The following is a 96,079-nucleotide window of genomic DNA, read 5'->3' as shown; positions in this document are numbered from 1 at the left end:
GCCGATGGTACTTGGACCGCAGGGTCCTGGGAGAGTAGGACGTTGCCAAGCAACAAGTAAAGAGGACCATGATCTTATTGAGATTATGGTCCTCTTTTTTGCATATAGATGTAATTTAGAAATATCCTTACAAAAGGAAGGTAACATTTTTGTTACGGAATGTAAGAGCAAACCCTGTATAATATAGGTATTGAACCCCATACACATACGCTGCTATATTGCAGAATTATGCAAACTCCATTATAGGATTTTGTATAGTCAATCAGGCTGGTAAGGAGGGAAGATCATGCGGCGAAATAAATGGCTTGCTCTATTGGTGCTATTCAGTGTCGCTGTCGCGATTCTTACCGGGTGCGTGGAAGAGGAGCCTTCTTGGACATCGTTTGAGGGTGCTGCTAACGAGAAGACGTTTCCAGTTCCCAAAGAAGCTAGTAAAACCGATCGGGCCAGCAGCAATTCGGACATGGACTATGTACGCTATGCACTGCCAGCGTTGAAGGAAAGCGATAGCCTACCTGCTCCTTATCTGGAGGAGATTGCAGCCTGGGGCTGGACTGAGGAACCGAATTTATCTACCTCGAATCAAAAGGTGTTCCAGAAAAATAAACACATGGTGCATTTGTCTGTGCATGATGGTTCTTTTACCGTATTGGTTCCAAAAGACAGAAAAGCTACTGTGAAGAGTAAAAGTGTAGACCTTAATTAAGAGTGCGATTTTCACTCAAGTATGCAACACAAGATGTGTTGTAAGGTCATAATTAACTCATAGCGTATTGGTTGCTGAGCGTATAATGATGAATGATGAGATGGGGAAGCACTTGAAACTGCCGTTGTGTAGAAAGTGACTTCCTTTTGTATATTTGTGTATAGATCGGTTTACTACTTTTATGACATAGATAATGTGGGTAAATCCTATGTGGGTAAAGTTATTTAATGAGAGAACTAAGGGAATATAATTGTTAAATTATAAAAAAAAGAGCAACCCGACCCGGGTTGCTCTTTTTTATTGTTTTAAGGCTGAAGCGTTGGGGATGTATTAATTGAAGTTTCGATCTGTACAGATGGGAAGTGAATTGATTTACTGTTGATAGTAGGAGGCTTCTTCATCGGTGAACTTCAACATGCCGTCTTTTCTTTCGCCTATAAGCCGACTCAAGACGTATAAACGCGGTGCAATGAGCCATAGGTGCCAGAAGAGTAAGGATACGGTAAAGGCTGGCGGAGACCAGAGAATGAATACGGCTGAAAAGCAGATACCAATCCAGAGTGTATGTATGTGCACACGACGAAAAATCCTATAGCCTATGTATTGGTCTGTCATATAGCCTAGCCAAGGCAACCTGCGATGGAACGCCCAGCGTTTGCGGAAGGCTGTTCCACCACCTATGTATAGGACAGATCGCGAGATTACGAAGTGTACCCATAAGGTTAGGAAAAGGGCAAGAGCAAACAAAAATACACTAGTCCAGGAGAAGGCTAGAAGCAGAAAGAGAAGCATAATAACAGGCAGTGTGAGGTGACTCCATATCAGCTGACGTGGTATATTGATTTTTTTGATGAGCTTGTAGTGATAGTAGGTAGCTTTGGTTCCGGTTTCCTCTGTCATGCCAACAGTCCTTTCATTAATCTACTGCATCACAAGTGGCTTCCCGTCCACAGCCGGAAAAAGGGACGGTACTTCGCTCATGCGGCTTTAATAAGCATCAATTAATTTTTTGTAATAGTATAGAGCAAGGACATCTAGCGTTAGCTAACCTATTCTATAATTACAGGAAAAGCTCTCACTGATGAAGTGTGCAAAGGCTCCAATGAAAGGGCATCCATACATAGAAGCTTTTCTTATTATATCGGCATATGCGGCTGTTTTTTTAAACATACGGGGTACAAACACCATAATAGCCCAAGGGGAATATATATAGAGTATATCGTCGAATTGGGCTATGAAAAGGTTTAAAATACTAGAAAGTGACCCATACTAATAGTAAAAGAAACAAGGTGGGATGGATATGCATGATCAAGGTGACCACCGCTGCATCATATGCGGACAACACAAACATGAAGGCATTTTTATCGTTTCCGAGTTTATCTGTGATGCGTGTGAAGCCGAAATGGTGCACACGGATGCAACTGACGCCAAATATCATTTTTTTATTGATCAACTAAAGCAAATTTGGGTTCAGAAAAATGCATAATATCCTTCGCTAGCTAGCGTTTGAAGGATGGGCATTCCAAGGTCTGTCGATACGGGCCTTTTTTTCTGTGAGTAAAAGTAGGATTCCGCTTGATTTTACGATAAAATAGGGTAGATATAAAGCTTTGTTTGGAAGGATTGCAGAATGATGGGGAAAAAGGCGGTTCATGCACCATTAGTGGAAGCTCTAATACGTTACAGGTCTCAGGGAAACGCTTCTTTTCATGTACCCGGTCATAAAAACGGGCAAGTCTATAGGTATGAAGAAATGGCATCTCTGTTGCAAGAGGTGATGTCTATTGATGCGACTGAAATTACCGGACTGGATGATTTGCATCACCCAGAAGACGTGATTCGTGAAGGTCAGGAGCTGGCTGCGAAGTGCTTTGGTGCAGAAGAGAGCTTTTGGCTTATTGGAGGCAGCACGGTCGGTAATTTGGCCATGATTTTGACCGTATGTACGAAGCCGGGAGATGTACTACTGGTACAGAGGAATGTACACAAATCTGTTCTGAACGGTCTCATGTTATCGGGAGCCAAGGCCGTATTTCTAGATCCGGAAATAGATACACTAAGCGGGCTGGCGGTTGCTCCATCGACAGACACGATAAAGGCTGCTCTCAAGGCCTATCCATTGGCTAAAGGAGTATTACTTACGCTCCCTAACTATTATGGGATGGGGCATGATCTGACTGCTACAGCTAAAGTTTGTCATGCAGCCGATGTGCCGTTGATGGTAGATGAGGCACATGGTGCTCATTATGGACTGCATCCTCGTTTGCCAGTCTCTGCTCTTTCCTGTGGTGCTGATATAGTTGTCCAATCGACACATAAGATGCTTCCAGCTATGACCATGGGAGCCATGTTACATGTGCAAGGACAGAGAATTCATCGGGAACTGCTCCGTCAGCGGTTAGCTATGGTGCAAAGCTCCAGCCCTTCGTATCCATTAATGGCCTCGCTCGATTTGGCAAGATGGTATATCGATGCTTATGGCACGGATGCCTTTACAGAGGGCCTAGCAGCAGCAGACGCTTTTAGAAAGGGGCTGGCGCAGCTCCCACGCTTTCGCTTGGTAGAACCTACACAGCAGGCAAGTGAACAGTGTGGCGCTCAGAAGGGGATCTCTGAGGCTCTGGAAAGGGCCGAGAAGAGAAGCGATGGGTACTCAACTCAGGATCCTTTTAAAATGGTGCTATATGATACATGGGGTGTATTAGATGGCTTTGGATTAAAACGTGAGCTGGAGACTTACAGTTGTATCCCAGAGATGAGCGACGAGAAACATGTGGTTTTATTGTTTACGTTAGGCTCTACAGCTAGGGATGCGAGTCACCTGTTGCAGGCTCTTGTGCATATAAATAATGATATAAGGTTTAAGTGGACGACTGATAAGCCGGAGTTAGCGGGGATAGAGCAGCAGAGACTAGAATTGGATTTTTCCACGTGGAACAATGAGGGAATGAAGGCTTACTCCAGTCCGGTGCAGTTTGGGCTTCAACCGATTAATCCAGATCAGATGGAGATCGTGCCTGTGGAGGAATCAGCTGGCAGGATAGCTGCTGAAATGATTATCCCGTATCCTCCAGGTATCCCGCTGCTATATGCAGGGGAAATGATCACAGAAGTGATCGCTCTACGGATGATTCGTCTACGTGAGCTAGGAGCTAAATGGCAAGGGATAGCAGATGAAAGTATGCTTACGATTCGGGTATTCCGTTTACAATAAAGATTAGATACTAGAGAATTAACAAATACAGAAGACTGGATAAAAGAAGCATACGCAGCCTGTGGATGACTTTTATTTTTCAGGCAGGAAAGCAGGGAATAACATGAATCGCAAAGGCATTTTTATTACGCTGGAGGGGGGAGACGGCTCCGGTAAAACAACCATGATCCAACGACTGGCGAAGTATATAGAGGAAGAAGGCTATCCAGTCGTCACGACGAGGGAACCGGGCGGCATTGAAATTTCTGAAAAGATTCGTTCTATTATTCTGGACCCTGCTCATACCAGTATGGATGCCCGAACAGAGGCGCTTTTATATGCGGCGGCGCGGCGCCAGCATTTGGTGGAGAAGGTAAAGCCGGCTATTGAGCAAGGAGCTATCGTATTGTGTGACCGTTTTGTGGACAGTAGCCTGGTCTATCAAGGGTTTGCAAGAGGCATTGGCATTGAAGAGGTAGCTTCGATTAATCGCTTTGCGGTGGATGATTGGGAGCCGGATGCCACGTTCTATCTGGATATTGAGCCCGAGTTGGGATTGGCAAGAATCAATGCGTCACGAGGAGAGGAAATGGATCGCCTAGATATGGAGAGCATATCGTTTCACCATAAGGTGCGAGAGGCTTATCTGGAGCTAGCTCGCGAATTTCCGGAACGAATTACGATTGTGGATGCCTCTCCCGCACCTGAACAGGTAGAGCAAGTATTGAAGGATTTGCTGAAAAAGCGGTTTATTCAGAATTTTAGCGTATAATTGTCGAAGGATATACGGTAAAATTGAGCTAGGGACAAGGCTGTCTCTAATATGACTTGAAGGAGGAATACAGGATGAAGCTGATTATTGCGATTGTACAGGATAAGGACAGTAATAGATTATCCAGCGGACTGGTGAAAGCTAATTTCCGTGCTACCAAATTGGCCAGCACAGGGGGATTTCTGCGTGCAGGTAATACGACATTTATGATTGGTGTCGATGACAATCAGGTAGACTCGTTGATGAATGTCATTCGCAGCAGTTGCAAGGTACGTGAACAGCTGGTCACACCCGTCACCCCTATGAGTGGGACGACGGACTCTTATCTGCCGTTGCCTGTTGAAGTGCAGGTGGGTGGAGCGACAGTTTTCGTGATGCCTGTAGACCGTTTCGAGCATTTCTGAATCTACACAATAGAACCTATTTTGCCGATATGATAGTGGAAATGCCTGTTTCTCGCTCATACGATGAGAATGAGAAGCAGATCCACTAAAACGGCAGCGCTACAGCGCAGCCCCCGGAAAGCCGAAGAGACTCCCGAGTTCTCTATTGAACTGTTCGTTGAGGCAAAGGAAAGCATCCGGGGAGAAAGCAGGTTTATATGAAAATAAATCCGGGCTACCGCCCTTTACACAGTACATTGTCTACAAATGAAACGAGTGCCAAGCCAATTCAGCCGAAAAGCTTCTCCGATGTTATGCAGCAAAATGGGGAGCAGGCTTCGAAGGAGGAATTGAACCGGCGCTTTAAGGAAATTCAAATGCAGGGAGATCGTCTTGCTCGCTCAATGACGATTCGTGAGTTGAAGGCTTATAAGATGCTGGTTAAACGGTTTTTGGAAGATACGGTTCGGCGGGGCGTGTCTATGAAGGATACAAAGGGATGGGATCGTCGGGGACGCAGCAAGCGTTATAAGCTGATTGATGAAGTGGATGAGCTATTGCTCAAAATGGCAGATGAGCTGCTCGATACCGAGCAAGGGAAGATTGAGCTTTTGCAAGGAGTCGGTGAAATTAGAGGCTTGCTGATTAATCTCTCATTTTAATGCAGTCTTATGTTATAAATGAATATAGACGGGCTGTTGCCACGAAGAAATAATCTGCTTGCTGATCATGCTGGCAGATTATTTTTGACTATGTACATGTGGGCAAACGTAATATGCGAATAGCGGCACAGCTATACTGAAGAACCATGATTTGAGGGTGAGAGCATCACAACATCAACAAACTCGCCCGGGAAAACAATGATTTGCTGATGATTCATCGTTGTTTTCAGTGGAGAAAGGGAGGAAATATGTCTTTCCAACATATATTGGGGCAGGATGTAGCCAAAAAAATGCTGCAAAGTGCATTGCGGAATCACACAGTCAGCCATGCTTATGTTTTTAGCGGACCGCAGGGAAGCGGACAGATGAACATGGCACAGACCTTTGCCAAGGCTTTATTCTGTGAAAAACAGACGGATGATGCATGTGGCGAGTGCTTGTCATGCCGCAAGGTAGAGCACGGGAATCACCCGGACTTGCACATTGTGGAGCCTGATGGAGCAACGGTTAAAATTGATCAGATTCGCGGGCTTCAACGAATATTTTCATACAAATCTGAAAGCTCCAACCCGAAGGTATATATCATTCGACAGGCGGATACCATGACAGTGCAAGCTGCTAACAGCTTGCTTAAGTTTTTGGAGGAGCCTCAGATTCCCGTGGTCGGTATACTCATTTCAGAGAATGGACAGGCGTTGTTGCCTACGATTCAATCGCGGACACAGCAGGTGCCTTTCCACGCTTTACAGCCGGAAATGATGATGCAGGTGTTAATTGGGGAAGGCTATACGGCAGGACTTGTCCGGTCAGTGGTTCATATGGCTTCAGGACTGGAATCATGTAGAGAAATTCTCCAGCAGAATTGGTTTGCAGAAATTAGAAACGTAGTGTTACAATTAGTGAAGGAGTCCATGAGCCGGGGGAGTTCGTCGATTATTCTGGCTCAACAGAAGATTTTTAAAACTGGACTTTCTGAACACCTGGATATTCTGTTTCATCTGTTTCATTTGTGGTTTAAAGATATGCTTCATTTCCGTTACGGAAGGCACGAAAGCATTGTTTTCATAGATCATTTGGAGTCCGTCTCCAAATTGGCAATCACCCGCAGCACGGAACAATGGGTCTCTTATATGGATTTGGCCGCGAATTGCAGGAAGAAGCTCCGTTTTCACGTCAACGGACAATTATGCGTGGAGCAGCTTCTGATTGGGTTGTCCGATACAAGCGGTTCTATCACCGGCTAACAGGAAGGCGCGCTTGTTCCACTCTGCACAATCCGCGACGCCAGGTTCCCGGTTTGTGCGACAGTGAGACTTCAATTGCGGCCATTCTTACAATGTCGGCTACAAATGAGGTTTAGTGGCATACAAGGGGGTTAATTTTTGTATAGTGTAGTGGGTGTCCGTTTCAAGAAGGCGGGCAAGACTTATTATTTTGATCCGCTGGACCTTCCAGTGGAGAAAGAAAACTGCGTCATAGTAGAGACCGCTCGCGGTATTGAATATGGCAAGGTTGTGGTGGGCAAAAAAGAAGTAAATGATTCGGATGTTGTCCTACCCTTAAAAAAAGTCATTCGTATTGCCGGAGATGATGACGCTCTTGTTGTAGAAGAGAATAAATTGGCGGCCAAGGATGCATTCGGTACGTGTTTAAATAAAATTAAAGACCATAACCTTAAAATGAAGCTGGTAGATGTGGAATTTACATTTGACCGCAATAAGATCATTTTTTATTTTACGGCTGAGGGTCGGGTTGATTTTCGAGAGCTTGTAAAGGATTTGGCCAGCATTTTTCGTACACGAATTGAGCTGCGGCAGATCGGAGTACGGGATGAGGCTAAAATGCTTGGTGGAATCGGACCTTGCGGACGTATTCTGTGTTGTTCCTCATGGCTGGGGGATTTTGACCCGGTATCTATTAAGATGGCCAAGGATCAGAGCTTGTCGCTGAATCCGACGAAAATTTCCGGGTTGTGCGGAAGATTGATGTGCTGTCTCAAATTTGAACATGATAACTACGAGAGCATGCGGGAAGAGCTGCCTCAGGTAGGTAAGATGGTTATCACCTCTCTGGGAGAAGGAAAAGTGGTAGGTGTCAATGCAGGCCATCGTACGGTACATGTTCAACTGTTTGAGATCAGTAAGGTCAAGGAACTTCCAATGGACGATGTAGTCGTCAAGTAAACCATTAGGTTGCTTCGGGGTGGAAACTTGGATAAATTAAATGTTTTTGCGCGTATTCACGAAATGGAAACCCAAATGGGACAGTTGCATAGCGATCTGGGTGAATTGAAACTGGCAGTAAAAGAGCTGCTGGAGGAAAATCAACGACTAACGATTGAAAACGAACAGGTGCGCAAGATGCTCAAACGTGAAACCTCTGGAGAAGAAAAGACGGCAAGCAAGCCGAAGCTTCCTCCTCCGATCGTCGTTAAGAATGAAGAGGAGACGGGTGAGGTCGTGGGCGAAGGCTACGACAATCTGGCAAGGCTGTATCATGAAGGATTTCATATATGCAACGTGTATTACGGACATTTGCGAACAGAAGGCGATTGCCTCTTCTGTCTGTCATTTTTGAATAAATAAAAACAAGCCGTAGGAGCAAGATGCCTACGGCTTTTTTGTAAGGAAGTATGAGTAAAAAGCGATTTAGGTTATAGGATAGGAGAGCATTATGTACGAAAATGAAAAGAAGTCTGAACGAATTGATGATCTGCTTTCACATAATCTGCGTATTATTCAGAGTGATGAAGTGTTCAGCTTTTCGATGGATGCGGTCTTGCTGGCACGGTTTGCTGGTATTCCGCTTCAGCGTGGGAAGATTCTCGATTTGTGTACGGGCAATGGGGTTGTTCCCATACTGTTGACGACACGCACCAAAGCATCTATTGAAGGAATTGAGATTCAACCACGCCTGGCAGATATGGCTAGACGGTCTGTCAGTTTGAATGGATTAGAATCTGCAATTGAGATTCGGGAAGGAGACTTGCGTGAGCTGGTTCAAATCACGGGACATGGCGTGTATGATGCGATTACCGTGAATCCTCCCTATATGCCGCTAAATGGTAGCGATATCAAGCTGAATCCTCACCAGGCCATTGCTCGTCATGAAGTGAACTGTACACTGGAAGAAGTCATCCAGGCATGTTCTCGGCTTGTCCGAAATGGGGGGAAAGTATCGATGGTTCATCGCCCACAGCGCCTGGGTGAGATTATATCCTTGATGCGCAGTTATAGCCTGGAACCCAAGCGGATACGTTTTGTTCACCCACGGATTCATATGGAAGCAAATATGGTACTTGTTGAAGCAATGCGTGACGGCAAACCGGAAGTTCGTCTATTACCCCCACTCATTGTATATCAGGAAGATGGGAACTATACTCAGGAAATAAGGGAAATCTATGGAGAAGTAAGCAAGGGGGATTCAGTGTGACAGCAGCTGTACAAAAAAGCTTTAGTAACCGTGAAGAGGAACGGGGAAAGTTATATCTCGTTGCTACCCCGATTGGCAATCTGGACGATATGACCTTTAGGGCAATTAACACCCTAAAGTCATGCAATATTATCGCTGCTGAGGATACGAGGCAAACACGCAAATTGCTCACACATTTCGACATCACGCCGGAAATGCTCTTCAGTTATCATGAACATAATAAAGCTGCCAGTGGGCCTGAGCTGATACGTTATATAATAGAAGGAAAAAATTTGGCACTGGTTAGCGATGCAGGTCTACCGGCCATTTCTGATCCTGGTTCGGATCTGGTCAAGCTGGCACTTAAAGCAGAAATCAGTGTTATTCCTATCCCAGGGGCAAATGCTGCACTATCCGCTTTAATTGCCTCAGGACTGGATACAGAGAGGTTTACCTTCGCTGGATTTCCACCAAGGGAGAAAAAGGATCTAGAGAAGTTGTTACAATCATTTCAGGTATCCCATGGCACGATTCTTTTTTATGAGTCGCCCCACCGTATTGTAAAGACATTGACAGTAATAAAGGAAACATTAGGATCACGCAACGTAGTACTTGCCCGTGAACTGACCAAGCTGCATGAGGAATGGGTGCGTGGAACAGTGGAGCAATGTCTTGCAAAACTAGAGGAGAACCCACCGATTGGTGAATATTGTCTGGTCGTTGAGGGGAAAAACGAAGAGGAAGAGGAACAGGAGCGTCAGGCATGGTGGCAGGACTTATCTTTGGAGTCTCACGTCGCGCATTACGAGTCAGAGGGGCTTACTCGCAAGGATGCCATGAAACGTACAGCCACAGACCGTTCAATTTCCAAGAGGGACGTGTACAACGCACTCTTATGAATACGTGTCTAAACAAAAAAGGGCCTTCCAACGGTTGGGTTCAAACCGTGGAAGGCAACAAGGAGTATATATGAAAAAGGTTAGAATTAACAATCTCTGATAAGTCTATTATATACTAAAATTCTCAGTTTGTCACAGGTGTTGGGATTTCAGAAATGCAATCTTGGCAAACAATTTTCCCTTTGAAGTAAATTACGTTCTCAGCATTGCCACAGAAGATACAAGCAGGCTCGTATTTTTTAAGCATGATGCGCTCGCCATCAACGTAAATTTCCAAAGCGTCTTTCTCTCCGATTCCCAGGGTACGGCGCAATTCGATTGGAATAACAACACGTCCGAGCTCGTCAACTTTTCTTACAATACCAGTGGATTTCATCATAATAAATCAGGCTCCTCTCGCCGTTTAAAATAATATAAGTGTCATGATTCGACAAAATTTTCTCTTTTCTGATATTTACTATACCAACGATTCCCAAAACAGTCAACCTAAAAAAAGTAGTAACAGCCTAATTATGCAAAAGTATTTAGAACAAAGAGCTTTATCCATGTACCTTACCTTATTTTACGGATGATTTGCCTTATTGTAGATTTGGAAATGTCGAAAAGTGATAATTCGACAAAATACGACAAACGGTGTCGAATAAGGGAAGATGTTTAGGATTTTATTGTATTTTAATCCATTATTCCGAATATTAAAGGAGCTGATATCTTGCACCAGCCACTCAGTGAAGAAAAAGTTTTTAAGGACCCGGTACATAATTACATCCATGTTCAGGATACTGTGATATGGCGATTGATCAATACGCCGGAGTTCCAACGGTTACGACGCATTCGGCAGTTAGGCACATCTTATCTTACGTTTCATGGAGCGGAGCACAGCCGGTTTTCACATTCACTGGGCGTATATGAGATTACGAGACGTATTATTTCTCAATTTGAACGTGGAGATTTTCCCGACTGGCCCAAGGAAGAAAGACTGATTGCTCTGTGTGCCGCTTTGTTGCACGATGTGGGGCACGGTCCATTTTCTCATTCAATTGAAGAAGCCTTTCATATGAACCATGAGGATTGGACATGCCGCATTGTACTGGGGGACACGAAGATCAACGCTGTGCTACGGCAAGTTGATGAGATGTTGCCCCACAAGGTCGCGGCGGTTATAGCCAAAACGTATGATAAGCCGATTGTTGTCAACTTGGTAACAAGCCCGCTGGATGCTGACCGTATGGATTATTTGTTGCGGGATGCTCATTCAACAGGTGTTAACTACGGAACAATTGATTTGGATCGTATTTTACGTTTGCTGCGCCCTCACAATGGGAGAATTGTCGTAAAAGAGTCGGGTATGCATGCAGTAGAGGATTATCTAATGTCACGCTACCAGATGTACTGGCAAATTTATTTCCATCCTGTAACACGCAGCTCAGAAATCCTGTTACGTAAAATTTTCAAGAGAGCTAAGGAATTGTTCAAAAACGGATATGAGTTTGGTTTTCTGCTAGATCCGCTGCCAGATCTATTAAAAGGAGAGCTAACAGTGGAGCAGTATTTGATGCTGGATGAGTCTTTGATTCAGACGGTATTTAGCCAATGGAAACGAGAAAAGGACGAAATTTTAAGTGATTTGAGCAGCCGTTTTATGGATCGTAGATTGTATAAATATGTAGAGATTGAAAATATGGATACAGATACCGTTGACCATATTCGAGAGGCTTTGGAAAAGGCTGGCTTGCATCCTGAATATGATCTTGAAATTGATTTTCCGACAGATCTTCCTTATGATGTGTTTCGGCAGGGCGGTTCAACGGACAACCAGATTTTACTGCTTGGACGTCAGGGCGAGGTACGGGAAATATCCGAAGTTTCAGAAATTGTACGCTCAATAAGTGGCATTCACCGAGGAAAATATCACATGTATTTTCCCCAGAATAAATTGAACGGGGTAAAAGAAAGGCTTCCTGCCGAAATAAGGAATTATTTTGTCAAACAATAGACAAATATATTGAAATGTAAGTAAGAAAAGGAGATGAAAACCTTGGATTTGTTCGACACTCATACTCACCTAGATGCGCCACAATTTGACGAAGACCGTGAAGAAGTTATAGCACGTGCTGTCGAATCAGGAGTAACACGGATGATCAATATCGGATTTAATCGTGAGACCATTCCATCCACCATGAAGCTGGCTGAGACGTATGATTTTATTTATGCAGCCGTTGGATGGCATCCGCAGGATGCCATTACAATGCAGGAGGGTGATTTAGAATGGATTGCATCGTTATGCAGTCATAAAAAGGTTGTAGCGATCGGAGAGATCGGTCTGGATTATTATTGGGATACATCACCAAAGGATGTGCAGCAGCGGGTACTTCGAAATCAAATTGGCCTGGCACGTGAGCTCAACATGCCAATTGTTATCCATAACCGGGATGCACATGAAGATATTGTGAGGATTTTACGTGAGGAAAAGGCGGGCGAGATTGGCGGAGTCATGCACTCCTTTTCTGGGAGTTGGGAGACAGCTAAAATGGTGCTGGATATGGGTTTCCACCTTTCCTTCGGCGGGCCCATAACGTTCAAAAATGCCAAGCAGCCAAAAGAGGTGCTAGCCCAGGTACCCCTGGACCGTCTGCTTATTGAAACGGACGCGCCTTACTTGACGCCTCATCCGTTTCGTGGGAAGCGAAATGAGTCGGCACATGTGAGATTGGTAGCAGAGGCAGCCGCCCAAATTAAGGGAATTACGGTGGAGGAATTGGTATCCATTACGACCCAAAATGCCTTGGAACGATTTGACATTCAGTGAAAAAGCGAAGAAATCAATCAAAATAAAGAGATAGACGGAGCTAATTATGATTTTGTTGCAGGAAACTCAAGAATATTACAATTTTTTAACCGAATATTTTGAAAAATGTACTTGAAACCTGCTTTACAACATGCATGGAAACAGGATATCATCTTTTCAGTGAATTGTTGTTGAGTGTAAACATCAACAAATCATTTCATGAACCAGTCTCGCTGAGTCCCTTTTACAGGGAACGGGGGAACCGATATGGCTTACAGTACGTCCGGCGTATATGCAAGAGATATTATCTCTTCAGTAGTCGGCTCGACCGAAATTCATTTCCTGGATGGGATTGAACAGGTAGAGAAGCCGTATTTCGATTTCTTTCTGGGTCTTCGGGGTGAATGTGAAGGCGACCGCCATGAGCGGTTGACCTAAGCTAGGGCGACTCTCTACGTCCGAACCCGACAGCTAACCCCGTAAGCGTAACAAGAGAGAAGCCATCTCGTGCATGAGTTTTCCCGCATATTCACACATGTCGGAAGCCACGAAAGAGCTCTCTAGTCTCTTTCTTTGGCTTTTTTTGTTGTGAATAAAAGAAAATCTGTCATCATACTGTGGTTAAACAGGGGAGGACAGCATGCCGCGAAGACGGGTACATGGTGCAGGACAGTCGCAGTACGGGCTTGTCTTGTAGAAAATCTGTTATAGTCACGTCAACGATCAACTATGTCTTACTCCAGACGGCGGGCTATGTAAGGAGGACGGAGGAAATGGGCATTTTCCGAAAAGAGGAGACCCATGAGTCACGCTCATCCAGCATGTCTTACGTATTACGTTGGAAGCAAGAGAATGTGCGCCAGGCTGCTTTGGTTGCTATTTTTCTAATCGCACTAACGATTATGATTTCAATTCTGATGTACACGCAATCTAAAAAACAAGTCTTTTTTGTCATCGATGGTAAGGCATCTGCGGTAGAAACCCGGGAATCCAAGCTCCAAGATTTGCTCAATGAGCATTCTATTTCACTTCAGCCGCATGATACAATTTCCATGCCGCTAAACGGGGCAGTACAGGATGGGGATCGCGTAGTCATTAAACGTGCCAATCAGGTTAAAGTATCCTCAGGCAATGAGACGAAAAAGCTGTACACAACAGAAAATACAGTAGAGGGTGCCATTCGCACTTCGGGCTATAAATTATCATCAACGGATAAAGTTTACCCTGCGTTGGATGCCTCTGTTTCAGCTAACATGGACATAAAAATCGTCCGTGTGAAGAAACAGCAGGTCGAACAGAAAAAACAAGTGCCTTATCAGGTCATCAAAACGGCAGATCCAAGTCTCTATAAAGGCGATAATCGAGTCATTCAAAGTGGCAAATCGGGTGTGGTAGTCCAGCATGTTCAAAAGGTATACCATGATGGAAAATTGGTGTCCAAACAGCTGGTCAACAAGGAAGTCGCACAAAATCGTGTAGATAAGGTAATTGCGGTAGGAACGAAGAAAAAACCGGTCCTTCTAGCTGCTTCCATCGGCCCTAAAGATGCGGTTAAGGCTACAAAGGTTAGTTCGGGCAGCGCTGTCCGTAAAGCAGGTATTAATTTTAATTATAAAAAAGTTTTACAAAATGTCTCCATGACGGCGTACTCTGCCCAGGAGCCAGGTATCGGTACACGTACCGCCTCCGGCACGCGTGTCACGGAAGGACGCACCATCGCTGTCGATCCGAATGTAATTCCCATCGGCTGGTGGGTGTATATTGAAGGGGTAGGCTTCCGCCGTGCGGAGGATACCGGTGGCGCGATTAAAGGCCACAAAATCGATGTGTATTATGAGAGTTTAAGCCGGGCTAACCAATTTGGTCGTAAGCACGGTAAAACCGTATATGTTATCGGACCTGTAAAGCCGGAAATCAACTAAAACAGGTTGTGTATGTTGAGGACAATGCGATAGTATTAACAACATAGTTATGCCATGCTAAGAAGAGGATATCCTCTTCTTATTTTGTTTTCAAAAGCAGGGAAAGATAATATATGTTGCTGTGTAGCAGTGGAGGGAAACGAAGATGATCAAGGAAGTGATCGTGGTGGAAGGCCGGGATGATACAGTAGCCATTCGCCGTGCTGTCGAAGCAGATACGATAGAAACTGGCGGTTCAGCCATTAATAAAATGACGCTGCGGAAAATTGCATTGGCACAGGAACGGCGGGGGGTCATTATTTTAACTGATCCCGATCATGCAGGGGAGCGTATCCGTAAAATTATCGCCTCCAAGGTCCCCGGCTGCAAGCAGGCTTTTATACCTGAGGCAGAGGCGACACGCAAAGGGGATATTGGCGTGGAGAATGCCTCCCCGGAAGCCATCAGACACGCTCTCGCGCGGGTACATACGACAGTGGAAGGCGCCGAACCGCTGATTGAAATGGCGGACCTGATTGACGCTGGACTTATTACCCACCCCAATGCTGCTGCACGCCGTATGGCCTTGGGGAATGTACTGGGTATTGGCTATTGTAACGGAAAGCAGCTACATAAGCGGCTCTCTGTATTTCAGATCAGTCGTGAGGAATTTGCCAGTGCGCTGGCACAAATCGAAAGTGAAGGATTGTGATATCCGTATGACAGGGATTCAAGATATAGCAACACCACGGCGTACGAAGGAAATTATTCAAAGGCACGGTTTTTCGTTCAAAAAGAGTCTGGGACAAAACTTTCTGATTGATCAAAATATTCTGAGCAAGATCGTAAATGCTGCCGGATTGGATGATACAAAGGGCGCGCTTGAGATTGGTCCGGGCATTGGAGCTTTGACCGAGAAATTGGCGCAATCCGCTAAGGCAGTTACCGCTGTTGAGATTGACCAGCGGCTGTTGCCCATTCTTGAAGAAGTGCTGGCCCCTTACGAGCATGTAAAGGTTCGCCATGGAGACGTGTTAAAGCTGGATTTGCGTGAAGTGTTTGCAGCTGACTTTGCAGATGTGAGCAAAGTGAGTGTCGTCGCTAATCTGCCGTATTACGTCACTACACCGATTCTGATGCGTCTACTGGAGGACAAGCTTCCCTTGGAGAATATCGTCGTTATGATTCAAAAGGAGGTGGCTGAGCGCATGGCTGCGTCTCCTGGTACGAAGGATTACGGCAGCTTAAGCATAGCCGTGCAATATTACAGCGAGCCTGAGTTAGTCTGTACGGTGCCGAATACAGTATTTATTCCTCAGCCGAATGTTGATTCGGCAGTTATTCGGCTGCGTGTACGAGAAGTCCCTCCGGTGGAAGTGGTGGACGAAAAGCACTTTTTTGAAGTGGTTCATGCCGCTTTTGCCCAACGTCGTAAAACCATTTCAAATAACCTAAAAAGCCGCTTCTTCACTAAAGAGAACAGGGACACGCTGGAGCCGCTGTTGCAACAAGCTGATATTGAGCCCTCCCGTCGAGGGGAAACGCTGAGTATCGAGGAATTTGCGCGTCTGAGCGCCGTGCTATTGGAGGCCGGTATATCCTAAGTTGGAACCAAACTGTGCATTCACCCATACGATATAGGAGGGGTGATACAGTGTGATGAGTTTAGGAGACTTGGTCGTTCGGAAATCGTACGGCGGTGATGTCACGTTTCGCGTTGAAGACATCCAGCGGGATAAAGCGATCATTAAGGGGACGGAATTTCGGCTACTGGCCGATTCCCCGGTGAACGATCTGGTCAGAGTGCCTGCAGACCAGATTAGCGGTAAGACTCAACAGGCCCACATTAAGGCCGGGGAGTCTCTTAATCTTTTGCAACGGGCACGCCAGCAGCAAGCTGCCCGTAGCCAGGCGGCTCTGATTGGAGAGTGGAGTGATCCGGTGGAGTCAACGTATTTTGAAATGCCAGGAAAGGTTCTTCATCTGGATGGAGACCCTGGCTATTTAAGGAAATGTCTCAGTCTATATGAACAGCTCCGTGTTCCCGCAGAGGGACATCACGTTCACGAATCGGCAATGGCGGATACGTTATACCGACTGCTTCCCCGCATTCGTCCTGATATTGTAGTCATCACTGGACATGATGGTGTGCTAAAGCAACCGCAGCCTTATGATTTGTACAGCTTGAAAAGCTACAAGAATTCGCAAAATTTTGTGGCAGCGATTCAGGTAGCGAGACAATATGAGCGTCATCTGGATTCACTGACAATTGTAGCGGGTGCGTGCCAGTCCCATTTTGAGGCGCTGCTGCGTGCGGGAGCCAACTTTGCCAGTTCCCCAGGGCGTATCTTGATTCACGCTCTGGACCCCGTTTACGTGGCTGCCAAGGCCGCATTTACTTCAATCCGTGATACGGTCAATATGGGAGACTTGTTTCACCAGACCATCAGTGGCAGCCGCGGAGTGGGTGGAATTGAAACAAGGGGAAGCTACCGCATCGGTTTGCCGAAGCTTGAAAATTTGTCAACGCTTAAAGTAACGCCTTCAGCGATCTGAGATTCAAATGTGCCTAATAGGATTTATCTGAACAAAAGCCTCTTTTTAGAGGCTTTTTGTCATTTTTTATGTATATTATTCCTGTTCGCAAAAAATTAAATTGACAACTTATTTTTCGTGTTGTTATAATATTTAGCTTGATTTGACAATCCCTCTAAAATTCGTTATAATGGACAAGGAAAGAGGTGGTCGTTAGGCAATGGCTAAAAATACGCTGTTGGAAATCAAACGCAGTCTCGACGCACATGTAGGGCAAAAGATTTTGCTGCGGGCTAACGGCGGACGCCGTAAGACCGTCGAACGAACTGGTGTCTTGGAAGAAACGTACCCTTCTGTTTTTATCGTCAAGCTGGATCAGGAGCAACAGACGTTTAAACGTGTCTCCTACAGCTATGCTGACATTCTTACCGAGTCGGTGGAGGTCAGTGTATATGATCCCGACTCTCACACAAGTGTAGTCGAATATTTCGAAACACCTTAATTCTTTTTTACGTGATTTATACCAGCTTTGCAGGTTTAACGGCGACCTCGTCATTTTTAATGGCGGGGTCGTTTTGTATTTGCAGAGCAGGATGAAGCATGATATCTCTGCACATACTAAGGCGGGAATGATCTTCCTTATTCCATTGCCGAAGGAGGCGTATGCATGAGCCGAAGAAGACGGAGTGTTATGTCGGAAGAGCTAAAGTACGAACTAGCCAAAGATCTGGGGTTTTACGACACGGTCAAGGAAGAAGGCTGGGGAGGCATTAAAGCCAAGGATGCGGGCAATATGGTCAAGCGGGCCATTCAGCTTGCGGAGCAGGCGGCTTCTCGCAAATCGTAGCTCTCGGTGGTGCTGATAAAAAGCGGGGATATCCGGGGTCATACCGGGGCATCTCCGCTTTTTTGAACCTCATGACTTGACAGGCTGAGTCTGATATAATATGTTAAGCTGTCTTGAGGGAAAAGTTGAAGGTGGGTGAACGCCTTGAAAATATATGAAAAAGCACCGGCGAAAATTAATTTAATGCTTGATGTTCTACGTAAGCGGGATGATGGTTATCACGAGGTCGAAATGATCATGACTATGGTTGATCTATCCGACCGATTGACGATGTCCGAGTTACCGCGTGATACCATTATCATTTCTAGTCAAGCCGGGTACATACCATTGGATGAAAAGAACTTGGCTTTTCAGGCTGCGCGTCTAATCAAAGAACGTTATAACGTGTCTACAGGCGTTCATATCCATCTGGATAAGCATATCCCGGTGGCTGCAGGATTAGCAGGAGGAAGCAGCGATGCTGCTGCAGCATTGCGTGGACTGAACAAGCTGTGGAAACTCGGTATCTCGGATGCGGAATTAAGGGTACTGGGTGCTGAATTGGGTTCAGACGTACCTTTCTGCATTACAGGGGGCACAGCTTTAGCGAGCGGGCGCGGAGAACTGCTCAAGCCACTGCCGAATCCGCCACAATGCTGGGTGATTCTCGCCAAGCCGCCGATTAATGTTTCGACGGCTGAAGTGTATGGTCGTGTCAAAGCGGATCAGATTACGCACCACCCGTCTGCCCGGCAGATGGAACAGGCGATTCGTAACGCTTCTTTTACCGATGTATGCAACGCCCTGGGTAATGTACTGGAGGATGTGACATTAAAGCTGTATCCAGAAGTGGAGCATCTTAAAAACTCCATGATCCGTTTAGGAGCAGATGGCGTGCTGATGTCAGGCAGTGGACCTACAGTGTTCGGGTTGGTATCTAAGGAAGCCAAAGTGCCACGGATCTATAACGGACTAAGAGGCTTTTGTAAAGATGTATACGCAGTACGACTTTTGACCTGATTTTAGATATTTTCTTCATATTATAGTGGTAATTGTTGTACAAATACGTACGAAGATGATATATTTACTATTAAATATTCGGATTTTACTATATCACTTACATTCCGCCAGCAACCGGCCAGTCCGCCGGTGCTTTATTGTACGAAGCGGGCGGCAGGAGAATAGATCGCGAGGAATTGTTGTGAAAAAACTTAAAAGAAGCTCACGATTGGTGGAAATGACACAATTTTTGTTGTCACGGCCGCATACATTGGTGCCTCTTACTCATTTTGCAGATCGATACGGGGCAGCTAAGTCGTCGATAAGCGAGGATCTAGCTATTATCAAAGAAGTATTTGAGGATGAGGGTACTGGCGAGCTTCTGACACTGGCGGGAGCAGCAGGGGGCGTCAAGTTGATCCCACGGCTCTCCAAGCAGCATGCGCTTGCGTTTGCGAATGACTTGTGCGCGCAACTGGAGCAGCCTGATCGCATATTACCGGGAGGGTACCTATATTTATCCGATTTGCTGGGCCAACCAGCGATGATGAACGAAGCAGGTAAAATATTTGCGACCGCTTTTGCCGATCGTCAGATTGATGTGGTTATGACTGTAGAGACGAAGGGCATTCCGCTCGCATATGCAACCGGAGCACAGCTTAATTTGCCAGTCGTGCTTGTACGACGTGACCATCAGGTGACAGAAGGCTCAGCTGTAAGTATTAATTATGTTTCTGGATCACAAAAGAGCCTGCATACGATGTCTTTATCCAGACGTGCAATGCGTGAGAAATCGCGTGTGCTCATCGTAGATGATTTTATGAAGGCTGGCGGCACGATACAAGGAATGGTTGACTTGTTAGCAGAGTTTGATGCTGAGGTAGCTGGTGTCGGTGTTCTGGTAGAGTCGGGCGAGGTAGAGAACGAAGAGCGCCTGTTGCACGATTATATTTCACTGGCAAATCTGACCGCAGTCGATTCTCGAAGTAAGCAAATTACAGTCAAGCTGGGTAATTATTTTGATGAGTTAACAGGGCAGTAAATTGTCACAATTCATCATAAAATACCTAAATATGTCGAAAAGAAATCTTTTCAAAAAAATTACCTGAATTTAGGATACGAATTGTCCAAAAAAAGAAGGAATTCGAAATGCTGTGTGGAATGTATACACCAAGTCCTATTTGGAAAAAGGTGGTGAAACACACATGCAGATTACGGATGTTAGACTCCGCCGAGTGAACTCAGAAGGAAGAATGAAGGCGATTGCATCCATTACAATTGATAACGAGTTTGTTGTTCATGACATCCGAGTTATCGACGGTAACAACGGGATGTTCGTAGCTATGCCAAGCAAACGAACCCCTGACGGAGAGTTTCGCGATATCGCTCACCCGATATCTTCAGGAACTCGTGAAAAGATTCAAGCTGCTGTATTGACTGAGTACGAACGTGCAGCTGTTGATGAAGAAGTTGCTATTGAAGAAGGCGCTTAATTCGCCTAAAGCAGGATTGGGGTACAAAAGAAAAAGAGAGCCACTAACTGTGGCTCTCTTTTCTTTTTGTCTGGAATGAGATATATTCTTTAGTGAGTTAACAGTCAGTTTTAAGGCAACTTGGAGCCATCCGGGCTGCCGAAGCGGCTTTTTCATAAGACAGGGACTAGGCAGCGATGCGTCCTGGGGATGAACGTCCAGCACAAGCTGGCCTGAAAAAATAGCCATTAACCAAAGGTTCGCCGTTATTTTTCAGGAGGATTGTGAAAAGTTAAGCAAAATCTGATCTGGGAATTAACGTTTTAGCCGAGGGGTAACTGTTATTTTCAGGATAGGAGGTTGGACTTGTTGGAAAGGTTGGCAGTCATTCTTGCCGCAGGGCAGGGAAAACGTATGAAATCCAAATTATATAAAGTTCTGCATCCGGTGTGCGGAAAACCGATGGTCGGACATGTGCTCGACACGGTTCGTGCAATCGGTGTGTCCCGCAGTGTAGTCGTCGTGGGTCACGGAGCAGAGGCGGTACAGTCTTATTTGGGACCGTCGGCAGAATATGCGCTTCAGGCAGAGCAGTTGGGAACGGGCCATGCTGTCAAGCAAGCCAAGGACCTGCTTGGTCAGGAGCAGGGCACCACAATTGTTATTTGTGGAGATACTCCGTTGATCACAGCGGAAACGCTGGAAGGTTTGGTGCAACTGCACGAAAGCCGCGGAGCGGCTGCAACGATTCTGACCGCCGAGTTGGACGACCCGAAAGGATATGGACGAGTTATTCGTGATACTTCCGGGGCCGTGCTTAAGATCGTGGAACAGAAGGATTGTTCACCTGAGGAAGATGCTGTCCGTGAGATTAACACAGGAACGTATTGTTTTGACAATGCCAAGTTATTTGCAGCGCTGGACAAGGTAACGAACGCCAATGCACAGCAGGAATACTACCTGACCGATGTCATTGGTATTTTGCATGGCGAAGGTGAGCAGGTTGAGGCGTATTTGACAGATGACGTGTCGGAATCTATCGGTGTAAACGACAGAGTTGCTTTGTCGGTTGCTGAAGGCTATATGCGCGAGCGTATCGTTCGCAAACATATGCTGAATGGTGTCACCGTCATTGATCCGTCTTCTACCTACATCGGAAGCGATGTTGTCATTGGTTCCGATACAGTATTGTACCCAAATACATGGTTGCATGGTCAAACACAAATCGGAGAAGATTGTGTGATTGGCCCGCAGGCCGAGATCCAGAATACGATTATCCACTCAGGAGCAACAGTGAAACATTCGGTGTTGAACGAAGCGGAAGTGGGAAGCAGTACATCTGTAGGTCCGTTTGCTTATCTGCGTCCAGGCGCGAAGCTTGGCGAACATGTGAAGATTGGTGATTTTGTAGAGGTGAAAAATGCGACCATTGGAGATCATTCCAAGGTGTCTCATTTGAGCTATGTCGGTGATGCCAAGGTGGGTACAAACGTAAATATTGGCTGCGGGGCAATAACGGTTAATTATGATGGATATAATAAATCCATTACAGAAATTGAAGACGATGCCTTTATTGGCAGCAATGTGAATCTGATCGCCCCGATTAAGATTGGAAAAGGTGCTTATGTTGTCGCAGGCTCCACTGTAACACATGCTGTCCCTGATAACGACCTGGCCATTGCCAGACCACGTCAAGAGAACAAAGCCGGATATGCGGACAAAATCCGCGCGCGTGCCAAAGCAAAGAAAAAAAGATCGGAATGACCTTAATCAGCAAGCTGTTGAATCTGTAATGAATGAACCAGCACGGAGGGTTTCTATTAATGACTTATTGCGATTCCAAACTCAAAATATTTACTTGTAACTCCAATCCGAAGTTAGCCCACCAGATTGCGGACTACATCGGAATCCCAATGGGGGAATCCCATACCACATCGTTTAGTGACGGTGAAATTCAGGTTAAGCTGTCGGAAAGTGTTCGCGGCTGCCATGTGTATATTGTACAGTCCACTTGTCTGCCAGTTAACGACAACTTGATGGAGTTATTGGTTATGATTGATGCACTTAAACGCGCTTCTGCCAAAAGTATCAATGTTGTTATGCCATATTACGGTTATGCTCGTCAGGATCGTAAGGCTCGTTCGCGTGATCCAATCACGGCGAAACTTGTCGCTAACTTGATTGAAAAGGCGGGGGCTCACCGCGTAATCAGTATGGATTTGCATGCGATGCAGATTCAGGGATTCTTTGATATTCCAGTTGATCATATGCTGGGAGCGCCAATTCTGGCCCAATATTTCCGTTCCAAGCAAATTGAGAACCCGATTGTCGTTTCACCCGATCATGGTGGGGTTGTTCGTGCGCGCAAGCTGGCGGACTTCCTGAGTGCGCCGCTCGCTATTATTGATAAGCGTCGTCCAGAGCCAAATGTCAGTGAAGTGATGAATATCATCGGGAACATTGAGGGTAAGACGGCTATTTTAATTGATGATATCATTGATACAGCCGGAACGATTGTATTGGGTGCAAATGCGCTTAAAGAAGGCGGCGTAAAAGATGTGTATGCATGTTGTACACATGCCGTGCTGTCCGGTCCTGCGATGGAAAGACTGGAGAATTCGCCATTAAAAGAGGTGGTTGTGACGGATACGATCCCGATCGTTCACCCAAATCCGACAAGCAAGCTGAAGGTACTGTCTGTGGCTCCATTAATGGGAGAAGCCATCATCCGTGTGCATGAAGAATTGTCGATCAGCAAACTGTTTGAAATCGAATAAGCGCTGGCTCATTAAAAAAGGGGTTGCTTTTTCCATATGGAAAAGGTAACCCCTATCAGCATGTCAGGCTAAAAGCCTGGCCGAGATATGAATGTGAAGCGTTGACGATTGTATAGTGTGTCCTCGATTTCGACGAAATGCTCATTAAAACGCGCAACGATGCCAATTTGAACATGTACATTCCCGTCATAAATTTGGACAGGAACGGAATGTTTTAAATGATATAGAAAATGGCTGTCATATAAGAGGATATCACCTTGATTGAGCATATCGGCACGCACCTTCCTGTTCACTAAAACTATTTTACCAAAAAATCAAGACTTCGAAAGAGGTGTCAAGGCTAATGAAGTGGATTGTAGGATTGGGCAACCCCGGTCCCCAATACGAGAAAACGAGACATAATGTCGGATTTATGGCCTTAGATGCACTTGCCTCACGCCATAATATCCAGATTACCCAAAGCAAATGTAAGGCATTGATTGGTGAGGGGCACATTGGTGGCGTGAAAACGGTATTGATTAAGCCTATGACATATATGAATCTCTCAGGCGAGTCTCTACGTGCATACATGGACTACTATAAGGCCGATATGGAAGATCTGATTGTCGTTTACGATGATCTGGATACAGAGGTCGGTAAAATAAGACTGCGTTATCAAGGTAGCGCAGGCGGTCATAATGGCATTAAATCGATCATTCAGCATACAGGGACGCAATCCTTCAACCGGATTCGCATGGGCATTTCCCGCCCAGAGCCTGGACATGCTATTGTCGATTATGTTTTGGGCACCTTTCCAAAGAAGGAAAAGGAACTATTGACCGGAATGATAGAAGATACGTGCAACGCTTTAGAATACAGTCTGAATCATCCGTTTGAGCGGACGATGGCTGAATTCAACAAGTAAGTTCTGACGTAGGTAGACGGGCTTAAATGGAAGATTGTTGGACATACTGAAAGGTATAGAAAACTTTCAGGAGGCATATACATTACATGGTTGTTAATTATGTATGCAGACATTGTCGAACTTTCTTAGGGCGAATTGACTCCGCTGCAATAACCGAAGAAAGGTTGGGCTTCCATTCCTTGACCCCTGCTGAACGTAGAGATATAATAGCGTATAATTCGGGTGGTGAGGTGACCGTTAAGGTCATTTGCGAGCATTGCAGTCAGGCACTGGAGAATAATCCGGAGCTGAGTCTGCTCGTAAACCCGCTCCAATAACAGGTATTCAACTGGTCTGATGTACCAGCTTGAGAGGTGAAGCGGCAATTCCGCTTATGGAGCCTTGGCAGCATTGCTGAGGCTTCTTTTTCGGTTTACATGTAACTATTTATAAGCATAAAGGGGTGCCTTTTTTGTTACAAGCACTTATTCAGGCTTTTACGAAGGATGCTGATTATGCATCCATTGCGGCAGGTATTTCCTCAGGCATGAAGGAACAGCTGATATCAGGCTTGTCAGGCTCTTCAAGACAGGTCCTGATGGCCGCACTTGCTGAAGATACTGGACGACCGTTAATGGTCATGACGCACAATATGTTTGCCGCTCAAAAGATAGCAGATGATTTGCAGGAAGCGCTTTCTCCTGATCAGGTTTTATTGTATCCAGCTAACGAGTTGGTAGCTGCTGAAGCAGCCATATCCAGTCCAGAGACGTTATCCCAACGAATTGATGTATTGATCCGATGTGCCCAGGGTTTTCGTGGGGTTGTTGTCGTGCCGTTTTCTGGAGTCCGGCGTCTACTACCAATCCCGGAAACATGGCGTGAGGCTCGTGTTGAGCTGAAAGAGGGAGAAACGATTCAGCTGGAAGCATTTTTGCTGCATATGGTGGAGATGGGATACCAGCGTGTAGAGCGTGTTGAATCCCGCGGGGAGATGAGTGTACGCGGGGGAATTGTTGATTTTTATCCAATGACAACCCGATGGGGCTATCGTGTGGAGTTGTTTGATGATGAAATTGACTCCATCCGTATGTTTGATCCGCAAGATCAGCGTTCGGTGGAAAAGGTACAGGAAGTTACTGTAACGCCATGTAAGGAAGTTATTGCAAGCCACCAGCGTATGGATCAAGCTGCTGATGCCGCTGCTCTGTTGTTGGAGGAACAGCTGGACAAAATGACAGATCGTCAGGCTAAGCAGCATCTGAAAGAGGAAATTCATCGTGAAATTGAGCTGCTGCGGGAGCATGTGTATTTTGACGAAATCTATAAATATATCTCCCTGCTGTATCCTGAACGCAAAACCTTGGCTGATTATATGCCGGAAGATACGATTCTAATCATTGATGAACCAGCACGGATGCTAGAAACAGCCAGGCAGCTAGAGCGGGATGAGTCTGAATGGAATTTGCATTTGCTTCAAAACGGTAAAACTCTACCGCAACTGGAGCTATCGGATAACTCGGATAATCTGCTGTATAATCGGAGATTTCAAACGCTGTTCCTGTCGATCTTTCTTCGCCAGGTTCCGCATACACAGCCGCAAAATATTTTGAATTTCATCTGCCGTGGCATGCAGGATTTCCACGGTCAAATGAATGTACTCAAGGCAGAGATGGATCGTTGGCGCAAGGCAGGCACACAGGTTATGATGCTGGCGAGCGGAGATGAACGTCTGGATCGGATGCGGCGAGTGCTTCAAGACTACGGTATTGATGAGCCGACGATGGCGATTGGTAATCTGCAAAGCGGTTTTGAGATGCCGTCTATTCATCTGGCAGTGATTACCGAAGGTGAGATGTTCTCCCAGAAGCAGCGGAAAGCACGTAAGCAGGGGCGACATGTAGACAATGCAGAGCGGATTAAGAGCTATAGCGAGCTGAAGGTGGGCGATTATGTCGTACACCAAAATCACGGAATCGGGAAGTACATGGGAATCGGTACGCTGGAGGTTGGCGGTATCCATAAGGATTACATGCATATCCTCTATGCGGGCGGAGATAAGCTGTCTGTACCGATTGAACAAATTGATCTGATTCAGAAGTATGTGGGCTCCGAGGACAAAGAACCCAAGATTTACAAACTGGGCGGCAATGAGTGGACACGTGTTAAAAGTAAGGTGCGCAGTTCGGTTCAGGACATCGCAGATGACTTGATCAAGCTATATGCGGAAAGACAGTCAGCACCAGGCTTTGCTTTTGAAAAGGATTCACCAGAACAGCAGGAATTTGAGGATATGTTCCCGTATGATGAGACACGTGACCAGATTCGGGCTATTGAAGAAATTAAAAAGGACATGGAGCAGAGTCGTCCGATGGATCGTTTGCTGTGCGGTGACGTAGGCTACGGCAAGACTGAGGTGGCTATTCGTGCTGCTTTTAAGTCTGCTATTGAGGGCAAACAAGTGGCTGTGTTGGTACCGACGACGATTTTGGCACAACAGCACTATGAGACTTTCCGTGAGCGCTTTTCCGGGTATCCGTTCAATATTCAGGTATTGAGCCGTTTCCGCTCGCGCAAAGAGCAGAATGAGACGACCAAGGGAGTTCGACAAGGTACGGTGGATATTGTCATTGGTACTCACCGTCTACTTTCCCAGGATCTGGTGTTCAAGGATCTGGGGCTGCTTATTGTCGATGAAGAGCAACGTTTTGGCGTAACGCACAAAGAAAAGCTGAAAAAACTGAAAACGAATGTAGACGTGTTGACACTAACGGCTACACCTATTCCCCGTACGCTGCATATGTCCATGCTGGGTGTACGTGATTTGTCAGTTATTGAGACGCCACCAGAAAACCGTTTTCCAGTGCAGACCTATGTAGTTGAGCATAGCCAGACTCTAGTTCGCGAGGCCATTGAACGCGAGATGGCACGTGGAGGACAGGTGTACTACCTGTATAATCGCGTACAGGGGATTCAGGAGATGGCTGCCGAGATCAATGCACTTGTCCCAGACGCCAAGGTGGGCGTAGGTCACGGACAGATGTCTGAAACGGAACTGGAGAAAACCATTTTGGATTTCCTAGATGGTGAATATGATGTACTGGTTAGCACGAGCATTATCGAAACTGGTGTGGATATCCCCAATGTGAATACACTCATTGTGCATGATGCTGATAAAATGGGGCTCTCCCAGCTTTATCAGCTGCGTGGGCGTGTAGGCCGTTCCAATCGGATTGCCTATGCTTATTTCACGTACCAGCGAGATAAGGTGCTTACAGAGGTGGCGGAGAAGCGACTTCAGTCTATCAAAGAATTTACGGAGTTGGGTTCTGGGTTCAAGATTGCAATGCGTGATTTGTCCATCCGCGGAGCGGGTAACTTACTTGGCGCCGAGCAGCACGGATTCATCGCTTCCGTTGGTTTTGACCTTTACTCGCAAATGCTGGCTGAGGAAATCAACAAACGTAAAGTCAGTGTGCTTGGAGAAGAGGATCAATCCAACCGGAATTGGAGTACATCGATTGATTTGGGTGTCGATGCTTACCTGCCGGGAGACTATATTTATGACAGCATCCAGAAGATTGAGATTTATAAGAAAGTTGCAGCGGTCAGTACCTTTGATGAGGCTTCCGAACTGGAGGACGAACTGGTCGACCGATTTGGCGATCTGCCAGAGGCTGTTCGTCATTTGCTTGCCGTGGCTCGTCTTAAAGTATATGGACGGATGTATGGAATCGAGTCCATTGTGCAGCGGGATGACAATATAGTGCTGAAATTCCATGAAGGTCGTCAGCACGCGGTTCAGACGGCCAAACTTGCCGAGATTGGCAATCGCTTTGAAAGACGTGTACAATTTGAACAGGGCACTTCTATGAGCGCACGCATAAAGGGCAAAGGTCTAAATGATCCACAGTTGCTAGAACTGCTGGAGCAATTTTTGAGTGCATTGAAAGAAGCATTCACATTGAAGGAGGAACTGCAAAATGCCACAACTAAATAAAAGAAAACCTTGGAGAATGCTCTCCTTGGGCATGGCAGCGTTGCTAGCTATATCGGTGCTGGCAGCATGTACAAAGCAAGCGGATGAGAATAAGGTCAAGGATGAGCCGAAAGACAACAGCAAGGTTGTCGTGACCTATAAGGGTGGAACGATTACCGAAAATGAGTTCAACCAAGAAATCAGCATGATGAAATTTCTGTACCCAGAGTATGAGGCTGCTTTAGCTTCTGATCAGGTACGTGAGCAAATTGTAAAGCAGGAAGTAGTGTACAAGCTTTTGGCGGCCAAAGCGGACGATAAAGCCAAGGAAGAGGGCGCCAAACAAGGAAACGAGCAGTTGGAGCAGTATAAAAAGTCGGTCGGCGAAGATAAGTTTAAGACATTTCTGAGCGATCAGAAGCTGACCGAACAAGGTGTGAAAGATTACTTCACGCGTGTCATGACGGTAATCAATAGCGAAACCAATAAAGTAACGGATGATCAGCTGAAACAGGAATTTGAGAAAAATAAAGATCAATTCACGACAGCAACCGTGCGCCATGTATTGATTAATTTCGAAGATCCAAAAACAAAGAAACAGCGTACAAAAGAAGCTACTCTCAAGCTGGCCAAAGAAGTAAAGGCGAAGCTGGACGGTGGAGCGGATTTTGCGACGATTGCCAAGAAGTATTCGGAAGACCCAGGTTCCGCATCTAATGGGGGGCTGTATGAGAATGCGTCCGTAGCACAATGGGTACCTGCTTTTAAAGAGGCTGCCGAGACTCAACCGATTAACAAAATTGGTGAGCCTGTGGAAACAGAATACGGATATCACGTGATCAAAGTGGAGTCCCGCAATGAGCCAACATTTGATAAATTGAAGGACAACGAGAAGGCTGCCCTGAAAAATAAATTGGCAGGGGAAAGTATCCAAAACTTTACCGAAAATGATTTGGCGAAGCTTGATTTGAAAATCAATCTGCCGAAGGCACCTGCTACGCAAGAGAAAAGTGGTGCAACGTCCGGTGCGGGCAGCACAACTACACCGAGCGGAACAACAAGCGGTACGGGCGATAGTAAAGCTGGAACAGCCAAAGATGGAGCTGCAAACGAAGGTAAATAACTGAACATGCATAAGGAATTGGGAACAGATGAATACTATGGTCAGATATCACCATAAACACCATGACCGCGACGTTCTTCGTGACTGCTTCTGGGGGAGTGGAAGCGTCTTTCGATACCGTCAGTAGTTTACTAAATTCTTCTTGAGAAAGTGGGGCAACATGTGAAATGAAAGCTACTGGTATAGTTCGCCGTATTGATGATCTTGGGCGGGTAGTTATTCCAAAGGAGATTCGCCGCACCTTGAGAATTCGTGAAGGAGATCCGCTTGAGATTTTTGTGGATCGTGACGGAGAAGTCATTTTGAAAAAGTATTCACCTATTGGTGAACTTGGTGATTTCGCCAAAGAATATGCTGAGTCCCTGTTTGAAAGCACAGGCCATATTACGATGATTACCGATCGTGACACCATTATTACGGTGGCTGGAGGCTCGAAAAAAGAGTTTCTGGACAAGCAAATCGGTAGCATTATCGAAGGTAGCATGGATAATCGCAAGACTGTGCTGGAGACAGCCAGCGGCTCTTATGAGCTGACGCGAGACCACGAAGAAACACTCTCGTCCTTTGTGACGGCTCCCATTGTTTCGGGTGGTGATCCCATCGGCTCTGTTATATTGTTGAACAAGGATGAAAATGTAAAAATGTCCGAAATGGAGGTCAAGATGGCTGAAACAGCCGCTGGCTTCCTGGGCAAACAAATGGAACAGTAACACCCCGTTTCACCCCTGTATGACGTACAAAACGGATAAAGCCGTTCAACGTTGTACAGGGATTTTTTTCTTTCCGGGAGGAGAGACGGTATAATAGGACTCGTAAAAATGCTTATCCAGGTGGGAGTGGAGACGGAGAATGCAGGAAAATCGCGCCGCTTCGCGGCTGCTACGGGGTGCTGTCATTTTGACAATGGCAGCGGTAGCAAGCAAGCTGATCGGCACATTGCAAAAAATCCCGTTGCAAAATATTGGCGGCGACGGCGTGTTTGGCATTTATAATACGGTTTATCCTTTTTATACGCTGTTTATTACCATTGCAGCTGCTGGATTCCCGGTTGCCGTATCCAAATTTGTAGCTGAGTATGAGGCTGTGGGAAACCGGGCAGCAGGGCAACGTGTTGCCCTGCTATCTTCGCTTGTATTGGGCATCTTCGGACTGATTCTGGGGCTGCTGATGTATACGTGTGCGCCGCTAATCGGCCAGTGGATCGACAATGCTCACGTCATTCCATCGGTGAGGGCGGCAGCGGTTGCCTTTTTGTTCGTGCCGGTTATGGCGGGACTGAGAGGCTATTTTCAAGGTTTGCAAAATATGATTCCAACGGCGGTCTCCCAAGTGACGGAGCAGGCGATACGGGTAAGCGTGATGATCATATTGTTGCTGTTCATGCTGCCACAAGGAGCAGGGGCGGATATGATAGCCGCTGGAGCAGTGTTTGGCTCAGCAGCAGGCGGAGCAGCGGGCTTGGTGATCATGCTGTTGTATTGGCGAGGTCACAGAAAGAGACTTAGGCGGCAAGAGACGGCAATGACAACAGTGCAAGCCCAGACTGGTGAGCTTTACCCAGCGGAAAGCAACGGCGCTTTGCTAAAGGCGCTGCTACGTTATGCCTTACCTGTTTGCCTTGGAGCGCTAGCCGTTCCGTTAATTAACCTGGTAGATACATTTACCGTCCCTCGCTTGTTAAAGCAGGAGGGCTTGGACGATACGGCGGTTATGGTGGCCTTCGGCGTGTATAACCGGGGGCTTCCGCTAGTACAGCTGGTCATGATGTTTGCCACCACATTGTCGGCATTGTTCATACCCTCGCTGGCTGAGGCTCGGGTAACCGGAGGTACGGAGTTGGCACGTCGTCAGTGCGAGCAATCGCTGCGCTGGTTTTGGCTACTAGGACTAGCCGCTGCGACAGGCTTGATCGTGCTGGCCGTGCCCGTCAATGTGATGCTGTATGCAGACGATACCGGCAGCACGGTGATGCGCTGGATGGCGCTGACCGCCGTAGGAGGTACGCTCAGCATCATCTCGGCTGCGCTACTGCAAGGGCTTGGCGCGGTTCGCGCGCCAGCTCTGGCGATGCTCGCGGCCGCAGCAGCCAAGGCGCTGCTAAACTGGCTGCTCGTGCCACAGCTAGGCACGGCTGGTGCCGCCATAGCGGGGGCTGTCGCCTATCTGCTGGCGGCAGTGATCAACATCGCGCTGCTGGCCCGCTTGGTGGGGTTGCGCGGGAGCTGGTCCGCCAGTGTACTCAAACCGGCGGTATTGCTTGTCGCCTTGGCTGGTGCAGCCGGGGCGGCGATGTGGGGCACCAGTGCTGTGCTGGGTGCCTTAGGATGGGCTGCCGGAGGTCGTGCCACGGCAGCGGCGGAGAGCCTGCTGGGAGTAGCCGCAGGCGCCGTGGTGTTCGTGATCGGCCTCGCACGCTTGAGGTTGATCACGGAAGCCGAGCTTGTGGCAGTGCCCAAGCTCGGACGCCCGCTGGCAGCCGTGCTGCGCAGACTGCGTGTACTGGCTTAGCCGGGGTTATACGACTTGCCGCGCGACAGCTGCGCAAGCCATTTTATGAGCCTATACAACTTTGTGGTATAGTAAATGCCAAAGCAAAGGAAGCGGAAGCTGGATTGGATTGCGCCGGGTGTTTTTTCCGAGCATGAATCCTGCTTTTGCGGAACGGAGGATTGGATATGAGCGTAACATTAACGATCGTAGGTCTGGGCTCGGGAGATCCCGATCAGCTTACGATAGGGATATTGAACAAAATGCGGGGGGCTTCAGCGCTATATCTGCGAACCAAGGAACATCCGGCGGTTCAAGTGCTGGATGAGTTTGAAGTGGCCTTTGAGTCATTTGATGCGGTATATGAGACAAAGGAATCTTTTCCAGAGGTATACGAGGAAATTACCAGTCAATTGATGGCAACAGCTGCTAAGGCGGCAGACGGAAGCGAAATCGTCTATGCGGTTCCCGGTCACCCGATGGTGGCGGAAGCAGCGGTGCAGTTGCTCAAGGAGCGTTGTCCTGCGCAAGGGATTGAACTAAACATCTTGGGGGGCGAAAGTTTCCTGGATGAGGCTTTTGTGCGTCTTGGTTTTGATCCGATTGAGGGTTTCCAGCTGTTGGATGCAGGTACACTGGATGCGAGCTGGCTCCAGCCTCAGTTGCACACGCTGATCGGACAGGTATATGACACCTTTACGGCTTCCGATGTGAAGCTGTGCTTGATGGAGCGGTATCCTGACGATTATGAGGTGTATGTCGGCCACGCGCTTGGGGTAGAAGGTGAGGAAGCAGTCCACAAGGTGCCGCTGTACGAGCTGGATCGAGTAGAGGGCTACGGGAACCTATCCTTGGTGTACATACCTCGCAGTGAGGATGAGGCGCTGAAACGGCGTTCTTTTGACCGTCTACATGAGATTGTCGATATTTTGCGCAGTCCAGAAGGCTGTCCATGGGATCGCGAACAGACACATCAATCGATCCGCAAAAATCTGATCGAGGAAACGTATGAGGTCATTGAAACTATAGATGAGGATGATCCTGAGCATATGAAGGAAGAGCTCGGCGATCTGTTGTTACAAATTTTGCTGCATGCCCAAATGGAAGAGGAAGTCGGAACCTTCAATGTCTATGATGTGATCCAAGGGCTGAACGATAAGCTTATTTTCCGTCACCCGCATGTGTTCGGTGATAATCAAGCGAATGATGCGGAAGAGGCGCTGCAAAACTGGGAACAGATGAAGGCTGAGGAAAAACGACTTAAAGGTACAACGGCAGCAGACCCTTCCGTGCTGGATGGGGTTCCCCGTGATCTACCTGCTCTTATGAAATCGTACAAGCTCCAGAAAAAAGCAGCTAAAGTAGGCTTTAACTGGGATAGCATTGAAGGCGTATTTGATAAACTGGACGAAGAAGTGGCTGAGTTGAAGGAAGCGGTTCGGGAAGGGCATTCCGTGGAAGCTCAGTTGCTGGAGTTGGGCGATGTGTTATTTGTTGCCGTGAATGCAGCCCGGTTCATGGAAGTAGATCCAGAGGAGGCGCTGTCAGCCACTAATCGCAAATTTGTGAGCCGTTTCCAGTATATTGAGCAGAAATTACGCGAGCAGGGACGTCGTCCCGAAGACAGCAGTGTAGATGAAATGGAGACCTACTGGCAGGAAGCGAAAAAGCTCCTTGATAGAGATTGACTCCATAGATTTGATCTTTGGCTGTATGGGCCAGTAAAATGAGACATAAGCAGGGTTGAAAACACGCCCAGCTTGAGCAGACTTGCCAATGGGCAGAGTTTTGTAGTAGGATGTTGGCTTAACTGGGGGTCGAATAAAAAACGCCTGTCATTGCAGGATTTTTAAGGACAAGCCCGAATAACTTGTAATAATTCTGAAAATAACTGTAGCCTATAGTTAACATGTTACAGTAGTATTCAGAAAGGCTACGGCCACAGTTGGACCTCACGTCTGCTCCATTTATGGATATGTAGCGTGATGATTATTTTTTGACATTTAGGAGGCTTTTATCTTATGAACAAGACAGATCTGATCAACAATATTTCCAGCAAAAGCGGTTTGAGCAAACGTGACGTTGAAGCTGTATTGAATGGCGTACTTGGTGAAATTACAGATGCACTTGCGAGTGGCGACAAAGTACAACTGATCGGCTTTGGTACTTTCGAAACGCGCAAGCGTTCTAGCCGTACAGGCCGCAATCCACAAACCGGCAACACGATTGAAATTCCAGAATCGACCGTTCCTGCTTTTAAAGCCGGTAATAAGCTTAAAGAAGCCGTTAACTAATGCGTCTTGATAAATTCTTGAAAGTCTCGCGGCTGATTAAGCGTCGTACAGTAGCCAAGGACGTCTCTGAACAAGGGAGAGTGCTGGTGAATGGACGCGAAGCCAAGCCGAGCAGTGCGGTCAAAGTGGGCGATGAAATTACCGTCCAATTTGGCCAGAAGCTGGTGACCGTGCGAGTGGAACGGCTCGCCGACACTACACGCAAGGACGAGGCTGCAAGTATGTACACTTTGGTAAAGGAAGAGCCTATTGCCAGGGACAACGGTTTGAACTGGTAAGCAGACATCTGATTTTCTCATAACGTTGTACATAGAAGCATTCCTTCATATCTTATGAAGGGATGCTTTTTCTTTTGGATGATGAGCTTTCGTCTAATATATGCTCGTGAATAACCAATGCGGTTCTAAATCATGCCCACCCCTTCATAAGCTAAGAACAGAAGGAGGGGTACATGCCATGATTGAACAAGGGAAGTCCAAGCACCATGATCTGCGCATGCAAAGCCGCAAGCAGCTCGACATTTCAGGCGTCAGCAATGTGGAGAGCTTTGACAGTGAAGAGTTTTTGCTTCAGACCGAGCTGGGCCATCTCACCATTCGCGGACAACATTTACATATCAAAAACCTCAGTCTGGAAGAGGGGCTGCTGTCCATTGAAGGTCTGATTACTTCCCTCGTCTACCTAGAGCCTGGGGCCCCGGCCAAAAACGGAAAAAGCCTATTCGGCAAGCTCTTCAAATGAACCCTTACACACAATGGCTGACATTGACGTGGATGCTATTGTCGGGCATAGCGATGGGAGTGGTATTTGACAGCTACCGGGTGCTGTCAATCCGCTTTCATTTTGCCCGTTGGAGTGTTCATATGTTGGACGTGCTGTATTGGGTGGCCTCGGCTTTGTTTATTTTCCGTGTGCTGTACGCGAGTAATCGCGGTGAGCTGCGGTTTTATGTCTTTTTAGGACTACTTTTGGGGGTTTGGCTCTATTTTTGGGCCTTTAGTGTTACAACCCAACGTTTTGTGGTAATGTTAATAGAGATCGTTCGCAGACTGACGTTGATCGTGAACAGCATACTGCGCATCCTGATTGTTCTTCCGGTGTTAGCGCTGTATCGGCTGTTACGCAAGCTGGTCGGATGGACATGGGCACTTATTGTGTTCCTAGGAAGGATGCTGATATACATCCTGATGCCGGTTTGGAAGCCGATTCTTTGGTTGATCCGTCCGCTTATAGCGCGCTGGAAGACGCCAGATCCGCTCATAAAGCTAGGTATCAGACTGAAAAATACAGCAAAAAGATGGTTTGGAAGGGGGTAGTATCATGCGTAATTCGTCTGTAGATCGCCATTCATCTCCTACGTCCAAGTCCAATGCGGGCGGGCGCAGGCGAATCATGATTTGGTTGCTATCGCTTGCCGCCTTTGGTAGTTGGGCCATATTCACCTTTTTTTCTCAAGGCATGATCATGGCCGATCGAAGTGAACAGCTCACCCAGAAGGAAAAACAGAAGCAAGCTGCTACACAAACGGAACAACAGCTTCAAACCGAAGTGAATCGTCTCAAGGACCCTGAGTACATTGGAGAAATTGCTAGAAGCAAGTACGGTCTTTACAAACCGGAAGAGACGCCAATCATCGGAGATCAAAAATAGAGGCATTATCGGGCCAATGCTTAGTTGACCTTGGTTCCGCCATTTTGTATAATCAAATCACCACAGCGGGATTTTTTTGCAAAAAAATCGGTTGTATATTTTAAGGGAGGATCATTTTATTCTATGGCAATTGAAGTGGGCACCAAGTTAGAGGGCAAAGTGACAGGCATCACGCATTTTGGAGCATTTGTGGATTTGTCTGGAGGTGTCACGGGTCTCGTTCACATCTCGGAAATCGCCGATAATTATGTTAAGGATGTTAACGACCACCTGAAGATTAATGATGTTGTGACGGTGAAAGTCATTAATGTTGACAAAGATGGCAAAATCGGACTTTCCATTAAGCAAACGATTGATAAGCCGGCAAGTGAAGCCCGTCCCCCAAGAGCTCCAAGACCGGAGCGTACAGGAGGACCAGGCGGAGGAGACCGTTTTGGCGGCGGAGGTTCAGGTCCAAGTCAGGGACGCGGTGGTGGTTTCAACCGCGATCGTGGAGGCCGTTCTTTCAAGCCTGCACCGGGTAAACCTTCATTTGAGGATAAAATGTCACGCTTCCTGAAAGATAGTGAGGAACGCATTTCGTCGCTGAAAAAGAACACCGAAGGTAAACGCGGAGGACGCGGCGCGAAGCGTGTTTAATTCACTTTGACAACCGTATCAACCATACACGGAAAACCGTACAGTCGAAAGACTGCTACGGTTTTTTTGCGTTCTACCGACAAGAGATGCGACAAGCTGTGGCTGCGGGCAATACATTTGGGCGAAGGTGTACAGGCACATTTTTAAGATTAGTAGTTTCATGAAGAAGAGTAGAAGCATCGTACTGAAATGTTGGATGTTTTTTTTGTCGTGTGGGCATAATCGTCCGACAAACTCCACCGGTTTTCCGTCTATCTTCTGTGCAAATCGCTAGTCTGGGCATCAGGGTGGACGACATACAGAGGCCGTGCAAGGCGTGGAGTGATACAACTTCCATCTGCTTCCATACGGGCGCAGCTTGATGTACAGGGGGATGCTCTGTCCTTTCGCGCGGCACGTTTTTTTGTCGGAAATTTCTTGGAATAAGACGTGAGGTTCTGACAAACTTTCTCAATCGTTCCGGTTTAAGATGGGAACATCAAATTGATGAATGGGGTGCCTGACGCATGATGGAGAAATGGAACGTGGTACATTTTCCGGGGTTAAAATCTAGAAAGTCCAAATCCAAAGAGCGTACGGAAGGTTGGCCTTCCAGACTCAAGAAACGGCTCGATTCACATAAAATGGTGCAATGGGTAACCGCGCAAAGATGGATGCTGCTATTGTCAGCTATGGGAGTTCTACTGGGACGCGCCACTATTTTGGACGAGCTTTCTCCTTTTGCCCTCGCTTATTTTGCGGTCATTACGTTCCTTCGGCGTGATCTAATGCTGCCTGTAGCTGTATCCGTTGTGCTAGGCAGCCTGTTAGCTCCTTACCCATCGTTGTTCATGATTGGTGGTGAGCTAATCGTATTTTATCTCCTGTATCGCGGGCTACGTACCTTCGATCGTCTGGAATTATCCTATGCCCCGCTTATGGTCTTCTTGTCTGTGTTTATGGTCAATTTATTTAACGCCGTGATGGCTCCGGCTTTTACATGGTATGAGCTTGTCATTGTGGGAACGGATGCGGTGCTCAGTTTTATGCTTACATTGGTGTTCACACAGGCCATACCGCTGTTTACGTACCGCAAGAAGGCAAGCCAATTGAAGAACGAAGAAATTTTGTGTCTGATTATTCTATTAGCCTCTGTGATGACGGGAGCAGTAGGATGGACCGTTCATTCACTGTCTGTCGATCATGTGCTTTCACGATATTTGGTCTTGGTGTTTGCTTTGGTGGGAGGTGCTTCGTTGGGTGCTTCGGTCGGTGTGATTACCGGTTTAATTTTAAGCCTGGCCAATATGTCCGCAATTGTGCAGATGAGTCTACTTGCTTTTGCAGGTTTGCTGGCAGGAATGCTGCGTGAAGGGAGAAAAGGTGCAGTGGCCCTTGGCATGCTGTTGGGCTCCTCCATTTTGACGATCTATTTGGATGGGACTGGGGACGTGTTGACATCAACTTGGGAGAGCTGTGCGGCAATTCTATTATTTTTAATGACTCCAAAAAGTTTCTTTAAAGCGGTTTCTACCTATGTCCCTGGTACGCAGGATCACGCCAAGTCCCAGCATGAATATGCCAAAAGAGTTCGTGATCTCACTGCCGAGCGGGTGACGAAATTTTCCCGTGTATTCAGCCAGCTATCGCGCAGCTTCCATCAGATATCTGCGAGTGAGGGAGCAAAACCGGACGGAGAAATGGAACACTTTATGAATGCGGTGGCGGAAGGAACCTGTGCCTCTTGCTTTAAGTGCGAGCAGTGCTGGGACGGCAAGTTTATGCAAACCCATCAGTATATGACGGAAATGATGAGCGCCATTGAGGATAATCCTGATTTGGAGCCGGAGCAGATGCCGCCACAATGGAGCAAGGCATGTGCCAAGACGGGCGCTGTCCTGCAGGTAATGAAGCAGCAGTATAGTCTCTACCAACATAATATGCAGTGGAAGCGCCAAGTATACGATAGTCGTCAGCTTGTTGCTGACCAGCTATCCGGTGTATCGCAAATTATGGAGGATTTAGCGCGGGAAATTCAGCGAGAAGGGCAGACCATGCATCGGCAGGAAGAGCAAATCCGAGAGGCTCTTGATCGACTCGGCTTGTCCATTCAATCCATTGAGATTATTAGCCTGGATGCAGGTCAGGTTGAAATAGAGATTGTCCATGCCTATACAAGGGGATTTGATGAATGTCGGAAAATCATTGCTCCACTGCTGTCGGACATACTGGACGAGCATATAGCTGTCATGCGCGAAACGGCGGCAGATCGCCGCCAAGGCTTGGCTACAGTCATGTTCGGCTCTGCTAAAACGTATGAGATTGCTACAGGAGTAGCTAGTGCGGCCAAAGGAGGCGATTTCTTCTCAGGAGACAGTTACAGCATGATGGAGTTAGGGAATGGGACTTTCGCAGTCTCTTTAAGTGACGGTATGGGGAACGGAGAGCGTGCGCAGCAAGAGAGCAGTGCAGCACTTAACATTTTGGAAGAACTACTGCAATCAGGTATGGACGAAAAATTAGCGATCAAGTCGGTTAACTCTGTCCTGATGCTCCGATCACCTGAGGAAATGTATGCTACGGTGGATATGGCGCTGATTGATCAGTATACGGCTCGGACAACCTTTATGAAGATTGGATCTACACCAAGCTTTATTAAAAGGGGGGAGGAGGTCATTCCCGTATCTGCCAGCAATTTACCGATTGGCATTATACAGGATATCGAAGTTGATTTGGTGTCGTTGCAGCTCCAGCCAGGAGATATTCTCATTATGATAACAGACGGTATATACGATTCACCGGGTTATGCAGTCAATAAAGAAATATGGATGAAACGCATGATTCAAGAGATTGAAAGTGAGGACCCGCAGGAACTGGCCGACTGTTTGCTAGAACGGGTTATTCGATATCAACAAAATCAAATCTATGATGATATGACTGTAGTTGTTAGTAAAATAGATCACTTTCGCCCAGAGTGGGCCACCCTTCATGTACCTGGCATGAGGTGGTTGGAACGTCCGCGGACGGTGAGCTAGACTCACATTGCCCGGGAAATTGCTTATTCATTTTTAAAAATCCGCATCCTTCGTTTGAATCGTTCCGGATTAGGCAAAGATAGAATCTATCGGAATAGATTAAGAGGAAGCGGAGGTCAAAAAGCGATGAAGCAAATTTTGATCATTACAGATGGATGCTCTAACGTAGGGGTTAGCCCAGTGATGGCGGCTGCCCAAGCTTTACGTGAGGGAATTACAGTGAACGTCGCCGGAGTCATAGATTATGGAACTATCGGCGAGCTTGGGAGCGCAGAAATTCAGGAAATTGCTAAAGCAGGGGGAGGGTTTAGCCAAATCGTCGGTACGAAGCAGTTGGCGCAAACCATGCAAATGATGACGCGCAAAACAGTGGTTCAAACGATTCAGCAGGCGGTTAATAGAGAGTTAACGCACATTTTGGGTGAGGGCGGCGCCCGGCATATCGGTGAACTGCCTCCGGCCAAACGAGCCCAGGTAGTTGAGGTAATGGATGAACTGACAGAAACAAGCCCTCTGGAAATTGCCTTACTCATTGATGCAAGTGCAAGCATGAAGCCTAAGCTGCCTGCTGTAGAGGATAGTATCCGCGATTTGCTGCTCAGTTTACAGTCCAGAAGCGGACTCAGCCGTATATCTGTATTTCATTTTCCGGGTGGACGAATGGGAGAAGACGCAGTCATGGATATCGGGTGGACCTCTGAGCTAGACCAGATCAAATCGATATTCGGACGCTTGCGGATGAAAGGAGCGACACCGACAGGACCAGCCATTTTACAAGTGATTGATTATTACCGATATGTTACACTAGGGGAACAGAAAGATCTGGAAGAATCCTATGGCAAAGGAGAAGGGATGCTCGGTGACTACGTCGTCTGATCCCGTTCTTGCACCCGGAACGGTCATCAAGGGCAAGTGGAAGCGGAGTAGCTATGTCATCCAGCGCTTGCTGGGCCGGGGAGCGAACGGAACTGTATATTTGGTAAAAGAAGCACAGGCCGATCGGCAATTTGCTCTCAAAATGGGAAAGAACACGCTTGATCTGCAATCGGAGATTAATGTGCTGACCACATTACAGTCTCAAGGGACTCAGGCTGCCCTCCAGCGGAATGGGAATCCTTCCTTCTTGTTTGAAGTGGATGATGTAGTGTTACGCAATGGGGAGATCCCCTTTTATGTTATGCGATACGTTAAAGGAGATCCGCTTCATAAATTTGTGGCAGCCAAAGGGTCTGAATGGTATGGTGTGGCTGGGACTGGCATACTGAATCGTCTGGCCGATCTCCATCAGGCAGGATGGGTGTTTGGCGACCTGAAGCCTCAAAATATATTGGTCAATGCCTATGGAGAGGCTGAGTTGATTGATTATGGTGGCGTGTCCCTTGCAGGTCGGAGTGTTAAACAATTTACAGAATGGTACGATAGGGGATTTTGGAATGCTGGTAGCCGAAATGCTGATCCCCAGTATGATCTGTTTGCCTTTGCTCTTTTAACGGTTCATATATTGGAGAGCGAATCGTTAAAGGCGGCTGCGAGTAGGCTGCCGCAGCTACGTAATACGGCAGAATTGACAGTCATTATTCGTCGCAGTCGTGTATTACGCCCCTACGCCGAATGGCTGCTGGGTGCAGTACGTGGGGAATATTCCGATACTCGTGCAGCGGCCCGAGCTTGGTCGCGTCTGGCTTCCGCGCATGTCAGGCAATCATCTGTCAAAAGAGGAAATCCACGCTGGTTGGGATATGCTTTCACGGTATCGCTTTTGCTGCTTGCTGGAGCGCTCTGGATTGCGTTAAGGTAGCAGCATGACTTACATAAGATAACATAGGATCATCATTTTTACGGTCGGGAGAAAAGAGGGTCGTGAATGGGAACAACAAAACCGACCGGTGTTGTACAGGAAGTGCTCGCTTTGGCGCGAGAACATTCCCTGTGGAGCCCCGGAGACCGCATTGTGGTTGCTGTATCCGGCGGACCGGATTCGGTGGCCCTTTTGCACATTTTACATGAAATATCCGTTATACATATGCCATTACAACTTGTCTGCGCTCATGTTCATCATGGCTTCAGGCCAGAGGAATCGGATGCGGAGGCTGAAGAGGTACGCAATATTGCCCGAAAGCTCAAGCTTCCATTTGAAATGATCCGGGTTGATGCACCCGCTTATATAAAGGAAAGCGGCAAGGGTCCACAGGAAGCGGCCCGTGAGCTACGGTACAGCTTTTTACATGATACGGCTACGAAGTGGGAGGCACAGCATATTGCTATGGCTCACCATGGCGATGATCAAGCGGAAACAGTCCTCTTGCACTTGCTGCGCGGTAGCGGACCGGCGGGTTTGGCGGGTATGCGTTTGGCACGCACCGAAAAAAATGTGCAACTCATTCGCCCGCTGCTTCGTATGTACAAGGCTGACTTGATTGAGTATTGTAACTTTTATGGTCTTTCCTATGTGACAGACAGCACTAATTTATCGACCAAATACCGTCGTAATGCCATCCGCATGGATGTGCTTCCTTTTTTGGGGCAATATAATGAGCAACTGACACCGTCCCTGAACCGGCTGGCCGAAACGATGGCTGACGAAAATGATTTTATGGAGGCAGCTACACTGTCGGTATACGAGAAAATGGTGCATTTCAATAATGGCAGGTACATGTTTTCCATCGCATCATACCGTAAGCTATCCGTTGCTTTACAACGGAGGTTGATTAAACTAATATTAAATTATCTGCCTTCGGACAGTGGGAATTTTGATTTTCGTAAAATTGAGACCGTTCGACTAAGACTTCTCCAGGAGACAACTTCTACATGGAGCTTGGACTTGGGCGGCGGTGCGGTTGGAGTCCGCGAATATGACCAGGCGGTTTTGTTTGACCGTACGCAAGTCGTTATGGGTGAATGGAGCTATGGACTGAGCGTATTGCCTATTTCCGGTGAGCTTGAGTTGCCTGAAGCGGGTGGTATACTCCGGTGGCAAAGAGCTTCCTATTTGGATGGACAACATCCGGCGAATGAGGAAGAAGCATGGTTCGACGCAGATGAATTGACTCTGCCGTTGACTGTACGCTCGCGATTACCTGGAGATACCATGTATGTAATGGGATTAAACGGAAGAAAAAAGGTTAAAGATATTTTTATTGATGAAAAAATACCTCCTTCAATGCGTTCCGTTATTCCCATCGTCTGCGACCATTCTGGAGTTGTTCTCTGGATTCCGGGCGTACGACGTTCTGTACATGCTGCGGTGCAAAAGCACACGTCTTCGGTTATATATATGTCATGGCAAAGACGAGAGAGTCCGTGGCACCGGTAATTGCGCAGGAACGGCTTTCATAGTATAAACTTAGGAGGTTTACACCGTTGCAAAATGATATTCAGGAAGTATTGATCAGTGAAGAAGAAATTCAGAGTAAAATCAAGGAATTAGGCGCACAGCTTAGCGTGAAATATGAAGGGAAAAACCCATTGGTGATTTGCGTGCTGAAGGGTGCGTTTATCTTTATGGCCGATTTGGTTAAATCCATTACAGTGCCGTTGGAACTTGATTTCATGGCTGTATCTAGTTATGGAGTATCCACCAAATCATCAGGTGTCGTTAAAATCATCAAAGATTTGGACGCTTCCGTAGAAGGACGCGATGTTCTGATTGTCGAAGATATTATCGATAGTGGTCTGACACTGACACATTTGATTGAATTGCTTAAAAATCGTAATGCCAATTCGGTATGTGTCGTAACTTTGTTCGACAAGCCTGCACGCCGGACAGTTAATCTTGAAGCTGATTACACCGGATTTACACTTCCGGATGCGTTTGTTGTCGGCTATGGTCTGGACTATGCCGAGCACTACCGGAACCTCCCATACATAGGGATTTTAAAGCCGGAAATCTACACCAGCTAATCTCAGCCTCCAGTCCTAGGACTAAATAGGGTCCTTTGTTGAGAAGGGCTTACAGGCTATGGTAAAATAACTTAAGTGTCTCGAGAGGAGGTAGGGGATGAATCGGTTCATCCGGAATTCTGGTTTTTATTTGATTCTTTTTTTAGTTGTGGTGGGTATCGTTCAGTTTGTTAGCAACAGTAACGAAGCCTCCGATCTCCCTAGATATGACCAATTACGGCAAGAGGTTAAAGCTAATAACATCTCTAAAGTAACGGTCCAATTTGACGGTTACGCCTATCTTGTAACCGGTGCATATAAGAAGCAGCCGGCTAATGCTAAATCAACCAATTTTTCCGTATACGTTCCGCCAACGGATCAAGCACTAAGTGAACTGGTGAATGCCAGCGAAACGAACGGGTTTGAATACGTACAGAAGAAAATGGAAGGCGAAAGCATTTGGCTGACATTTTTGACTTCTATCATTCCTTTGGTGATCATGTTCCTGTTGTTCTTCTTCCTGTTTAATCAGGCACAGGGCGGTGGCGGCAAAGTAATGAACTTCGGCAAGAGCAAAGCCCGTCTGTATAACGAAGAGAAGAAGAAAGTTACCTTCGAAGACGTAGCAGGGGCTGACGAAGAGAAGCAGGAGCTTGTCGAAGTCGTAGAATTCTTGAAGGACCCACGTAAGTTCGCAGCCGTGGGCGCTCGTATTCCAAAAGGTGTTCTGTTAGTGGGCCCTCCAGGTACGGGTAAAACACTCTTGGCGAGAGCTGTTGCAGGCGAGGCCGGAGTGCCGTTTTTCAGTATCTCAGGTTCTGATTTTGTAGAAATGTTCGTCGGGGTCGGTGCTTCCCGTGTTCGCGACCTGTTCGAGAATGCGAAGAAGAACGCACCTTGTATTATTTTCATTGATGAAATTGATGCTGTTGGACGTCAACGTGGTGCCGGATTGGGTGGCGGACATGATGAACGTGAGCAAACGCTCAACCAATTGCTCGTAGAGATGGATGGATTTGGGGCAAACGAAGGCATTATCATCGTTGCTGCTACTAACCGTCCGGATATTCTTGATCCAGCCTTGCTTCGTCCGGGACGTTTTGACCGTCAAATTACGGTTGACCGTCCAGATGTTAAAGGTCGCGAAGCAGTATTGCATGTACATGCACGCAACAAACCATTAACGAAGGATGTTAAATTGGACGTCATTGCGAAACGTACAACAGGCTTTACGGGCGCTGATCTGGAAAACTTGTTGAACGAAGCTGCCTTGCTGGCCGCTCGTCGCAACCGTAGAGATATTTCGATGCGAGAAGTAGATGAAGCTATCGACCGCGTGATCGTAGGTACTGAAAAACGCAGCCGCGTAATCAGTGACCGCGAGAAACGGATTGTTGCTTATCATGAAGCAGGGCATACGATTATCGGTTACTTCCTGGAGAATGCCGATATGGTTCACAAGGTAACTATTATTCCACGTGGACGTGCAGGCGGATATGTCATCATGCTTCCGAAGGAAGACCGCATGCTGACAACCAAGCAGGAATTGCTGGACAAAATCACTGGATTGTTGGGTGGACGTGTTTCCGAGGAGCTGTTTATTGGTGAGATCGGAACAGGGGCTTATAGTGACTTCCAACAAGCGACAGGCATTGCGCGTAGCATGATCGTGGAATACGGTATGAGTGAGAAGCTCGGCCCGATGCAGTTCGGAACTTCCCAAGGTCAAGTATTCCTTGGACGTGATATCGGTCATGAGCAAAACTACAGTGATCAGATTGCTTATGAGATTGACCAGGAGATGAATCGCTTCATCACTGACTCCTATGAGCGTGCTAGAGAACTCTTGACGAAGTATTCGAAAGAGGTTCATTTGATCGCTCAAACCTTGTTGGAAGAAGAAACCCTGGAGCTTGAACAAATCAAACGTTTGATCGAGACAGGTTCTTTGAACGGCAATACGAATGAGGGAGAAGGAACACCGGAAAACGGTGAGCCTGTGATCGACAACATCGGTGATGTTCGTGTACGTATTCAAGGTAAGGATGACGAGCCTAAGAATACAACAGATCAACCGAACGATATCCCTAATCTGCAAAAACCAGAGGATGATAACAATTCAGGCAATTCCGGCGGTACTCCACCGACAACAACCTGATTATCTGGTGGATAGTTGAATAAGCATATATGTAAGCTTCGGGGAACCAGATCCTATTGGTTTCCCGAAGCTTTTTTAAATGTGGAAGATTATTGCTGACGTGATTTGACAGACACAGGAACGTTGTGTACATTTATTGTTAAATAAACGGCTGTCGCCTTCCTAGCTTAAAAGGCCAACAGCCGCTGCAATCGACTTACTATCATTTTGAACATATCCGTGAGCGCATACTGTACGATCTATGGTGTGCGCTATTCTTCTGTGAAATCAGGTGAAAGGCATGATTCCAAGATATCTAGTTGATTTTGATGTAGCGGAATTGACCCAATACGAAGCCGACGTCTTAATCATCGGCTCCGGCATTGCGGGCTTATATACAGCGATTAAGGCTGCGGAGAATCGGAAAGTGTTGCTGATTACCAAGAAAACTTTAATGGAAAGCAACACACGTTATGCTCAAGGCGGCATTGCTGCTGTCACATCGGACGAGGATACACCGGCTTACCACATGCAAGATACTCTGATTGCTGGTGCAGGTCTGTGTGAACCCGAGGCGGTCAGAACGCTTGTTCATGAAGGACCAGACGGTATTAAAGAGTTAATACGATTGGGGACAGCCTTTGACCGTGTGAATGGTGAACTAGCGCTAACCCGAGAGGGGGCGCATAGTCATCGTCGCATTTTGCATGCAAATGGAGATGCCACTGGTTATGAAATCGTGCGTGCCTTGTCACATCAGGTTGTCGCCCATCCCGGTATTCAGGTGTGGGAAGAGTGCATGGTCATTGACCTGCTGACTGAGCATGGTGAGTGTATTGGCGCCCTCGTTCAAATGCCAGATGGAGAAAGGTCGTATATCACTGCCAATGCAACCATTTTGTGCTCAGGAGGTAGCGGGCAATTATACCGTTACACGACTAACCCGGATATCGCAACTGGGGACGGTATTGCTATGGCTTATCGTGCGGGGGCAGTTGTACGGGATATGGAATTCGTACAGTTTCATCCTACGGCGTTGTGCCATCCGGGCGCTCCAAGGTTTCTAATTTCCGAAGCCGTACGGGGAGAAGGGGCCGTGTTACGCAACATTCATGGAGAACGCTTCATGGACAAGTACGATTCCCGGCAGGAGCTTGCACCCAGAGATATCGTAGCTCGTGCGATCATCCATGAGATGGAACGCACTCAGTCTACGTTTGTATACCTGGATATTACACACGAGCCGCCTGAGCGGGTAAAGCAACGTTTTCCAACGATCTATCGGACATGTCTGTCATATGGGTTGGATATGACGACAGGCTGGATTCCCATTGCTCCTGCTGCCCATTATATGATGGGTGGTATCCAGACTAATCTATACGGGGAAAGCTCTGTTAGGCGTTTGTTCGCTTGTGGAGAGACTTCTTCCACAGGTGTTCACGGCGCTAATCGTCTGGCGAGCAATTCGCTATCTGAAGCTATTGTGTTCGCCAGTAGGATTATCGAGCGGCTGCATTCATTGCCACCGCTGGTTGGCCATACTTTGATATCTTACAATGATAACCGTTCAGAGTTTCAGGCTTCATCCGTCGCGGAACAGCGGTATAAGCTGCAAGAAACGATGGTTCATTATGCTGGAGTTCGTCGGCATAGTGAAGGGCTGCAAGCAGCTTTAGAAGAGCTGCGCGGGCTAGTGACTGCTTTTCAGGCTGTGATCACCAGTCGGGAAGAGATCGAATTCGCCAATTTGCTCACCTGTGCTTTATTAGTAGCAGATGGTGCGTTGCTGCGTGAGGAGAGTCGGGGGGCACACTATCGTGAGGACTTCCCTGAGACAGATGATTGCAAGTGGCGAAAGCATGTTCAGCAGCGACGTGAGCAAGGCATAACGGAGGAGAGCGTTCATGACATCTAACAGCGAGCTTTATGGAGAGTTTAGCGGGTATCAGGAGGAACTGACGGCACAAATTCGCAGCTGGCTACGAGAAGATACAGGTTCTGGCGATGTGACCACACGTTGGACGATTGAGCCGGGCCACCAATCCAAGGCTGTCATTCATGCCAAGGAGAGCGGCGTGATTGCGGGTTTACCTGTGGCGGAAATTGTATTTCGGGTAGTGGACCCTTCCTTGTCGTTCACTCCGTTGGTGACCGATGGTCAGTGGATTGAAAAGGGGAGCGTTTTGGCAGAAGTGAGTGGAAGTACTCATGCGATTTTGACCGGGGAGCGATTGGCGTTAAATTTACTCCAGCGGATGTCCGGTATTGCAACGCGGACGCGAACTTTTATAGATCAATTGCACGGACTTTCCACGCGCTTGGTGGACACACGTAAAACAACACCAGGGCATCGACTGTTGGAGAAGTATGCTGTGCGTGTAGGCGGTGGCTCGAATCATCGCTTTGGTCTATACGATGCTGTTATGATTAAGGATAATCATATTAAGGGCGCGGGTGGTATTGCACAGGCGGTGAGCCGAGCGCGCGCGCACATACCGCATACAATGACGATTGAAGTAGAGACGGAAAACATGACGCAAGTCCGGGAAGCCCTGGAGGCTGGGGCGGATATTATTATGCTGGATAACATGTCCGTCCCAGATATGAAGGAAGCCGTTCGCTTCATTCGTGAACAGGCCCCATACGTCAAGACAGAAGCCTCAGGCAATGTATCGCTGGATACAGTGCGTGAGATGGCTGAGAGCGGCGTAGATGTGATTTCTGTAGGCAGGCTGACATACTCTTTTCATAATCTGGATATCAGCCTTGACCTTAACGCTAAGAAAGATAGGTGACACCCATTGATTCTTGTAGTGGATGTAGGTAATACCAATATTGTTCTGGGGATCTATGAAGGGCGCGAGCTGTTGCATCACTACCGGATCAGCACCTCCAGACAGGCAACCGCGGATGAATACGGCGTACTCATACATAATCTTTTTAGTATGGGCGGCGTATTAAAGGATGACATTCAGGGAGTTATTATTTCCTCTGTCGTTCCGCCCTTGGTCCGTGTATTAGAGGAAATGTGCGATAAATATATAGGCAAAACGCCGTTAATCGTCGGACCGGGAATCAAGACCGGTCTTAACCTGCGTTATGAGAATCCGCGTGAAGTAGGTGCGGATCGGATCGTGAACGCTGTTGCGGCTGTAGAACGGTTCGGCGGGCCTCTCGTTGTGGTGGATTTTGGAACGGCGACGACGTTTGATTGTATTGACGATAAGGGAAACTATCTGGGTGGAGTCATTGTGCCGGGTATCGGCATTTCGACAGAGGCACTGTATCAACGGGCTTCCAAGCTCCCTCGTATCGAGTTGGAGAAACCCAAAAAGGTTATTGGTCGGAATACGGTCCATGCCATGCAAGCCGGGATTATTTTCGGTTACGCTGGACAAGTGGATGGCATTGTGAGGCGCATTAAGGAAGAAATGCAGGCAGAACCCACGGTTATTGCTACCGGAGGTCTTGCAGAGCTAATCGCATCAGAGACAGAGAGCATTCAGAAAGTGTTGCCGATGTTGACGCTCGAAGGATTACGCATCATTTACCAACGTAACGCCGAATAAAAAGTGGATATAAGCTGCCGCTGAGTCAAGCCGATGATCTTATCGGTTTGGATTAGCGGCGTTTTTCGTCTATACTGAAATATGTTACGTTTTTGAACAATTCGGTGATCTGTTAAGGCAGGTTGTTTATATAGTGGGAAATGATGTTTCAAGGATGAGGAAATACTAACGAAAATAAGCAGCATGGCTGCCTTGGATAATAGGGGAGGATATCAATATGGAAAATAAGCAGGATCGACTTATTCGCGGTACAGCCATGGATGGCAGGGTTAGAGCCTTTGCGGTTCGGACAACTCAATTGGTAGAGGAGTTGCGGAGAAGACATGATACTTATCCTACGGCAACTGCTGCTTTGGGACGAACTCTCACAGCAGGTGCAATTATGGGTTCCATGCTCAAAGGCAAAGAAAGACTAACCATTCAAGTCAAAGGTGATGGGCCGATTGGTCAAATCGTCGTGGATGCCAATGCTGTAGGGGAAGTGCGAGGGTATGTTACTGAGCCCCATGTGCATTTGCCAAGCAATAGTATGGGCAAACTGGATGTAGCGGGTGCAGTAGGTACAGAGGGATTTATTCATATCATCAAGGATTTGGGATTAAAAGAGCCGTATCGCGGTAGTATCCCGATTATTTCAGGTGAACTTGGTGAAGACTTTACCTATTATTTTGCCAAATCCGAACAGACTCCGTCAGCGGTGGGTTTGGGTGTGCTGGTAGATACGGATAACTCCGTTATAGTGGCCGGCGGGTTTATTATTCAGTTGCTTCCAGGCCTGAATGATGATGAGATTACTGCTATCGAAAATGCAGTCGGCTCAGTTCCACCCGTTACCGCTCTGTTGGATCAAGGGCTAGAGCTTGACGAAATGCTGCGTTGGATGCTGCCGGACGTTCGAATCCTTGATGAAATGGATATCCATTTTCAATGTGAGTGCTCACGCGAGCGCGTAGAAAAAACATTGATCAGTCTGGGAGAAAGTGAATTGAAGCAATTGATTGAGGAAGAAGGACAGGCTGAGGTCGTGTGTCACTTTTGTAACGAGGCTTATCAGTTTAATAAGGATGAATTGCAAAATCTGTTAGATCAAGCCAAGGCCTAACCGGATAGGCGGTGTAAGCGATGACTACACGGGAAAAGGGATTATGGACAGCTGTCATTATTCTGACCGTTAGCGTCGCCGCCTTGGGTGGTCTTATCATGCTTCGGGGGCTGTTAAAGCCGGGTGATGTAAGCAAGGATGACGGCGATCATACTGTGGCGGAGATGGGTCAGGAAGGCATATCGGAGGAACAGTGGGTAGCGGAACTGAAAAAGCGATATGGAACGAATACGCTGTTGCAAATGTTGAATCGTAGAGCCGTGCAGGCTGAAACCAAGCGTCTCGGTATCAAGATCACCCAAGAGGATTTACAGCAGGTGCTGGAGCAGGATAGCAAAGGGTACGACTCAGAACACGCCTACTTTGAGGAAATGCAGCGACAATTTGGCCTAGATCCGGTTGACTTGCGGAATGAAGCGGAGTACCGAATTGGCTTGGAGAAAATAGCCACGCAAGGTATTCAGGTTGAGGAAACGGAGATTGACGAGTATTGGGAACAGCACCCTGAGGAATTTGCCGTTGGTAAGCAGATCAAACTGGCAGCTCTTTATGTGGCCAAAGCAGAGGAAGCAGAGGTGTTGCTGGATCGGGTTAAGCAAGGAGAAAGCTTCGACACGCTGCTTCGGGAACATTCAGGCTCAGGTAATCTTCTCGGCGAGGATCATAGCGGACAGCTAGGATGGGTGGATGAATATGACCCATATCAACCGGAGGCGATCATGAAAGCGGCAAGAGAACTAAGCTCCGGGGACGTTGCAGGTCCCATCTCCATTAACGATGGCTATGCGGTCATTTATGTACAGGATGTCAGGCTAAAGAGTTCTTCGGATAAGCGGCAGATTCGTCAGCAAATTCGCCGGTCGCTTGCGCTTGCACAAGCCGCTCCTTTGGATGAGGTCGAGAAGAGTCTGCGTGATAAATATGGAGCTCGTATTTTATCTGGGAAAGAGGAACCTTCCGCTTCTCTATAGCGTCGTAAAAGAATCTAGATCTGAAGGAAGCACGGTGCGGATAACGCGGGCGAACAGCATTGTAGCTTATTTACTCGTATTGACAATGGAATTGAAGATTGTTATGATTAGCGTATAAAACCAACTATTTTTATCGGAAATTAAATGAACGGCATAACACGAAGAATGATTTACCTAGAATCATCTACAATATGTTTTCGCAATTTTTAATATATCATCTACAGTCAGGGAGGAATTATCATGGCTAAAGTTGTTAATAACATCACCGACCTTATCGGGGAGACTCCCCTCGTTCGCCTCAACCGGATCGTACCGGAAGATAGCGCCGAAATTTATTTGAAACTGGAATATCAGAACCCAGGCTCCAGTGTAAAAGATCGTATTGCGATTAGTATGGTGGAAGAAGCTGAGCGTGAAGGCCTGCTTAAGCCGGGTGGTACCATTATTGAAGCAACTAGCGGTAATACAGGAATCGGCTTGGCTATGGTTGCTGCTGCGAAGGGGTATAAAGCAGTAATTGTTATGCCAGAAACGATGAGTATAGAGCGTCGTAATTTGCTGCGTGCTTATGGAGCCGAGCTTGTGTTAACACCTGGCTCAGAGGGTATGAACGGATCTGTTAAGAAAATGGAAGAGCTATTGAGCGAAAACCCGGATTATTTCGCTGCCGAGCAGTTCAAGAACAAAGCTAATATCAAAATTCACCGTGAAACGACGGGTCCTGAGATCGTAGAAGCGATTCGTTCCATTGGCGGCACTCTGGACGCTTTTATAGCAGGTATAGGGACTGGTGGAACTATTTCCGGTGCTGGAGAAGTGCTTAAAAAAGAATTCCCTGATATTAAAATCGTGGCTGTAGAGCCCGCTTCTTCCCCATTGCTAGCAGGCGGCAAGCCAGGACCTCACAAAATTCAAGGGCTGGGTGCCAACTTTATTCCCGAAATTCTAAACCGCGATATCTATGACGAAATTTTTCATGTAGAAAACGATGAAGCTTTCGAGGTAGCGCGTAGAGTGGCCAAGGAAGAGGGCATTTTGTCCGGTATTTCTTCTGGCGCGGCTGTTCACGCGGCCTTGAAGCTTGCTAAGCAATTGGGCAAGGGTAAGCGGATTGTTGTCATTATTCCAAGTAATGGCGAACGTTACCTGAGTACACCACTATACAATTTCGAGCTGTAATTATGTCGTAATTGTGTATACTATACGTAAGGAAACCCTCATTTCCCCTGTAACCGGGGGATGAGGGTTTCTTTGTAACGAGAAGAATGCAGACTTTTGGCAAAGTAATGGAAGGGGTAGCGCACACAGATGAAATGGACAGCTAGAGTGACGGAGGCGCAGTGGCAAACCTGGCAGAAGGAGGGCTGGAGTATGCTTCCCTATATTGCTGAGTACCCATTGCCCGGAGGCGGATTGCCTCCATCGTGGCGGAGGGCTTGGGAGGATTCGGCGCCATATGCTTTCTTGCTGGAGAGCGCTAAAGGTGGAAGATATACGTATCTGGCCTTGAATTCGGTTGCTATATTGGAAGGCAAGGGAGAACAAGCAGTTTGGACTGATTTGCAAAGCGGGGAGCATGGTGCTATACATGGACAACCTTTGACAGTCATGAACGATTGGATCGCCCCTTACCGTGCGCCACGTGTACCTGGCATGCCTTTTTTCTCTGGGGGATTTGCAGGCTACCTGGGCTACGATGTAGCTCGCTCGTTAGAGCGTTTGCCAACTCAAGCTGCAGACGATACCGATATACCTGATTATGTGTGGATGCGGGTGAATGAGCTATGGATTTATGATCATGAAACATCATGCCTATACTGTGCTGTCCATATGCCTAACCCTGTCCGCTTGAGTGAATTCAGTAGTCAGACTGATTTGGCAAATGAGGTTATGTTGAATGAGACCGCATCGATACTTGGCAAGCATTATGCGGAAGCGGTCCAACGTACAGAACGCATGTTGACTCAGTGGAAGAACATTATACATGCGGGAGAGACTGATCCGGCTTACCCTCTTCGTTGTGCTCGGCTGTCCGAAAAAGGATTAGAGGCTGTTCATCAGGAATCTGAAGGCTGGAAAACGGCATTCAGTCAACAAGATTTTGAACATGCTGTGAAACGTGTGCAGGAATACATTGCTCAAGGAGATGTATTTCAGGTGAACTTGTCGATTCGTCAGCAACGTACGCTTGCAGCCCTTCCTGAGAATATATATGAATGGCTTCGTCTGCTGAATCCTTCCCCTTATATGGGGATGCTGCGCATGCCAGATTTGCGGATCGTCAGTGGCTCACCGGAATTGCTGGTGAAGCTGGAAGATGGACGTGTGAGTGCTCGACCTATTGCAGGTACGAGAAGAAGGGGACTAACACTGGATGAAGATGCCGCTATGGCCGCAGAGCTTCTATCAAGTGAAAAAGAACGAGCCGAGCATATTATGCTCGTCGATCTGGAGCGTAACGATATCGGCCGGATTGCTGAATACGGATCGGTGCATGTTCCTGAATTGCTGACGGTCGAATATTATTCGCACGTTATGCATCTGGTTTCTCAGGTTGAGGGGAAGTTAGCCACGGGTCGTACAGCTATAGACGTAATTGCTGCTACCTTCCCGGGTGGAACCATTACCGGAGCTCCTAAGGTGCGTACGATGGAAATTATTGAAGAGTTAGAGCCCGTCCGTCGGGGTCCTTATACGGGGTCCCTTGGATGGATTGACTATAATGGTAATATGGAATTAAATATTATAATAAGAACATTAGCTGTTCAGGGCAATACTGCCTATTTACAGACAGGTGCGGGTATCGTCATTGATTCAGACCCGTACAGAGAATATCGGGAGTGTCGGAACAAGGCCAGAGCTGTCATGAAGGCGGTACAATGTGGGGAAGAAGAAGCCGCTTTGAGCAGGAGCGGTATCACAGGAGGGTGAGTCTAATGATTTTGGTGATTGATAATTATGATTCATTTACGTACAATCTTGTTCAATATCTGGGTGAACTTGGCGAAGAAGTAACCGTAAAACGGAATGATGAGATTGATGTGAAAGGCATAGAAGAGCTGGCACCAGATCACATTTTGATCTCGCCGGGTCCATGCACGCCGAATGAAGCGGGAATATCGCTGGATGTAATCAGCCATTTTAAAGGCCGGATTCCGATTTTTGGCGTGTGTCTCGGTCACCAGGCCATCGGACAGGCTTTTGGCGGTAAGGTTATCCGGGCTGATCGTCTCATGCATGGCAAAACGTCACCGATTCTCCATCACAATACCTCAGTATTTGAAGGCCTGCCTTCTCCATTTACAGCCACCCGGTATCATTCATTGCTTGTAGAGCGCGAGAGCCTGCCTGAATGTCTAGAGATTACCGCTGAAACCGCAGAGGGTGAAATTATGGGTTTGCGGCATAAAGAATTTGCCGTAGAAGGAGTCCAGTTCCATCCCGAATCCATTATTACGGACTACGGGCATCAACTGTTGCGCAATTTCCTAAAACGCAAGGTAGGCGTCTGATTTATGAGATATATCGGAGTCAATGGCGTCCTCACGGAAGCCGCAAAAGCCGTGATTCACGTAAGTGATCACGGCTTTTTATACGGAATGGGCTTGTTTGAGACATTCCGCACCTATAACGGGGTTCCCTTCCTGCTGGATCGGCATCTACGTCGACTGGAGGAAGGCTGCCGAATGCTCGGCATTCCTTTTCAACCGGATAAGGAGCAGCTTACGAAACACATCCAGCATCTGATGGTGGCAAATGGGCTGGATGAAGCCTATATCCGCTACACCGTATCAGCCGGTGAAGAGGCACTGGGCTTGCCATCTGGTGACTACACGCAGCCCAACCATATTTTGTTCGCCAAGCCGCTGCCCTCTACAAATACACAAACCGAGCAGTCCTCAGCGCCTTCGGCGCTTCAGTTGCTACGAACCCCCAGAAATACTCCGGAGGGTGAGGTTCGATTAAAATCGCTCCATTATATGAATAATATTCTTGCGAAGCGGGAACTTCAGCAGTATGCCGAGGCTGTCCATTATAAGGCTGAAGGAATAATGCTTACGGCCAATGGTTTTCTGGCAGAGGGAATAGTTAGCAATCTGTTTTTTGTGCGGAATAATACGCTGTATACCCCTGACTTGGCTACAGGAATTCTGCCAGGCATTACACGTGAGTTCATTTTGGAGTTGGCGAACCTGCGGGGCATTCCATGTGAGCAAGGGTTATACCACTGGGATGAGCTGAAACAGGCTGATGAAATTTTTATGACCAACTCTATACAAGAAATACGACCCGTGGATTTATTGTTGGAGCCGGGAGGCGTAGCAAGTCATTTATCGGTGCCCTTGGCGCAGACCGAGTCCATAACAGCTTTGCTGTTGCATGATTATAGGCAGAAAGCAGGGATGAAGTGAATATACCAACTCTTTATGAACGCAGCTATCAAATGGGGGATGCCAAGCTTACACTCGGACATTCCACCCAGATTATGGGCATACTTAATGTGACCCCGGATTCATTTTCGGATGGAGGATTACATTATAATCCAGAGATTGCTGTTTTACATGCACTGAAGCTAGTGGAGGATGGAGCGAATATCATTGATATTGGTGGGGAATCTACCCGTCCGGGTCATGAACCAGTAGGTGTGGAAGAGGAACTGGCTAGGGTCATTCCGGTCGTCCAGGCAATCCATCGTATTGCACCGCATATCCCATTGTCTGTGGATACTTACAAAGCTGAAGTAGCCAGACAGGCGCTTGAAGCAGGCGCACACATCATTAATGATGTGTGGGGGTTTAAGGCAGATCCCGATATGGCACGAGTAGCAGCTGAATTCGATTGTCCGGTCATTTTGATGCATAATCGTCACGACCGTAACTATACCGATTTGGTTTCTGATATGCTGTCCGAATTACAAGAAAGTATCCAATTAGCACTGAAAGCAGGGGTCCGTAAGGAGCAGATCATTTTAGACCCAGGCATCGGTTTTGCCAAAGACTATGATGAAAATATTCATGCCATGACTTCTCTTGATACATTAAGTCAGCTGGGATTTCCGCTGTTGTTGGCTACGTCGCGCAAAAAATTTATCCGTACAGCACTGGATTTGCCAGTGGATGATGTAGTGGAGGGAACTGCGGCTACCGTGGCCTTTGGGATTGCCCAAGGGTGCCAGATTGTGCGTGTACACGATGTGGCACAAATCAAGCGCACTGTACGTATGTGTGATGCGATGGTGTACGGGTCTAAAAATCCACTGAGTTATGGTGGGTAAAGCCCGCTTCACTAATCCTTTATGTGGAACTTATATAGATAAAATCAAATAAACAGGGGGACTTACCTTAGATGGATAAAATGAAATTGCATCGCATGGAGTATTACGGATATCACGGCGTTTTTCCCGAGGAACGTAAGCTGGGACAGCGTTACTATATTGACTTGGAACTGGAGCTTGATCTGCGTGAAGCAGGGGAGCAGGACGCTTTGGACAAAACGGTTAATTATGCTGAGGTGCATTATACCGTGAAAGATATCGTAGAAAAGGAATCTTACCAATTGATTGAAGCTTTAGGCGAACGTATTGCATCTTCCCTACTGGACACTTATACTAGTGTCAATGCACTGACTGTCAAAGTGACGAAGCCGCATCCGCCGTTTGATATTCATTTTCAGGGTGTGACGGTTGAGCTTTATCGCGCAAGAAAGTAGGAACGATACATGAATGCACATTCGACCTCTGAGGCATCAGAGGCTTATATTGCTTTAGGGGCTAATTTGGGGGAGCGTGAGCATACCCTGTATGAAGCCATTACCGAACTGGACGAACATCCGGCGATACGAGTGTTACGCTGCTCCAGTCTGTATGAAACAGAGCCTGTTGGATATCTGGATCAGCCTTCTTTTTTGAATATGACGGTAGCCGTATCGACAACACTTGCTCCAGAGGAGCTTTTGTTTTATATGCTGGACGTGGAGAGTCGTCTGGGAAGGGTAAGACATATTCCTAACGGTCCACGAACCATTGATCTGGACTTGTTGTGGATGGAAGCGGAACAACTGGCTACGACGGATTTGGAGCTTCCTCACCCTCGTATGTTGGAGCGTGCTTTTGTGCTGGTTCCCTTGGCTGACATTGTTCCGAACCAAGATTCGTTCGGTCTGTACAGTATCGTGCATACTGCATTGAATTCTGTGGATGGAAAGGACGGCATACAGCTTTGGAAAACTTGCAGCTGGCGCAACGACTCCGCGCCTTTCGGAAGCTAAAAGGGTTCACCCAGCAGGAGTTGGCAGACCGAACGGGCATATCTTTGACTGTATTAGGTGCTGTAGAGCGAGGTAACCGTGCAGTAGACCCAGACATGCTAAACATCATTGCCCAAACGCTAGAGATTGAAGTCCGGGAATTGACGGAATGAAGATAAGTATACGATATATAAAGAAGGAGTAAAGGAGGGAACGGATATGCTGAAAATCGGCGACATTGAAATGAAAAACCAAGTCGTCCTGGCACCAATGGCAGGCGTGTGCAACCCTGCTTTTCGCTTGATCGCCAAGGAATTCGGTACAGGCTTGGTATGTGCAGAGATGGTTAGTGATAAGGCCATCATTCACGGCAACAAGCGTACACGCGAGATGCTGTTTGTAGATGAGCGCGAGAAGCCGCTTAGCTTGCAAATTTTCGGAGGCGACCGCAAATCTTTGGTGGAAGCAGCGAAAGTCGTAGACCAGGAGACGAATGCAGATATTATTGACATCAATATGGGCTGCCCGGTTCCCAAAGTGACCAAATGTGATGCAGGTGCTCGTTGGCTGCTCGATCCAAACAAGATTTATGAAATGGTATCGGCGGTAGTGGAATCCGTGAGCAAGCCGGTTACCGTGAAAATGCGTATCGGTTGGGATAGCGAGCATATTTACGCTGTAGAGAACGCTCGTGCTGTTGAACGTGCCGGAGGTCAGGCCGTCAGCGTACATGGCCGTACACGTGAGCAATTGTATACGGGGCATGCGAATTGGGATATTATAAAAGAAGTTAAAGAAGCAGTATCCATTCCTGTCATTGGAAATGGTGATGTGTTAACTCCGGAAGATGCCCGCCGAATGTTGGATTTGACCAATTGTGATGGCGTTATGATTGGACGCGGCGCTCTGGGGAATCCATGGATGCTGTACCGTACGATTGAGTATTTGCAGACGGGTGAGCTGTTGCCCGATCCATCACCGGAAGAAAAAATCCGTATTGCCATTCTGCATATGGACCGTCTGGTGGCGCTGAAAGGCGAAGCAGTAGCTGTTCGTGAAATGCGCAAGCATCTGGCTTGGTACCTCAAGGGGATTAAAGGTTCTGCTCGTATTAAGGATGTAATTATGGAAGAAACAAAGCGCGACGATATGGTACGTATTTTAAATCAATTTGTATCTCAATTGCACATGGTGGAAAACGAAGGGTCTTCTACAAGCGCTGCTTCTCCTGTTACTGTTGCGCAATAAGGAAGCAGTTCCGGCTTGTGCATGCGATTGACTTTTCCAATTGCTTGCCCTATAATCGTTCAGTATAAAATCTTGATGTATACTACAAATTGTATGCAGCTCTCAAGACAACAGCAGGAAATGTTCTCATTCCCTCAGAGTGGCATATTATGTTTTGAAAGCGTGCATTCCGATGCACTTTTAAACTTTTCCCATGACAGGAGAATCGGTTGAGATGAGCGATAAAGAAGTCATTCTGACACAGGAAGGCCTTAGAAAGCTCGAAGATGAGCTTGAGAACTTAAAGTCTGTCAAACGCCGCGAAGTGGCTGAACGGATTAAGGTAGCCATCGGATACGGAGATATTAGTGAAAACTCCGAATACGAGGATGCGAAGAATGAGCAGGCCTTTATTGAAGGCCGTGTAATTACTTTAGAGAAGATGCTACGTAATGCCCGTATTATCAATAGCGATGAAATTGACACCGATGTTGTGGGAGTAGGGGCAACTGTAACCGTTGAAGACTTGGAATTCGGGGATATTACAGAGTATGCTATCGTAGGTTCTGCCGAATCCGACCCGCTCCAAAACAAGATCTCCAATGAAAGCCCGGTTGGCAAAGCTATTCTCGGTAAGAAAAAAGGAACTGTTGTAGATGTAACCGTTCCAGCAGGTGTTATTCAATATAAAATCGTGGATATCAAGAAATAAAAACACGGACTTTGGAATTTAATGTAAAAGCTTCCTTGTGGAAGCTTTTTTTCTCTACACCCGAGACGGACCCCGGCCCGTCTATTCATATTGAAGGAGCTGATTTAGCACCATGTCGGATGAAACTACTAACCAGGAATTACAGGAAAATCGCGAGGAATTAAGTGAATTATTGCAAATTCGTCGTGCCAAATTGGACGAGCTTCGCTCATTGGGCATTGATCCTTTTGGACGCAAATACATACGCACGGATGAAGCGGGCGTACTACTGAGCAAGTATGACAGCTTGACCAAGGAAGAATTGGAAGAAAAAAATATTGAAGTTAGCATAGCAGGCCGCATTATGGCTAAACGAGTGATGGGGAAAGCCAGCTTCGCTCATATACAGGATCTTAGCGGACGTATTCAAATTTATGTTCGTCAAGACACTGTACCTGAAGCAAATTATAAAGCATTTGGTATTTTGGATCTCGGCGATATTGTTGGTGTTAAGGGCGTGCTCTTTAAAACCAAGACAGGCGAAACGACGATCAAAGTATTGGATATTGAAGTCTTGTCCAAATCCTTGTATCCATTGCCGGAGAAATATCATGGTTTGAAGGATGTTGAATTGCGTTATCGTCAGCGTTACGTAGATCTGATTATGAACCCAGAAGTACAAAAAACGTTCATTATGCGGTCCCGTATTATTCAATCCATGCGTCGTTATCTGGATTCGCTCGGTTATTTGGAAGTTGAAACTCCAACGTTGCATGCCATTGCTGGCGGGGCGGCGGCGAAGCCATTTATTACACACCACAATGCATTGGACACGCAGCTTTATATGCGTATTGCTATTGAACTTCATTTGAAGCGACTAATTGTTGGCGGAATGGAGAAAGTATATGAGATCGGACGTGTATACCGTAACGAAGGTGTATCGACTCGTCATAACCCTGAGTTTACGTTGATTGAGCTGTATGAGGCGTATGCTGATTATAAAGATATCATGCAATTGACGGAAAACATGATTGCACATATTGCGCAGGAAGTACTGGGCACACAGCACATTCAGTATCAAGGTCAGGAAGTCGATCTGACGCCGCAATGGCGCAGAGTTTCCATGGTCGATGCTGTTAAAGAAGTAACAGGTGTGGACTTTAGTGTACAAATGAGTAATGAAGAAGCTCATCGCCTTGCGAAAGAGCATAAGGTTCCGGTTGAACCGCACATGACATTTGGACATATCCTGAATGCATTCTTTGAGCATTTTGTAGAGGAAACGCTCATTCAGCCGACCTTTATTACTGGACATCCGGTTGAAATCTCGCCATTGGCGAAGAAAAATGAACAGGACCCGCGTTTTACGGATCGCTTCGAGCTGTTCATGGTCGCTCGTGAGCATGCGAATGCGTTCACTGAGCTGAATGATCCAATTGACCAGCGCCAACGTTTTGAATCGCAATTGCTGGAACGTGAGCATGGCAATGATGAAGCTCATCAAATGGATGATGACTTTATCCGCGCCTTGGAATACGGTATGCCGCCAACAGGCGGACTGGGCATCGGCATCGATCGTTTGGTTATGTTGCTGACAGATGCGCCTTCCATTCGCGATGTGCTGCTTTTCCCGCATATGCGTAACCGTACAGTAGAATAACATCACATTATGAATATAGAGGATCAGCCGGGGTTCCCGTGTCTTGTTCCTCTTTTTCATAAGAACGGATGGAGAGGAATAGTTCTGATGAAACGCAGCGTCAAGCTTAGTCGGTTCGCATCGCCTCCTTTTATATTGGTCATGGGATATGTATTGATTATTGCATTGGGTACTTTGCTGCTGATGCTTCCTATTGCCAATCATGGTGGACATGCTCCGCATTGGATTGATTCGCTTTTTACGTCCGTCTCTGCTGCTTGTGTCACAGGATTGGTCGTCGTTGACGTCGATTCGACCTATACGGTATTTGGAGAAACCGTCATTTTGGTGCTGATGCAGCTAGGTGGGCTAGGGTTTATGACCTTAGCGACCTTGTTTGCGCTGTTGATGGGGCGACGGCTATCGTTGAAGGATCGGCTGCTGCTTAAGGAAGCGATTAACGCCGATAGCATGGAAGGGATCGTGCGTATTATTCGCAAGGTGCTGATCTTTTCTTTTACCATTGAAGCAATTGCGGCTGTCGTCTTAGCTTTGCGGTGGATGCGAGAGATGCCGGTCGGACAGGCGATATATTATGGGATTTTTCATTCCGTATCCCTCTTTAATAACGGGGGATTCGATCTGTTTGGGACCAGCTTTCAACAATACGCCGGAGATTTTGTTTTCAATATGATTGCATCTGTGCTTGTGATTTCGGGAGGATTGGGTTTCCTTGTACTAAGCGACATGTTCGATTTTCGTCGTACCCGGAGACTGACTTTACACTCTAAAATGGTGCTAAGCGTGTCGGGAGCACTCATTGTCATTGGTGCGCTGGTGATATTTATTTTTGAGTTTACCAATGCACGAACCTTGGGCGGACTGAACTGGGAAGGCAAAGTATATGCCGCTGTCTTCCAATCTGTCTCCACGAGATCATCGGGAACAAGCACGGTCGATATCAGCGGGTTAAGGCAGGCCAGTCAATTTTTTATTATGCTGCTGATGATTATCGGTGCTTCTCCAGGCTCTACTGGAGGAGGAATTAAAACAACTACGTTTCTGCTTATGGTAGGTGCGCTAATCGCCGTCATGCGAGGACAGAAGGAGATTGTGTTTTTCCGTCATAGGGTTCCTCAGGATATCATGATGCGGGCGTTGACCATTATTGTAATGGCGCTATTTATATTCTCGATTGTGGTTATACTGCTCTTAATGACCGAGGATGCTCCATTTCTCTCTCTTGCATTTGAGGCGGCTTCTGCCATCGGAACGGTAGGGCTGTCTGTAGGAGTGACGCCAGGATTGTCTGACGCAGGCAAGCTGATTATTTGTGTGACGATGTTTATTGGTCGAATCGGTCCTCTTACGATCGCTTATGCCATTCGCCCACGTTCGACCAAGACGTTGTACCGTCGTCCTGAAGGACATATTGTAATTGGATAGCTTATCTATATAAAAGATGCACCCGTGCTGATGACAGGGGCGCATCTTTTTTATTGCACATAACATAATCCTTTATTTGCAGCATATTATGAAAAATGCCCAATTTGAGAATAAGAGGAAATGGACTAAATAGCCGCAATTTTATTGTAAAAAAACGGCTATTTGTTTCCTTTTATGTAATTATAGACAAAATACTAGGAATATTATGTATAATATTGTATGATAGTGGGCATGAAGGGGGGACTTAGGGGAATACCAATTTCAAATTTGAAAGGAATCGTCCATTATGTATTTATTTATTATTAGTGCTGAGGTTTTATTTTGGGTTTTTGTTGTTGCAGGGTTAGTCGCAAGGTATATGTTTGGGTTGAAGAAATTAGGGGGCCTTCTTTTACTCTTTACCCCAATTATTGATATCCTGTTGCTGATTGCGGTGTTCATCACGGTGAGAAGTGGCATGGAGATTACGACTGCTACTGGCCTGGCAGCCTGTTATTTTGGTATTACCGTAGCGTTTGGTCATAGGTTAATTAAGTGGGCCGATGTACGATTCTCTCATTGGTTTGGTAAAGGACCCAAGCCTGAACGCAAGTATGGTGCTGCTCATGCAAAAGAGGAGCGTATAGGTTGGTTGCTTCACCTGTTGGGCTGGGCTATAGGCAACGCTTTGTTGCTCGCCATCATTGTATATGTAGGTGATCCGCAGCGTACGGCGGCACTGGAGGGCATCATGCAAACATGGGCGATCGTTCTGGCAATCGACTTTGTTGTCTCCTTCAGCTATACCTTAGCTCCTAAAAAACATAAACATAAGGCTTAGCCAAGAGGAATAGAGCCGCAAGCTTGAAACGAATCAGGCTGGTCACTCAGGATGTTCAAATCGGGAGAGTCATTGATGGTGAAATGAAGTGGTTACTTTCGATAATGGGATGAGTCTATCGTCGGAATGGAAATATTTATAAGAGTATGATATTTTTATATTAAAATCGCTTTGACAGTCATCTTATCGTTGCCTCACCACTTTTTTCACACGCATGGACTCCTTTCGATTTGAACACAGACCAACAGAAACCACATTCACAATTTTTAAAATATTCTTGCCATCTGCCTAAAACGGAGCCTATATAAGTTTGGCAACTGACGAGATAATATTCCAGGAAAGATTATATATGTCTATATATGTAGACAAACGCAATTAAGTTGTTATTATGTTTAAAAATGTAAAAAGGAAAGGTGGTTTCTGTGGCAGTACTACTGAGTGGAAAGAACATTTTGATTATGGGTGTGGCTAATAACAGGAGTATTGCCTGGGGGACAGCCCAATCTTTAGCTGCGGAAGGAGCAAATCTCATTTTTACTTACGAAAATGAGAGGGTTGCAGAACGGGTGCTAAAGCTCGCTGAAACCATTCCGGGTTCCATTGTCTGTCCTTGCAATGTACAGAGCGATGAAGAATTGGATGCACTGGCGGATTTTCTCAAGGAGAAGGTAGGCGTCTTGCACGGCTATTTCCACAGTGTTGCGTTTGCTAAGGCTGAGGATTTGGAAGGCTTGTTCGTCGATACTTCTCGCGAGGGATTCGCGGTTGCTCAAGAAATCAGTTCCTATTCTCTGGCTGCTGTATCCCGCCGCGTATACCCGCTGATGACGGAGGGTGGAAGTATCGTCACCATGACGTATATCGGCGCAGAACGAGCCATCAAGAATTACAACATTATGGGTGTAGCAAAGGCCTCACTAGAAGCCAGCATGCGCTATCTGTCGAATGATCTGGGTACTTACGGCATTCGTGTAAATGCGATTTCGGCTGGTCCTATACGTACTTTGGCCGCCTATGGCATTAAAGATTTTAACACAATGCTAAAGCATATTGAAGAAACTACGCCCCTACGCAAGACGGTCGATACGTCTGAAGTCGGAGATACGGCGTTATTCCTATTTTCCCATTTATCGAGAGGCATTACGGGTGAAGTTATCCATGTAGATGCTGGATACCATATTACGGGGATGTAAGGAGGGAACGTTGTGCTTATTACGCATACGGATTGCCGTATTATCTCACCTGAAGGAATTATGAGCAGGAAACGTCTGGAGCGGGATGTGACGATCTTCTCACGGATGTTGGCTCTCAGAGGAATTCCTAAAGACGGTAGAGTGATTCTGAAAGCGGCCAATTCCTATTGGTTTGTTGTTTCTCTGTTTTCCCTGTGTCATCTCGCAGTTTCGGTAACTGTGGTGGACGAGCAGACGGTAATTGATGAGGTGGCCCAAATCTATGATGAGGCGGGTGCCTGTTGCATTCTGACGGATTCCGATTTAGAAGTTCCTCATGCTCTCGTTATTCTGATTCAAGATCTCATTCAAGAAGAAGCAGTACACCCGCATTGGGTGGGAGAGCCAAAGCCCGAAGCCCTCGACTTTAACAAGTGGTGCGAGAGACCGGATGCGCTCATTCTGTATTCTTCAGGTACGACGGGAAAACCCAAGGGAATCGTGAAAGCTGGTTCAGCTTTTATGGAGAATATCAGACATTCCATACACGCTATGAACTACATACCGTCTGACCATATGCTCCCCGTAGTGCCTTTCTCTCATTTTTATGGAATTTCACTTATCTTCTCCTGGTGGTTAACCTCATGTTCTCTCATCATCTGCAATCCAAAAAACCTCTGGAGCGTCATTGCAAGTATTACGAAAGACCGGGCGACGGTCGTAGACGCCAACCCCTCTGCTTTTTACACCTTGTTGCGTATGCTAAGCCGAAAACCCGAACAACTGGAATTGATCAAGCAATCCCCAGTCCGCATGTGGTGCGTAGGCGGCTCTCCACTTACTCAAGACCTCGAAGAGAAATTTAACAACATATTTGGACAGCCCCTGCTGAATGGTTATGGCCTTTCTGAACTGGGCAACGTCACGCTGGGGACGCTGGAGTGTCCGAAGGGGTGTGGCAAACCATTACCTGGTGTGGATTTGAAAATACTTGATTCTACTGGCAACCATCAGGTGGACGGTATCGTAGGCGAAGTGTGGATACGAAGTGCCGGATGCATGGAAGGTTATCTGAATCGTCCCGACCTGACACAATCTGTTCTCCAGGATGGCTGGTTTAAGACGGGAGATCTAGGCTATCTGGATGACGGAATGCTGTATGTTATTGGTCGCAGTGGTAAGACAGTCAACCGGATGGGCTACATGGTCTCCCCAGTCTATATCGAAGACCGGATTGGTTCACTAGGTTATCGATCCTGTGTGATTACTTTGGAGGATGAGGCAAAAGGGACTTTGCTTGTTGCATTCATCGAAAGTGAATCCTCACAGGTCTTACCTGTGCTCCGCAAAGAGATGAATCGGGTACTCCCTTCTTATATGTTTCCCGATCTTTTGCTTCCGCTCGACCATTTTCCTTTAAATCGCAATGGAAAAGTAGATCGTCTGGAGATGGAGCGCACTGCTCTAGAGAAAGCTGCTTCTCGCAAAGCATAACAAGATATTTACCAAAATCGCATATAGGAAAGGGAGAATGTGCCATGAGTATAAATCCAGAACTGGCAGAAAACACGCTGTTTTTGAAAAGGCATGAATCTATTCTGAAATGCCTCAATTATTTGATTGAAAATCGGCAAGAAGTGATGGATATTCTCACACAATTTTCATCCTATCGGGCCGCCAATGCAGAAATTGACTCCACGATCCTCACACTTCAAGGTGCATTGCAAGAAGTGCAGACCCATCAGCCAAGCTGGCAACGATCTATGGCTGTATTTATGCCCTCCAACGTCATTTTGTACTCCTATGCATTATACCTCTTGATTCCATCCCTGTACGTTGAAAATATAGACTTTCGTCCTTCTTCTCACGTAAACGAGTATGTCGATATGCTGCATGAAAAGCTGCAAGCAGTACACCAATTACCTATCTATATTCGGAAAGTTAGCCAGAAGGTGTTCATGGAGAATTCCGTGATGCCAGCTGATATTGTGGTGTTCACCGGGAGCTATACCAATGCGGAGAAGATCAAAAAACAGATTCGCAAGGATCAGCTCTACATTTTTTATGGACAAGGGATCAATCCTTTCATCATTGGACCAGATGCCGATCTGGAGCTGGCGGTTACCGATGTGATTCGCATGAGATTGTTCAACTCTGGACAGGACTGCCTGGGGCCCGACATCATCCTGGTACATCAAGAGGTGAGCGAGCCATTTAAAAACTTGCTGATTCAACGGATTGACGAACTCGTATTTGGGGCCAACAATGATCCGAACGCGAACTACTCCCCTATATTCTATAAAGACACGCTATATTCGGTTTCTGAATATTTTAATACGAACGATAAGTTTATTATTTACGGCGGCGGCATTGATTTCCGTACGAAAAAAATGGAGCCAACGGTTGTATATAGCGAATTGGATCAGAACTTGGAGATTATTGAGTATTTTTCGCCTGTGTTCAATGTAGTTAGCTACCAAGACGACGAGCAATTGATCAAGCGCATTTCCTCCAGTTATTTCAGCGAACGGGCAATGGGTTGCAGCTTATACGGGTCAGAGCATCTGGCAGACGTTCTACGAAAGAAGCACACATTGACCATTAATCAAACCCTTGAGGATGTGGATCAAGGCAACAAGCCTTTTGGTGGCTATGGCACGATGTCGAACTATATTTTTTACGATTATAAGCTCGTTTCGAAGCCGATCTTGATCTCGGAAATTGTTGCAGAATATTTGTCAGAAAAGAGGAGTTTGGTATGACCGCGAGCATATCCCCCTGGGATGCCATCATTGGCTACTTACAATCGGCTGGGGCCCAGCACCTCTTTGGATTACCAAGTGACGATCTCAATATTGTAGCGTCACTCCCCTCATCCGGTATGGATTTTATTTTGTGCAAAGATCAGCGTAATGCTGTGTTTATGGCTGCAGGCTATGCGCTCACAACTAACCAGATGTCCGTATGTGTTGTGGGAAAAGGTCCTGCGCTCAGCAATACACTTACGGGGCTACTGGAAGCCAAGAACCTGGGTGCCCCGCTCCTGCTCTTGGCGCTCGGCACCGGAGGAGACAAGCTGGGTACCCGATCCTTTCAGGAAGCCGATCAAATCTCACTCGTGAAGCCGCTCGTCAAATGGGCTTATCGTGTTGAGCATGTGGATCGGCTTGTATGGGCGATGGAGCGGGCTGCCTTTTTGGCTATCAATGGAGCACCAGGTCCTGTCTATATAGAATTACCCGAGAACCTGATGGACCAGTCTGTGCCAACAGGGATTCAGTTTGCCCCGCCAGAAAAGCTCTCGTGCTCTCCGTCTGTTAGGGAACTGGATGCGGCATGGAACATCATTGAGAATGCCCGTAGACCACTCGTTCTAGTCGGAGGCGGAATGAAGTCAGGGACAAGCGATGTGATTGAGCGGTTCGCTAACCAACATGGAGCGGCTGTGTTCGCAACTGCCTCGGGACGAGGTGTAGTGAATGAAGACCATGAACTTTTCTGTGGTGTTGCCGGTCTTTATACCGATCTTAGTCTGAGACAAATCTGGCAGGAATCCGATGTAGTCATTACGCTTGGCAGTCGATTGGAAGAAACGGCTACGTTCGAGTGGGATATTTTGCTACAGGATACGCCTTTAATTCAAGTCAATGTAGAGCTGGAGGATTTTGCGCACGAATTCAGAGGCATCAAGGTGCTTGGCGATGGATATGCGGCAGTGGAGCAATGGCTAGAACGGCGCGGACAGGAGCCCGATGGAGCGTGGCTTGAAACGATCAGAGGATGTAAACAGAAGGCTTTTTCAGAGAGGACTAATTATTTGGAAGGGTTGAAAAAGACCCCTGGCATCCACGTTCCAGAACTGTTGGACATGATTCAGACGGAGTTTCCTGAAGACCTAGTGCTTCTACAAGAGAACGGATTGCAGGATATGTGGTCCTACTTTTATCCATATTTCCGTTTTACCACAGGCTCACTTTCCATTGTTCCTAGTGACCAAACGAGTCTTGGATTCGGTGCGGCCGCTGCTCTGGGGGCAAGTGTGGCGACAGAACGCCCGGTAGTAGCGCTTGTAGGTGACGGTGCATTCAATCTATTTTGTTCAGATTTTATGACGGCGGTACAGTATCAAATACCAGTAATTTATCTTGTACTTAATAATGGCGGCTACGGTTGGCTGCAGAACCAGATGAATTATAAGCATATCTCAGGACAAGCCTTCCCATTTGTTTCGGAGGCGGTCAAGACAGGAATCCAAATTCCCCAGTATGAATTTGTCGAAAGTCTGGCAATCCGCAGCAAGGGGGAGGCTCGGGAGCAGCTTCAGCTTGCTTGGCAAAAATACAAGGAGAACAAGCTTGTGGTCGTCGAGGTGTTTGCTGATCTTGCAGATGTGCATGAGAAAATTAGTCATGTATATGGCGACTTTCCTCTCTACGAGCAACAGGCTTCCAAGAATTAATTTCAGCGAAGGACGTGGGTATGGTGAGAAGACGTGTTGTAGTGACAGGACAGGGAGTCGTAACGCCGATCGGGCTTCATCTTACAGATTTCTGGAATTCACTGCTGGAAGGAAAGAGTGGAATCGGACCTGTCACTGTTTTCGATACAGCAAATATACCAACAAAAATTGGTGCACAAGTTACGGGCTTTGACCCGTTGGAGTATATGAGCAAAAAGGAAGCCCAAAAGGTTGCACAGTTCACTCAATTCGCTTTGGCGGCTGCCCGTCAGGCAGTCGAGCAATCGAGGTTAGTCATAGACGAACGAAATGCAGGTCGTGTGGGTGTTATCGTCGGCTCTGGAGCAGGCGGCCTCGATGTCATAGAGGAGAACTACAGAAAATTAACGGAGCTTGGTCCTAAAAGGGTCTCTCCTTATTTTGTTTCCTCGATGATGATTAATTCCGCGCCTGGCGAAATTTCTATTGCCATTGGTGCTAAGGGACCTTCGTTTGCTGTGGTCACTGCTTGTGCCACAGGAAGCAATGCCATCGGTGAGGCATTACGTACGATCCAATACGGCACAGCTGATGTCGTAGTGGCTGGAGGAGCAGAGGCCAACTTTAGTCAGCTTGATTTGGCATCTTTTGCGAATATTCACGCTCTTTCTAGACGTAATGAAGAGCCACAGAAAGCCAGTCGCCCGTTTGATACGGATCGCGACGGTTTTGTCATCGGTGGTGGGGCAGGGGTTCTAGTGCTGGAGGAGTTGGAGCATGCCTTGAACCGGGGGGCCACCATTTTGGCTGAAGTTGCGGGTTATGGATGCACAACGGATGCATACCATATCACGGCTCCAGATCCCTCGGGCTCCGGTCCGGCAGAAGCGATCAATATAGCGCTGCAAGATGGGGGCTTAACACCGCAGGAGATTGACTATGTCAATGCCCACGGTACGAGTACGCCATTTAATGATCGCATGGAGATTAATGCTATTCAAAAAGTATTTGGAGAGCATGCACCCCGGTTGGCAATATCGTCTATTAAATCCATGACAGGCCATTTAATGGGCGGTGCTGGGGCAGTCGAATTAATTGCAACGGTACAGAGCATGATCCACAGCAAAGTACCACCGACACTCAATTGTGACAATCCCGAAGCCCCTGAACTGAATTTTGTACCGCATGTATATCAGGAACGTGAAGTCCGTGCGGCGATTAGTAATTCTTTTGGTTTTGGAGGACACAACGTCTGTCTTGCCGTTCGTAAGTGGGAGGGGGTATAAGCCTGTGAGCGAAGAGCTAGTCCATATTCAGGATGTGCTTCCGCACAGGTACCCATTTCTTCTGCTCGATGGCGTGACCGGGTACGAAACGTCGCAATGGGCGAAGGGGTACAAGCTTGTTACCTCAAGCGAATGGTTTATTACAGAAGCTAATCCATACATGCCTCCTATGCTGATCGTGGAGTCGCTTGCACAATTAGCGGCATTCGCTGCGATTGACAAAAGAGGTATTTCATACCTAACCAACCTCAATGGCGTTCGCTTTCATAGCCTTGCGAAGCCTGGGGACCGAATAGATCTCTATTTTGAAGTGGTCAAGCGTCGGCGTGGTTATATTCTCGGAAGTGGCCGGGCTACCGTAGGCGAACGATTGGTGGCTGAGGCGGAAGAAATTGTTTCACTTGATCAATGACGGGGTGGAAGCGCGCGTTAAACTGTCTTTTTGTCCTCCTGACTGCCAAGTGCAGCGGGAGGATATTCACATCACGGAAATAGGAGTGAATGAGATGAATAACATGCAGTTATTTGATTTAACGAATGCGCAAAAGCGTATATGGTATACCGAATTACTCTATCCAGATACATCCGTGTCACAGCTATCCGGTACAGCCAAGATGAAGGGTCACATCAATATCGCTGCCTTCATGCAGTCCATCAATTTGATTATCAAACAGTATGATGCGTTCCGCATTCGTATTACTTCAGTGGATGGAGTGCCCCAGCAGTATGTCGTTCCTTATGAAGAAAGACAGTTGGAGTGCTTGGATCTTACTCATATCGATAGTATTTCCGAGGTGGAAGCCTTACTTGAGCAGCACAAAAGCAAACCTTTGCCATTGCTGGACTCTGAACTCTTCCAGTTTTTGATTGTGAAGATTAGTGAGGAAGAGTATTGGATTAATATCAAAATGCATCATATTATTTCTGACGGGATCTCTATGGTGGTTTATGGAAATCAACTGACAGCCTTTTATATGGATTTAATTCAAGGAAATGAACCTAAGCTGAGCGATGATTGCTCTTATATTGAATATATTGCAGATGAGAACGCATATGAGCTTTCTGACAGGTACCAAAAGGATAAGGCATACTGGCTGGATAAATTCTCCGATTTGCCTGAACTCACAGGCTGGAAGTCATATAACCCGTTATCGCTAAGTACCCAAGCTGTTCGAGAACATTTTACTGTGCCGGAGACGCTATATAACGAGCTACAGGCATTTTGCCAACAAAACAGGATTTCTCTGTTCCAATTCTTCATGGGTGCGATGTATATCTACATACACAAAGTGACGAATCAGCCAGATGTGGTGATCGGTACCTCGTTCGCTAACCGGGGGAACAAGAAAGAGAAGCAAAAGATCGGTATGTTTGTCAGCACGGCTGCCGCCAGAACATACGTTGACAAGGATGTAGAGGTGTTAAGCTTCCTGCAGGAAGTAGCCAGGGACCAAATGTCAGTCTTGCGGCATCAGAAATATCCATACAATCAGTTAATTCAGGATCTTAGAGAAATGCACGGCAACAAGGATATTCAGCGGCTTTTTGGTGTTTCCATGGAATACCGCCTTATCAACTGGGTTGACTTGGATGACGTGCGCATTTTGACGGATTATGATTTTTGCGGCGATGAAGTGAATGATTTCGTGCTTCATATCGTGGAAATCTTGGATGAAGGCGAGCTTGTACTGGATATCGATTATCGGACAGAGCTGTTCGAACGCAGTGAAGTAACGGACATGGTGTCCCAGCTGCTTACGATCGCCGAGCAGATCATTCATACACCGCAGCTTTCCATTGCAGAAGTAAATCTATTGGGAGAAGCAGAAGAGCAATCCATTCTGGCTCTTTCGGAAGGCGATGTAGTGGATTACCCGCGTGATAAGACCATTCATGGCTTATTCGAGGAACAAGCTGAGCGCACGCCGGACCACGTAGCTGTTCAGATGGGCGAGCAGAGCATTACATACCTAGCTCTAAATGAGCAGGCTAACCAGCTTGCGAGATATTTGCGCACCGAAGGCGTTGGTGCAGATGTACTCGTGGGGATTATGGCGGATCGTTCCCTAGATATGGTCGTCGGCATGTTGGCGGTTTTGAAGGCAGGAGGGGCCTATGTGCCAATTGATCCTGAATATCCTGAAGAACGCATTCGTTACATGCTAGAGGATTCAGGAGTCCGTCTATTGCTCACCCAAAGCCATCTATGGGAGAGTACCACTTTTGACGGAAAGCTTGTGAGTTTGGACGAAGCGGCAACGTATACAGGAGATGCTTCTAATCTGGAGAGCATTTCGGGACCGAACCATTTGGCCTATGTTATCTACACATCGGGTACAACTGGCAAGCCAAAAGGAACGCTGATCGAGCACAAAAATGTAGTTCGTCTGCTCTTTAACGATGACAATTTATTTGATTTCAATTCCCAGGATACATGGACGCTGTTCCATTCGTTCTGCTTCGATTTCTCTGTTTGGGAGATGTATGGGGCGCTTCTTTACGGAGGAAAACTGGTAATTGTCCCATCCCTTACAGCCAAGAGTCCGGCAGCTTTCTTAGAGCTGTTGAAGGACAATCGAGTCACCATTTTAAACCAAACGCCGACATATTTTTATCAGGTGATACAGGAAGAATTGGCACAATCGTCCACAGAACTTAGCCTTAGAAAAATTATTTTTGGCGGAGAGGCTTTGAGCCCATCTCTTCTGAAAAACTGGCGGGCAAAGTATCCTGATGTGCAGCTGATTAATATGTACGGAATTACGGAAACGACGGTTCATGTCACTTACAAGGAAATCACAGAACATGAGATAGAAGCAGGCAAAAGCAATATTGGTAGAACCATTCCAACGCTTAGCGCTTATATTTTTGATGAGCACAGACGCTTGCAGCCTGTCGGGGTTCCGGGAGAGCTATACATTGCGGGGGATGGTCTTGCCCGTGGGTATTTGAACCGGCCAGATTTGACGGCTGAGAAATTTGTAGAACATCCGTATCGAGCGGGAGAGCGCCTGTACCGAACGGGGGACCTGGCTCGCTGGTTGCCTGACGGCAATATTGAATATTTGGGCCGGATCGATCATCAGGTCAAAATTCGCGGCTACCGAATTGAGCTGGGCGAGGTCGAAGCCCAAATTCTCAAAGCTCCGGGCGTACGGGAAACGATTGTCCTCGCCCGGGACGACGAACAGGGACAAAAATTGCTGTGCGCCTACTATGTAGCCTCCAGCGATCTTTCGCCAGGGGAATTGCGGTCTCAGCTGGCAACGGAATTACCAGCTTACATGATTCCCTCTTATTTTGTTCGGTTGGAGCAAATGCCGCTTACACCTAATGGCAAGCTGGATCGCCGCGCGTTGCCGGCTCCTGAGGGTAGCGTACAATCCGGCGAGGATTATCTGGCTCCAAGAACTGCAGTGGAAGCACAACTGGTGCTTATTTGGCAGGATATCCTGGGAGCTGCCCGCGTTGGCGTCCACGATAATTTCTTTGAGATCGGTGGTCACTCTTTGCGGGCAACATTGCTCGTTACGCGGATTCGCAAAGAGCTGGGATGCAGCATTTCGCTGCGTGAAGTATTCCAGTCGCCTACAGTTGAATCCTTGGCACGATTGGTGAAAGAACGCATTCCAACCGTGTACGAGTCTATTCCACAGGCTGAGAAAAGCGAAGCATACCCAGTGTCCTCAGCGCAAAAGCGGTTATACGTGCTGAGACAGATGGACGGGGGAGAGCTCAGCTACAATATGCCGGGGGCCTTCACCGTGGACGGACCGTTGGATCGCGTACGGCTGGAGTCTGCGTTCAAAGCACTGATCCAGCGTCATGAATCGCTGAGAACCGGCTTTTATATGCAGGATGGAGAGCTTGTTCAGCGTGTGCATAAGAATGTTCCGTTTGCGTTGGACTACACAGAGGCGTCGGTGGAGGAAACGGATACGCTCATTCACAGCTTTACCCGTGCCTTTGATCTGAGTCAGGCTCCATTATTGCGTGTTGGCTTAGTGAAGCTGCAGGAGGAGCGTCATCTGTTGCTGTTTGATATGCATCATATCATTTCAGATGGTGTTTCCATTCAAATACTGGTGGAGGAACTCACGCAATTGTATCAAGGAGAACACCTACCAGAACTGCATATTCAATATAAGGATTATGCGGTATGGCAACGGGAACAGTCTGAGAGAGAGTGGCAAGACCTTGAAGCGTATTGGCTGCAAGCCTTTGAAGGAGAGTTGCCGGTATTGGAGTTGCCTACCGACTTCCAGCGCCTTTCGGTTCGGAGTTTCGAGGGAAGCCGAATTGATTTTACATTGGACGAGTCTGGCAATAAGGCGATACAAGAGCTTGCATCCCGTACAGGTACTACACTGTATATGGTATTGCTGGCCGCTTATTCGGTGCTGCTGCACAAATATACAGGGCAGAAGGACATCGTCGTAGGTTCTCCAGTAGCCGGCAGACCACAAGCGGAGCTTGAGGGCATCATTGGTATGTTTGTCAATACACTGGCTTTGCGCAGCTACCCGGCAGGAGAAAAAACCTTTCAGGATTATCTTCTGGAAGTCAAGGAAACAGCACTCAAGGCGTTCGAGCATCAGGATTACCCTTTTGAAAAATTGGTCGAAAAACTGGGCGTAGGACGTGATGTCAGCCGCAATCCGCTCTTTGACACCCTGTTGGTATTACAAAATACGGAGCAGGAAGAGCAAGACATGGATGGCGTGCACTTTACTCCTTACCCGATGGACACAGTTACAGCCAAATTTGACCTGTCCCTCAATGTAGAGGAGAAGGGCGCTGAACTAGCCTTTGGCCTCGAATATAGTACAGCTTTGTATCGGCGGGAAACTGTAGAGCGACTTGCAACCCACTTGCTCCGGGTTCTGCATGCAGTCGCGGCCAATCCTCAATTGCAACTGGCTGAGATTGAAATGATCACACCGGAGGAGAAAGTACAGATCATTGAAGTATTCAACGCGACAGCTACTCCTTATCCAAGGGATAAGACCATTCATGAATTGTTCGCGGAACAAGTCAAGCGTACACCAGAGCAGACGGCGTTGGTATTCGGCGATGCCCAGTTAACGTACCTCGAATTGGAAGACAAGGCGAGCCGATTGGCCCAAACACTGCGTCGTTTGGGGACGCTAAGGGAGCAACCGGTGGCTATTATGGGCGGACGGAGTATCGAGATGGTGGTTGGTATGCTCGCCGTGCTTCAGGCTGGTGGAGCCTATGTGCCAATCGATCCTGATTACCCGGAAGATCGGGTTCGTTATATGCTCGAAGATTCCAATGCCAAGCTACTACTGGTACAAAAGGGCGAGCTTATAAATGTAGACTACGGTATACCGATTGTTGACCTCAGCAGTGAAGAGGCTTATGCGTCTGATCCTGTCCAAGCTGAGGAGACAGTTCAGGGACCACAGGGACTCGCTTATGTTATCTATACCTCGGGTACGACAGGTAGACCGAAGGGCGTTATGGTTGAACATCGGAACGTGGTCCGTCTGGTCAAAGAAACCAATTATGTGGAGCTGAACGAATCCACGCGAATTTTGCAGACAGGAGCCGTGGCCTTCGATGCCTCGACCTTTGAGATATGGGGAGCGTTGCTTAACGGCGGACAGCTTTATTTCGTAGAGAACGACGATATCCTGATTGCCGATCGGCTCAAAGCAGCTATTGCCAAATACGGAATTACGACCATGTGGCTTACTTCACCGCTTTTCAATCAGCTTTCACTGCAGGACGAGTACCTGTTCAGAGGACTGAAAGCATTGCTGGTAGGTGGTGACGTACTGTCCATATCTCATATAAACCGTGTCATTGAGGCTAATCCTGATCTTGTCCCTATCAATGGCTATGGTCCGACAGAGAATACGACCTTCTCCACCACCTACAAGATTCCGGGTCGTGTTGAAGGGGGCGTGCCGATTGGGCGCCCGATTAGTAACTCGACCGCTTATGTAGTCAATGGATCGCTGCAATTACAGCCCATTGGTGCTTGGGGCGAGCTGATTGTCGGCGGTGAAGGTGTAGCGCGCGGATACCTCAATCGTCCTGACCTCACAGCAGAAAAATTTGTCCCTAGTCCTGTTAAGGAAGGGGAACGCTGCTACCGAACTGGTGATTTGGTTCGCTGGCTTCCAGATGGGAACCTGGAGTTTAAGGGAAGAATTGATGAGCAGGTCAAAATACGCGGTTACCGTATCGAACTCCCCGAAATCGAGGCTCAATTAGCCAAGGTGGAGTCAGTAGTTGAAGCCGTAGTCGTCGTTCGCGCGGATGAGCTTGGAGAGAAGCAGCTTTGCGCTTATTATGTGGCAGATCGTACACTCACGGCAGGCGAAGTACGCCTTGCTCTATCGCAGGTACTTCCGGGCTATATGATGCCATCCTACTTTATCCAGATGGATCGTATGCCATTAACGTCAAACGGAAAAGTAGACCGCAGGTCTCTGCCAGCTCCGCAAGTAGGTGCGCATACGGGACGGAAGTATACAGCTCCTCGTACACCGGCTGAAGAAGCTTTGGCGTCTGTCTGGCAAGGGGTGCTGGGTGCCGAACAGGTGGGTATCCATGACAATTTCTTTGAATTGGGCGGAGATTCCATCAAGGCCATTCAGGTGTCGTCACGGTTGCTGCAGGCTGGCTATCGGTTAGAGATGAAGCAACTGTTCAAGTCCCCGACCATTGCCGAGCTAGGTGCAGAAATACAAACGGCTGTGCATATGGCTGAACAGGGAGTTGTGCGCGGAGCGGCTCGGTTGACTCCAGTCCAACTGTGGTTCTTTGGGCGGAAACAGGCAGAGCCTCATCACTTCAATCAAGCGGTCATGCTGTATCGTGAACAGGGATTTGAGGAAAAGGCCTTGCATCATGTGCTGAGAAAATTGGCTGAGCACCATGACGCCCTTCGCATGGTTTTTCGGCAGACCGAGCATGGCTACGAAGCTTGGAACCGTGATCTTGGAGAAGGAGAGCTGTATAGCCTGATCACTGCTGATTTACGGAGCGAATCTAATCCGGTTGCAGCCATTACAACGCTGTCGGACGACATCCAGCGCAGCATCAACCTGGCAGAAGGTCCACTGATGAAGTTAGGGCTTTTCCATTGTCAGGATGGAGACCACCTTCTGATCGTGATCCATCATTTAGTGGTGGACGGAGTATCCTGGCGGATTTTGTTCGAGGACTTCGCAGCAGGCTATGAACAGGTGATCCAAGGACAAGCACTGACCTTTCCGCAGAAAACGGATTCCTTCCGTGATTGGGGAGACGCTATTGCCCGTTATTCGGAAGGACCAGAAATCGAGGTGCATCGGGCGTATTGGAGCAAGCTTGGGGATCAGCCACTCGAGCAGTTGCCGAAGGATGAGGCTGTGGAAAGCCTTTTATTGCAGGATAGCGAAGTGGTGACAGCACAATGGACGGTAGAAGAAACCGATCAACTGCTGAGAAAAGCCCATCGTGCTTACCAAACGGAGACGAACGATCTGCTATTGACTGCTCTAGGCATGGCGGTATCCAAATGGTCTGGTATTGGTAAGATCGCTGTGAATCTTGAGGGGCACGGTCGTGAGCCGATTATACCGAATATCGATATTACCCGTACTGTTGGCTGGTTTACAAGCCAATACCCAGTCATTTTAGACTTGGGAAATGATCTTGAGTTGTCAGCCTTAATCAAATCAGTGAAAGAAGAGCTGCGCCGTATTCCGAATAAAGGTATCGGATATGGGTTGCTCAAAACGATGGCGAGTCAGGAGGACGCAGACAGTTTCAATTTGCAGCCTGAAATTTCTTTTAACTATCTGGGGCAGTTTGATCAGGATTTGCAAGGAAGCTCGTTGCAGGTTTCTCCTTATCCGACCGGAAGCGCGCAAAGCCTGTTGGGAGAGCCAGCCTATACGCTAGATATTAATGGCATGGTGACAGACGGAGCCTTGACTCTGACGATGAGTTATAACGGAAAACAGTATAAGTCATCTACAATGAAACAGCTCGCTGGATACATTGAAGAAAGCCTACGGCAGCTTCTTCAGCATTGTGTAACCCAGGAAAGAACTGTATTGACACCAAGCGATGTACTTGCCAAGGGGCTGAGCATTGCTGATCTGGAGGAGCTTTCGAAGCAGACCAGCCACATAGGTGATATTGAGAATGTATACAGCCTGACGCCGATGCAGAAGGGCATGCTGTTTCATGATATGTTCGAGCCGCATACAGGTGCTTATTTTGAGCAGGCCGCCTTTGACTTTAAGGGTAGTTTTGATCCGACCGCTTTCGGACACAGTCTGGATGCAGTGGTGGAGCGTCATGCCATTCTGCGCACGAACTTCTACAGTGGTTGGGGCAGTGAGCCTTTACAAGTCGTATTTCGGCACAGAGGTGCCAAACTGGTGTATGAAGACCTGCGTGAGATGAATGCACCGCAGCGTGAAGCTTACCTAAAGACATTTGCCGCTGAGGACAAAGCACAGGGCTTCAACCTGGCTGAAGATGAGCTTCTCCGTGTATCGATTTTGCAAACAGATGAAGAGAGCTTCCGTCTCTTGTGGAGCTTCCACCACATCGTCATGGATGGATGGTGTGTTCCATTAATTACACAGGAGGTGTTTGAACACTATTTTGCCCTCCTGGAAGGAAGAGAGCCTCAGCTGGCAGAGGTCCAGCCGTATAGCCGATATATTGAATGGCTGGAACAGCAGGATGAAGCAGCTGCGGCCGACTATTGGAGCCGATATCTGGCCGGTTATGAGCAACAGACGCTTTTACCTCAAGTCGGTGGAGCAGTCAAAGGAGAAGGCTATGTAGCAGAAAAGCTGAACTATCCTGTCAGCAGGGAATTGACTGAACGTCTGGAAAAGGTGGCCAGAGATGCTCATGTCACGATGAATATATTGCTGCAGTCCATCTGGGGCGTTGCGCTTCAACGCTATAACGGTAGTCGGGATGTTGTATACGGAAGTGTGGTGTCAGGCAGACCGGCTGAAATTCCGGGAATTGACCGGATGATCGGTTTGTTCATTAATACAATTCCAGTTCGTGTGAAAACGGAAGAACATCTCCCCTTCACAGTCCTGATGAAGCAACAGCAGGAGCAATATATGGCTTCTCATATGTATGACACCTACCCGTTGTTTGAAATTCAGGCTCAGACGGACCAAAAGCAGGATCTAATCTCACATATTATGGTATTTGAGAATTATCCTGTGGAAGAGGAAGTAGAGCGTCTAGGAGATGGCGAGGCTGCCTTTGAGATTGAGGAAGCGGAGCTTCTTGAACAAACGAATTACGATTTTAACTTAATTGTTCTACCGGGCAAAGAGATGAGATTGTTGTTCCAATACAATGCGCTCGTCTATGATTCAGCCACGATTGAACAAATCAAGAGTCACTTGTTTCACCTCATGGAACAAATTGTGGAGAATCCTGCAATTTCCGTGGATGCTCTGGAATTGGTTACGCCGCAGGAGAGAGAACAGATTCTGAGCGTATGGGGAGAAACGGAAGCCAGCTCCAAACACCGTACCACGTTTCACGGGCTGTTGGAGGAACAGGCGGCTCGAACGCCGGACGCGACTGCCCTTCTGTTTGAGAACGAGATGCTGACCTATGCCGAGCTGAACGCAAAAGCCAATGGATTGGCGAGAAGACTGCGTGCTGAGGGAATCAAGACGGGAGACCTAGTGGGGCTGCTTGTTGAACGGTCAACGGATATGATCGTTGGGATGTACGGCATTATGAAAGCCGGGGGCGCCTACGTTCCAATGGATCCAGAGTATCCGAAAGAGCGAATCAACTACATGCTCGAAGATTCGGGGACGAAGATGATCCTTGCCCAAGCGCATCTTTTGGAGCATATAGACTGGATGGGAAATGTCCTGTTGCTGGAAGAACCGTCGACCTATGATGCCGATGAATCGAATTTGAAGGATACGGCCAACTCTGATGACCTGGCTTACGTGATCTATACTTCAGGCACGACGGGTCAGCCTAAGGGCGTGTTAGTGGAACACCGGGGACTACGCAATCTGTCGGACGTATACCGCGGACTCTTCGAAGTTACACCGCAGGATCGGATCGTTCAGTTTGCAAGTCTGTCGTTCGATGCATCGGTTTCCGAGATTATAACGGCACTGAGCCACGGGGCTACTCTATGCATTCCTTCTACGCAAGATATTTTAGATCATGCCCTGTTCGAGCAGTTCATGAACAGCAAGGCAATTACGATAGCGACTCTGCCACCAGCTTACATTATTCACCTTGAGCCGGAGCGCCTGCCAGCACTGCGATGCCTGCTAACCGCCGGATCGGCCACATCGGTCGAGTTGATCGAAAAATGGAGGAAGCATGTACAGTACTTCAATGGCTATGGCCCAACAGAGGATTCTGTATGCACCACAATGTGGACTGTCCCGGACAGTGAAGAAACGATGGAACGGGTGTCCATTGGACAACCCATTGCTAACCATCGTGTGTATATCTTGGATGACCATTTCAGAGTGCTGCCTGTCGGCGTAGCTGGAGAGCTATGCATTTCAGGTATCGGGTTAGCCCGGGGCTATCATAACCAGCCTGCGTTAATGGATGAGAAGTTCGTGGACAATCCGTTTACTCCAGGAGAGCGTATGTATCGGACGGGTGATTTGGTTCGTTGGTTACCAGATGGAACTATCGAGTACTTAGGTCGGATAGATCACCAAGTCAAAATTCGTGGCTATCGGATCGAGCTGGGCGAGGTCGAAGCACACATGCTCAGAGTGCCGTTCGTTCAGGAAGTCGTGGCCTTGGCTGTGGAAAGTGAGGATGGCTACAAAGATCTAGTCGCTTACTTTGTAGCTGCTCAGAAGCTTGAGGTATCGGAGCTCCGGGCAGTTCTGTCGGAGATGTTACCTGGATATATGATCCCTTCCCGCTTCGTACAACTGGAGGACATGCCTCTGACGTCGAACGGAAAAATAGATCGAAAAGCGCTGCAGGGTGAGCAAGGATGGGCAGTTGCTTCATCTGAGGCTCCACAGACACCTGTAGAAATTCAATTAGCCGAAATCTGGCAAGAGGTGCTGGGTGTAGAGAGCGCGGGAGTAAAGGATAATTTCTTCCATTTTGGAGGCCATTCACTGCGTGCAGCTCTGCTAGTCTCACGAATTCGTAAGGAGATGAACCGTGAGATTAGCCTAAGAGAAGTGTTCGAGTCGCCTACCATTGAAGGCTTGGCTCGTGCCATTGAGGGCTATACACCGCTGAATTTTGAAGAAATTCCTACAGCGGGAGCGCGAGAGCACTACCCATTGTCCTCAGCCCAAAAACGGCTGTTTATCCTTAGCCAGCTGGAAGGCGGAGAGCTGAGCTACAATATGCCAGGTATCCTTACGGTTGAGGGAGCCCTGAATCGGGAACGACTGGAGCAGGCATTCCGTCGTCTGATTCATCGTCATGGTTCACTGCGCACCCGTTTTGTGACTGTTAACGGTGAACCTGTACAGCAGATCCTACCGGATGTTCCGTTTACGGTGGAATATGCGGAGTTGAGCGAGACAGAGGCAGAAGCTGCCCTTCAGCAGTTTGTTCATCCTTTTGACCTTGGCGAAGCACCATTGCTGCGGGTAGGTCTCATTCGAATTGCACACGAGCGCCATTTACTGTTGTTCGATATGCATCATATTGTCTCGGATGGGGTTTCTATGAATATTCTCATAGAAGAGTTCCTTCACTTCTACCAAGAAGAGGACGTATTGCCTGCGTTGCAGATCCAGTACACAGACTATGCGGTATGGCAGCAAGAGCAGCTCGGAAGCGAGCGCCTCAAAGCCCAGGAAGCTTACTGGCTGGATGCATTCCGCGGAAGCTTGCCAGTGCTGGATTTGCCAGTAGATGAAGTTCGTCCTGCGGTACGAAGCTTTGCGGGAGATCGGATTGACTTCCAGATTGATGCTTCTCTGAGCGCTTCACTCCAGGAGCTGGCTACCCGAACAGGTTCTACGCTGTTCATGGTGCTGCTGGCAGCCTATACGACGCTCTTGCACAAGTACACGGGGCAGGAAGATGTCATTGTCGGTTCACCAGTGGCGGGAAGATCCCATGCCACACTCGAGGGCCTTATCGGTATGTTCGTAGGCACAGTGGCACTGCGTACTTATCCAGAGGGCGAAAAGTCCTTCGAGGCTTACTTGAAGGAAGTGAAGGAAACAGCACTGCGGGCCTATGAAAACCAGGATTATCCGTTCGAGGAGCTGGTAGAGAAGCTGGAGCTTCAGCGTGACCTGAGTCGTAACCCACTATTTGATACTATGTTTGTTCTGCAAAATATCGAGCAGGGAGAACAAGAAATAGAGGGATTACGTTTCACTCCTTACGATCAGGCCCATCCTGCTGCCAAGTTCGACCTCACGCTGACAGTGAGTGAAGCGGATGAGGCATTGAACTGCACGTTGGAATACGCGACTGCAATCTACAAGCGGGAGACCGCTGAGCGGATGGCAGGCCACTTTGTACAGCTTATTCAGGAAGCTATCGCCAATCCGGGATTGTCGTTGTCATCCCTTGATATCGTGACACCGCAGGAAAAGTCGATGCTGATGAAAGATGCGGACGAAGCCAAAGCAGATTATCCTCGTGACCAAACGATTCATGCACTGTTCGAGGAACAGGCTGTCCGTAATCCGGATGCAGTAGCGGTCGTATGTGAAGAGGCAACCTTGTCCTATAGCGAGCTGAATGAGCGGGCCAATGGACTTGCCAGAACGCTCCGCGAGCGTGGTCTGCAACCAGACGGTTTGGTTGGAATCATGGCGGATCGTTCCCTTGAAATGGTCGTTGGGATTTTGGCCATCTTGAAGGCAGGCGGGGCTTATGTCCCTGTCGACCCTGAATATCCAGAGGACCGCATTCGCTTTATGCTTGAGGATTCGGGAGCCAAGCTGCTGCTGACACAAGCGCATCTGGAGACACGTATCTCCTTCACCGGAGACATCGTTAATCTGGACGAGGCGGCTTCCTACAAGGAAGATGTCTCAAATCTGGAGCCTACGGCTGGACCGAATCATCTTGCCTACGTTATCTACACATCGGGTACGACAGGCAAGCCAAAGGGAACGCTGATCGAGCACAAAAATGTAGTCCGCTTGCTCTTTAATGATAAAAATATGTTTGATTTCGGTCCTCAGGATACGTGGACGCTGTTCCATTCATTCTGTTTCGACTTCTCCGTATGGGAGATGTACGGGGCATTGCTGAACGGAGGTCGTCTGGTCATCGTTCCATCGCTTACTGCGAAGAGCCCAGAGCGTTTCTTGCAGTTGCTTAAGGACCAGAAGGTTACCGTGTTGAACCAGACGCCAACATACTTCTATCAGTTACTACAAGAAGAACTTAGTCATCGCGCGGCAGAATTGAGTCTTCGCATGATTATCTTCGGCGGGGAGGCATTAAGCCCGGCCTTGCTCAAGGACTGGAGAGCGAAATATCCGCAAGTACAGCTCATCAACATGTATGGCATCACGGAAACGACCGTGCATGTAACGTATAAGGAAATTACAGAACTGGAAATTGAACAGGGCCGCAGCAATATCGGTATCCCGATTCCGACACTACGTGCGTACATTCTGGATGAACAACGCCGTCCACAACCGATTGGCATTCCGGGTGAACTCTATGTGGCGGGCGAAGGCCTGGCGCGTGGCTACCTGAACCGACCGGAATTGACGGCAGAGAAGTTTGTAGCTCATCCGTTTGAAGCGGGCGAGCGCATGTACCGCTCAGGTGACTTGGCACGCTGGTTGCCGGATGGCAGCATGGAGTATTTGGGACGGATTGACCATCAGGTTAAAATCCGGGGTTACCGTATCGAACTGGGAGAAGTGGAGGCGAAGTTGCTCCATGCTCCGTCTGTGAGGGAGGCCGTTGTGCTTGCCCGGGAGGATGGAAGTGGACAAAAAGTACTGGTGGGCTATTTCACTGCCGATCAGATGCTGACAGTAGGCGAATTGAGAAAAGCCTTGGCTGCTGAGCTGCCGGCTTATATGATTCCGTCTTACTTCATGCAATTGGAACAGATGCCGTTGACACCAAATGGTAAGTTGGATCGCAAAGCACTTCCAGCTCCTGAGACCAATGTGCAGACTGGAGCGGTTTATGAAGCGCCGAGGAACGTAGCTGAGGAAGCTTTGGCTTCTGTATGGCAAGGTGTGTTAGGAGCACAGCAGGTCGGCATCCATGATCACTTCTTCGATCTGGGTGGTGACTCCATCAAGGCGATTCAGGTGTCCTCTAGATTGTTCCAATTAGGATATAAATTAGAGATGAAGGATCTCTTCAAATATCCGACAATTGCTGAGCTAAGCCCGTATCTTCAAGTAGCCGGACGCACAGCAGAGCAGGGTGAAATCAAAGGTGCAGCGGAGTTAATGCCAATTCAGCGCTGGTTCTTTGAACGTCACACAGCGGAGCCACATCATTACAATCATGCTGTCATGCTCCATCGGAAAGACGGCTTTGATGAGGCTGCACTCCGGTTGACAATGGACCAAGTTGCGATTCATCATGACGCGCTACGTATGGTTTTCCGGTCTACAGAAGCTGGATATGCAGCTTGGAATCGGGGAATTGACGAAGGCGAACTCTACACATTGGACATCGTCGATATGAGACAGGTAGAAGACCAGGCAGCTGCTGTTCAAGCCCAGGCCGATGCCATCCAGGCAAGCTTCCACTTGGAAGACGGCCCTCTGTTCAAGCTAGGCTTGTTCCATTGTAATGATGGCGATCATTTGTTGATTGTCATTCATCACCTCTTGGTTGACGGCGTATCCTGGCGCATCCTGTTTGAAGACATTGCAACAGGATACGAGCAGGCGTTGAATGGACAAGCGATTGTTCTTCCGCAAAAGACCGATTCGTATCTTGTATGGTCCGAGCAAGCGGCGAAGTATGCAGCAGGCCCTGCCCTGGACGAGGAACGTTCATACTGGCAGCAGATTGAGGAGACGATGCTGGCTCCACTGCCAAAGGATGAGGATCAGGAACCGGGCCCCATTCGGGATACCGAGTCGGTTACGGTAACGTGGTCTGCTGAAGAAACAGACCTGCTGTTGCGACAAGCAAACCGGGCTTATCATACGGAGACGAATGATTTGCTCTTGACTGCGCTGGGAGCAGCTATTCAGCGCTGGACAGGCATGGAACAGATTTTGGTTAACCTTGAAGGGCATGGCCGGGAAATGATCGTACCAGATCTGGATATTACCCGTACCGTGGGCTGGTTCACCACCCAATACCCTGTTCTGCTGAACGTGCAAGGTGGGCAGGAAGTATCTGCCCAAATCAAGCGCATCAAGGAGAATTTGCGAGAGGTTCCGCACAAAGGCATCGGCTACGGTTTGCTGAAGTATATGGCACCGGAAAAAGGTACTCGATTCAGCGTAGAACCGGAAGTTTCCTTCAACTACCTTGGACAGTTTGATCAGGATTTGGAAGGCAATGCTCTTAGCTTGTCTACACATTCAGTCGGTAAGGCGCTCAGTGATCACACACCACAGCAATATGCTCTGGATGTGAATGGCATGATTGCCGAAGGCCAGCTATCACTGACGATTACGTACAGCAACAGGCAGTACCGTAAGGAGACGGTAAGTCATTTTGCTGAATTATTACAGTCAAGTCTTAGCGAGGTCATCTGGCATTGTGTGGCTCAGGAGCGTTCGCAGCTTACGCCGAGTGATGTTCTGTTCCAAGGACTGACCCTGGAGCAGCTTGATCGGCTCACAACCCAAACGGCCCATATTGGAGAGATTGAGGATGTGTACAAGCTAACGGCAATGCAGAAGGGCATGCTCTTCCACAGCTTGCTGGAGCCAGACTCCTCTTCATACTTTGAGCAGGCAACGTTTGAGCTACGTGGCAGCTTCGATGTAGATATCTTCTTCGAGAGCTTCCAGGCTTTGGCGCAACGACATGCCATATTGCGTACCGGCTTTTACAACAATATTGCTGATGTACCGCTACAAGTTGTCTTTAAGCAACGGCCAATCCCTCTGAACTACTTAGATTTGCGTGCCGCTACGTTGCAGGAGCAAGAAGCCCAAATTCAGGCTTACACTACTGAAGATATGGCTAAGGGATTCAGCTTGTCAGAAGATCCGCTGATGCGAGTGACTGTTTTGCAAAAGGAACAAAGCTGCCTTGTATTGTGGAGCTTCCATCATATTGTCATGGATGGCTGGTGCATCCCGATTATTACACAGGAGCTGTTCGATTATTATTCTGCCCTGCGTCAGCAAGTACAGCCTGTACTACCACCGGCTCAGCCCTACAGCCGTTATATAGAATGGCTTGATGCACAGGATGATCAAGAGTCTTCAACATATTGGAGCCAATATCTCGAAGACTATGACGGTAATACTGTATTGCCGGAAGCTAAAACGAAATCTCAAGCTAAAGTAGAGGGTTACGTTCTGAATGAGCATGTTCTCCATTTGGGCGCGTCCTTGACCCATAAAATGGATGTTGTCGCGAAGCGCAATCATGTGACCGTCAACACACTCATGCAGACAGCCTGGGGCCTGATTCTCCAACATTACAATGCCAGCTCGGATGTTGTTTTCGGTGGCGTTGTATCAGGTAGACCTGCTGAGATTGCAGGGATCGAGAATATGGTGGGTCTGTTTATTAATACAGTACCTATCCGCGTACAGTCATCCAAAGACGAGGCCTTTGTCGAGGTGATGAAACGTACACAGGCACATTCGTTGGCTGGTCGTGCCTACGACACCTATCCGCTGTATGAGATTCAGGGGAAAACAAGCCAAAAGCAAGACCTGATTTCTCATATTATGATCTTTGAAAATTATCCGCTCGACGAACAGGTAGAACAGTCGGGTAATCACACAGAGGACAATCTCGAAGTCGCCAACTTCGCCATGTTTGAGCAAACCAACTATGACTTTAACCTCGTTGTCATTCCAGGCGAGGACATTAAGGTCTGCATTCGCTACAATGCTTCGGTCTACGAGCAAGAAAGCATTGCGCGAATCGGAGGACATTTGTTGCAAATGCTCGATCAGGTAGCTACTCGTCCGCAAGCGACGATACAGGAGCTGGAGATTGTAACACCGGAGGAACGGACGAAGCTGCTTGACTGGGGTGGCAAGGCTCATGCCTATCCAAGTGATCAGGGTCTGCATACCTTGTTTGAGGAACAGGTTGTCCGTACGCCAGATAAGATTGCAGCAGTAAGCGGCGATATCCAGATCACGTATCGGGAGTTGAACGAGCGGGCGAACAGACTGGCTTCGACCTTGATAGACCAGGGACTGCGGAGTGAACAAGTAGTGGGTCTGTTAGCGGATCGGTCAGTGGAACTGCTTGTTGCCATCATGGGTGTACTCAAAGCGGGCGGAGCCTATGTACCGATTGATCCTGAATATCCGCAGGAACGGATTCAGTATATTCTGAAGGACTCCGGCGCTGAGATTCTGCTCACACAGAGCCACCTGACGAAGCTGGCCTCCTTTGAGGGAATGGTTATGGAATTGGATTCTCCGCACATCTACGGAACCGGAGTGGATAATCCTAATATTCCTGTAAGAGGAAACGACCTAGTGTATTTAATCTATACCTCAGGTACAACAGGGAATCCGAAGGGAACCATGATTAACCATAAAGGGATCGTGAACTACATCTGGTGGGCCAATAAGGTCTATTGTGCAGGGCAACCAACGGACTTCCCGCTGTACTCATCCATTTCGTTTGACTTGACGATGACATCAATGTTTACTCCGTTAATAAACGGAGGAATAGTACGGATTTATGATGGTATAGATAAGGCAGAGGTCGTTCAGCATATTTTGCGCGAAAATGCGGTCGATATTCTCAAGCTGACGCCGACGCATCTCAGTCTCATAAAAGACATGACCATTCCAGCGGAGAGTCGTATTCAGCAGCTTATTGTGGGTGGAGAGAATCTGACCACGCATTTGTCCAAAACGATTACCGATCTCTTTGGCGGCAACATCAAAATTTACAATGAATACGGCCCAACCGAAACCGTCGTTGGCTGCATGATTCACCTGTACGATCCTGCGAAGGATACACGGGAATCTGTACCGATTGGATTGCCGTCCGACAACATATACATTCATATCCTGGATGAACAGCTTCGTCTTGTACCGTTAGGTGTGGAGGGCGAAATGTACATCGCCGGGGACGGAGTAGCCCGTGGATACCTGAATCGTCCGGATCTTACCGCAGAAAAATTCATTAGGGATCCGTTCGCTGCGGAAGGAAATATGTATCGGACCGGAGACTTGGCTCGTCGCCTTCCTAATGGAGACATTGAGTACATTGGGCGTATTGACCATCAAGTTAAAATACGGGGCTATCGTATTGAGCTTGGTGAGATTGAGGCCAAGTTGCTGGATATGCCACTTGTGGAGGAAGCTCTCGTTGTTGCGTGGGCAGACGCCAATGGACAGAAGTCTCTATGTGCTTACTTTGTAGCTGATCGGGAAATGTCTGTCAGCGAGCTGAGAAATGAACTGTCTGCCGAACTGCCTGCATATATGATTCCGTCTTACTTTGTCCAAATGGACGTAATGCCTTTGACACCAAATGGCAAGCTGGATCGTAAGGCACTGCCTGAACCAAACTTGGGTGTGAAAGCAGGAGCCGCCTTTGCTGCTCCGCGGACGGATGTGGAGAATATTTTGGCTTCGATTTGGCAAGGTGTGCTCGGCGTACCGCTTGTTGGCATACATGATAATTTCTTTGAACTTGGAGGCGACTCGATCAAATCGATTCAGGTTTCATCAAGACTTCTCCACGCAGGCTACAAACTGGAAATGAAGAATTTATTCAGCTATCCAACAATTGCGGAACTGGCTCAGCGTGTTAGCGCAGTCAGCCGAATTGCAGATCAGGGCGAGGTACACGGAACGGTAAAACTGGGACCTGCCCAGCGCAGATTTTTCGAAGAGCAGTCAAAGGATCTACATCACTTTAATCAGTCGGTCCTGCTGTACCGACGCGAAGGCTTTAATACCGATGCGCTCGCCAAGGTTATTCAAAAAATTGCAGAACACCATGATGCGCTGCGACTGGTATTCCGCCAAGGAGAGCACGGAATAGAAGCGTGGAACCGCAGTTTGGGCGAAGGTGAGCTGTATAGCCTCCAAATCCACGATTTGCAGGATGAAAAAGACCCGGCTTTGGCAATAGAAGCTGGTGCAGAAGCCATTCAGCGCAGCATCTCTCTGGAGGATGGGCCACTCTTTAGACTAGGTCTGTTCCGTTGTGCGGAAGGCGAACATTTGTTGATCGTTATTCATCATTTAGCTGTGGATGGCGTATCCTGGCGCATTCTCTTTGAGGACTTGCAGGAAGGCTACGAACAAGCAGCACGTGGACAAGCGGTCAAGCTCCCACAAAAGACTGATTCGTACCGTGCATGGGTTGATGGGATCACGCAATACGCCAACAGCCCGGCGGCTGAACAAGAACGCAGCTTTTGGGCAGAGGTGGAAGGAGAGGGATTTGCCCTTCTTCCAAAAGACAAGGTAGACGGCGCTCTTCTCATAAAAGACACCGAGGCTGTTACGGTAACATGGTCGCCAGAAGAGACAGAGCAGTTCCTGAAAGAGGCGAATCGCGCTTACAATACGGAAGTTAACGATCTGCTCTTGACGGCCCTAGGTATGGCTGTTCACGAGTGGACAGGGATCGAACGTGTAGGCATCGTGCTGGAAGGACATGGACGGGAGCCTGTTGTACCGGAATTAGATATCACTCGCACAATAGGCTGGTTTACAAGTCAGTATCCTGTCGCCCTTGAGATGGGAGGCGAAATGGAGATCGGCGCCAGAATCAAGCGTATTAAGGAAGGCCTGCGTCGTATCCCGAACAAAGGTGTAGGATATGGTATTTTGAAATATTTGAGTGACGTATCCACTGGCTCCTCCTTCTCGGCAGAACCGGAGATTACCTTCAACTACCTGGGGCAGTTTGACCAGGATCTTGCAGAAGGAACGATGGAGGTGTCCCCTTACTCGGCAGGGTCTGAGGTCAGTGAGGAGATGGTGCAGCATCAGGCCTTGAATATTAATGGACTGATTACCGAAGGACAGCTTCAGCTTTCGGTCAGCTATAACCATCAACAGTTCCATATGGATTCGGTAGAAAAGTTTGCCTGTATCTTGAAGGAACGTCTCAGTGAAGTCATTGGACACTGTGCAGGCAAGGATAGAACCGAGCTTACACCAAGCGATGTACTCCTCAACGATATCAGCTTGGAGGAAATCGAGGAGCTGGAAGAGCAGACACGGCACATCGGTAGCATTGAAAATGTGTATAAACTGACACCGATGCAAAAGGGAATGCTGTTCCACAGCTTGCTGGAGCCTCATTCAGAGGTCTACTTTGAGCAGGCCACATTTGAAATTCAGGGAGTATTCTATCCTGAGGATTTCAAACGCAGCTTACAGCATCTGATGAAACGGCATGCCATACTGAGAACGAATTTCCATGCTGGATGGGGCGACTTCCCTATACAGATTGTGTTCAAAGAAAGAGCATGCGATTTTGTATACGAGGAATTGCATGAGCTGGAACCGGGCGAAATGGAAACGCGTCTTGCAGCTTATATGGACCAGGACAAAGCGAGAGGTTTTGATCTTGCGAATGAAGCCTTGCTGCGTGTTGCTATTCTACGTACTGCAAAAGAGCATTACCATCTGTTGTGGAGCTCTCATCACATCATTTTGGATGGCTGGTGTATGCCTCTTGTGCTCCAGGAAGTGTTTGAAACGTACGGAGCTCTGCGTGAGCAAAGGGAGCCTGAACTTCCTGTAGCAGCATCGTACAGCCAGTACATTCAATGGTTAGAGAAACAAGGCGAGGAAGAGGCATCCTCCTACTGGAGAGGGTATCTGGAAGGCTACGAGCAGCAGACGAAGCTGCCACAGGCCATCACACAGCCATCGGCAAAAGCAGAAGCCTACGTGTCGGAGAAGCTGGTATTCACGTTGGATGCGGATTTGACTGAGCGCTTGGAACAAGTGGCCAAACAGCATCAAGTGACGATGAACACGCTGATGCAAGCTGCTTGGGGAATCGTATTGCAACGCTACAATAGAAGCCAGGATGTCGTCTTCGGAAGTGTGGTTTCGGGGAGACCTGCCGAGATTCCAGGCATCGAGAGCATGATCGGTCTCTTCATTAATACAGTTCCAGTTCGGGTTCAGGCCGAGGGATGCGAATCGTTCTCGCATGTAATGAAAAGACAGCAGGAATTATATTTGGCAGGACATGCTTATGATTCCTATCCGCTCTATGAGATTCAGGCACAGAGCGAACAAAAGCAAGATTTGATTTCCCATATCATGGTATTTGAGAATTACCCGGTAGAAGAGCATCTGGAAGAGAAAATTGCCAATGATGAGGCTGAATACAAAATTACGGATGTTCAGATGTTTGAACAGACAAATTATGATTTTAACCTCATTGTGCTGCCAGGACGTAGTCTGGAGTTCTTGTATCGTTATAATGCCCGTGTCTATGACCGGGAGAGCGTGGAACGGATTCAAGGGCACTTGACGAAAATTCTGACAAGCGTATCTGTACAACCTGCTATCCGTATTGATGAGCTGGAGCTGATAACGCCAGAAGAGAAATCACAAATTATAGAGGTATGGGGAGACACAGCAGCTCCTTATCCGCGTGAGAAGACCCTTCACGGCATATTTGAGGAAAAAGCTGCACTCACACCGGATCATACAGCACTTATTTTCGGCGAAACGGAGCTTACCTACGGAGAACTTCATCAGCAGGCCAACCGCCTCGCACGTACGCTGCGTGCGCAAGGGGTCAGACCAGATCAGCCAGTCGGCATCATGGTCGAGCGTTCGCTTGAGATGATCATAGGTATCCATGCCATTCTAAAAGCGGGCGGCGCTTATGTTCCGATTGATCCGGAATTCCCTGAGGATCGTATTCACCACATGCTGGAGGATTCGGGAGCGAAGCTTCTGCTGACGAAGAGCCATCTCAAGGATCGTTTCCCATTCACTGGCACGATCCTGGCACTGGATGATCCGCAGGCGTATCATGCGGATGACTCCAATCTGGAGCCAATTGCAGGACCAGAGCATCTGGCGTATATCATTTACACGTCAGGTTCAACCGGCAAGCCGAAAGGTGTAATGATTGAACATCGCTCCGCCGTCCATACATTGAGCCAGTTGGAAGCTGAATATCCGATGTTGGCAGGTGACCGATTCCTGCTCAAAACGACATTCACCTTTGACTTCTCCGTGCCAGAGCTATTCTGCTGGTTCTTTGGACAGGGAACGCTTGTGATCCTGCCGCAGGGCGTGGACAAAGATCCGGTCGCACTGCTGGAGGCTGTGGATGCGAACCGAATCACGCATCTTAATTTGGTACCTTCGATGCTCAGCGTGCTCGTTCAATATTTGAAAGAAAGCAGTACCCAAGGATTCCTTACTCTGAAATATCTGTTTGCCTGCGGTGAGACGCTGCCTGCCAAACTTGTGGAAGAGTACTATAAAGTATCACCTTATGCCGTACTGGAGAACATCTACGGTCCTACGGAGGCGGCTGTATATGCGACTCGATATACTACGAGTCGTGAGACTGCGACTCTAACGCATGTGCCTATCGGCAAACCGTACGCTAACGTCCAAGTATGGATGATGGATAGCGCTTCTCAGGTATCACCAGTAGGTGTGCCGGGGGAACTCTGCATTGCAGGTGAAGGGGTAGCGAGAGGGTACTTCAATCAGCCGGAACTGACAGCAGAGAAGTTCATTCCTCATCCGTACAAGTCGGGTGAACGGATTTACCGAACGGGCGATTTGGCTCGGTGGTTGCCTGACGGGAATATTGAGTACTTGGGACGGATTGATCACCAGGTAAAAATCCGCGGTTACCGCATTGAGCTGGGAGAAGTGGAAGCACAAATTCTGAAGGTACCATCGGTGCAGGAAGCGGTTGTTCTAGCACTGGCTGACTCCAGCGGAAGTACTCAGCTTTGCGCATACTTTGTGGCCGAGGAAGGGCTCGCAGCCGGCGTTCTACGCGAGGCACTGGGCAGCGAGCTGCCAAGCTATATGATTCCGTCTGCTTTCGTGCAGTTGGGGCAAATGCCGCTGAATCCGAATGGCAAATTGGATCGCAAAGCGCTACCGGCACCGGAAACACTTCTGCGGAGCACAGCCGAGTATATCGCGCCGCGTACGCAGACAGAAGTAGAGCTTGCTAAGATTTGGTCCGAGGTGCTCGGCGTACAGGAAATCGGGATCAGGGATCAATTCTTCGAACTTGGCGGTCATTCCCTGAAAGTGTTGGGCTTGATCCAAAGGATCTCGTCCAGTATGGGTGTTCATCTCCCACTTCAAGCCGTATTTAATCTGCCGACTGTGGAAGAGATGGCACATGAAATTTTCAAGCTGCAGGCAACAACTGCTGCCGATGAACAAGAAATGGAAATTATCCACTTCCCAGGGAAAGGAACGCTTAAAGTATTTTGCTTCCCTCCTCGGGTAGGTCACTCTCTGGGGTACTATGAGATGGCCAAGGAGCTGGATGGGCTTTGCGAGGTGTACGGGATGGAATTTATCGGCGACCGTTTCCAGGGTCAAGATATGTTGGATCGATACATCAATGCCATCGTAGATATTCAAGCAGAGGGTCCATATATATTCTTGGGATACTCACTTGGAGGAAATCTTGCCTTTGAGGTAGCTAAAGCCATGGAAAGCCGAGGTTACCATGTTGGGGACATTATTATGGTAGATGCTATGAGAAAGATGTCCAAGGATGAATCGACACCTGAGGAGCTTGAAGAGATTGTCGAGACGGTGCTGGACAGCATTAGGGAGCAGTACAAAGCATTCCTGGCCGATCCAGCCGACAGGGAGCGAGTCATGGACAAAATGTTGGTTTACTCCAGCTACCGCGATGAGCTTATTAACGCAGGTGAAGTTCATGCGAATATCCATGCTATGATTGCAGAGGATGATAGTGTTGGTCCGGATACATCATTAGATAAATTGTTATGGCAACAGGCAACACTTGGCCAATACAAAGAATACGGGGTCATTGGAACGCACGATGTGCTGCTTGATTCCGGTTTTGTTGGGGAGAATGCTAAAGTACTGAGACAGATACTTGGTAAAATTGCAGAAGTCTCAACTAAAAACAAGCCTATTTTGTCCTAATATCAATCAACCAGAATAGTAGTGGGCAACAAAGACGCCCGGGTTCCTTTATAAAGGAGGGACCCGGGCGTCCTTTTTATTTTATGAAATCCGCAACATGCAGAGAGTAGTGCCCTTAATGATCAGTGTTTGTTTTAGCAATGGTTGACCGAGAATAATGGATATTGGAGATGAGATCACGGATGACTTGAATGACGAGCTCAGGTTGATCATGGATAATCATATGTTCGCTCTTTTTGGCGACAATAAGCTTGCTGTTGTTAGAGATGTGGAGCATCTCGCGCTGCCCGATTTGCCAGCTTTGTTCGATCTGATCATTTCCACGCTTACTTATACCGAACTGAGTCAAATTTTGCTGAATGCCTCGGGCAATTACGCGTACAGGGAGGTTGCCCAAATGCTGACCGCGTATGGCATCTTCGGTAGTGCTCGCCAGATCACCCTCCTCGGCAACAGAGCGAAAGTACTTGGGGGAAGCAACAATGTTCACGAAAGATTTTCTATCTCGATACTCCACCCGACCGTTTAGCATTAAGTTGGGGAACAGACGAAAAGCCCCCGATCTTTCTAGGAGAATGGATATGAGCGGCGAGGGATTAACCTTAGGCCGTTCTTTGGCATAGATCTTATTTGTCCGGCGGGCATCATTCTCAGGCCTAGCATCCACCAGAACCAATCCTGCGACTTCGTCTCTGTACGTCTGTGCATAGAGTCTTGAGTACATCCCCCCGAGGGAATGGCCTACAAGGATATATGGAGCTTGGATGTCTGCATTTTTTAGAGCGGTATGAAGCTCCCGAACGATGTTTTCGCCGGTACGTGGAGTATTTGCCTCTTCGCTCCATGCATAGCCTGCCCGATCATAGGATACAACGGTGGCAAAGGATGATAGCTTCTCGGGAATATCTCTCCAAGAAAGGCTACTTTCCCCACTCCCTGATTCAAGCACTATCGTTGGAGAGCCGGCACCCATTTTATGAATATGGAGACGATAACCTCCAGCGTCGACCATTCTCCCCAGAGGAGGATGTTGCGACTTATCATGTTTGGATGCAATCCACTCATACACAAATCCAGAGATAACAACAAGCAGTAAGCAAGAGATAACCCAAAACACAACTTTCGTCCAGGTCAGCCTTCGTTGTTTCATATAACATCTACTCCTCTATAAGGTCATTATTCAATTCACAACATCTATTTCATATGAGATAAAATTGCTTTGGTGTGGTTGGTTCATGATGAACTTTCATGTAAACATTAAGTTGGAGTTCCGTAGTATCTACCTTTTCACTATTAAAGGCTGGGGGGAATGGAGCGGGCGTTCCTTATCATTTATACCCATCCTTTGTTTGTCAAATCATCAATATTAAAGAAAAAATGAATATACAATCTAGGAACCATTTGAACAAAAGCCTAGGGACCAGCTATAAACATATAGGTGTGAAAACAATTTAATAAAAAAGCTTGCATTTAAAAATCCAGAATGATATACTATAATTCCGGCCAAGAAGACATAGTGGTTGCGAGCGAGAGGTACAAAAAAATGTTTTTAAAAAATGCTTGCAAAGTTGGTTCGGAAGTGATATGATATAAGAGTTGATGAGGCGATGAGTTGATTCAACAAAAGAAATGTTTGATCTTTGAAAACTGAACAACGAGTGAGTAAATTGATTTTGTTCGCAAAATCAAACAAAGAGATATTTTATATCGTCAGTTTCAAAATGAGCTAATCGCTCTTTCTATAACCAACTTTGGTTGGTCTTTAATGGAGAGTTTGATCCTGGCTCAGGACGAACGCTGGCGGCGTGCCTAATACATGCAAGTCGAGCG

72 protein-coding genes, 1 rRNA gene and 1 riboswitch are annotated in these 96,079 nt (G+C 47.6%); of the genes, 69 read left to right on the top strand and 4 right to left on the bottom strand.

All coding sequences use genetic code 11. The features are described 5' to 3' along the window. The first annotated feature begins 286 nt into the window (after window positions 1–286). Entirely contained in the window at window positions 287–706 is a 420-nt protein-coding gene (locus HFE01_RS23950; RefSeq protein WP_013368653.1) for a hypothetical protein, read from the top strand. Window positions 707–1,078: 372 nt separating this feature from the next. On the opposite strand, the gene HFE01_RS23945 is transcribed toward HFE01_RS23950, so the two are convergent. Continuing rightward, entirely contained in the window at window positions 1,079–1,606 is a 528-nt protein-coding gene (locus tag HFE01_RS23945; RefSeq protein WP_016818935.1) for a hypothetical protein, read from the bottom strand. Between the two features lie 400 nt (window positions 1,607–2,006). Between HFE01_RS23945 and HFE01_RS23940 the strand changes: the two genes are divergently transcribed. The 10 genes from HFE01_RS23940 to rsmI all read left to right on the top strand — a co-directional run bounded on the left by HFE01_RS23940 (window position 2,007) and on the right by rsmI (window position 10,026). Then, a complete protein-coding gene (locus HFE01_RS23940; RefSeq protein WP_016818933.1) occupies window positions 2,007–2,192 on the top strand; it encodes a sigma factor G inhibitor Gin in 186 nt (61 codons plus the stop codon). Window positions 2,193–2,336: 144 nt separating this feature from the next. Continuing rightward, window positions 2,337–3,920 carry an aminotransferase class I/II-fold pyridoxal phosphate-dependent enzyme gene (locus HFE01_RS23935; protein ID WP_107735135.1) on the top strand — a complete coding sequence of 528 codons (1,584 nt, stop codon included), beginning with the start codon at window positions 2,337–2,339 and terminating at the stop codon, window positions 3,918–3,920. A 103-nt stretch (window positions 3,921–4,023) separates the two neighbouring features. Beyond that, the gene (tmk, locus tag HFE01_RS23930; RefSeq protein WP_019685730.1) at window positions 4,024–4,671 is read left to right on the top strand and encodes a dTMP kinase; all 648 of its coding nucleotides are present in this window, start codon (window positions 4,024–4,026) and stop codon (window positions 4,669–4,671) included. A 74-nt stretch (window positions 4,672–4,745) separates the two neighbouring features. Then, complete coding sequence (locus HFE01_RS23925; protein ID WP_007427998.1) at window positions 4,746–5,075, top strand: cyclic-di-AMP receptor; 330 nt, start codon at window positions 4,746–4,748, stop codon at window positions 5,073–5,075. A gap of 197 nt (window positions 5,076–5,272) precedes the next feature. Then, window positions 5,273–5,716, top strand: coding sequence for a YaaR family protein (locus HFE01_RS23920; RefSeq protein ID WP_013368659.1), 444 nt, complete (start codon window positions 5,273–5,275; stop codon window positions 5,714–5,716). A 248-nt stretch (window positions 5,717–5,964) separates the two neighbouring features. Continuing rightward, complete coding sequence (gene holB / locus HFE01_RS23915; RefSeq protein ID WP_016818930.1) at window positions 5,965–6,960, top strand: DNA polymerase III subunit delta'; 996 nt, start codon at window positions 5,965–5,967, stop codon at window positions 6,958–6,960. 138 nt (window positions 6,961–7,098) lie between these two features. Continuing rightward, window positions 7,099–7,899: a PSP1 domain-containing protein gene (locus HFE01_RS23910; RefSeq protein WP_013368662.1), complete on the top strand. Its 801-nt coding sequence runs from the start codon at window positions 7,099–7,101 to the stop codon at window positions 7,897–7,899. A 27-nt stretch (window positions 7,900–7,926) separates the two neighbouring features. After that, complete coding sequence (gene yabA, locus HFE01_RS23905; RefSeq protein WP_016818929.1) at window positions 7,927–8,301, top strand: DNA replication initiation control protein YabA; 375 nt, start codon at window positions 7,927–7,929, stop codon at window positions 8,299–8,301. A gap of 88 nt (window positions 8,302–8,389) precedes the next feature. Next, the gene (locus tag HFE01_RS23900; RefSeq protein ID WP_016818928.1) at window positions 8,390–9,148 is read left to right on the top strand and encodes a tRNA1(Val) (adenine(37)-N6)-methyltransferase; all 759 of its coding nucleotides are present in this window, start codon (window positions 8,390–8,392) and stop codon (window positions 9,146–9,148) included. Beyond that, window positions 9,145–10,026 (top strand): 16S rRNA (cytidine(1402)-2'-O)-methyltransferase, encoded by an 882-nt coding sequence (rsmI, locus tag HFE01_RS23895; protein WP_107735134.1) that lies wholly within the window; start codon window positions 9,145–9,147, stop codon window positions 10,024–10,026. The genes HFE01_RS23900 and rsmI overlap by 4 nt, the downstream gene beginning before the upstream one ends. 124 nt (window positions 10,027–10,150) lie before the next feature. Here rsmI and HFE01_RS23890 read toward each other — a convergent pair whose 3' ends face one another. After that, window positions 10,151–10,405 (bottom strand): AbrB/MazE/SpoVT family DNA-binding domain-containing protein, encoded by a 255-nt coding sequence (locus HFE01_RS23890; RefSeq protein WP_007428005.1) that lies wholly within the window; start codon window positions 10,403–10,405, stop codon window positions 10,151–10,153. A gap of 330 nt (window positions 10,406–10,735) precedes the next feature. Between HFE01_RS23890 and HFE01_RS23885 the strand changes: the two genes are divergently transcribed. The 13 genes from HFE01_RS23885 (at window position 10,736) to HFE01_RS23820 (ending at window position 23,321) form a co-directional block, all read left to right on the top strand. Further along, on the top strand, window positions 10,736–12,019 hold the full coding sequence (locus tag HFE01_RS23885) for an HD domain-containing protein (RefSeq protein WP_025676582.1): 1,284 nt from the start codon (window positions 10,736–10,738) through the stop codon (window positions 12,017–12,019). 42 nt (window positions 12,020–12,061) lie between these two features. After that, window positions 12,062–12,832 (top strand): TatD family hydrolase, encoded by a 771-nt coding sequence (locus tag HFE01_RS23880; protein WP_090737502.1) that lies wholly within the window; start codon window positions 12,062–12,064, stop codon window positions 12,830–12,832. A gap of 200 nt (window positions 12,833–13,032) precedes the next feature. After that, window positions 13,033–13,313: riboswitch (cyclic di-AMP (ydaO/yuaA leader) on the top strand. 271 nt (window positions 13,314–13,584) lie between these two features. Continuing rightward, window positions 13,585–14,733: a 3D domain-containing protein gene (locus HFE01_RS23870; RefSeq protein ID WP_167438701.1), complete on the top strand. Its 1,149-nt coding sequence runs from the start codon at window positions 13,585–13,587 to the stop codon at window positions 14,731–14,733. Between the two features lie 145 nt (window positions 14,734–14,878). Next, window positions 14,879–15,424, top strand: coding sequence for a ribonuclease M5 (gene rnmV / locus HFE01_RS23865; RefSeq protein WP_013368669.1), 546 nt, complete (start codon window positions 14,879–14,881; stop codon window positions 15,422–15,424). 7 nt (window positions 15,425–15,431) lie between these two features. Continuing rightward, window positions 15,432–16,316: a 16S rRNA (adenine(1518)-N(6)/adenine(1519)-N(6))-dimethyltransferase RsmA gene (gene rsmA / locus HFE01_RS23860; RefSeq protein WP_013368670.1), complete on the top strand. Its 885-nt coding sequence runs from the start codon at window positions 15,432–15,434 to the stop codon at window positions 16,314–16,316. A gap of 55 nt (window positions 16,317–16,371) precedes the next feature. Next, window positions 16,372–17,268 carry a sporulation peptidase YabG gene (gene yabG / locus HFE01_RS23855; protein WP_014599339.1) on the top strand — a complete coding sequence of 299 codons (897 nt, stop codon included), beginning with the start codon at window positions 16,372–16,374 and terminating at the stop codon, window positions 17,266–17,268. Window positions 17,269–17,467: 199 nt separating this feature from the next. Continuing rightward, entirely contained in the window at window positions 17,468–17,749 is a 282-nt protein-coding gene (veg, locus tag HFE01_RS23850; RefSeq protein ID WP_013308120.1) for a biofilm formation stimulator Veg, read from the top strand. A 165-nt stretch (window positions 17,750–17,914) separates the two neighbouring features. Next, window positions 17,915–18,094 (top strand): small, acid-soluble spore protein, alpha/beta type, encoded by a 180-nt coding sequence (locus HFE01_RS23845; RefSeq protein WP_007428013.1) that lies wholly within the window; start codon window positions 17,915–17,917, stop codon window positions 18,092–18,094. A 144-nt stretch (window positions 18,095–18,238) separates the two neighbouring features. After that, entirely contained in the window at window positions 18,239–19,093 is an 855-nt protein-coding gene (gene ispE / locus HFE01_RS23840) for a 4-(cytidine 5'-diphospho)-2-C-methyl-D-erythritol kinase (RefSeq protein ID WP_025676573.1), read from the top strand. Between the two features lie 181 nt (window positions 19,094–19,274). After that, window positions 19,275–20,114, top strand: coding sequence for a pur operon repressor (gene purR, locus HFE01_RS23835; protein WP_013368673.1), 840 nt, complete (start codon window positions 19,275–19,277; stop codon window positions 20,112–20,114). A 163-nt stretch (window positions 20,115–20,277) separates the two neighbouring features. Then, on the top strand, window positions 20,278–20,565 hold the full coding sequence (gene spoVG, locus HFE01_RS23830) for a septation regulator SpoVG (protein WP_007428016.1): 288 nt from the start codon (window positions 20,278–20,280) through the stop codon (window positions 20,563–20,565). Window positions 20,566–20,910: 345 nt separating this feature from the next. Beyond that, window positions 20,911–22,308, top strand: a complete 1,398-nt coding sequence (glmU, locus tag HFE01_RS23825; RefSeq protein ID WP_167438700.1) for a bifunctional UDP-N-acetylglucosamine diphosphorylase/glucosamine-1-phosphate N-acetyltransferase GlmU — start codon at window positions 20,911–20,913, stop codon at window positions 22,306–22,308. A gap of 59 nt (window positions 22,309–22,367) precedes the next feature. After that, a complete protein-coding gene (locus HFE01_RS23820; protein WP_013308125.1) occupies window positions 22,368–23,321 on the top strand; it encodes a ribose-phosphate diphosphokinase in 954 nt (317 codons plus the stop codon). A gap of 68 nt (window positions 23,322–23,389) precedes the next feature. On the opposite strand, the gene HFE01_RS27725 is transcribed toward HFE01_RS23820, so the two are convergent. Continuing rightward, on the bottom strand, window positions 23,390–23,590 hold the full coding sequence (locus HFE01_RS27725; protein ID WP_013368676.1) for a hypothetical protein: 201 nt from the start codon (window positions 23,588–23,590) through the stop codon (window positions 23,390–23,392). Between the two features lie 74 nt (window positions 23,591–23,664). Between HFE01_RS27725 and pth the strand changes: the two genes are divergently transcribed. The 44 genes from pth (at window position 23,665) to HFE01_RS23595 (ending at window position 94,249) form a co-directional block, all read left to right on the top strand. Beyond that, on the top strand, window positions 23,665–24,225 hold the full coding sequence (pth, locus tag HFE01_RS23810) for an aminoacyl-tRNA hydrolase (RefSeq protein ID WP_016818918.1): 561 nt from the start codon (window positions 23,665–23,667) through the stop codon (window positions 24,223–24,225). An 86-nt stretch (window positions 24,226–24,311) separates the two neighbouring features. Beyond that, window positions 24,312–24,542 (top strand): anti-sigma-F factor Fin, encoded by a 231-nt coding sequence (fin, locus tag HFE01_RS23805; protein WP_007428020.1) that lies wholly within the window; start codon window positions 24,312–24,314, stop codon window positions 24,540–24,542. A 134-nt stretch (window positions 24,543–24,676) separates the two neighbouring features. After that, window positions 24,677–28,204 carry a transcription-repair coupling factor gene (gene mfd, locus HFE01_RS23800; protein ID WP_016818917.1) on the top strand — a complete coding sequence of 1,176 codons (3,528 nt, stop codon included), beginning with the start codon at window positions 24,677–24,679 and terminating at the stop codon, window positions 28,202–28,204. Further along, window positions 28,188–29,306, top strand: coding sequence for a peptidylprolyl isomerase (locus tag HFE01_RS23795; protein WP_167438699.1), 1,119 nt, complete (start codon window positions 28,188–28,190; stop codon window positions 29,304–29,306). Before mfd ends, HFE01_RS23795 begins: the two co-directional genes overlap by 17 nt. 167 nt (window positions 29,307–29,473) lie before the next feature. After that, a complete protein-coding gene (spoVT, locus tag HFE01_RS23790; RefSeq protein WP_013368681.1) occupies window positions 29,474–30,016 on the top strand; it encodes a stage V sporulation protein T in 543 nt (180 codons plus the stop codon). A gap of 139 nt (window positions 30,017–30,155) precedes the next feature. Further along, window positions 30,156–31,814, top strand: coding sequence for a putative polysaccharide biosynthesis protein (locus HFE01_RS23785; protein WP_167438698.1), 1,659 nt, complete (start codon window positions 30,156–30,158; stop codon window positions 31,812–31,814). Between the two features lie 167 nt (window positions 31,815–31,981). Then, window positions 31,982–33,481 carry a bifunctional methyltransferase/pyrophosphohydrolase YabN gene (yabN, locus tag HFE01_RS23780; RefSeq protein WP_016818914.1) on the top strand — a complete coding sequence of 500 codons (1,500 nt, stop codon included), beginning with the start codon at window positions 31,982–31,984 and terminating at the stop codon, window positions 33,479–33,481. A gap of 333 nt (window positions 33,482–33,814) precedes the next feature. Continuing rightward, on the top strand, window positions 33,815–34,087 hold the full coding sequence (locus HFE01_RS23775) for an HU family DNA-binding protein (protein WP_007428028.1): 273 nt from the start codon (window positions 33,815–33,817) through the stop codon (window positions 34,085–34,087). Beyond that, window positions 34,087–34,365 carry an RNA-binding S4 domain-containing protein gene (locus HFE01_RS23770; RefSeq protein WP_016818913.1) on the top strand — a complete coding sequence of 93 codons (279 nt, stop codon included), beginning with the start codon at window positions 34,087–34,089 and terminating at the stop codon, window positions 34,363–34,365. Before HFE01_RS23775 ends, HFE01_RS23770 begins: the two co-directional genes overlap by 1 nt. Window positions 34,366–34,543: 178 nt before the next feature. Further along, the gene (gene yabP / locus HFE01_RS23765; protein ID WP_013368685.1) at window positions 34,544–34,828 is read left to right on the top strand and encodes a sporulation protein YabP; all 285 of its coding nucleotides are present in this window, start codon (window positions 34,544–34,546) and stop codon (window positions 34,826–34,828) included. After that, window positions 34,825–35,403, top strand: a complete 579-nt coding sequence (yabQ, locus tag HFE01_RS23760) for a spore cortex biosynthesis protein YabQ (protein WP_016818912.1) — start codon at window positions 34,825–34,827, stop codon at window positions 35,401–35,403. The genes yabP and yabQ overlap by 4 nt, the downstream gene beginning before the upstream one ends. Before the next feature lie 4 nt (window positions 35,404–35,407). After that, window positions 35,408–35,737: an FtsB family cell division protein gene (locus HFE01_RS23755; RefSeq protein ID WP_013368687.1), complete on the top strand. Its 330-nt coding sequence runs from the start codon at window positions 35,408–35,410 to the stop codon at window positions 35,735–35,737. A gap of 123 nt (window positions 35,738–35,860) precedes the next feature. Then, a complete protein-coding gene (locus HFE01_RS23750; protein ID WP_013368688.1) occupies window positions 35,861–36,376 on the top strand; it encodes a S1 domain-containing RNA-binding protein in 516 nt (171 codons plus the stop codon). 506 nt (window positions 36,377–36,882) lie between these two features. Further along, window positions 36,883–39,390, top strand: a complete 2,508-nt coding sequence (gene spoIIE / locus HFE01_RS23745) for a stage II sporulation protein E (protein ID WP_019685739.1) — start codon at window positions 36,883–36,885, stop codon at window positions 39,388–39,390. A 126-nt stretch (window positions 39,391–39,516) separates the two neighbouring features. After that, on the top strand, window positions 39,517–40,266 hold the full coding sequence (locus HFE01_RS23740; RefSeq protein WP_016818910.1) for a vWA domain-containing protein: 750 nt from the start codon (window positions 39,517–39,519) through the stop codon (window positions 40,264–40,266). Then, the gene (locus HFE01_RS23735; protein ID WP_016818909.1) at window positions 40,250–41,188 is read left to right on the top strand and encodes a protein kinase domain-containing protein; all 939 of its coding nucleotides are present in this window, start codon (window positions 40,250–40,252) and stop codon (window positions 41,186–41,188) included. The genes HFE01_RS23740 and HFE01_RS23735 overlap by 17 nt, the downstream gene beginning before the upstream one ends. A 66-nt stretch (window positions 41,189–41,254) precedes the next feature. Further along, on the top strand, window positions 41,255–42,703 hold the full coding sequence (gene tilS, locus HFE01_RS23730) for a tRNA lysidine(34) synthetase TilS (RefSeq protein WP_123796609.1): 1,449 nt from the start codon (window positions 41,255–41,257) through the stop codon (window positions 42,701–42,703). A gap of 47 nt (window positions 42,704–42,750) precedes the next feature. Further along, the gene (gene hpt / locus HFE01_RS23725) at window positions 42,751–43,290 is read left to right on the top strand and encodes a hypoxanthine phosphoribosyltransferase (protein ID WP_013368693.1); all 540 of its coding nucleotides are present in this window, start codon (window positions 42,751–42,753) and stop codon (window positions 43,288–43,290) included. A gap of 97 nt (window positions 43,291–43,387) precedes the next feature. Next, entirely contained in the window at window positions 43,388–45,427 is a 2,040-nt protein-coding gene (gene ftsH, locus HFE01_RS23720; protein ID WP_017427052.1) for an ATP-dependent zinc metalloprotease FtsH, read from the top strand. Between the two features lie 280 nt (window positions 45,428–45,707). After that, window positions 45,708–47,321 (top strand): L-aspartate oxidase, encoded by a 1,614-nt coding sequence (gene nadB / locus HFE01_RS23715; RefSeq protein ID WP_167438697.1) that lies wholly within the window; start codon window positions 45,708–45,710, stop codon window positions 47,319–47,321. Beyond that, complete coding sequence (gene nadC / locus HFE01_RS23710) at window positions 47,311–48,201, top strand: carboxylating nicotinate-nucleotide diphosphorylase (RefSeq protein ID WP_167438696.1); 891 nt, start codon at window positions 47,311–47,313, stop codon at window positions 48,199–48,201. The genes nadB and nadC overlap by 11 nt, the downstream gene beginning before the upstream one ends. A 6-nt stretch (window positions 48,202–48,207) precedes the next feature. Beyond that, the gene (locus HFE01_RS23705; protein ID WP_076294550.1) at window positions 48,208–48,975 is read left to right on the top strand and encodes a type III pantothenate kinase; all 768 of its coding nucleotides are present in this window, start codon (window positions 48,208–48,210) and stop codon (window positions 48,973–48,975) included. A gap of 217 nt (window positions 48,976–49,192) precedes the next feature. Continuing rightward, window positions 49,193–50,077 carry an Hsp33 family molecular chaperone HslO gene (gene hslO / locus HFE01_RS23700; protein WP_107735122.1) on the top strand — a complete coding sequence of 295 codons (885 nt, stop codon included), beginning with the start codon at window positions 49,193–49,195 and terminating at the stop codon, window positions 50,075–50,077. A 20-nt stretch (window positions 50,078–50,097) separates the two neighbouring features. Beyond that, window positions 50,098–51,048: a peptidyl-prolyl cis-trans isomerase gene (locus HFE01_RS23695; RefSeq protein WP_107735121.1), complete on the top strand. Its 951-nt coding sequence runs from the start codon at window positions 50,098–50,100 to the stop codon at window positions 51,046–51,048. 240 nt (window positions 51,049–51,288) lie between these two features. Beyond that, entirely contained in the window at window positions 51,289–52,227 is a 939-nt protein-coding gene (cysK, locus tag HFE01_RS23690; RefSeq protein WP_016818901.1) for a cysteine synthase A, read from the top strand. Window positions 52,228–52,356: 129 nt separating this feature from the next. After that, a complete protein-coding gene (locus HFE01_RS23685) occupies window positions 52,357–53,979 on the top strand; it encodes an anthranilate synthase component I family protein (RefSeq protein ID WP_167438695.1) in 1,623 nt (540 codons plus the stop codon). A gap of 5 nt (window positions 53,980–53,984) precedes the next feature. Next, on the top strand, window positions 53,985–54,560 hold the full coding sequence (gene pabA, locus HFE01_RS23680; protein ID WP_016818899.1) for an aminodeoxychorismate/anthranilate synthase component II: 576 nt from the start codon (window positions 53,985–53,987) through the stop codon (window positions 54,558–54,560). 3 nt (window positions 54,561–54,563) lie between these two features. Next, complete coding sequence (locus tag HFE01_RS23675) at window positions 54,564–55,460, top strand: aminotransferase class IV (RefSeq protein WP_019685745.1); 897 nt, start codon at window positions 54,564–54,566, stop codon at window positions 55,458–55,460. Further along, window positions 55,457–56,323: a dihydropteroate synthase gene (gene folP / locus HFE01_RS23670; protein ID WP_016818897.1), complete on the top strand. Its 867-nt coding sequence runs from the start codon at window positions 55,457–55,459 to the stop codon at window positions 56,321–56,323. The genes HFE01_RS23675 and folP overlap by 4 nt, the downstream gene beginning before the upstream one ends. A gap of 71 nt (window positions 56,324–56,394) precedes the next feature. Next, window positions 56,395–56,757 (top strand): dihydroneopterin aldolase, encoded by a 363-nt coding sequence (gene folB, locus HFE01_RS23665; RefSeq protein ID WP_013368705.1) that lies wholly within the window; start codon window positions 56,395–56,397, stop codon window positions 56,755–56,757. A 9-nt stretch (window positions 56,758–56,766) separates the two neighbouring features. After that, window positions 56,767–57,315 carry a 2-amino-4-hydroxy-6-hydroxymethyldihydropteridine diphosphokinase gene (gene folK, locus HFE01_RS23660; RefSeq protein WP_016818896.1) on the top strand — a complete coding sequence of 183 codons (549 nt, stop codon included), beginning with the start codon at window positions 56,767–56,769 and terminating at the stop codon, window positions 57,313–57,315. After that, window positions 57,267–57,467, top strand: coding sequence for a helix-turn-helix domain-containing protein (locus tag HFE01_RS23655; protein ID WP_080561116.1), 201 nt, complete (start codon window positions 57,267–57,269; stop codon window positions 57,465–57,467). Before folK ends, HFE01_RS23655 begins: the two co-directional genes overlap by 49 nt. A gap of 46 nt (window positions 57,468–57,513) precedes the next feature. Beyond that, window positions 57,514–58,542: a tRNA dihydrouridine synthase DusB gene (gene dusB, locus HFE01_RS23650; protein ID WP_016818895.1), complete on the top strand. Its 1,029-nt coding sequence runs from the start codon at window positions 57,514–57,516 to the stop codon at window positions 58,540–58,542. A 214-nt stretch (window positions 58,543–58,756) separates the two neighbouring features. Continuing rightward, window positions 58,757–59,233: a transcription elongation factor GreA gene (gene greA, locus HFE01_RS23645; RefSeq protein ID WP_013308160.1), complete on the top strand. Its 477-nt coding sequence runs from the start codon at window positions 58,757–58,759 to the stop codon at window positions 59,231–59,233. A gap of 112 nt (window positions 59,234–59,345) precedes the next feature. Further along, entirely contained in the window at window positions 59,346–60,872 is a 1,527-nt protein-coding gene (gene lysS / locus HFE01_RS23640; RefSeq protein ID WP_016818894.1) for a lysine--tRNA ligase, read from the top strand. 87 nt (window positions 60,873–60,959) lie between these two features. Beyond that, on the top strand, window positions 60,960–62,297 hold the full coding sequence (locus HFE01_RS23635; RefSeq protein ID WP_167438694.1) for a TrkH family potassium uptake protein: 1,338 nt from the start codon (window positions 60,960–60,962) through the stop codon (window positions 62,295–62,297). Window positions 62,298–62,583: 286 nt separating this feature from the next. Then, entirely contained in the window at window positions 62,584–63,117 is a 534-nt protein-coding gene (locus HFE01_RS23630) for a hypothetical protein (protein WP_016818892.1), read from the top strand. Between the two features lie 422 nt (window positions 63,118–63,539). Continuing rightward, a complete protein-coding gene (gene fabI, locus HFE01_RS23625; protein ID WP_117290483.1) occupies window positions 63,540–64,310 on the top strand; it encodes an enoyl-ACP reductase FabI in 771 nt (256 codons plus the stop codon). Window positions 64,311–64,322: 12 nt separating this feature from the next. After that, window positions 64,323–65,783, top strand: coding sequence for a class I adenylate-forming enzyme family protein (locus HFE01_RS23620; RefSeq protein WP_017427042.1), 1,461 nt, complete (start codon window positions 64,323–64,325; stop codon window positions 65,781–65,783). A 44-nt stretch (window positions 65,784–65,827) separates the two neighbouring features. Beyond that, window positions 65,828–67,051 carry an aldehyde dehydrogenase family protein gene (locus HFE01_RS23615; RefSeq protein ID WP_016818889.1) on the top strand — a complete coding sequence of 408 codons (1,224 nt, stop codon included), beginning with the start codon at window positions 65,828–65,830 and terminating at the stop codon, window positions 67,049–67,051. After that, window positions 67,048–68,748, top strand: coding sequence for a thiamine pyrophosphate-binding protein (locus HFE01_RS23610; RefSeq protein WP_167438693.1), 1,701 nt, complete (start codon window positions 67,048–67,050; stop codon window positions 68,746–68,748). The genes HFE01_RS23615 and HFE01_RS23610 overlap by 4 nt, the downstream gene beginning before the upstream one ends. Window positions 68,749–68,768: 20 nt before the next feature. Then, window positions 68,769–70,013: a beta-ketoacyl-ACP synthase II gene (fabF, locus tag HFE01_RS23605; RefSeq protein WP_016818887.1), complete on the top strand. Its 1,245-nt coding sequence runs from the start codon at window positions 68,769–68,771 to the stop codon at window positions 70,011–70,013. 4 nt (window positions 70,014–70,017) lie between these two features. Next, on the top strand, window positions 70,018–70,425 hold the full coding sequence (locus HFE01_RS23600; protein ID WP_017427040.1) for a 3-hydroxyacyl-ACP dehydratase FabZ family protein: 408 nt from the start codon (window positions 70,018–70,020) through the stop codon (window positions 70,423–70,425). A gap of 85 nt (window positions 70,426–70,510) precedes the next feature. Next, entirely contained in the window at window positions 70,511–94,249 is a 23,739-nt protein-coding gene (locus tag HFE01_RS23595) for a non-ribosomal peptide synthase/polyketide synthase (protein ID WP_397364907.1), read from the top strand. Between the two features lie 115 nt (window positions 94,250–94,364). Here HFE01_RS23595 and HFE01_RS23590 read toward each other — a convergent pair whose 3' ends face one another. Beyond that, complete coding sequence (locus HFE01_RS23590; protein WP_016818884.1) at window positions 94,365–95,399, bottom strand: alpha/beta hydrolase; 1,035 nt, start codon at window positions 95,397–95,399, stop codon at window positions 94,365–94,367. Between the two features lie 612 nt (window positions 95,400–96,011). Between HFE01_RS23590 and HFE01_RS23585 the strand changes: the two genes are divergently transcribed. Then, window positions 96,012–96,079: ribosomal RNA gene (locus HFE01_RS23585) — 16S ribosomal RNA — on the top strand; the annotation flags it as partial.

The organism is Paenibacillus sp. EKM10P (assembly GCF_011800655.1).
Classification (GTDB): Bacteria; Bacillota; Bacilli; order Paenibacillales; family Paenibacillaceae; genus Paenibacillus; species Paenibacillus polymyxa.
The sequence above is the reverse complement of the archived record's forward strand: the minus strand, read 5'-3'. Positions and strand labels throughout refer to the sequence as shown.

Excerpts from the sequence above, each read along its gene's own strand:
- HFE01_RS23950 (WP_013368653.1), top strand. The coding sequence starts at position 287 with ATGCGGCGAAATAAATGGCTTGCTCTATTGGTGCTATTCAGTGTCGCT.
- HFE01_RS23945 (WP_016818935.1), bottom strand. The coding sequence starts at position 1,606 with ATGACAGAGGAAACCGGAACCAAAGCTACCTACTATCACTACAAGCTC.
- HFE01_RS23940 (WP_016818933.1), top strand. The coding sequence starts at position 2,007 with ATGCATGATCAAGGTGACCACCGCTGCATCATATGCGGACAACACAAA.
- HFE01_RS23935 (WP_107735135.1), top strand. The coding sequence starts at position 2,337 with ATGATGGGGAAAAAGGCGGTTCATGCACCATTAGTGGAAGCTCTAATA.
- tmk (WP_019685730.1), top strand. The coding sequence starts at position 4,024 with ATGAATCGCAAAGGCATTTTTATTACGCTGGAGGGGGGAGACGGCTCC.
- HFE01_RS23925 (WP_007427998.1), top strand. The coding sequence starts at position 4,746 with ATGAAGCTGATTATTGCGATTGTACAGGATAAGGACAGTAATAGATTA.
- HFE01_RS23920 (WP_013368659.1), top strand. The coding sequence starts at position 5,273 with ATGAAAATAAATCCGGGCTACCGCCCTTTACACAGTACATTGTCTACA.
- holB (WP_016818930.1), top strand. The coding sequence starts at position 5,965 with ATGTCTTTCCAACATATATTGGGGCAGGATGTAGCCAAAAAAATGCTG.
- HFE01_RS23900 (WP_016818928.1), top strand. The coding sequence starts at position 8,390 with ATGTACGAAAATGAAAAGAAGTCTGAACGAATTGATGATCTGCTTTCA.
- HFE01_RS23890 (WP_007428005.1), bottom strand. The coding sequence starts at position 10,405 with ATGATGAAATCCACTGGTATTGTAAGAAAAGTTGACGAGCTCGGACGT.
- HFE01_RS23870 (WP_167438701.1), top strand. The coding sequence starts at position 13,585 with ATGGGCATTTTCCGAAAAGAGGAGACCCATGAGTCACGCTCATCCAGC.
- rnmV (WP_013368669.1), top strand. The coding sequence starts at position 14,879 with ATGATCAAGGAAGTGATCGTGGTGGAAGGCCGGGATGATACAGTAGCC.
- rsmA (WP_013368670.1), top strand. The coding sequence starts at position 15,432 with ATGACAGGGATTCAAGATATAGCAACACCACGGCGTACGAAGGAAATT.
- yabG (WP_014599339.1), top strand. The coding sequence starts at position 16,372 with ATGAGTTTAGGAGACTTGGTCGTTCGGAAATCGTACGGCGGTGATGTC.
- veg (WP_013308120.1), top strand. The coding sequence starts at position 17,468 with ATGGCTAAAAATACGCTGTTGGAAATCAAACGCAGTCTCGACGCACAT.
- HFE01_RS23845 (WP_007428013.1), top strand. The coding sequence starts at position 17,915 with ATGAGCCGAAGAAGACGGAGTGTTATGTCGGAAGAGCTAAAGTACGAA.
- spoVG (WP_007428016.1), top strand. The coding sequence starts at position 20,278 with ATGCAGATTACGGATGTTAGACTCCGCCGAGTGAACTCAGAAGGAAGA.
- HFE01_RS23820 (WP_013308125.1), top strand. The coding sequence starts at position 22,368 with ATGACTTATTGCGATTCCAAACTCAAAATATTTACTTGTAACTCCAAT.
- HFE01_RS27725 (WP_013368676.1), bottom strand. The coding sequence starts at position 23,590 with ATGCTCAATCAAGGTGATATCCTCTTATATGACAGCCATTTTCTATAT.
- pth (WP_016818918.1), top strand. The coding sequence starts at position 23,665 with ATGAAGTGGATTGTAGGATTGGGCAACCCCGGTCCCCAATACGAGAAA.
- fin (WP_007428020.1), top strand. The coding sequence starts at position 24,312 with ATGGTTGTTAATTATGTATGCAGACATTGTCGAACTTTCTTAGGGCGA.
- HFE01_RS23795 (WP_167438699.1), top strand. The coding sequence starts at position 28,188 with ATGCCACAACTAAATAAAAGAAAACCTTGGAGAATGCTCTCCTTGGGC.
- spoVT (WP_013368681.1), top strand. The coding sequence starts at position 29,474 with ATGAAAGCTACTGGTATAGTTCGCCGTATTGATGATCTTGGGCGGGTA.
- HFE01_RS23785 (WP_167438698.1), top strand. The coding sequence starts at position 30,156 with ATGCAGGAAAATCGCGCCGCTTCGCGGCTGCTACGGGGTGCTGTCATT.
- yabN (WP_016818914.1), top strand. The coding sequence starts at position 31,982 with ATGAGCGTAACATTAACGATCGTAGGTCTGGGCTCGGGAGATCCCGAT.
- HFE01_RS23775 (WP_007428028.1), top strand. The coding sequence starts at position 33,815 with ATGAACAAGACAGATCTGATCAACAATATTTCCAGCAAAAGCGGTTTG.
- HFE01_RS23770 (WP_016818913.1), top strand. The coding sequence starts at position 34,087 with ATGCGTCTTGATAAATTCTTGAAAGTCTCGCGGCTGATTAAGCGTCGT.
- yabP (WP_013368685.1), top strand. The coding sequence starts at position 34,544 with ATGATTGAACAAGGGAAGTCCAAGCACCATGATCTGCGCATGCAAAGC.
- yabQ (WP_016818912.1), top strand. The coding sequence starts at position 34,825 with ATGAACCCTTACACACAATGGCTGACATTGACGTGGATGCTATTGTCG.
- HFE01_RS23755 (WP_013368687.1), top strand. The coding sequence starts at position 35,408 with ATGCGTAATTCGTCTGTAGATCGCCATTCATCTCCTACGTCCAAGTCC.
- HFE01_RS23750 (WP_013368688.1), top strand. The coding sequence starts at position 35,861 with ATGGCAATTGAAGTGGGCACCAAGTTAGAGGGCAAAGTGACAGGCATC.
- spoIIE (WP_019685739.1), top strand. The coding sequence starts at position 36,883 with ATGATGGAGAAATGGAACGTGGTACATTTTCCGGGGTTAAAATCTAGA.
- HFE01_RS23740 (WP_016818910.1), top strand. The coding sequence starts at position 39,517 with ATGAAGCAAATTTTGATCATTACAGATGGATGCTCTAACGTAGGGGTT.
- tilS (WP_123796609.1), top strand. The coding sequence starts at position 41,255 with ATGGGAACAACAAAACCGACCGGTGTTGTACAGGAAGTGCTCGCTTTG.
- ftsH (WP_017427052.1), top strand. The coding sequence starts at position 43,388 with ATGAATCGGTTCATCCGGAATTCTGGTTTTTATTTGATTCTTTTTTTA.
- nadB (WP_167438697.1), top strand. The coding sequence starts at position 45,708 with ATGATTCCAAGATATCTAGTTGATTTTGATGTAGCGGAATTGACCCAA.
- nadC (WP_167438696.1), top strand. The coding sequence starts at position 47,311 with ATGACATCTAACAGCGAGCTTTATGGAGAGTTTAGCGGGTATCAGGAG.
- hslO (WP_107735122.1), top strand. The coding sequence starts at position 49,193 with ATGGAAAATAAGCAGGATCGACTTATTCGCGGTACAGCCATGGATGGC.
- HFE01_RS23695 (WP_107735121.1), top strand. The coding sequence starts at position 50,098 with ATGACTACACGGGAAAAGGGATTATGGACAGCTGTCATTATTCTGACC.
- cysK (WP_016818901.1), top strand. The coding sequence starts at position 51,289 with ATGGCTAAAGTTGTTAATAACATCACCGACCTTATCGGGGAGACTCCC.
- HFE01_RS23685 (WP_167438695.1), top strand. The coding sequence starts at position 52,357 with ATGAAATGGACAGCTAGAGTGACGGAGGCGCAGTGGCAAACCTGGCAG.
- pabA (WP_016818899.1), top strand. The coding sequence starts at position 53,985 with ATGATTTTGGTGATTGATAATTATGATTCATTTACGTACAATCTTGTT.
- HFE01_RS23675 (WP_019685745.1), top strand. The coding sequence starts at position 54,564 with ATGAGATATATCGGAGTCAATGGCGTCCTCACGGAAGCCGCAAAAGCC.
- folB (WP_013368705.1), top strand. The coding sequence starts at position 56,395 with ATGGATAAAATGAAATTGCATCGCATGGAGTATTACGGATATCACGGC.
- folK (WP_016818896.1), top strand. The coding sequence starts at position 56,767 with ATGAATGCACATTCGACCTCTGAGGCATCAGAGGCTTATATTGCTTTA.
- dusB (WP_016818895.1), top strand. The coding sequence starts at position 57,514 with ATGCTGAAAATCGGCGACATTGAAATGAAAAACCAAGTCGTCCTGGCA.
- greA (WP_013308160.1), top strand. The coding sequence starts at position 58,757 with ATGAGCGATAAAGAAGTCATTCTGACACAGGAAGGCCTTAGAAAGCTC.
- lysS (WP_016818894.1), top strand. The coding sequence starts at position 59,346 with ATGTCGGATGAAACTACTAACCAGGAATTACAGGAAAATCGCGAGGAA.
- HFE01_RS23635 (WP_167438694.1), top strand. The coding sequence starts at position 60,960 with ATGAAACGCAGCGTCAAGCTTAGTCGGTTCGCATCGCCTCCTTTTATA.
- HFE01_RS23630 (WP_016818892.1), top strand. The coding sequence starts at position 62,584 with ATGTATTTATTTATTATTAGTGCTGAGGTTTTATTTTGGGTTTTTGTT.
- HFE01_RS23615 (WP_016818889.1), top strand. The coding sequence starts at position 65,828 with ATGAGTATAAATCCAGAACTGGCAGAAAACACGCTGTTTTTGAAAAGG.
- HFE01_RS23610 (WP_167438693.1), top strand. The coding sequence starts at position 67,048 with ATGACCGCGAGCATATCCCCCTGGGATGCCATCATTGGCTACTTACAA.
- fabF (WP_016818887.1), top strand. The coding sequence starts at position 68,769 with ATGGTGAGAAGACGTGTTGTAGTGACAGGACAGGGAGTCGTAACGCCG.
- HFE01_RS23590 (WP_016818884.1), bottom strand. The coding sequence starts at position 95,399 with ATGAAACAACGAAGGCTGACCTGGACGAAAGTTGTGTTTTGGGTTATC.